The organism is Muribaculum gordoncarteri (genome assembly GCF_004803695.1).
In the GTDB taxonomy this organism is placed as follows: Bacteria; Bacteroidota; Bacteroidia; order Bacteroidales; family Muribaculaceae; genus Muribaculum; species Muribaculum gordoncarteri.
In genome coordinates, this window is sequence record NZ_CP039393.1 from 2,479,872 (window position 1) to 2,595,214 (window position 115,343).

The window sequence follows — 115,343 nt, forward strand, 5'->3', positions numbered from 1 at the left end:
CCACGAGAGCGGCTGCCACAGGCACCTCGTTTTCGGGGTCCTCACTTAGCGACACGCGTATCGTATCACCAATTCCGTCGGCAAGCAGAGTACCTATACCTACGGCGCTCTTTACCCTGCCGTCCTCGCCGTCACCGGCTTCGGTGACTCCGAGATGAAGCGGAAAATCCATGCCCTCGGCATCCATGGCCTTTACAAGACGACGCACGGTTTCCACCATCACCACCACGTTGCTTGCCTTGATGGAGATTACGATGTCGAGGAAGTCACGCTTCACGGCTATGCGCAGAAACTCCATCGCGCTCTCCACCATGCCGGCCGGAGTGTCGCCGTAACGGCTCATTATGCGGTCGCTGAGCGAGCCGTGGTTTACACCGATTCTCACTGCGGTGCCGTGAGCCTTGCAAAGTTCAAAGAACGGAGTGACGGCACGATCGATTTTTTCAATCTCGGCGGCATACTCCTCATCGGTATAGCTGAGCTTGCGGAATGTGCGGCCCGGATCCACGAAGTTACCGGGATTAATGCGCACCTTGTCGGTCACCTCGGCGGCGGCAAAGGCAGCCTTGGGATTGAAGTGAATGTCGGCGACAAGGGGCACGTTGCAGCCCTGCTCACGAAGAGCCGAGCGTATCACGCCGATGTTCTCGGCTTCGCGCACTCCCTGGGCCGTAAGCCTCACATAATCGGCTCCGGCATCGGCGATTCGGCGGCACTGCGCAACCGAAGCCTCGGTGTCGACGGTCGATGTGTTGGTCATCGACTGCAGGCGTATGGGGTTGTCGCCTCCTAACGGCACACCGCCTACATTGACCGCCCTTGACCGGCGGCGCATATAATTGAAGCGAAACACAGAAATGGGTGTTAAGTTACAGTTAGTTGGTTTTGAATTTATACTTGATTTCGGCGAGCTCGGCATTGGCCTTCACGATTTTGTTGGCAAGGCCCTTCTTGAACTCGGCAAAACGTGCTGCGATGCGCTCGTCGCTCAATGCAAGCATCTCGACAGCAAGCAGTGCGGCATTGTATCCGCCGTTTATGCCTACTGTGGCAACGGGAATGCCCGGAGGCATCTGCACGATTGAGAGCAGAGCGTCGATGCCGTCGAGCGTCGATGCGATAGGCACGCCTATTACGGGCAACGTAGTGTTGGCGGCAATAACGCCCGGAAGAGCGGCAGCCATTCCGGCAGCGGCGATAATCACCTTCAGCCCGCGTGACGCGGCCTCGGTTGCAAATCGCTCGACTTCGGCAGGCGTGCGGTGAGCCGACAATGCGTTTATTTCAAACGGAATCTCAAAATCATCAAGCAGCTGTGCGGCCTTGCCCATTACAGGCATGTCGGAAGTGCTACCCATGATGATGCTAACGATTGGTTTCATAATTTTTTATTGTCAAGTGATGAATTACATTCATTGTCAAGTGAGCAGGAACACCCAGAAGAAGCCGTTGGCGACTCCTGCGATTACCTGCCAGAAGGTGTGACAGTTAAGCACTATTCTCGCCGAGCCCAGTATGCCGGTGAGCAGTATCGTAATCGATATAAGAGGCCAGATGTCGATTACGTTCAATCCGTCGACAAGGATGCGGAACATCAATGCAAGCAATCCGCCCATGGCGGCTCCGTGAGCACTGATTTTCCACCAGATGTTTATGAAGCATGACACAAACGCGGCTGCAGCACCGCCCACCATGAACATTACAAGCCACATGGGCGCATGAGCGCGATACATATACAATCCGCACCCCAGATAGCAAAGCGCAGTCACCACATAGGGTATGTAACGTTCTTTCTGCTGGTTAAGTCCGGGAGCCGAAATGACCTTGAACTTGTAGAGCAGCAGTATGGCCACCACGGGTATGGCACAGGTTATGACCCATGTCATCGCCACCACACCCCACCGGGCATCAACGGGCAGGAAACTCAGCAGAGTCACCCACAATGCCACAAACACCGCATAAGTGGGAATAAGCACCGGACTTAATATCCAAGAGAAAATATGTGCTATCTTGTTCATAAACAATATTCTTTATTAATGTTTAACGCCTCTTAGTTTTAATTGTTTAGAGTTCTCTACGCAATCGCGCCACCGGAAGTCCGAGTTTCTCGCGATATTTTGCCACCGTGCGTCGCGCTATCTCATAGCCCTTCTCGGCAAGCATCGATGTTATGGCCTCGTCGCTCAGCGGATGCCGCTTGTCCTCCTTGTCGATCACCGCCTTCAAGGCAGCCAGTATCTCATGGGTCGAAGTGTCCTCGTCGTCCTTTGGTCGCTCGTTGAAAAACATCTTCAACGGGTAAACGCCTCGGGCGGTGGCTACATACTTCGCGGCCGTGGCGCGCGATATTACCGAAAGGTCGTAGCCCGTAATCGAGGCGACATCCTTTAATATCATGGGGCGTATGAGAGTTTCGTCGTCACCGTTCAGGAAGAAGTCACGCTGAATCTTGACAATGGCGTGCATGACATTGAACAGGGTTTCCTGACGCATCCTGAGTATCTTGATGAACTCCGACGCCTCGTCACGCTTCTGCTTTATAAACAGCGAGGCCTCGCGTTCACGAGAAGTGGCATCGGGACGCTCCGCATCGTCCTCACGGAATGTTTCCTCGATTTGCAGCTCGGGGATGTTGTTGAGCAGCGACAGCGTTATGTCGCGGCCCTCGACATCCACAGCAAAGTCGGGCACGATGTGACGCGTGCGCTCCTCGGCAGGATCACCGCCTATGAAACTTCCCGGCTTGGGATTCAGCGAGCGTATCACCGCCATTGCGTCACGCAGGTTCTCCGGCGTTATGTCGAGCGCGGCACACAGCCGGTCGTAATGCTTCTTGGAGAAGAGGTCGAAATAGTGAGCCACAATCTCGCGTGCGGTCCTCACCGCCACCGAATCATCCTTGCGTTTCAGCTGAATCAGCAGGCAGTCGCGCAAGTCGACAGCCCCGACTCCGGCCGGGTCGAGAGTGCGCACAAGGTCGAGCATCTCCCTGACCTGACGGGTTGTGACATGACGCCCCGTCTGGGCCTCTATGTCGTAGCTCATCGACCCCACATCGCGCCGCAGATAGCCGTTGTCGTCAAGATTGCCTATGACATACTGAGCAACGGTGAGCTGCGTATCGTCAAGATTATGCTCGGCAAGCTGCGACATCAGGGTTTCAAGCAGCGTCGACGACGAGTCGACAGCCACCGGCTCGTAATAGGTGTCGGATGCACTGTGGTTGCGTGCTTCAAGGCGATAGGAAGGAATCTCGTCCTCCGAGCCGTAGTCGGCGAGCTGCATGTCCTCGGCCGACTCATTGAAGTCGCTTTCCTCGTGCTCCGGCTCCTCGGCCACCTCAAGCGCCGGGTTGTCGTCGAGGGCGTGCTTAACCTCATCCTCCACCTCGGGTCCGTTCATTTCAAGCATCCTGACAAAACGCACCTGAAGCGGAGAAAGCTTCTGCTGCAGTTTCTGTTGCAATGATAGATTAAGCGCTTCCTCCATGTCGCTACACACTTTTAATCTACAAAAGTAACAATTTACATCGTCAAATCACCTCTACAAACGTTTAAATTTAAATAATTGATTAATTTTGCATCGTAAATCCAAGAAAGTATATGGCAAAAAATGACAATTTGAGAGTGGACATATCGGCTACGCTTAACAGCCGCGCGTCAAAGTATGCCAAGTTCATTCCCGGATTTATGGTGAAATGGCTTGAGCACACCATCTGCCAGGACGAGCTAAACGGAATACTCGAGCGCACAAGCGGGAAGCGGGGAGCCGAATTCTGCCACGCGGTACTCGACGACCTTGACATAAAGTATAATGTAATAGGAGCCGACAATATGCCCCCAAACCGCCGTGTAGTAATCGTGTCCAATCATCCGCTCGGCGCACTCGACGGCATTGCCCTCATCGACTGGGTGAGCAAGATCTACGGCCCCGGGGTGAAATTCATTGTCAATGACCTGCTTATGGCCGTCAAACCGCTCGACAACGTGTTTCTGCCCATCAACAAGCACGGCAAGCAGAGCCGTAAATCATCGAGCAACATCGAGGAGGTGTTTGCCGGCAACGACCCCATAATCATTTTCCCGGCAGGACTTGTGTCACGCAAACGCGACGAAGGCATACGTGACCTCAAATGGCAGAAAATGTTCATAAATAAAGCCGTCCAATACCACCGCGACATAATTCCGGTGTACTTTGATGGCAAAGATTCGCCGTTTTTTTATAATTTTGCAAAACTTCGGACTCGTGTCGGCCTCAAGTTCAATATCGAAATGATATATCTGCCGCGCGAAATATTCCGAAGCCGTCACGCCCGCTTTACAATAGTGGCCGGCAAGCCCATTCCCTACAATCGATTCAAGGGAGGGCGCAACGCCGCTATCGAAGCCAAGGCGATGAAGCGCATAGTTTATGATTTAAAATCTAAAATCCAATAATAGCATAACCGCATAAATGGACCAGAAGATTATTGAGCCGATACCCGTCGAGGTACTTGAAGCGGAGCTTACGCCCGACAAGTTTCTACGTACCGCCAATAAAGGGGGCAACAATGTCTACATCGTTGACGCCCACAACTCACCCAACGTAATGCGCGAAATAGGCCGCTTGCGTGAAATAGCGTTCCGCGCCGCAGGTGGCGGCACCGGCAAGGAGTGTGACATCGACGAGTTTGACACAATGACTCCGCCCTGCCGACAACTTATCGTGTGGGACCCACGCGAGCGTGAAATCATCGGCGGCTACCGATTCATTACCGGCGACGACATACGCATCCAGCCCGACGGACGCCCGAGGCTGGCCACAAGTCACATGTTTAACTTCTCACAGCGCTTTCTCGACGAATTCCTGCCCTACACGCTTGAGCTGGGACGCTCATTTGTAAGACTCGAATACCAGTCGACACGCGCAGGGGTCAACGCACTCTACGCCCTCGACAATCTCTGGGACGGTCTGGGCGCCCTCACCGTCATATACCCCAAGGTAAAATATCTCTTCGGCAAGGTGACGATGTATCCGAGCTACAACGCCGAATGCCGCAACATGATACTCTACTTCCTGTCGAAGCACTTCCCCGACAACGATTCGCTCGTGACACCGATCACGCCGCTCGACACCCACACCGACACCGAGGCCATGGACCGGCTCTTCACCGGCACCACATTCAAGGAGGACTACAAGATCCTCAACAAGGCCATACGCGAACACGGTTACAACATACCGCCGCTCGTAAACGCCTACATGAGCCTCTCGCCGTCGATGCGAATGTTTGGCACAGCCATCAACGATGAGTTTGGCAATGTCGAGGAGAGCGGAATATTCTTTGCTGTATCGGAAATCTTCGAGGAGAAAAAAGGACGTCACATCGACACCTACCACGCTCCCGAGTCAATGCCATGCGACTAAGCCTGAAATGCGCGGCAGCAGCAATCGTAGCCGTCACGTGGCCCTTTACAGTGCACTCGGAGGTGACCATAGACTACCGGGGCGAGATAATCGAGAATCTCGGCACCGGTGACTTTGCACCCTACTACATGGCGTCAAATGTCTACGGAACGGTGACCCAGCCCTACTCAACACTCCTCAGAGCGTCACTGAGCCACACCATGTCACGCGACAGCCGCTTCAGCTACGGCTTCGGAGCCGATGTGATAGGAGGCTACTCGTCGAAAACCAACTACGACGCATTTGTCGACGGCAAGTGGGTGACACGAGGCCAAGGCCCGGCACCGATATGGCTTCAACAGCTCTATGCCGAGGTGAAGTTCCGCGGCCTGTTCATGACCGCCGGAATGAAAGAAACAGGGTCGGCAATGCTCGACGACAACCTGTCGAGCGGCGACATAACGTGGAGCGCCAACTCCCGACCCATGCCGGGAGTCAGGATAGGATTCATCGACTTCCAGGACATACCGCTGACCAACGGCTGGCTGCAAATAGATGCCGTGCTGTTCTACGGCAAGCCTCACGACAACAACTGGCTGCGCGACCACTTCAACCACTACAACTCATTCATAACCTCGGGACACTGGAACAACTACAAGCGTCTATATCTGCGCACCAATCCGTCGCAACCGTTTTCGGCGACATTCGGAATGCAGGCTGCGGCCCAATTTGCCGGAACATGCGTCACCTACCGCAACGGCGAGATTGTGTCGGAAGTGAAAGCGCCGCTGAAGCTGCGTGACTTCTACCAGATGATAATACCCCGTCACGGCGAATACTTCTACCGTGGCAACCACCTCGGGAGCTGGGACATAGCCCTGCGTTACCGGCTGCGCAACGGCAATGAGGTGAGAGCCTACCTGCAATCGCCGTGGGAGGACGGCTCGGGAATAGGCAAGATGAACGGATTTGACGGACTGTGGGGCCTGGAGTTCCGCGCCTCAAAGCCCGGATTCATAACCGGAGCGGTATTGGAGTACCTCGACTTCACCAATCAGTCGGGACCGCTGCACTGGTCGCCCGGCGACCATCCCGGGACCACCATAACCGACGAGGCCACGGGCTCCGACTCCTACTATAACAACTACTTCTATAACGGATATGCCTGTTACGGAATGTCGCAGGGCACCCCGTTCATTCCGTCGCCACTCTATAACCTCGACGGATACATGCGTTACGCCGACACCCGCGTGCGCGGCTTTCATGCGGCACTGAGGGGCAACATATCGTCGGAGGTCGACTACCGCATGATGATTTCACATCGCACGGGACGCGGCGACTCCTATCTGCCGCGACTTCACAAGGTGCGCGACACTTCAATAATGCTGGAGGGCATTTACAAGATGCAGAACACGCCTGAAATGGACCTGAAATGCCAGTTGGCATGGGACCACGGCAGCATGTACGGCAACAACTTCGGCATCCTGGTGACAATATCCTATAAAGGTTCATTCAACATAGGAGGCCGATGATGAAACGAACGATAAGCACATTACTGATAGCGATTCTGCTTCCCGTCATTGCCGGCTGCACCCGCAACGACGGCGACATAGGCACGTGGTTTGGAAGCTGGAAGCTCGAGCGCATCACCATCGACGGACTGATCGACGAAAAGTACCAAGGCGACATCTTCTGGCAGTTTCAGTCGTCGGTATTCTGCATGCGCAAGATTCTCCCGCATAACGAACACGAAGAGCGATGGGGGACATGGAAGGAGCTCGGCGACAACATGCTGCAGCTCGACTTCACCCACACCGACGACAGTCATCCCGACGGGAAAGACTTGTACACGCCCTGGCCCGAAACCCACATAACGCGCGGCATAACCGAGCTGAAGGTATTGAAACTCGAAGTCGACGACATGCGACTGCAATATACGGCCGATGACGGCACTCTATATATTTACTTCCTAAACAAATGGTAACATGGCAAACGAAGGCAACAAGAAAGTACTCGTGACAGGAGCCGACGGATTCATAGGCTCGCACCTCACCGAGCTTCTGCTTGAAGAGGGCTACGAAGTGAGGGCGCTAAGCGTCTACAACTCATTCAACTACTGGGGTTGGCTCGATGACATAAAGCATCCGCGCCTTGAAGTGGTAAGCGGCGATGTGCGCGACGCGGCGTTCTGCCGTCACATAACGCAGGGATGCGACACGGTGTTTCATCTCGCTGCGCTGATAGCCATCCCCTACAGCTATGTCGCCCCCGAAAGCTATGTCGACACCAACATAAAGGGCACGCTCAACATGTGTCAGGCGGCGCTCGACCACAATGTGCGCCGACTCATCGTCACATCCACCAGCGAAGTCTACGGCACGGCACGTTACGTGCCCATCGATGAGAATCATCCTCGCCAGCCGCAGTCGCCCTACTCGGCCACCAAGATAGGAGCCGATGCCATAGCCAAAAGCTTCTACAACGCCTTCAACCTGCCGGTGACGATTGCCCGCCCGTTCAACACCTACGGACCCCGCCAAAGCGCACGTGCCATAATACCTACAATAATCACTCAGATAGCCAACGGAGTGCGTGAAATAAAGGTGGGTGACCTGTCGCCCACCCGCGACTTCAACTTTGTCAAGGACACCTGCCGGGGATTTCTCGCTATAGCACGCGCCGAAGGTGTCGAGGGCGAAGAGATAAACATAGCCACAGGCGCCGAAGTGACCATGAAGCAGACATTGATGAAGATTGCCGAAATAATGGACGCCGACATAAACTGGGTGGTCGACCCCAAGCGCATCCGTCCGTCCAAGAGCGAGGTATTCCGCCTGTGCGGCGACAACACCAAGATTGAAACGCTCACCGACTGGCGTCCCGAGTGGAGCCTTGAAGAGGGGTTGCGCGCCACTGTCGACTGGTTCAGGAATCCCGACAATCTCGCCAAGTACAAATACAACGTTTACAACCGATGAGCCGTAGCGTCAACATACTGTTTCTCGGAGGAGCAAAGCGGGTGTCGATAGGACGCATGTTCATCGACGCCGGCCGTCGCATGGGGTTTGAGGTCAAGCTATTCAGCTACGAGCTTGAGAGCCATGTGCCGGTGAGCGTCATCGCCGAAATCATAATCGGGCTGCGCTGGCGCGATCCCAATCTGCTCAAGCACATGCACGACACCGTAACGGCTCATTCGATCGACATCATAATCCCCTTTGTCGACGGAGCAATCGAGCCTGCATCCCTATATTGCAGCACCTACGGTGACGCATGGGCCCCCTCGGGCGATGCCGACACGATGAAAACGTTATTTGACAAAGCGGCTTCGGCAACACTCTTCGAGCGCAACAGCCTTCCCATACCGGCCACATCTGACGGCAACCGCACATATCCGCTCATCGCCAAACCGCGTTTCGGCTCGGCGTCACGCGGCATAAGGATAATATCATCCGACAAAGAGTTTGACGAAATAGCCGAACACATCGCCGACTACCTAATCCAGGAGTACATAGCGCAACGCGAGGAGTACACGGTCGACTGTTACATCGACGCCCACGGCACACCGATATGCACCGTGCCGCGAAAGCGGCTCGAAGTAGTGGGCGGAGAGGTGTCACGCACCGTGACGCTGCGTGACGACCGCATCATGGAACTGTCACGCAAGGTCATCGAGCGCCTGCATCTACGCGGAGCTGTCACGCTGCAATTTCTGCGTGACATCACCACCGACCGGATGCTTCTCATGGAGATCAATCCCCGACTCGGAGGCGGAGCCGTGTGCTCGGTTCACGCCGGTGCCGACCTGCCGTCATTCATCCTGTCGGAATGGGCGGGAATGTCGCTGACGCCATGCGACAACTGGCGTGACGGTACCGAAATAAGCCGCTACCAGCAGGAGGTGGTATTCTACAACAATCCGAACGACAAATAAAGACCAATGAGCAAAAAAGTCATTATCATAGCCGAAGCCGGAGTAAATCACAACGGCAACCTTCAACTCGCACAACGCATGGTGCATGCCGCCAAGGAGGCGGGTGCCGACTACGTAAAGTTTCAGACAGCCGTGCCCGAACTTGTGATATCGTCCATCGCACCCAAAGCCGAATATCAGAAAGAGAACACCGGCAACGATGAGAGCCAGCTTGAGATGTGTCGCGCCATACACTTGCCGCTCAGCGACTACGAGGGTCTTGCCGAGCTGTGCCGCAAGGAGGGGATAGGATTCATGAGCACCCCGTTTGACCTCGTGTCAATCGACACACTCGACCGCCTCGACATGGACTACTGGAAGATTCCCTCGGGCGAGATAACCAACCTGCCCTATCTGCGCAAGATAGCAGCCAAGGGAGGCAAGGTGATAATGTCGACCGGCATGTGTGAGCTCAACGAAATAGAGGCGGCTGTGGAAGTGCTTGAAAAGGGAGGCATACCGCGCCGTGACATAACGCTGCTGCACTGCAACACCCAATACCCCACCCCGATGTGTGATGTCAACCTTAAAGCGATGGATGCGTTACGCACCCTGCATTGCGGAGCCGTGGGCTACAGCGACCACACCGTTGGCATCGAAGTGCCAGTGGCTGCAGTGGCCATGGGCGCCGAAGTGATCGAGAAGCACTTCACCCTCGACAAGACAATGCCCGGCCCCGACCACAAGGCGTCGCTCGACCCCCAGGAGCTAAAGGCAATGGTGACAGCCATCCGCAACATCGAGCAGGCAACAGGCTCGGCCGAGAAGCACGTGTCGCCCTCGGAAGCAGCCAACATCGCCATAGCCCGCAAAAGCATCGTGGCTGCGCGTGACATAAAAGCGGGAGAAACATTCACCGAAGAGAACATAACGGTAAAGCGTCCGGGCAACGGCATAAGCCCCATGCTGTGGGACTCGGTAATAGGCCAACGCGCCACACGTGACTTCCCCTACGACTCGTTAATCCAACTGTAACGCAATGGATTGGATAAACCTACTGTTGATAGAGCACTCGTCGCTGCAGGCCATCGTGATAGTGTCGCTTATATGCGCTATAGGCATGGCACTCGGCAAGGTGAAGATAGCCGGCATCTCGCTCGGCGTGACATTCGTGTTCTTCATCGGAATCATAGCCGGTCACATAGGGTTGTCAATCGACCCGGCGATGCTGAAATATGCCGAGAATTTCGGATTGGTGATATTTGTCTATGCGCTGGGCCTGCAAGTGGGTCCCGGATTCTTCAGCTCGCTCGCCCACGGCGGAGTCAAGCTAAATGTCCTCGGACTGTCGCTGGCTCTGATCACGCTCATAACAGCCATAGCCCTGACCTATGTCACGCCGGTAAGCATCCCCGACATGATGGGCCTCTTCTGCGGCGCCACCACCAACACCCCGGCGCTCGGAGCCGTGCAACAGACACTGTCGCAGCTCGGCATCCCGTCGAGCACACCCGCACTTGGATGTGCCGTCACCTATCCGCTCGGTGTTGTGGGAGTGATAATCGCAGTCATCATAATGCGAAAGCTCTTCATCAAGCCCAATGAGATAAGCGACGCTCCCATAGGCTCGCTTCCGAAGCCTAAAATCACCGAGTTTGAGGTGTCAAACCCCGGAATCTACGGCAAGACAATCGAGGAAATAGCACGATTGTCCAACTGTCACTTCGTAATATCGCGACTGTGGCACAACGGCACGGTGTCGATACCCACATCGTCGTCACGCCTTGAAGCCGGCGACCGACTGCTCGTAGTGAGCACTCCCGACGATGTAGAGGCCCTGCATATAGTATTCGGCGAACAGGACAAGACCGACTGGAACGCAAACGATATCGACTGGAACACCGTCGACCGCCAGCTCGTGTCACAGCCTTTCATCGTCACACGCCGACAGATAAACGGCAAGACTCTCGGCTCGCTAAGACTGCGCAACCTCTACGGTGTCAACATAAGCCGCGTGTACCGAAGCGGACTCGCGCTTCTGGCAACCCCCGACCTGCGACTGCAGCTTGGCGACAAGATAATAGTAGTGGGCGAGCAGAAGGCAATCGACAAGATCGAGCCCATGATAGGCAACACTATCAACGTGCTCAACGAGCCAAACCTCTTTGCCGTGTTCATCGGCATCGTGCTCGGCATCGCATTGGGTTCGATTCCCTTCCACTTCCCCGGCATAGGAGTTCCCATAAGCATAGGACTTGCAGGAGGCCCCATCATCATGGGAATACTCGTGGGAACATTCGGCCCTCGACTGCACATGGTCACCTACACCACAACGAGCGCCAATCTCATGCTCCGCGCAATCGGCCTTGCGCTCTATCTCGCCTGCCTGGGACTTGAATCGGGAGCACACTTCTTTGAAACGGTATTCCGCTCCGAAGGCCTGTTGTGGATATTGCTTGGAATGTTGCTGACAATAGTGCCGGTGCTGATACTCGGACTATTCACAGTAAAAGTGCTGAAATTTGACTTCGGAACCACCACGGGAATGCTTTGCGGCTCAATGGCCAACCCCATGGCACTGGACTACGCCAACTCAATCCTGCCCGGCGACCACCAGTCAATAGCCTACGCCACCGTCTATCCCCTAAGCATGTTTGCCCGCGTAATCCTCGTCCAAATAGTGATCCTCGCCCTAATGTAAATCAAAGTAAATAGCCTTGGAGCCGCTTTTTGTGTTAAAAAGCATAAATAATATATAATTATTTCGTATCTTTGTGGCTTCAAAATCAAAACAGGGTATTTACTTACAATCATTACATTATGAACCTTTCAGGTACAATTGATTTCAGGCCGAAGCTGATTTCGGCGTTAAGTCACTATTCGCTTAGCCGCTTTAAGGACGACCTTATCGCAGGTATTGTTGTGGGCATCGTGGCCCTTCCTCTCGCAATCGCATTCGGTATAGCATCAGGCGTAAGCCCTACAATCGGATTGATTACCGCCATAATCGGAGGTTTCCTCGTATCGGCATTTGGAGGCAACTCAGTCCAGATTGGCGGTCCTACAGGTGCTTTCATCGTAATCGTCTACTCCATTATCCAGAATTACGGACTTCAGGGCCTTGCAATAGCAACCCTAATGGCCGGACTGATACTCATACTGCTCGGTATATTCCACCTCGGAACCGTGATCAAGTTCATACCCTATCCTATCGTAGTGGGATTTACCAGCGGTATCGCCCTCACAATATTCTCAACCCAGATCAACGACTTCCTCGGACTCGGACTTACCGATGTACCGAGCGACTTCCTGTCAAAATGGGGAGTCTACCTGAGCAACATAGCCAATATCGACCTTCCCACTCTCGGTGTGGGCGTGGTGTCACTCCTCATCATCATTCTCACCCCCATGATTTCAAAGAAGCTGCCCGGCTCGCTGATAGCAATAATCATCGTGACGGCGGCCGTGTATCTGCTCAAAGCCACATTCCCCGAAATAGCCGTAGAAACAATCGGCGACCGATTCGGCAACCTTCCCACCGACATTCCTCAGCCCAAGGGCTTTGAGCTGTCGATGAACACAATCAACATCCTGCTCCCGTCGGCATTTACAATCGCCATCCTCTGCGCCATAGAGTCACTGCTATCGGCTACGGTGGCCGACGGTGTCACCGGATCGCACACCAACTCCAACACCGAGCTTATCGGCCAGGGAATCGCCAACGTGGTAGTGCCGTTTTTCGGCGGAATACCCGTAACCGGTGCAATCGCCCGTACAATGACCAACATCACCAACGGCGGACGCACCCCCGTGGCCGGAATAATCCACACAGTGGTTCTGCTGTTGATATTCCTGTTCCTGATGCCGTTAATCAACATGGTGCCCATGGCCTGCCTCGCCGCAGTGCTGATTGTCGTGTCGTACAACATGAGCGGCTGGCGCACCGTAGTGGGAATATTCAAATCACCCAAAAGCGACATATCGGTTCTCCTCGTCACATTCCTGCTCACCGTCATCTTCGACCTTACGATAGCCATCGAAATAGGATTGCTTCTCGCCATAATCCTGTTTTTGCGTCGTGTCATGGAGAATACGCAAATCAAAGTGTACTCCGAGCAACTTGATGTGGCCGAAGGCACCGATGCCACCACTCATGAAGTGCTTGATGTGTCACGCGGCGTAGAGGTATATGAGATCGACGGCCCGTTCTTTTTCGGTGTCGCCACCAAGTTTGATGAAATGATGCGAAGCACACTCGGAACCAAGCCGATAGTGCGTATAATAAGGATGCGCAAGGTGCCCTTCATCGATGCGACAGCCGTGCACAACCTTGAGATACTCATCAAGTCATCGCAAAGCGACAACATACACATAGTGCTCTCGGGCGTAAACCAGCAGGTGCGTCAGGTGCTTCTCAAAGCCGGCATCGACACCATGATCGGCGAGGATCACATCTGCGACAACATATCACGCGCCGTTGTCATGGCCAACCGCATCGCCGACAAGCATCGCGCCCGTCATCACGATGCGTAAATGTTAAAATAAGCGATGTTTAGATACAAAATTTGAGATTTTTTAGAGAAATGCAATTTTACGACGAAAAATATTCTAAAAAATTGTTTGCGTATAATATTTTTATATTAACTTTGCATCGTTTTTGAAGCTAAAAAAATTGTTTTATTATTAATTAAAAAGAAAATGAAAAAGTTAGTTTTATTACTTGCTGTTGTATTCAGCGTATCAATGTTTTCTTGCAAGTCTTCTGACAACGCTGCTGAGGCTGCTGCCGCTGACTCTGTAGTTGCTGTAGAAGAAGTTGTTGAAGAAGTTGTAGAAGTAGCTGACTCAGTTCCCGCTGACTCTGTAGTTGCTCCCGCTGACTCTGTAAAGTAATTTAGAGAATTAGAATTCTCCTACAAATGAAATAAGCTGACCACTCTAAAGTGGACAGCTTTTTTTTTGCGCCTTATCGGAGGCTTGACTGACAGCCTCAGCCCCATAACAGAACACCGGCCATCCTCAACGGACGGCCGGTGTCAATATATCTAATTAAAATGTAGATTGCAATCAATTGCCCGGGCTATAGGAAACCTCGGTTGTCGACACACCGTCGGTAGTGGTCGTGGTGGTTGTCGTAGTACCGGGAGCCGTATTGGAGTTGGTGTTTGAATTGGACTGCTTGGTTTCACGGAACGACACCGGAAGAGTGTACCACACATTTACGGGCTTGCCCTGCATCATGCCGGGAGTGAACTTGAGCATGCGCACTACGCGCTCGGCCTCTGCATCCTGCTCGGGTGAAAGCGGACGCAGAACCTTGACATCGCCTACAGTGCCATCCTTCTTCACTACAAACTGCATTACGAGCCGGCCGTTCTTGCCCCCGGGAATCCATTTCAGATTGGAAGCCATGAACTTCATCAAGGCCACCTCACCGCCCTCATAGCGAGGCATGGTTTCAACAGCGGTATATGCGTCGTCGCCTGATATGCTCTCTCCGGCCGCCGGAGCTTTTTTCGGGGATGCAGGCTTGGCATCAGCCTTACTGCGGAACGACACGGGAAGAGTGTACCACACATCGACGGGCTTGCCATCCACCATTCCGGGAGTGAACTTGAGCATGCGCACTACGCGCTCGGCCTCGGCATCCTGCTCGGGTGAAAGAGATCGCACAGCCTTGACATCGCCTACAGTGCCATCCTTCTTCACTACAAACTGCACGATGAGTCGGCCGTTTTTGCCGCCGGGAATCCACTTCAGATTGGAGGCGATAAACTTCATCAAAGCCGCCTCGCCGCCCTCATATTGCGGCATAGTTTCAGCCGAACGATACACTCCATCGTCACCTTCGCCCGACTGTGACGGCAATGCAATAGGCGACTGTTCAGGCTCGGCAACCGCAGCGGCAGCCGGTTCCTCTTGCATAATTGCGACATAATTGGTAACTTTGGCAGTCGACAGCGACTCAAGAGCCTCTGCGACACCGGGATTAAAGAACACAACGGCGGTCAACGCCAAGGCAGGTACGGCGGCTATAGCTCGCCAACGCTGCACGGGAGAACTTTTTTTACGTAGCATCATTTTAATACGTTTAGATAAATTAGAATGGTCAAGGCTGTTGGCGATGGACGGGAATCTGGAGCCAACGGCCTTTTGTATTAGCAATAGTTGATAGTCACGCACATTTGCGCCACCGGTCACGACACCGTTGTCGGCTTCATATTCGTGAACGGCCTGCAGCTCGTTGCGCATAAGCCATCCTGCGGGATTGTACCACACGAGAAGAGCCACAGCCTCGGCAAGCAGCAGATCGAGCCAGTGCCTTGCCTTTATGTGCATCGATTCATGCATGATGACGGTAGAGCCGCCTTCGTCGTAGTCCTTCTGCGACATGACGATGTAACGGTACCAGCTGAACGGTGCGATGCTTTCATCGAAGTGGATGCAGAGCACATTGCCGTCGGGCATCGTGACATGGCTGCTGCGTGAGATGACCGAGTGCATCCTGTTCCAGATGAACAGCTCCCTCAAAAGGAAGAATAGAAGCCCCGTGAAATATAGAGCTATCACACCCGCACACCACCACTTGACCGGGGAAACCGCATCGACTTCACCGTCGGCAACGACAGCCATGACCGACGGCAGCCCCACTTCAATGTCGAGCACGGCACCGTCACTGAAGTCAATCGAGTGAATCCAGCCGATGACAAATGGCATAGCCAATGCTATCAGGTAACCGAACAATATCAGTCCCCGGTTGAAACGCCAGCATGTCAACCCGCTCATGAGCAACCTCACTATAAGGTAGATGGGGATGAGCGTAACGCCGACGATAATCGAATATACAAGGAGAGCGCCCATGATGTGTTACTTCTTCTCTTCGTTACGTTCAACTTCGTCGATAAGACGTCGCAACTCATCGGCCGTTATGTCCTCGTCCTTAACCAGCGATGACACTACGCCGAGATAGGAATTCTTGAAAAAGCGCTCAACAATCGACTTGAGAGTGCGACGACCCATGTCAAACTGCGATACCGAGGCATAGTAACGGTAGGTCTTGCCGTGAGCCTCATGAGCCACAAATCCCTTCTCCTCAAGACCGCGCACAATGGTCGACACGGTATTGAAATGAGGCTTCGGGTCGTCGTAGAATTCAAGGATGTCCTTTACATACAACGGTCCGTGAGCCCAAAAGAAGTTCATAATCTCTTCCTCTTTTCTTGTAAGTTCTTTGATTGCCATAAACTGAGATGATTTATTATCCGTTGCAAATATAAACTAATGTCTTTAGTTATGCAATACCATGGAGTGTTAATAAACTATAAATAATAGTTTGCATCGATACATAAAAAACGACAGTCCGAAGCGCGAAGCTCCGGACTGTCACAGTCAATATAGCTAAATCACCTAATTAAGAGTCACTTGTGCAAAGCGGTCACGAGCATTGGTTGCAAATGCGTGAGTCGGGCCCATACCCTGAGTCGATATGTGGTCGGCAGGAACGCCGTGAGCCACGAGATAGTCACTGACGGCCTTGGCTCGACGCATGCTCAACGCCTTATTGTAGTCGACATTGCCAACCTCATCGGTATAGGCCTTTATCACTACGTTGCGTCCGCTCTTCTTAGCCTCGGCGGCAAGATTCTCAAGAGTCTTGGTATCCTGTACTTCGGAGCTGTCAAATCCGAAAAGGCAAATAACCGATGCACCGGAAGCGGCAACATTATTGCTTGCTGAAGCTGCCGGAGCCGTCTTGGCAGCGGTGGCCGAAGTTGTCGGGGCTGTGGCTGCAGTTGCCGAAACCGTGGCGGCATCGGAAGGAGCGGCAGCAGCGGCGGCAGCGTTATCGCCTTCGTCATACTGTGCTATGACATCGACATCGGGGAGTGTGACCGATGTAGTATTAATTGCGACATCGGCATTTTCATCGCCTATCTCCACATTCTTGTCATCGCCCATGACGACGAGGAACAGTGATGTGGGAGCAGGCGAGTCAACGGTCGACGAAGTGCCTGCAGGCGAATTTACCTTAGTGACGACAGTGTTACGTGCCATCTGCGGTTCCGACGAAGCGAGATTCCAGTGACGGCCACCCAGGAACAATCCGGCCAAAGCGGCCACAACGAGAGCAAGCACGCCGATAGCGCCCCACTTCACATATTTTGGAGTATTGTCAACATCGGCTGTTTCAACGTCGGCCGACGGTTTGTTTGCAGCACCTGCGGCGGCAGCTGTCGCTCCCATTGCCGCAGCGGCGATTCCTGCAGCATCCGCAGCGCCGCTCTTTTCATGAGCGGGAAGCCCCATCGGTTCGGGATGCACTTCCAACTCCTTTGGTTGTATATGCCCCGGGAGTTCTTTCTGAACCTCTTTGGCATTCAGGCTCTTGGGCTGTGGATGCCCTTGAAGCTTTCGGTGGGTAAAATCCTTGTCAGCCATAATTTTGTCCGTTTTAATTGATTAATGATGTATTTAAAACACATCATTATCGGCCTTTGACAGACATATATTGTTAAAAATCGGTGGGTTACAAGCTAAAATGTTCTAAAATTCCGATTATTTCGTCACTTCAAGCACGTAGACAGGCTGATCGGGCGAATCGACCATGCGTTCACCGTCGCCCTGCAACGACGGCTGCACGAATACGTGCAAACGGCGTGAGCTTTTCCACAACTCGGAGTCGAGCGAGGGCTCCCATGCATCTACGCCAAAGTCGGTGAGGTCGGCAACCTTCCATTCACCCGACGGGCCGGCATCGGTATAGGCCAGCGACACGCGGCTTCCACGCTCGGCATCACGGAATATATAATATATGGAGTCACCGTGGGCCACCATGCGCGGACGCGCTATGGGAATCATCTTGGTGCCTCCGCCCGCGAGCGAGAAAGGCTGTGTGCGCTGCGTCACCTGACGGGCGTTCCACTTGGAGCCGTCGTTCCACACGATGCGATACTGCGGCACCTCACTGTCGGCGTCACGCCAATATGTGGCTATGTAAGGATGTCCCTCGGCATCGGCGCTCATGCTCGTTTGATTTATCAGTTCGGAGTTCTGGGGTATGCGCCAAGCATACTCGGCATTGTCCTGCGTTATGGGCAGAGTGTAAGGGGTGCCGTCGGAGCGCTGCCATGTCACGCCGTTATCGAGCGAACGCGCATAGCACAGGTCGTGATTGGTTTCCACAAGCCACGTTTCACGCCACACCCATGAGAGGTGTATTGTGCCCGACGCGTCGACATAGAGCTGCCAGTAGGCGTTACGTTCATCCTCGCCGTCGATCAGCACATCCTGCACGCGATGCCACTTGCGGCTCTTAAGGTCATAGCGGTTCATGACCAGATTGCCACGGCCCGACGAACCCGAGCGGAACGCAAAAAGCAGGTCGCCGCCTTTGAGCGTATAGAATTCGGGATAGGTGACATTGTCCTCGTCGATACCGGTCATGGACTCCAGCTCACCAAGCTCAAGCGACCCCGGCTTAACGCTGCGACAATACTTCAGCGGATGGCCGTGGTGGTCAAACGAAACATGAAGATAACCGTCGCCGTCGACCATCATGCTTATGACATTATGGGCGTCGGCGGCGTTACCTTTATACTGAGTGCGGTGAATGTTCCACCGGTCGGCGTCGACATCACGGCTGCCGAGCGTGAGATAGCCGTCGGCATCATAGTAACTGATGTACTGCACGCCGTCATGAGTGACAAGTGAATTGTTGCGAAACACCGTGGTGTTGACCGAGGTGCTTCCCCAGCCGTTGTCGGCAGCCTTTACAAGTCGCGGAGTTACGGCCGCGGCCCCCAAGGCGCCGACAATTGCGAATGACAAGATTACAAAACGCTTTAACATGTTCATTGTTGTGTGAAATGGATAATGGATTTATATAATATATGTAAATATTGACAATGTAGCGTGTATTCCGGGGGAAGGTGAAATTACTTCACCGATTTCAAGCGTAGGATTCCAACCGAATTTTCAGGCATGGTTAATTCAAACTTGCCCTTAACCGTGCCGAGATCGACTGTGTGGGGAACCACCGCTTCGTTATATGACACTCTCTTGGCAAAACGCCATGCCATTTCGCGCATACCGGGTCGTTCCTTCATGCCCGGAGGAACATTGTCCATGGGATCCTTATTGTAGTCGGGATGGCTTGAATAGTAGTTCTGCTCCTTCTGGTTCTTAAGCGAGGTGTCATGTGACGAGATGAATTCCATTTCAGCCTCATAACGTGTACCCGAACCGGTATTGACGGTGATGCGCTTGTCGACAGCCTCCGAGTTGACAAACTTGATGAAAATCTCGCCTGTGGCGGTGTCGATAGTGGGCGATGTGTATATAGTGGTGTCAGGAGCACTGCCCTTCATGGCATCGGACATGAAGAAGGCTCTGTCGCCGGCTTCGGAGAACAGTTTCTGATAGTAGTAGTTGCATGAGCGCCACATTCCGCGGTTGTCAAACCATATAAGGTTGGAGTTCCACTTGTTGTAGCCCTTCTTGCAGAAGAGAGGCGCATAGGCAGCCATGACGACCATATCGGAATTGCGCTCCAGTCCGGTCCAATAGGCGGCCTCGGCCATGGCGGAAGCATAGTCATTGTTGGTCATGTTGTTGGCAAACTCGCCCACAAACACTCTCGTAGGACGGTTGCGGTCGTAGGTAAGTCCCTCGGCACCGCGCACCTTGTCGGAGTTGTATCGGTCACGGTGGCTGTAGAACCAGTCGTTGTTTTTATAGTAGTGTTCGTCGACTATCGTATTGGCATACTTTGAATCGATCTCCTTCATGTTGGCGTCAAACTCCTTGCCTGCATCAGCGGCACCGGAGGTTGAAACGACAACAATCTCAGGATACTTCTCCTTGACAGCATTGTACATGATGTCGAAGCGTTCCCAGAAAGCATCGCCTCTGTTCTCGTTACCTATGCCGAGGTATTTGAGGTTGAAGGGTTCGGGATGTCCCATTTCGGCTCTCAGCGCACCCCACTTGCTGTCGACGGGGCCGTTGCAGAACTCTATAAAGTCGAGAGCGTCCTGGACGAATATGCTGTTGAATCTCGCCCTATCCTCCTCGGTATCGAGGGGTGCTACATACTGATGTCCGGCAAACTGGCACGTAACGCCGTTATTAAGCACGGGGAGCGGAGTTGCACCGAGAGCTTCGGCCATAAGGAGATACTCGTAGAAGCCCACATACTGCGAAGTCCAGTAGCCCCAATGGTTACGGAATCCGATCCTCTCCTCGGGAGAGCCGATGGAGTTTTTCCAGAACACCTGTCCGAAATAGTTGGGGCCCTCGGAAGCACATCCGCCGGGGAAACGCATGAATGTGGGTTTGAGGTCGGCGAGCGCCTGCATGAGATCCTTGCGGAAGGGGCCGTTCTTTCCATCGTTCCAGAGCTGTGACGCTTCAGGAAGCAGAGTGACGAAATCGAGGTAGAAGACACCGGGAGCGTCAGCAACGATGCATAGTCGGCTGTCAGCGCTGTTAAGGGCCTTCAGGGTTCCTTCATATTTCTTCCAATCATCGGGGATGCCTGTGAATGTAAGCACATTGGAGTTTACATTACCGTCCTTATCCTCAAGATAGACCTTGAAACCGCCCTTGTAGGCCTCGCCCTGCAGATACATTCCGAGGTCGTAGCTTACATCCTTTACGGCCGGAATCGACGGGGTCTGGGTATTGTTGGAGTAGTAGAACTCCTTGCCTCTTCCGTATTCGGCGATGCCGAAGCCGTTGGCTGCGATTCCGAAACCGTCGCCGGGGTTTTCCACCTCAAAGCGCACGCTGTACTGCTTGTAACGCTGTTCATCATCATATTTGTCATTGGGATCGAAATCGTAGTGACGCTTCAGGTTCTTCACGAGAGGCTTGTCGGCGACAGCCCTTGCGCTACCCTTGGCATCGCCCTTGCTTACGACCGTCCAACCGAAGAACACGCTGTCGCATGTCGAAAATTCGTTAGCCGGAGCATCGGGCACATTATAGGCCTGGAACGAATTGTTCTGGATGAGCTGCGCACATATACCGCCGTCAAGCGAGTTGTTTATGTCCTCAAAGAATATTCCCCTGAGTGTCGGGCTAATCTCGATTCCGAGCTTGTCGGGCTTGAGGGTGAGAGTTCTTTTCTCCTCGGGCTTGAATCCCTGAAGCTGGAGCATCTTGTCGGCGAAACGCTGTCCGAGAAGCCTCATTCCCTCGGTGCTGAAGTGGAACTGGTCGCCCGTGCTCTCGCAACCGAGAGCCGAAATTATGTGTGCGTTGGGAAGTACCTTCGGAAGGTTGGGCATAATGGTGGTGTTGAACGCCGCGCACACACCGCCCTGCTCGGCATACTTAAGTTCACCGGCAAGAAGAGGAGTCTGCTTGGGGTTGAGCTTAAGATCCTTGCACAGATTGTCGTAGATTCGCTTTACTCGCTCGGGCCATAGGGGGTCCTGCGAGTTGGACTCGCCCTGGTGCATGAGGATGCCCTTTATGACACCGTCCTTCTGGGCAAGCTTTGCCATCTTCACAAGACGCTCATAAGGATTGCCGCCATACTGGCTGACGATGTTCTTCATCCAGTCGCGCTCGTTGTCGATATACTCCTTATAATCGTCCTTGTCCCAAAGCTCGATTTTGGCTCCCGCAACCGACACGTTGATTACGCCCACGCGATAGTCGGGAGGAAGAACTTCAATCATTTTTCGTCCGAAGAAATCCACCGGACCGAGGTTGTTGCCTTCGCGACAGATAGGCGGCACGGCAGTGTACCATTTTCCCATCTCACGCCCGAGGTTGGGCATGTCGACGGCTGCCATGAACTGGAAACGCGGATCGTTGAAATCCTTGTCCTGCTCGGCAGGCGTGGCACCGGCTTCCATGTTGGACTGACCGATACAGAGGTAGATGTAAAATTTAGGGTCGGGCTTACTCTCCGCGGCCGCTGAAACCTTGAAAATTGGCAGTATGGCAAGTAGCGCCATCACAAGAAATGTAATTTTCCTTTTCATGATAGAATCTGTCTTGAAGATGATTGAGCGGATTATGTGATAATATAATGCAAAACTATCAAAAAAACGCCAATCGGCAAGAGGAAGCCGTGAAAAATTGGTTTCCGTAACGCGACTTTTTGGGTTAAAATCGCCTGCTCTTCATGGAGATGCAGAAAAAACCACGGGCCGAGGCTTAAAGCCCCGACCCGCGTTTATAGAGTCGATTTTACGATGTAACGGTTTACCAGATAACGACGAGTTCCTCAGCCGGACGATACATCTTGTCACCCTTCTTGATGCCGAATGCCTCAAAGAAAGGAGTGAGGTTGCGCAACGTTACGTTAACGCGGTTTTCGCCGAGTGAGTGAACATCACCCGAGGTGAGCGAGCGAATCTCCTCCTCACGGGTGTTCTGTGCCCAAAGGTTGGCATAGTTGAGATAGAACACCTGCATGGGGTCGTAACCGTCGATCTTGGCCTCGGGGCTCTTGATGTCGACACCTTTCTTCTTCTGTGAGTCGAGGAATGCGGTCATTGCCACGCGAAGTCCGCCCTGGTCGGCGATGTTCTCACCGAGAGTGTACTGACCGTTGGCATGGAGGCCGGGAAGCACTTCCACTTCGTCAAACTGGGCAACAAGACCCTGTGTGAGCTTGGCAAATGCCTCGGTGTCCTCGGGAGTCCACCAGTTGACCATGTTGCCCTCGGCATCGAAGTTGCGGCCCTGGTCGTCAAATCCGTGAGTCATCTCATGTCCTATCACCACACCGATACCGCCGTAGTTCTCGGCATCGCTCGACTCGGGGTCGAAGAAGGGAGCCTGAAGAATGGCAGCGGGGAACACGATTTCATTGGCAAGAGGATTATAGTAGGCGTTGACTGTTTGAGGAGTCATACCCCACTCTGTCTTGTCGACGGGCTTGCCCCACTTGGCGAGCTCTTCCTTCTGGTGCCACATCGATACGTTGTGCATATTCTCGTAGTAGGACAACTTGGGGTCGATTGTCATCGAGCTGTAGTCCTTCCACTTGTCGGGATAACCGATCTTCACGGTGAAGGCATTGAGCTTCTTGATAGCGTTGAGCTTGGTGTCGTCGCTCATCCAGGGAAGGTTGATGATGTGCTTGCCGAGTGCGGTGCGCAGGTTCTCGACAAGGCCGAGCATATACTGCTTTGACGACTCGGGGAAGTACTTCTCGACATAGAGCTGTCCGACAGCCTCACCCATCGCACCTTCAGCAGCACCGAGTGCACGCTTCCAGCGCGGACGCTGCTGCTGCACGCCGCTCACTACCTTGTTGAATTCAAATGCGGCATTGGCAAAGTCGTCGCTGAGCATTCCGGCGGCCTGGCTCACATATTTCCAAAGGTAGTAGTCCTTGATTTCGCGATCGGTGAGCGAGCCCATGAGGTTGTTGGCCTGAGCCACCGAGCTGAGTTCGGTCACGATGACGCTCTCGGGCGACTTGATACCCATCGTTTCGATGAAGAAGCGGTCCCAGTTGATATTGGGATACATGGCCTTGAGCTGCTCGAATGAACGGGGGTTGTACATGGCCGGGATGTTACGGCTCTGTTCGCGTGTCCAGGCTGAATCGGCAAGCGCGGTTTCAATCTTCATCACGTTGTTCATAACGCGGTTGGCATCCTTCTTGGAGTAACCGGCGTTACGCATCTGCGTTACGATGAGTTTCTTGTAAGCCTCGCGCACCTTCTTGTTGCGGGCGTCGTCGAGCAGATAGTAGTCACGGTCGCCAAGACCCATGCCGCCACCGCTTACATACATGGCATACACCTTGCTGTCGGCGAGGTCCTCCATGGGGCCTGCGCTGAAGAAGGGGCTTGCGTAGTTGGCGTGCAGCCACAAGAAGAGGTTCTCCATGCTGTCGGCGGGAGTGGTTTCGATTTTCTTGAGGTCGGCAAGGATGGGCTTAGCGCCTTCGGCGTTGCGTCTAACCGAGTCCATGGCCTGGCTGTAGATTGTCCACACCTTGAAGGCAACCGATCCGGGCTTGGGATTTGTAGCTCCGAGGTTGAGCACGATGTCCTTCACGCGAGCCTCGCTTGAGTCGCTGAGGATGTTGAAGTTACCGTAACGTGCATGTTCGGGTGTGAGCGGATGGCTCTCCTGCCAACCCTTGTTGACATGCTTGTAGAAATCCTCGCCGGCGGGTGTCGACTTGTCAAAGTAAGCCGGATTGAGGCTCTTGAGATGCTCCTCGGCCGATGCGCTCAGCATAAAGCCGAAAGCCACGGCGAGTGCAAGAAATTTTAATGATTTCATAATAAATAAGCAATATTGTGATTCTTAGTTGATGCCCATGAATGAAACATCCTGCAAAAGTAGTCAAAAAAATCATCATCCGCAGCAATTAAATCAACAGTTGTCGTTAAATTTATCCCGTGAAGTGCAATAAAGTGTAATAAATAGTGCCCCACCAATGACATTTTTCCTTATCTTTGTAACAGATAGCCCGGAGGCCATAGAGCTGGCCTCCTTATCTGCACATATTAATTGAAAGGTGTTATTGAAATTATCTTTTTCAACTCAAATCTCGCAAATTTGACTGTTCCACAAAGATGATTGACAATGGCACCTGCATCGCGTGCCTATTATTCCTGTCATGAAACATGGCGGGAACAATATACGCATCCGGTGTGGGGCCGTTGTCTTATCGGTGGAACAAGGCCATGCGAGAGCCTGAGGTGACGATAGGACAATGAAATTCCTCACACCTTTTTTGTATACTTGCGGGCCTCGACCGAGGATGAGGGGCCTCTCGCATCGCGATGATTATAAATCGTCTGAAATCATTAGTAGAGCATCTGAAACCGTCGACGGGCATAGTGACCGCGTGCCGGTTTACAGTAAACAGCGTAAGCGTCGACACGGGCAGTCCCATGCCGCCCGACGACTATTACGCGCTTATCGAAATACACCGCACGGCATCGGGGGCACTGTTTCTGATGAGCCCCGACGACAACGGCAATCTGTCGCCTCTCGGAAGGCTCGTAGAGATAAACCGCTCGCGGTCAGATGACGAGATATCGATTACCGCCCGGTGTGTGGCCGGAGGCACAAGCGCGGCCCTGCTGATAAAGCTGTCGACATCGAGCGACAAGGCCAAAATAATCATGTCGATAATAGGAAACGAATGTCTGATACTGAATTGCCGCTACTCGCAGCTCGACAGACGCGCCATGGGAATAGAGCGTCATTGAATGTCGGCCGACATGGCATAAGAGCCGGCTCATAAAAAAGACTCCGCGCCCGTCGAGTGTGACAAGGGGCGCGGAGTCCTTTATTTCAATGGTGACAGATTACATCAATAACCCGAGATGTCGATTGACTCGATACCTTCGAGATTGTTCAGTTCAAAGCCTGTCGAATTCCATGTTTCAACTACAATATCCTTGGTGTCGGGAGTAGCGAGATCGAGCGAACCGCCTATTGCGTAGCTTGCACCCGCACCCGATGCCGGAAGAATAGTGCCAAACACGTTGTCGCCCGTGAAATATGGGAACGTGAATGTGCTGCCGGTGAATCCGAATTTCAATATTCCGTAACCCTCCATCGCCTCCATTGCGTCATCGGCCACGTTAAGCGACACGATTTCGGTCATGGACGGGATGAACACGAGTCCGGTGTTGGTGAGCACAAGGTGGAACACATACTGGAATCCGGTACGCATCTCCACTTCGGGGAAGTCGATGACATAGCTCTTGCCGTCGATCACGGCAGTGAGAGTGGCGGGCTTGCCCTTGGTCGAGAATGGAATCACCCACACGCGGGGCAAATCGGAGTTCCATCCGCCGGCCGCAACAGTCTTGCTAACGCCCACATTCAGGGGATCCTTGCCTTCGACCGTGATTTTTCCGGTGCTTACATTCATCTTACCCGAGGTGTAGACCTCCTCGCCCGAGATGCCGAGCGAAGTCAGCGTGCCGGCACCGGTGTAGCCCTGCGACGCAATGTTGAAGGCGGCGAGAGCGAGCGCATGCTTCATGTTGAGCTTCACGTTGTGGGTGGTGAACGATGCGGGGACATACTCGCCCGAGTAGAGCAGGTCGACCTGCTCGGTGATGTTGACGGGAATCGCCGCAGGGTCGGTATAGGCGGCATTGAACGGAGCCACGGCGTAGAGGAATGCATTCTGACCCTTCTTGATGCGAATCTCGGGGGCTATCGTCCAGCCCGAGCCACCCATGGTGGCCTTCACGTTCTCAACCATGTTGGGCGCATCGAGGCGTCCGTAGGTCTTGGGGTATATGTTCATCTCGGCACCCGATGTAAACTCGGTGGTGACATTGGCGCGGGTGATGACCTCGGTAGTGATGCCCACGGCAACGGTCTGGTCGTCGTCGGGAGTGCCGGTGTTGCCCGTGTCGGGCGAGTCGCCGCCTTTGTCGCTACAAGCTGTCATTAGGGCGACCACAAGGAGAGCGGTGCATCCGTTGATAAGATTGTATAGTTTCATAATCGGGTGTTTCATTTGGTGATTTTAATAGTCTTGACTTCAGTGCTGCAGCGAAGCTCGAGCACATTAACTCCATCGGCAAGCTGCGAGCGGTTGAACTGCAGCTGCGGCAGCGGGTCGAGAGCGCCCGATGCGATTACGGTGCCGGTGGGTGACTTGAGCGTGTAGCTCACGTTGTGCTTTGTCTTCAGGAGGAATTCGCCTGTCGTGCGGTTAAATGACATCGATGTTGCCTCGGCGATGCTGCGCCACGGCTGAACCTCGATAGAGAATCCCTGAGTGAGCGATTCGCCCGATGCATTGTCGGTGACCGTTATGTCGACAGCGATCACGCCGTCGGCCGAGCATGAGAGAGTGCGCGTGGTCTTCAACATTCCGTTCTCGATTACGAAGGGAGCCTCGGCATAGCTGTCGGTGCCGGCGTTATATAGTCCGCGAAGCTCAAATGTCATGCCCGATGTGGGGGCCTCGCCGTTGACCGTGACGGTGGCCACGGTAGATCCGGCGGGAAGTCCCTCCTCGATCACCGTACCGCTCAGCCCGATGCTGCGCAGCAGACGGTCGGGAGCGCCGATGCCTATCACAATCACGTGATAGTCGTCGAAGTAGTAGGGAGAGTCACGCAGGTTGTCAAGACGGAAGTAACCGTCGCCGTTGCCGCCCCATCCCCAGTTGACATGATAGCCCGAATTGCCGTCATAGCCGTCGACATTGAAGCTGTGACCTGCACTGAGCTTGGTGTCGACAGCATTGTATATCACGGCGCGGCCGGCGTTAAGCTCGTTGAGCACGAGGCGTTCCCAATCGCCCTGATAAGCGTCCTTCCACACATAGGCCACTTCGTCGCCGTAGCCGAAGTTGTCGCGGAGGGCGTTGGTTATACGATTGACCTCGTTGGAGGGGATGCCCGAGCCGTCGGGGCCGTAGCCCATTCTCACGCTCATGCCGGCATGCCACATCAGGCGGGCAGCCTCATCATAGGTGTTGGCACCCGAAAGAATGTCGTCCCAATTGTAGGCGCGCTCCTCGTCAAAGTTGATGCTGAGCTGTCCGTAGCCTACCGGAGTGTACTTCACCGAGCCTGTGGGACGCGAAGGATAGGCCTGCACGCTCATGGCCTGTGACATGGCAACGGCCACACAGCCCACGATAGCCTTGTTGTCACCCTCGCCGGGACAATATTTGTTGAAAGGCGCGGGCTGGTTCCACTTCACCTTGATAAGAGGCTCTACGGCAGATCCCGATGCACGTGACAAGACCTTGCCAACCGACTCCCACTGACGGATGCGCGGCGACAACTCCTCGTCTACGCCAAGCTTGACGAGCTTCTTGTAGGAATCGAGCATATAGGCCATATTGTCGGGAATCGCCGACATGGACAACGCACCCGTGGCCGAATATCCGATTACAGGGTCGACCTTGTCGTCGGCCGACACCATCACCCATCCTTGGGGAGCAAGATTGACGACATAAAAAGCATCGTCCACCGCCTGCACCTGCTTAACCGTGCGGCTCTTTCCTGTCACGCCCTTGATTTGTGCCACGGCGGCGGCCTCGGCACGCTGTCGGTCGACCGGACCGGCCCACACGCTCACAACGGTGGCGGCCGTCAACAAGAGAATTGATAGTATTCGCTTTGTCATGAATTGAAATTTACTTATATCAGATTTTTTAAGTGATTGTCAGATTGGTTGTTATCCGAGATTAAAACATAAGTTACGTTGAAACGCGATGACATGACAGTCGGTGCGTATCACAAAGATAGCATTTTATTTATAAACAAACGGGGTCCCCGGCATAATTTCACGATGATTACATACAAAAAAAGAAAGGCGTGCAATGACTCGCACGCCTTTCCCTAATATTCAAATTGGGTATGAGATAATTTATCGTGTCATGTTGACAAGATTCAGCGATTTCCATCCTCCCATGAAGTCACCGGTAGCCTCGTCAAACACTGCGAGGTAGAGCACGGGTGAATCCTGGAATGTAATCTCAGTGAACATGTCGTTCCACTCGGCGCGTAATGTTCCGTCGGTAACCACATATCCGTTCTCAACCGTAGCTGCAAGCACTGTGCCGGTAAAGCTTCCGAAGTCTACACCGTCGGCAACAAGTGTTCCGAGGGGCACTTCGAGATAACCTACATTGGTGGCCTTGTCAAAGAAGTAGCTTACTTCGAGCTGAGCCCAGCTATAACCCATTATACCGGTTATGTATAGGGTTTCGTTGTAACCGGCCTCAGTTTCTTCATAACCTACCACATTAACATCCCACTTGTCGGGAGCACCCTTTGAAACGAAGTTGAGAGCCCACTTGCCCATCAGCTTTTCATAGAACTCAGAGTCATTGTCGCGGATTGTAACGGTGGTAGAGCGCTCGTTACCGATCTTTGCGCCCTTTGCGTCAACGATTGTCACGATAAACTCGCGGTTCTCGTTGATTTCACCGTCATCAACGGTCTTGATTTCAACATTGCCCACCTTGTCTTCGCTGGCAATGTTGATAGTCTTTGATGTTACGATATAGTGAACATCGTCCATGGCGGGATTGCCTGTAGCCTCCTGAACCTCGACAGTAACCTGTACATATCCGTTGGCTTCACCCGAAACGACTACGGGAACATTGAAGTAGCCCTTGTTTTCCTTCAATGTGATTGAAGGCTGAGCCATGTCAACGGTCACGTTGCCGTCGGAGTTGAAATTGAATTCGTCGTCATCGGAGCAGGCAGTCATGGTCAGGACAGCTAACCCGATTGCTAATATTTTGCTTAATTTCATGACTAATAATAATGTTTTAGAATGTTACAATTACATTGATTAGTAACCGGGATTCTGCTGACCCTTCAACTGAGGATTAACCTGGATTTCATCAGAAGGAATGGGCCAAGTGTAACGGTGGTCGTCGGCTGGGTACTGAACCGAAAGTCCGGCAGTTACAAGTATAGGATCAAGACCCCAGGCAGCGGGATAGTCGTAGCTGCGCTTGAATCCCTGCTTCCAGCGACGGAGGTCGGTGATACGGAATCCTTCGCCGATAAGCTCCTTGGTGCGCTCGTCGCGAACCTGCTGAATAAGAGCCTGGCCTGAGTAGTTGGCATCCTCCCAATCGATTATACGGTTGGCACGGAGAGTGTTGAGGGCTGCATTGGCCTTGTCGGGCTGATTGTTCATGGCAGCGGCCTCGGCAAGGATGAGGTACTGCTCGCTCAAGCGGAAGGGCTTGGGCATGTTCATGATGTTGTTGGCAGTCGAAGTCTTAAGCGCGGGGTTGCCGGGGAACTTGTTGAAGTTGTAGCAAGGATATTCGGCACCGTCGACGGTAAGGCCACGAATGTTGAAGAATGCGTCGAAGCGAACATCACCGTCCTCATACATGGCAAGAGCCTCGAAGCCGGGGATATAATCGGCACGGTCGTCATAGATTGAAATCCAGGCGCTACCGGTAGAATTCAAGTTGGGCTGCTCGGAGCTTGATGCGAAGGGACGGAAGATGATTTCCGAGCTTTCGTCATTGACCCACATGTCAATATAGTTATCGGTATTGGCAAGAGTGTAGACCTTGGAGTTGATAACCGACTCAGCCTTGCTGATAGCGGTGGCGTAGTCACCGATCATGAGGGCGAAGCGTGCCTGCATTGCCATTACGGTGTAAGAGCAGATGTAGGGCGACATGGGAGCAACGTGCTTCTTGTCGGAAGCCTCGTAGGTCTGCATTGCAGTGAGAGCGAGGTTAAGCTCGTCGTTGATAAGCTTTACCGACTCGTTCATTGTGCTGCGGCCGGGGTACTTGCTACGGTCGGCAGTAGGATTGTACTCAAGTGTGATGGGCACACCGAGAGCGGGAGTGTCGCCCTTGTCGGCAGAATATACCTGGCAGAAGCGATCGAAAAGTGCGATGTAGTAGAATGCACGGGTGAAGTGAGCCTCACCGATGTAACGCTCAATGTCAAGACGGTCGTCGGCATCCTCGGTATTCTCCAGAAGGGGCTCGGCCTTTGACAGGAAGTAGTTGACCGATGCTATGCGGCTGTAGCAGGTGCTCCACAATGAAAGCACATCGCCGTCGCCGGCAAGCAGATTTCCGTTGGCGATTGTTCCGTTACGGTTACCGTTGATGGTGATGCCGTTGAACATATCGGCCTGAAGCTCAGGCTTGGTGATATAAGAGCCCGAGGTCATCGAACGGAATCCGCTGTAGAATCCGTTGCGATAGCGTTGTGCGTCGTTTGCGCTTTGGATGGCGTTGTCGTCATCAAGTGCTCCGTAAGGTGCCTCGTCCATGTTACATGATGAGAGCAAGCCCACAGCGAACAATGCGTATAAAAGATATTTTTTCATATTACGATTTCAATAATAGATTAGAAACTAACTTCAATACCAAACTCGTACTGACGGGTATTGGGATAGTAGAATGCCACAAGGTTGCTTTCGGGCTCGGGGTCGTAACCGGTGAACGAAGTGAAGGTCAACAGGTTGCGGCCGGTGAAGTGAAGATTTACGCCTGACAGACAAGCTTTATTCACCCATGCCTTGGGAAGTGAGTACTGAAGAGTGAGGTTCTTCAGACGAACGAATGAAGCGTCCTCAAGCCAGCGGTCGTCAAACTGGAGAGCCTGACCGGGAGCAGGGATGTCGGTGATGTCACCGGGCTTGGTCCACACGTTAAGCATCTCAACGCGCTGGTTGTAGGATGTAGCAAAGTTATTGTTGGTGATGAAGTAGAGATCGTTGTTGATCATGTACTTCTTGGCTGCCCAGGTGAAGTCCATGCGGAGTGAAAGACCCTTCCAGCGCAAGTCGGTTCCGAAACCGCCCGACCAGGGTGAATACTGCGACTTGTCAAGAATCTGTGAATCGCGGGTTTCGTTAAACACCTTGGTGAGGTTGCCGTCCTTGGTGTACCACATCTGCTGACCGTCGCGGGGGTCAACACCTGCGTACTTCACGCAATAGAACGAACCTGCATCGTGACCGACCTTATAGATAACGTTGGCGTTGAGGAACGGAAGTTCATCAAGACCGTCGTAGAGGTCGGTGATCTCATTCTTGTTGTAGTTGAAGTTGGCGCGAACATTCCATGTCCAGTCACGGGTATTGATGATGTTGGCCTTTACATCAACATCGACACCACGGTTGCGCATACCGCCTACGTTACCCCAGCCACCGTCGAAACCGGTAGTGTAGCTGTAAGGAATCTCAAGAAGCATGTCGCAAGTCTGCTTGTTGTAGAAGTCGACATCGACATCAAGGATGTTGAAGAGGCCGAAGTTCAAGCCGAGGTCAAATGACTTCACGGTTTCCCAGGTGAGGTCGCTGTTGGCGGCCTGTGAGATGCCGAGTGAGCCTTGTCCGTTATATACGTTTCCGGCACCGATGAGGCCGTAGTACATATAGTTGTCGATTGAAGAGTTACCTGTAGTACCGTAGCTGATGCGGAACTTAAGGTCGTCGAGCCATGTGTAGGGCTGGAGGAACTTCTCTGACTTGATGTTCCACATACCGCCTACCGAGAAGAAGTTGGCCCAACGGTGACCGGGAGCAAACTTCGAGCTACCGTCGCGACGATAAGTGAAGTCAAAGAAATACTTGCTGTCGTAGTCGTAGCTGAGCTGAGCGAATATAGAGTTCATCACAGTGCGAACGAGGCTTTCGCTCAAGTCGCTGATGGCGACGCTTGTACCCTGAGTGAGGAGCATCTGACGACGGTCGCTCTGACCTTCCGAGAATACTCCGAAGCCTTCGCTCTGAGAGATGATCGACTCTTCACCGACGAGAGCTCTTACATTGTGAACATCGGCGATGTTGAAGTTATACTCGGCAGTGTTGGTGTAGGTAAACGAGTAGTAGCGTGAGAATGACTGCTGGTTGTAACCGGTTACAAGCTCGCCGGCAGTACCACCGTTGGCATATACATCGCCCATCGGGGTGTAGAGGGTTTCGTTCGGGAAACCGAGGTTCTTCAGTCGGGTGTCGTAAGCGTCGACAGCCTGCTGAGCGCGGAGGGTAAGACCCTTTATGGGAGTGAACGCCTCATAGAGAGCGGCGTTGATAGTAAGACGATTGCGAAGCACGCTACGGCCGCTACGGATGTAGTCGGGAGTAGGCATACCGGAATAGTGTAGATATTCGGCACGGTCGCCCCACATTATATTACCATTGTCGTCGAATGTATAATAATAAGGAGAATCGTAAGGGAGAGCCTTGCGGGCAAACACCATCGGGTTGGTAGGATAGAGACCGTCGCCCGAGTAGGATGCACCTGACTCGTTGTTGGTTTCATACTTGGTATAACCGAGGTTGGTCTGCAAGCCTACGCGGAACCAGTCGGTAACCTTTGAGTCAACGCTTACGCGCATAGTTTCACGACGCATGCCCGACTGAGCGATGATACCTTCCTGATTCAGGTGGTTGAGCGATATATAATAAGATGTACGCTCGGTACCGCCGGTAACAGCTCCTTCAAGTGAATAGGTGGGAGCGCTGCCGTCGAATATCTCATCACGCCAGTTGGTGGAGATGCCATGCTTGTTTACGAGATCCTTGATGCCTTGAGAAACAGGCTGACCGATTTTGTCGCGATACTCGATGTACTGGTCAGAGTTCATCATGTCGACCTTGTCGGGAGTAAGCTGCGACCAACCATACTTTGCACGGATGGTAACGCGGGCCTGCTGTCCGTATTTACCTTTCTTTGAGGTGATAACGATAACACCGTTGGCAGCACGTGAACCGTAGATGGCTACCGATGCGGCATCCTTCAACACGGTGATGCTCTCGATGTCGTTAGGGTTAAGGGTCGTGAACACTGTCTGGGTAACGGGGGCACCGTCGAGGATAAACAACGGAGTGGTGCCTGCGTTAAGAGAGTTCAAACCACGAAGACGAATCTGGTTGTCAACCGAAGAGGGGTCACCCGATGACGAGAAAATCGAAAGACCGGCCACCTGACCCTGAAGGGCGTCTACGAAAGTAGGAGTGGTAAGGTTCTCGAAATTCTGCTCACCGATAACAGCCACTGAACCGACGATCGAACCGAGCTTCTTGCCCGAACCGTAACCGGTCACCACTACTTCGTCGAGGCGAGTGTCCGAGGTTTCAAGACGAATGGTCATGTTGTCCTGTACGGGCACGGTCACCGGCTTCATTCCTATATAGGAAACCGTCAGCTGACTTACTTTGTTGGATACTGTCAGGTGGAATTTTCCGTCAAGGTCGGTAGCCGTTCCGCTGCCGCCTCCCACCGGGACTACCGTCGCGCCCACGAGAGGCTCGCCGTCAGCCGCCGACACGACTGTTCCGCGTATGCTGCGGCTTTGCGCCGAAACCGATACGACGGTCAGGAGTGCAAAAAGTAAAAGAATGAACTTCTTCATACTACAATTTTTAATTAGACATATAAAGTTTTTAAATGTTGTATAGAACTGAGCTTAATGTTAAGCCTTATTTGCACTTACACGTAGTATCTCTTGCCGAGAGATACTAAAACACCTTACAAAGTTAGTACAAAAAGCTGTAATATAAACAATTTGTAGCATTTTTTTTCTTTGTTTTAACATTTTGGCACCGTTGAAAACGCACTCATTTGCACATTTCACCACCGATATGCTCCTAATAATCACATATTTATACGTATCTAAAATTATTCATGTTCAAAAATCCATTTTGTCATTTTAAATAAAATAAGCTAACAGGAAAATTTCACATTTTATGGCTCAAATAGCACTATTTTAACACAATTGATGTTGCAAAAGCGGGAAGTAACGCAGTGGGAATCGTTTGATTAGACGCGCACAGAATCACCGATTAGTATCTCTCGGCAAAAGATACTATCCAAATGTGCAAATAAGGCTTAACAACTAAGCTCAGTTCTATACAACATTTAAAAACTTTATATGTCTAATTAAAAATTGTAGTATGAAGAAGTTCATTCTTTTACTTTTTGCACTCCTGACCGTGACGGCCGTGTCGGCACAGACACGCACCGTGACGGGAACAGTCGTGTATGCCGGCGACGGCGAGCCGCTTCCCGGCGCGACCATCCTCCCCGTAGGTGGCGGCCTCGGAACTGCTACCGACATCGAAGGCGAATTTTCATTGAAAGTGTCGTCAAGCGTCACTAAACTCCTGGTATCCTACGTGGGAATGCTCACGCAGGAGGTGCCCATCACCGACGGGCACATGACCATCCGTCTTACCAACTCGGAGAACAAGCTTGACGAAGTCATGGTAGTAGCTTACGGCACAGCCAAGAAATCGGCCTACACCGGTGCGGCATCAGTGGTAAGCGCAGCCGACATCGAGGATCGCCTCGTGTCCAACATCACCAACGCCCTCAGCGGTACGGTGGCCGGTGTGCAGACACTCAACAGCAACGGCCAGCCCGGTACATCGTCGACCGTGCGCATACGCGGTGTGGGCTCAATCAACGCATCCATGGCTCCCCTCTACGTGCTTGACGGAATGCCCTACGACGGCGACATCGCAGGACTCAATCCCGCCGACATCGAGTCGATGACAGTGCTCAAGGACGCGGCCGCAGCCGCCCTCTACGGAGCGCGCGGTGCCAACGGTGTAATCCTCATCACCACAAAGCGAGGCAAGGAAGGCAACGCCAAGGTGACATTTGACGCCCGCTGGGGTTCCAACTCACGCCAAGTGTCAAACTACGATGTCATCACAAGCCCCGAGCAATTCATGGAGCTCACCTATGCAGCTCAGCGTAACGCAGCCATATACCACCTCGGCTACAGCGCTGCCGACGCACATGTCTACGCCAACCGCAAGCTTCTCGACACTTCCGAGAACGGCCCCATAGGTTATCTGCTCTACACAATCCCCGACGGACAGTCGCTCATCAACCCCGACGGAACATTCAACCCCAACGCCACACGAGGCTACAGCGACGGCACCTACTATTACACCCCCGACGACTGGAGCAAGGCCACATTCCGCAACGGACTCCGCCAGGAGTACAACGTGAGCGTGTCGGGAGGCAATGACCGATTCAACTATTACGTGTCGGCCGCCTACCTCAACGACGAGGGTATCATCGACAACTCGGCATTCGACCGTCTGTCGACACGTGCAAGCGTCGAGTATCAGGCCAAGAAGTGGCTGAAGATCGGCACCAACATCTCCTACTCGTTCAGCAAGTCAAAGTATCCCGACCTGCAGACCGAAAGCGGTTCATCGGGCAACGCCTTCCAGGTGGCCAACTACATTGCTCCCGTCTACCCCATCTTCGTGCGCAACGCCGACGGCTCGCTGATGATGAACACTACCTACAACCGCCCCGTATATGACTACGGCGACGGACAGAGCACCAACTTCACCCGCGCCTACATGTCGATGGCCAACCCCGCGTCGTCGCTTCTCTACGACACCGAGGAGTATCTCACCGACCTGTTCAACGGAAAGTGGTTTGTACAGCTTACCCCCATCGAAGGACTGTCGATTACCGGCAACGTGGGATTGACAATCGACAACACCCGCACCCACATCATATCCAATCCCCTCTACGGACAGTCGGCCTCCTACAAAGGCCAAGCTCTTCAGGTGGCCGAGCGCATCAAGGGACTCAACCTGCAGGCACTCGCCAACTACCGCAAGACATTCTTCGACAAGCACACCTTTGACTTCCTCCTCGGTTACGAAAGCTACGAGTGGAACAACGAGTACACCCAGGCCATCGGCAACAACCTCTACAACCCCGGCAGCTGGGCGGTAAACAACACCCTTAACGACGACCGACGCAAGGGCTACGGCTCCTACGGTGCCTACTCTACCCGCGGTTACTTCGGCCGCATCAACTACGACTTCGACAGCAAGTACTTCGCAAGCTTCAGCTACCGTCGCGACGGTTCGTCACGCTTCCATCCCAAGAACCGCTGGGGTAACTTCTACTCCGTGTCGGCAGCCTGGGACATTGCCCACGAATCATTCATGATGTCGACAAGCGAGTGGCTCGACCAGTTGAAGCTGCGCGCGTCATTCGGTCAGCAGGGTAACGACGGAATCGGCAACAACTACGCCTATCTCGACCAGTTCACCATTTCAGGTGCCACCGAGTGGAGCGACGGACTTCTGAGCTACAAGGGAAATCCCGACCTCACATGGGAAACATCCAACGCATTCAACGTAGGCGTCGACTTCAGCCTGTGGAAGGGAATGCTCAGCGGTAGCGCTGAATTCTTCAACCGCCAGACGAGCGACATGCTCTACAACAAACCCGTGGCTCCGTCACTCGGTTACTCATCGATACCGATGAACATCGGCTCGATGCGCAACAGCGGTTTTGAAATAGAGCTAAACTACCGTCCCGTAACCACACGCAACATCACATGGGACATCAACTACAATGCTACATTTGTCAACAACAAGATCCTGAAACTCGCTCCCGAACTTGAAGGAGAACTCATCTCGGGCTCAAGCATCTACCGCGAAGGCGAGTCGATGTATCAGCTCTACATGGTCAAGTATGCAGGCGTGGATCCCGCAACAGGACGCGCACTCTACTGGGGCAAGGACGCTGAAGGCAACGAGTTCCCCACCACCGACTGGTCGGTAGCCTACAACGGCGACACCGCTTCGGGAGCCCAGGCCAACCGCTGCGCCACCGGCAACCTTCTTCCCGTAGTCTACGGAGGTTTCGGAACTACGCTGAAAGTCTACGGCTTCGACCTCGCCATAGCATGCTCCTACCAGCTCGGAGGCAAGATATTCGATTCGGGCTATCAGGAAATGATGGGTACCGGCACATCGGGCGAATACGGACGGACATTCCACAAGGACATCCTCAACGCATGGACACCCGAGAATCCCTACACCGACGTTCCCCGTCTTGACGCCGAGGAAGCCTACCCCTTCTTCAACTACACGACAACCCGCGGTCTTATAACATCCAACTACCTTGCCATCAACAACATCACGTTGGGTTACACGCTGCCCTCTTCCGTCACCAAGCGCATAGGCATCGAAAGCATACGCGTATACGGAGCAGCCGACAACCTCGCTCTTTGGAGCGCACGCAAGGGTCTTGACCCGCGCCAGAGCTACACATCATCGACAACATCAACTTACACCGCAATGCGTTGCATATCGGGTGGCGTGAAAGTCGTGTTCTGATAATGATTAACAACCAATTGAATTTTATTGAACAATGAAACTGCTTAACAAGATATTTTCCATAGCCGTTGCGGGAATCGCCATGGTCGGATGCAACGACCTCGACACCGCCCCGATGGGAAGCACCATTACCTCCGACCAGCGCGAGGAGGTGCTTGGAGGAAACCCGGCAATGGCCGAGGCCGGAGTCAACACCATTGCAAGTAACTTCAAACAATTCGGAAAGGTCTACGCCGACGAGCACACCGACTTCGGATACCCCTCGATAATGCTTGCTCTCGATGTGAGAGGCGCCGACATGGTGAGCGCCTACACCGGCTACAACCGTTATTACGCACAGGTGGCCTACAGCGACATCACCGCAGGCTCATCGATTACCAACATTATATGGTACACGATGTACAATCAGATATATGCCTGCAACAGCCTCATCTCATCGCTCGACAAAGAGTCGACCGACAAGACCAACATGTTCTATCTTGGTCAGGCCTACGCCGTGAGAGCTTTCGACTACCACGTACTCGCACAGCTCTATCAGCACACCTATCTCGGCAACGAAACCAAGCCCTGTGTGCCCATAATCACCGAGCAGAACGAAGCCGAGGCTGCCGCCAACGGAATGCCCCGCGCATCGGTTGAGGATGTCTACACTCAGATTCTGGGCGACATCGACACCGCAATCGAACTCCTTGAAAACTCGGGCCGACTCGGCACCACCTCACGCAACGACAAGAAATTTGTCACCGCCTCCACCGCTCACGGACTACGTGCACGTGTCTACATGTGCATGGGCCGTTGGGACGAGGCCGCAGCCGACGCTCAATATGCCATCACCAACTCCAAGGCCACTCCCTACAGCTTTGACGAGCTTTCGGCTCCTGCTTTCAACTCGGGAAGCGAGCACTCATGGATGTGGTCGGTCAACATCGAGCCGTCCGACCGTTGCGTCACCACAGGTATATGCAACTTCCCGTCGATGATGGGTTCGCTCTGCTACGGATATGCATCAGTAGGCGGATGGCGCCGCGTCAACCAGAATCTTTACCGCACACTCTCGAAAACTGATGTGCGCAGCGGATGGTGGATCGACGAGAGCGGAAATGGCAGCTATGCCGGCATAGCGTCACTTCCCGTGTCAAGCTCTCTGTCCAAGCAGTCATGGTACAAGGGACAGATGCAGTGTGACGAGTATCTCTACTACCTGTCGGGAGGCTCAAGCAGCTACCTCCAGGTAAAGTATGCTCCTTATGAGAATCTGATGTACCAGAGCAACAACGCCTGCGATGTGCCGCTGATGCGTGTCGAGGAGATGTATCACATCATCGCCGAGGCACAGGCAATGGGTGGAAATCCGTCGCTCGGAGCACAGACACTCACCAACTTCGTCCAGACCTATCGCGACCCCGATTATGTGTGCACCGAGGCATCGGCCGAAGGAGTACAGAATGAAGTATATCGCCAGCGTCGCATCGAATTCTGGGGCGAGGGACTCGGATGGTACGACATGATGCGCCTCAAGAGAGGTGTTGATCGCCGAGGAGCCGGATTTGCCGCAGCGCAGACCTACAACATCCCCGCCGGCGACCCGTGTCTGATTTTCCAGATTCCGCAAGGCGAGCAAAACGGCAACCCGCTGCTCGGAGAAATCAATCCTGCGGCTACACGCCCGAGTGCGGTGAAGTAACAATCACTCAACTTTAAACATTCAGAATAATGAAATTCTTAAAATCACATATTGTTTTTGCCCTGGCTGCAATGGCCGCATTGTCGTCGTGCAGCGAGGACGGATACTGGGACCAGTATTCCGAAGCCGACAACAAGTTCAGCTTCCAGCAATCGAGCGTATCCTACAAGTACAGCAGTCCCGATTTCCCGTCGACCATAACGGTTCAGATAACACGTGACGACTCCAACGGCGAGGCTACACTCCCCGTAACCGCCACAACCGACGCTGCGGGAATCTCTTGCCCCTCACAGGTCACATTCCCGGCCGGAGTCAACTGCGTGGAATATCCTATAACTGTCGATGCTGCATCCATCCCGTTTGCCGAGGACATAACAGTGGAACTGGCAATTACCGATGATGACACTTCGATTTCGGGAATCGGAGAAATCACGGTAAGCCTGTACAAGGACTTCACATGGAACTACATAGGCGACGGTGTCTACACTACCAACATATTCGGCGACCAGTGGCCTCAGCCCGTCTATCGCGCACAGGAGAATCCTCAAGCCTTCATGCTTGAGAATCTCATCGCGACAGGCTATAACATCTGGTTCATGCTCGATGACACCTACTCGCAGGTACAGTACTACCCGCTTCAGGCCACAGGCTACTACGACCAAGGCGACCTCACCTACTATCTTCCCAATCTGAGCCAGTCCTATGTCGACGGCGACGATGTAGTGTTCCTTCAGCAGCTCGCCTACTACAGCGGTGCCAATCTCGCACTGCTCGCCCGCAGCTGGGAGTCAATAACAATGCCTGCCGGTTGGAACAACTGATTGAATAAAAGCAACAACAATCCTTAAAGACAGCAGAATCGGAGAAGTCGGTAAAACGGCTCCTCCGATTCTCATTTTTTTACATCTGTGGATTTATGCTGTCGCGTGACATGCCGCCCGGTGGCAGGCAGTCGTCACTCTATGTATCCGAACGAACGCAGCTTGTTTTCGCGGTTGCGCCAGTCCTTCTCCACCTTGACAAACAGTTCGAGATAAACGTGCTTGCCAAAGAAGGTTTCGATGTCCTTGCGGGCCTCGGTGCCTATGCGCTTGAGCATTGTGCCGCCCTTGCCTATGATAATGCCCTTCTGTGAGTCACGCTCAACGTAGATCACTGTCATTATGTGGATGGAGTCCTCCTTTTCCTCAAATTTCTCCACCACGACCTCAACCGAGTAAGGCACCTCTTTGTCGAGATTCAGCAACAGCTTCTCGCGGATTATCTCGGTGACGAAGAATCGGGCCGGCTTGTCGGTCAGCGCATCCTTACCGAAATATGGCGGAGCCACGGGAAGCAGCTCGATGATGCGGTTCATCAGCGTGTCGGTGTTAAACTTCAGCTTGGCCGATGTGGGGAACACCTCGGCGTTGGGAAGCAGATCTTTCCAGCGACCCACTATCGACTCCAGTTCATCGTTGCCCTTCAGCAAGTCAATCTTGTTGATGACAAGCAGCACGGGCACGGTTTCCTTTGCCACCTTTGCGAGGAAGTCGGCATTCTTGGTGGGATCCTCTACAACATCGGTCACATAGAGCAGCACATCGGCGTCGGTCAATGCACCCTCCGAGAACTCACGCATAGCTTCCTGCATCTTATAGTTGGGCTTCAGCACTCCGGGGGTGTCGGAGAACACTATCTGGTAGTCGTCGGTGTTGACTATGCCCATTATGCGGTGACGCGTAGTCTGCGCCTTTGAGGTTATTATACTTATACGCTCACCCACAAGGTCGTTCATAAGCGTCGATTTTCCCACATTTGGATTGCCTACGATGTTAACAAAACCCGATTTATGGTTTTCGTTCATAATACTTGAATTTTGTATGTTAATATTCTTTTTCTATCCTATATAACAAAAATCGAGCCGAAAGTTATCGTCATGTCATTAAAAAAGAGTGCGTGACATGATTAAAGTACAAAATCCGGCCGCGACATCATGGCCGCAACCGGATTTTGAACCGAAATAATGATAAGGATTAGACTCCCTTCGGTTAGGGGATCAACTCTCCTCCATGCCTTTGAACCACTCATCGACTGTAGGGGTATCCTCCGCAAGGCCCGTGACGCCCTCTATGCCGTACTCCTCGTCATGTTGCGAGCGGTCAAGGCCGATTTCCTCGCTGCGGCGTGAAACTCGCAGCGGAACCAACTTGTTGGTTATCCAATAAAGACCGTAACTCATTAAAAACGTATAGGCAAACACCATCAAAAGCACCAGGATGTGATTCCAGAAAAATTCGGTGCGCGAAATCATCTCGGCATCGCCGGCTGCAAAAAAGTCGTATGCGAATATTCCTGTCAGCACCGTTCCCAGAATTCCGCCAAGTCCGTGAGTGGGAAACACATCGAGTGCATCGTCAAGCATCTGTCCGTAACTCTTCCAGCTCACTGCCATGTTGCAGCATATCGTTATCACGAAGGCTATGAACACGCTCTGTCCCACAGTGACCCATCCGGCACACGGAGTGATGGCGACCAGCCCCACAACGGCACCGATGGCCGCTCCCATTGCCGACGGCTTGTGGCCGCGCAGTGCGTCAAACACCACCCATGTAACCATGGCCGTTGCAGCTGCAGTGTTGGTGTTCAAGAATGCCGAAACCGCGATGCCGTCGGCGGCAAGCGAGCTACCGCCGTTGAATCCGAACCATCCCAGCCACAGCAACGCAGCTCCAAGCAACACAAACGGCACATTGGCCGGCTTGGCGTCACGCTTCGATGAACGCTTGCCGAGAAATATCGCTCCGGCAAGAGCCGCAATACCCGATGCGGCATGAACCACGATGCCTCCGGCATAGTCATGCACATGAAGCATGGCAAACAAGCCGTCGGGGTGCCACGTGCAGTGAGCAAGAGGACAGTAAACAAACACCGTCCACAACACCATAAACAGCAGATAGCCTGCAAAATGCACTCGCTCGGCAAAGGATCCGGTGATAAGCGACGGGGTGATGATGGCAAATTTCATCTGAAACAGCGCAAACAACGCAAGCGGAATCGTGGTCGTGGCAATGCCAATCTGACTCATGCCCTCACGGCTCGGATCGGTGACATTGAGCACTCCCACATTCTCAAACATGAAGAAGTCGGCAGGATTGCCTATGACATGCCACACATCATTTCCGAAAGCGAGGCTGAACCCAAACACAACCCAGATTACACTTACAAATCCCATGACAATGAAACTTTGAAGCATCGTCGAAATCACATTCTTGACCCTGACCATGCCTCCGTAGAAAAACGAAAGCCCCGGAGTCATCATCAACACAAAAATAGTAGCGGTTATCATCCATGCCACATTGGCATACAGATGATCGTTAGGCATATCGAAAATGCCTTCTCCGGGACTAACAAACAAGCCAACAACGCTAATGGCAATCATAAGCACAAATGCCGTGAGCCATCCTAAATCAATCTTTTTAGCAGTAAAGAAACTCATAACAACAATAAGTTAAAATCATTTGACGCAAAATAAGTCAAAAGATATTAAAATAGCAAATATTTTAGCAATTTTCTTTAAAACAATCTGTACTATTTTCATTTTTCCAATATTTAACATACCTGCGCATAAATATGACACTATGCCTAATTACGCCGTACAGCAGTTTAAACCCGCTTAAACGCAAGCTCCGGCACAAAAACAGCTGTCAAAATCGCCTGTTGTCACAAAATTAGTCGCTCCGATATTGCACAAGAGAAAAATTGTCATTACCTTTGCACCGCAAAGAAGCCCAGATGGCGGAATCGGTAGACGCGCTGGTCTCAAACACCAGTGGAGCAATCCATCCCGGTTCGATCCCGGGTCTGGGTACGCAAAAAAGGGAGCAGATTGTTCTGCTCCCTTTTTTATGCTCTTTTGCCACACTACTCGGACTAAGACGGATTAGGTTTAAGGGGGATTAATTGACATTCGTACTTGCAACTCATTGTCCAGCCCATAGATAAGGTCAAGCATCCTATTGTTGGAAACAGTTATATGTTTGTATAATTCAAATATTGTTTCTAACTTTGCTTTATGCTAACAAATCAGTTAATACAGCCTTCTTTATTTGGGGAATATGATTTCATGGACATTAAATTCCCAAAACCTCAGTACCTAGGGGCTAAATATATTCATGGAGAATGGATTACTCGGCATATACCAGAGTGTGCTCAGGTTGTATTGGATGCTTTTAGCGGTTCGCAATCAATATCCTTTCTTTGTAAACAATTGGGTAAAAAAGTTATTACCAACGATTTTTTAAAATTCAATAGCGAAATTGGCAAGGCTCTGATTGAAAATAAAAACGAAATACTCATGCCCGAGGATATTTCAATCCTTTTTTCTGATAATTCTGATCCAAAAGAATACAATCTGATGGAACAGCTTTTTACTAATATATTTTTCGTACGTGAAGAAACTAAATTTTTAGATGCCTTTAGAAGTAATATCGATAGACTTAAGAATAAATATAAAAAAGCGTTGGCTTTTACCATTATGAATAGAGCTTTAACTCGCAAAGTGACAATGGGGCATTTTGCTCATACCCAAGCTTTAGTCTATGCTGCCAACCCCGATAGAATAAAACGAAATCGCAGCCTTATAAGACCAATTAAAGATATATTTTCAGAATTAATATCGGAATATAACAACGCTGTGTTTGACAATGGATGCGAGTGCATTTCATGCAATGAAGATATCATTAAATTTCTGCCGACCTTGTCGAATATAGATTTAGCATACTTTGATCCTCCATATTGCAATAGCCATGCAGATTATCAAGGATTTTATCATCTATTGGAAACATATACAAATTATTGGAAAGATAAGGAGTTTATTAATGGCACAAAAAGATATAGTCCTAAAAAAGAAAGCGGTTTTGAAACTAAAAAAGAAATAATTGGAAGCTTTAAAAAATTATTTTCTCTTTCCAAAGATATTCCATATTGGTTAATTAGCTACAACGATAGAAGTTACCCAGACATACAAACTCTTGTTGATTTGATTAGACCTTATAGGAAAGTATCGATAGACAGAAAACTTTACCAAACAGGAAGAGGAGGTAAAGGAAGTGTTGCAGGCAGTAATGAAATTTTATTAGTATGTGAACCATAATAAATGTTATATATGAATGGATTTGAAAAATGGGATATTGCATTCAGAGAACAAAAACTGGATGTCTTTAACAATAATATAGAAGGACTTCTATGGCTAAAAGTCCGAGCAATTTGTCGCGGCAGACAATTAAAAGAATTTTTAGCAGAAAATAATATCACATTAAATTCCACCAAAGTATCAGATCAAAATCGGGAATTGTTTGATATCTTGATAAATCGAGTCGATGCTTCTGTTATACTTGACAGATTTTTACAATGTATGAATCATGAATGGTATAATGAAATGGGAGTGGATATTCGACAGCTGAAAGAGGATTTATACAAAGTTCAATATTATTCTTGGGGTGGCGACCAAAACAACTCACTTGATAAATATTTTATCAGTCGATATGTTAAAATAATCAGTAAGTTTTCAGAATTGCAGAGCAGACAATCCGAAATTGGCGCAAATGCATGGAATTACGTACAAAACAGCTGGTATAATAATTGGACTTCTTTTATCATTGAATCATTGTTTAAACAAAATCCAAGAGTGATATCCGCCGTTGGAGAGATAAAGAGTGTAGATTTTTTCATTGATGAATATCCGATTGATTTAAAAGTTACTTTCTTCCCTAATCAATTTATGGAACAGAAGCTTAAGAATATTTTAGGAACATCTGAAAAATCATGGTTGAAAAAGAAATGCAAGAATCTTGGAATCTCATGTGATACAAAAGCGTCGGAACCACAACAAATATATACGTTAACAGAAAAACTAATGGAAGTTGGCCGAAGCGATATAATCAGAGAATTAGAGGTCGTTCGAGGCCAAATAATCGAAGAATCTCAAAGAAATCCTATTGAGCTAATAAGGTGGCTGTATGAGAATCAAGGCGAAATGCGCTTTGGCGCTGAAAATCGATTATACCTTGTTCTTGCAGACTCCAATGATTTTACGCAAGCTTGGAAAATGAAGAGGGCATTTTCTTTAATCGAGCCTAAGATTAAACAATATATCGAGAGCTTCTCTTCAGCTTCTCTAAAAAAAGTACAGTTTGAATTCAAGAAAAGAAAGTATTCAACTCTCGCTGATATTTTATTTATCGTAAAATGATTATATGTGTTTCCCTGGCCCAGATATCTAATGACGCATTTCCCATAACCTGTCTAAATCAGCCAAGATTGATTCTAATACGGCACAGTTGGGTACAGATAAGAGCTGACAATCACGTGATTGTCAGCTCTTATTCTTTTATAGCGTGTACTCAGAGAGTGTACTGACGGCGGAATATTTATTCCTTTATGGAATTAAGGTCGCGGAACAACTTGATGTATTGAGGCCATGTATGGACTATGCCGAAAACGACGGCAAACAGTAGAGTAGCAACCATTGCCCAAAAAGCTGTTTGGTTATAGTTCCAAAAAGATTGGGAAAGGAGAGTGAAAAACACTGCGAGGCAAACAATGAAAAACACCTCTCCTGAGATCATCATCAATTTTATATTCGCTGTACGGGAAAATAGTTTGGCCGGAGGGAGAGCTGCAATATCGATATGGCTTAATTGGGTGTACACGAAGATATACCATACCGCACCCACAGCAAGACAAACAGCCATGCCGATTTTGAGATAGTTGGGAAATGATTGAGATTCTATGTTGCCAAATGCCATTGCAGCGAAAACAACAGCGATGATGATACATGACACGAATCCTTGACGGATTTTTTTGAGTATCTTGGTTTTAGCCGTTTGGGAGGCCGATACGTTTATTTTGATGTCAGAGTCTGTCTTTGCGAGCACCTGCTCAAGCGTTGACATACTTTTTTTGAGTTCGTCGAGTTGCATATTACATTTGTTTTGAGAGTTTTTCTTTAATGCGGTGAATTTTTACAGCAACAGTGTTGCGTTTAAGTCCGATGATGTCGGCAATTTCGTCATACGAATGTTCATCAAGCCAAAGGAGCATGATTGCTTTCTCAATATCTTCAAGTCGGTTGATCAACGATTGAAGTGCTTGAAGATTTTCCCTTTGCGCATCATCGGCTTCTGATGAAATGTCAAGAAGTCCGAAATTAAGCGACACGGTTTCGATTTTGGGCTTTGATGAGCGCAAGGCCATTAGCGCCGAGTTTACAGCTACACGATAAATCCATGTCGACATTTTGCTGTCGCCTCTGAATTGACTTAATCCAAGCCAGATATTGACATAGATTTCCTGCCGGAGGTCGTCAAAGGGCAATTTGTCGGTAGCATAAAAATAGCTGACCTTGTTAATGATTCGGGAGTGCTGCTTTATGAGCGAGGCAAAATCCCTTTCGTTTGTTGGAGGATCTGTCATACTTCGTTTGTTTTGTTTGTTTTGCCTCATTAGGTGCACATTTAGCCCCAAAAGTTTCATAAACGCGAATTAATTTTTTTGATTCTCAACAAAGTTAGTAATAATCAAGACTCTACACATTCTATAATGCCCCAAAAGTCTATAATGTCTAAAAGTGTACTGCCGGAGAACGGAGCTACCACCGACATGAGGTTATAAATAAACATGCATTGAAAAATAATAGCTAATTTTGCATTATCAACCAATCAGACATGCATAAATGAAGCTTAACATATCCTCTAAGTTGTTGATTATTCTGTTAGACGCAGTATTCTCCTTCTTCCTGTTTCAAATAGTTGCAGGACTATTGGCCTATTTTTACTATATGCCTCCTTTAAACGACTTTTTGGCTACATGGGTATTATATTATATAGTAAGTTACATAATATGTCGCCGAACTTTGGGACAATATTTCTTCAATGCCGGAATTATAGACTTCGGCAATAAGAATTTATTCGCACTCCGCCTTATATTGAGAGAATTAACTTCCAGTTTGCCGGCTGTAATACTTCTGCTGTTCGGATGGAACCATTTGTCACCAATCCGATTTTTAGCAACACTTCTCATTTGTAGTATTTTCGCTATATTCCGAAAGAAAATATTCAGAATTAGTAGTGGTGCGATAAAAATCTTACCACTGTTATTAAAATATTAATATTTAGTCAAATACAAGAGAACATTGATTTTTTGATTTGAAATTGATTTATTAGTCTTGTTGTTCCCAAACATCAAGATTATGAATCAGGGTAAGTATGTTTTCTCCCAGGTAATTGAATTTATACCGCGTTACCAGTTCGATAAGCTTGTAAGGCTGTATAAAGGAGATTGGCATGTAAAGAATCTCAACAGTTACAATCACCTCCTTCATCTGCTCTTCGGACTGTTGACGGGCTGTGATTCGCTACGAGACATCTGTCTATGTCTGGAGGCCCATTCAAAGATGCTATATCATCTCGGTTTTCGGAAAACAGTCAACCACACATCTTTGTCGCGGGCTAACGAAAGTCGGGACTATCGAATTTTTGAGGGACTGGGAATTTATCTAATAGGATTGGTAAGACCCATGTATTCAAAGGCTAAACTATCCGAGATAACCATAGACAACGTAATCTATGCGTTGGACTCCACAACCATATCAACCAGCATAAAACTTGCGACATGGGCATTGGGCAAATACAGCAAAGGCGCTGTAAAGATGCACACATTGCTTGATTTGCGTGGAAGCATACCGGCAAACATTCATATTACCGATGGAAAATGGCATGACAGCAACGAACTTGACATGCTTTCGCCGGAACCATTCGCATTCTATGTGATGGACAAGGCTTATGTTGACTTCAAGGCTTTGTTCAGATTCCATCAGTCACAGGCATTCTGGGTATCCCGTCCGAAAGAGAACATGAAGTTCATGACAATCGGGCAAATGGAAATCCCCAATGCAAAGTCAGGCATCATAGAAGACTCCCGTATTCGGGTAACCGGATATAAGTCGAGTAAACTCTATCCTGATGACATGCGGTTTGTACGAGTATATGACCCGGACAATGACACAATTGTGGATTTCATATCCAATAACTTTGAAATCAGTGCCTTGGAAATATCCAATCTCTACCGCCATCGCTGGGATATAGAAGTTTTCTTCAAATGGATCAAACAGAATATTGTCGTGAAGACCCTTTGGGGATTTTCCGAGAACGCGGTAAAAATCCATCTTTGGACTGCTGTCATTGCCTATCTTACGGTAGCTCGAATAAAGGCCGATTATAAAAGCTGCTATTCTATAACCGAAGTGGCGACCCTTATCAGAATCTCTGCTTTGGAACGTGTCGAGTTACGACAACTTCTAACCAAGCAAGACTTGTCAACCAATTCAAATCAAAATGTCAAAGATATCTCTTTATTTGATGATTTCTAAACCAACGCGATTTTATCGCACCAGTAGTAATTCAGAATTAAGGTTGAAAAGATGGCGCAGTCATATTCATCGGATGAAAAGCGTGTTTTTAAGAATATTGCATATACATTCATTGTGCTGATCATTTCAGCAACTGCGGTCAGAGCCATTAACACACTGGCGACCAATGACAATCTATTGCTTAAGGAACGACCGATGTGCGCAGTGCCTCGTCCTTCAGGTCATTCGGTTGGGAAATATGTCGACTTTTTACACGAGAATAAATCTGATATTAACGATTATATTTTCAGCTTGTTTGATAAATACGATCATGTCATTCTCTGTGAAAGAGCCCATCCGGAAATGACACAATATGATATGATTTATAGTATTGTGAGTGACAATCGCTTCGTGGATAGTGTCGGGAATGTGTTTACTGAAATTGGCTGTGTTGATTCGCGTGAAGCATACAAAGCATTTCTTGATAGGGAATTTAAAAACGAAGAAGAAGTGGACAGCAGTCTGGCATCTTTTATGACTGTCAACCAATCAGTTCACTTGCTATGGCCTAATACCAACTGGTTCAACTTTCTCAAAAGATTGTACTATCTCAATCACGGGAAATCCACAAAAGTAAATTTACTCTTTGCCGACCGTAATTGGATTGACAGGTCCGAGCTTGATAGCAGAGATAGTATTATGGCTGAAAATATTGTTTCAACGCTAAAGAACGACAGTCTGAGAAAATCCTTAATCATAATGAATTACAGGCATGCCTATCTCACCCCCGAAAACTGCGGCTATTATGTTTCACAGGCCTTCCCCGGCAAAGTGGCCAATGTGATGATTAACACAGGAAGTGTCAGCCTAATTGACCTGCTATTTGGAAAAGAAACCATGCTCCCTACCTTACACGGTAAATGGGATGCCGCTTTCAAGCAGGTCAAAGATTCGGATTGTGCATTTGACTTTGACGGCTCTCCTTTCGGGGATGATGAATTTGACCATTTTGTCATGCCTTGGAATCATGTGCGTGCTTTAAAATATAAGGATATGTTCACCGGCTTTATCCATTATAAAGCACCTGAGGAACAATTTACCAACATCGGCTATAATCATATTTTTGACCCTGACAACGAAAAACAATTAAGAGCCAGGGAGGCTGCACTGAAAGGCTACTCATTGGATTACTGGAAAGAGCAGCTAAAAAACGGAATAACTCATCAGGAAGGTATGGATATATATTATAGCTCCGGCAGTATTGAGAATCAAATTTATATCATCGTGTGTGCGGTTGCCGCTATTTTAATAGGCCTTATGGGCCTGATCAGCTATTGCCGAATTTCCAAAATGAGGTCTAACATATAGAAAATTTCATGTCTGATGTCGTGGCATCGAAAAGGCACATTTCCAACTCCCCTTACATCCTGTTTGACGGCCCGTCAAAGCCGACGCCAATTTCCCGATTGGTTGACTCAGTAGTTGAGCTTCAGGCAGTAACACTACAACCCGAAAGCTCCTCATTCTCGGTAAATTCCGGGGTTGCCGCGTTTACCCTAACCAATGACAGCGAAAGAAATATCGAGTTTGGCGTCCGCTACCTCATCGGCTTCAAAGGCTCCGACGGCATTTGGTACAGGCTGCCTCATCCCGGAATATGGGAGGATATGGGAATTGTCATTAAGCCCACCGGCAAATACACGATTAAGGCCGCACTAAATCCCAAGCTTAACAGAAACAAGCCCGGAACCTATCGGCTGTACAAACAAATCCAATTCACCGACGAGGAGGCTCCCGTGTGGTTGATGACCGAGTTCCGATTGGAATAACGGACGATTGTCACAATTCTGCCGGCCAAGTCAGCGACAACCTCAATCAATTTATATCTTCTTCGGGCCAACAATTTATGCCGGCGCATGATTCAATATTGCAAAAATTGTATAACTTTGCCGATGGATCAATCGTCATTAACCCGCTACATAAAATCTTATTGGAGGCAATCCCTAAATGAAATCAGCAATCACATCTCTCTTGGTCATCGCCATCACGCTATTAGCATCGTGTGACAATCGCTCGGGCTATCTCGACGACGATCAGCAATCGACCGTCTTAATGCTCACCGATGTGGAGTGGCTGCTGTCCTATTCCCGCCCAAGCATCGGTGATGAGCAAAGCTACGACAACGAAACGCAGATTTACAAGTTTGACCGCACAGGCAAGGGATGGGTTGCCAACGGATCATTTACCGACGCTTCAATAAAGGAAAACACGAGATACTATCAGTGGACATTCACCACGGGAAACTTTACTGTCATCTACATGACAGGCAATGCGGTGGATGGTTACTGGCTTATTGAAAAACTAACCGCCAATGAATTATGGGTGGAATGGGCACAACAGGATCCAGTGATATATCCCAATCAATATAATACCCACTACAAATTTAAAGCCCGGAAATCAACAAAATGAAGTCACTTAACATTTTCACAATCACCTTGCTCTTCATCATGAGCCTGCTCACAATCGCTTGCAATGACGACGACAAGGAGCCCGAAGTATTCCCTATACGCTTTACGCATCAAGACTACACCATACTGTTTGGCACAACAGCAAGCATCGATTTTTATGACGGCGGCGGTGTTTATGAGCTTGAGGCAAGCAATCCCGATGTATTGGGCAAAGTCACCATTGACTTGGAGAACCATCAGCTGAAAGTGTTCCCTGCAAGCGTGGGCGAATCCTCGTTGACAATTACCGATGTGAATGCCCACAGCTCGGTCACGCTGCGATTTACCGTAGAGGATTTCTATCTCTCCTTCAGGATTGATGAAATCACCGGTGAAAACACCAACCCCTATTTGACCAAAGGAGGTGAAATCCGATTCATTAGAGATAATAACAACACCAAGCAGGTAAAAATCATGCGTCACGACAACCTGACCCATCAAATGGAATATGTGGCAAACGGACATTTTGACATCACCCAAAGCTCTACCAACATATTCACGCTCGACATGGCTCTCCATTCAAAACGCGAAGAAGAGTTGGAAGCATTCAACTACACCATAGGCGGCGACTGGGAATGTCTTAGACTGTTTGAATCATACTTTGGGTATGACTGGGACACAAGCATCGCATCCAAATCGCAGCCTGTAAAACAACTCGAAATGATCCTGACCGACACATTCAACGACTGCAAAATAACCTCCACACTCCAACCCTTCAATCCCAACAAATAAACCCGCCTGTGGCGCAAATCCCCCGCCTGTAGGGACGCGATATATCGCGTCCGCATCAACGATGGGTAATATTTATGTCCGCATCGAAAAAGGACAATATTTTGCGTCCGTATCAATAATGGTAATGTTTATTTGCGGACGCGATGTATCGCGTCCCTACTTCTTTCATCAACAACAAATTCAATAATTATCAGCGCCTTAACAATTATTAACTACAAATTGCCGTTATAACTATAAGCTGTAGGTTATATTTGCAATATCAAACTTTTTGCAATATGGATGCCAAATACAGGGGAGATGGCTTATTCGCACAAGCATCGCCGCTTGGCTTTTGCCTACCGGCTGCATCCGGCAATCGAGATATTTCGATTGGATGGTTCCGTATTCACAAACGTCGAAGTTGCCAAGCCAACATTCGACCCCGCTACACTTGATGAAGCCGACTTCGAGGATATGAATCCATTACACTTCGTTGACATTACCACGACCGATGATTACATCTATGCCCTATATTGGGGACATATCTATCGCCAACACCAAGCACAAGTTGCAAAATCGACAATTTACAAAATCGATTGGGACGGCAATATTATCGCCCTATACCAGGTAAACTCAGCGCTGAAAAGCATTGCAGCTTACAATGACAACATTTTGATTGGATGGACCGGCAACAATTTCATCAAAATCCCCGCCGGTAGGGACGCGATATATCGCGTCCGCATCGAAAAAGGGTAATGTTTTGCGGATACATAACCCGCAAGCAATATTTTGCGTCCGTATCGACAATGGTAATGTTTATTTGCGGGCGCGATGTATCGCGTCACGGCGTTTGCGATGCCGGAGTAGCTTGTCGAGCGTGCTGCGCCCGGGTTGTGTCGGAACATTCGATGACGGGACATTCGATGTCGGGACATTCGATGTCGGAGCATTCGATGACGGAAAGGGATGCTGCTCGCATGCGGAATCAACAGGCTGCGATGTCGACTGCGTAACCTTCGGCGCTTCAATCTTTGACGGCGATGCCTTCGTCGCGGATTTTGTGCTGCGTGATGGAGCTGCCTTGCGTTCACGGGCGAGGCGGCGCAATTCACGTGCGCGATAACGGCGGCGGATTGTGGGCATAATAAGCATAAATATTGCGCGTGGCACTCCCTCCGAAACCTCAATTACTGTCAAATCACGCTGATAGGCCTCTATTGCAGCGCATATCTCGTCACGATAGTGCTTTGGCAAGCGATCGACTGCATCCTTCCACTCCTGATCAAACTTTAATCCCTTACCTCTGCGGCCTTGTGTTTTCGTTGTATTTTCCATAATCTTGTTTTTTTGGCAAATATAATACTCCGAAATCCCGAATTTCACCCCATAATGTCGCGAAGCGCCAATTTTTTGTATCTTTGAATACTTCTTAGATACTTACGCTCGGCAATGCTCAAATTATTCGTATCTTTGACTGTAGTCTTAGATACTCTCGCTCGGCAATGCTCAAATAATTTTGGCATTGCACTCGACTTATTCGTATCTTTGCAAAAATCCAATACACAAAACCAATCGTTATGCTTAAATCACTTTCAATTTTTATTGTAGCACTGTTTATGGCTATGGCTGTCAGCAGCGCAACTCCTCGTCGTCAGCTAATCGACGACAATTGGCAATTCAAACTGCTGTCACCCGACTCAACCGCCGGCAATGCCGATGCCTGGACTAATGTCGACCTGCCTCACGACTGGAGCATCACACGCGACTTCAAAGCCGATTACCCATCGGGCAACGATGGCGGTTACGTTATCACAGGCCGCGGCCTATATCGCAAAAACCTCAACATTCCCGCAGCCGATGCCGGCAAGCGTCACTACCTCTATCTTGAAGGCGCCTATATGGATGCCAAAGTAACGGTCAACGGCGACAGCGTGGGCCGACGCCCCTACGGTTACTCATCGGTAATATATGAAATAACGCCGCAACTTCACCCCGGCGACAATCTCATCGAGGTCGATGTCGACAACTCCCGCCAGAAAAACTGCCGCTGGTTCTCAGGCTCGGGAATCTACCGTCACGTGTGGCTGTTCACCACCCCCGAAGTCAACATAAAGCCCTGGAGCCTGTATGTCACCACTCCAAAGGTATCGGCAGCTTCGGCCAATGCCAATGTCACATTTGACATCGACAACGCATCCGACAAAGCCTGCACAATCACTCCTTCAATCACCATAACCGACTCCGAAGGCAAGGTCGTGGCAACCCGCACGGGAAAACCCGTAACCGCATCGGCCCGTCAAGTAACGCCATGCACAATGGAGCTCACAATCGACAATCCGGCACTATGGTCGCCCGACACCCCTGCGCTCTACAACCTCACGGTGTCACTTGCCGCCGACGGCAATGTAATCGACTCGGTTGACGAGCACTTCGGAGTCCGTACATTTGAATATTCGGCCGATAAAGGCTTAACCCTCAACGGCAAGCCTATAGTGCTCAACGGCGGATGCGCCCATCATGACAACGGAGTGCTCGGAGCAAACAGCTACGATGCCGCCGAAGCCCGCAAGGTGTCGCTTATGAAGCAGGCCGGATTCAATGCAGTGCGCACAAGCCACAACCCGCCCTCGCCGGCATTCCTTGACGAGTGCGACCGACAGGGATTGATCGTAATTGACGAATCGTTTGACGGATGGCGCGACAGCAAGACACCCTACGACTATTCGCGCGACATAGACCAATGGTGGGACAAGGACATTGAATCGATGGTGCTGCGCGACCGCAATCATCCCTCGATATTCTGCTGGAGCATAGGCAATGAGGTCATCGAGCGCAAGCGCATCGAGGTTGTCACCACCGCCCATAAGCTTGCTTCGCTGTGTCGCAAGCTCGATCCCACCCGCCCCGTCACCTCGGCTCTCGCAGCATGGGATTCCGACTGGGAAATCTACGACCCGCTTGCTGCCGAGCATGACATTGTAGGCTACAACTACATGATTCACAAAGCCGAGAGCGACCATCAGCGCGTTCCCGAGCGCGTTATGTGGCAAACCGAAAGCTATCCGCGTGACGCGTTTGCCAATTGGTGCAAAGTCAACGACAACCCCTACATCATAGGCGACTTCGTGTGGACCGCCATAGACTACCTCGGAGAGTCGGGCATAGGCCGATTCTACTACAAGGGAGAAAGCGAAGGCGAGCACTACCACCGCAACCAATGGCCTTGGCACGGAGCCTATTGCGGCGACATTGACCTCACCGGATGGCGCAAACCCATATCGCACTACCGCGAAATGCTCTACAATCCCGACAAGAAGCTCTACATGGCCGTGCGCGAGCCCGACGGCTACTATGGCGAAATCAAGGAAACACAGTGGAGCGCCTATCCCACATGGGAGTCATGGAACTGGCCCGGACACGAAGGCAAGCAGATCGATGTGGAAATCGTGTCACACTATCCCCGCGTGCGACTTTATCTCGACGACAAGCTTATAGGCGAGCGCAATGTGTCACGCGACACCGGTTTCAAGGCCGTATTCCACATCCCCTACACTCCCGGCAAGCTGCGTGCAACAGGCATCGATACCAACGGCAACGAGGTTGAAGAGGTGACTCTCGCCACAGCCGGAAAGCCAGCCGCAATACGCCTCACTCCCGACCGCACCAATCTGTCGGCCGACAACCAGGATCTCGCCTACATCGTTATTGAAGTCGTCGACAAGGACGGCAACGTAGTTCCCATTGCCGACAACATGATCGAGGTGAGCGTGACAGGCAACGGATCACTCATAGCCACCGGAAGCGCCGACCTGAAGGATGCGTCAAGCTACAAGTCGCCCAAGCGCAAGGCATGGAAAGGCCGCGCCATTGCCGTAGCCAAGTCATCGCACAACAAAGGCACAATAAAAGTGAAAGCAACATCGCCCGGATTGAAGTCACACACCGTCACTCTAAAATCGGTCAAATAACTCGCCGGTCGGTCACACAACAATCGCCCCCGATGACAGCAACTGTCACCGGGGGCGATTACATTTTCTATAACTAACAAATACTCCGTTTATAGCAGATCAATTCCGGCAGCCTTGCATTTGGCAATCTGATCTTCGGGCCAAATCGAAGCCTGAACCTCGCCGATGTGGGCCTTCTGCAACAGGAACATGCACAGACGGCTCTGTCCGATACCGCCGCCTATCGACAATGGCAACTCGCCGGCAAGCAACGCCTTATGAAAGTTGAGCGACGCACGCTCGGTGCATCCGCGCTGCTCAAGCTGACGCATAAGCGACTCCGGGTTGACCCTGATGCCCATCGATGAAAGCTCAAATGGAGCATCGAGCACGGTGTTCCAGAAAATAAGGTCACCGTTAAGACCCGAATAACCGTCCTCGTTCTCGGTTATCCAATCATCATAGTCAGGGGCACGGCCGTCATGAGGCTCACCGTTGCTGAGCGGATTTCCTATACCAATAATGAATATGGCGCCATACTTCTTTGCGGCCTTGGCCTCTCGTTCACGAGGTGACAGATCAGGGTACTCCTTCAGCAGCTCCTCGGAGTGAATGAATGTCACCTTCTCGGGCAGCACTGGCGTTATGTGAGGAAATTGCTTGTAAATTCTGCGCTCTATTTCACGCACTACATTGTAAATCTTCTCTACCGTGGCCTTCAGATAGTCGAGATTGCGGTCGGCTGCGGTAATCGTCTTCTCCCAGTCCCACTGGTCAACATAAAGTGAATGCAGGTTGTCAAGCTCCTCAAATGTACGTATTGCGTTCATATCGGTATATAATCCGTAACCGGGAGCAATGTCATAGGCTCCAAGCTTGGCCCTCTTCCACTTGGCAAGCGAGTGCACCACCTCGGCGCGCTTGTTGTCCATCGCCTCGATATTGAACGACACGGCCTTTTCCACACCGTTAAGGTCGTCGTTAAGACCGGTTCCGGCCAACACAAACAACGGAGCGGTTACGCGGCGCAGGTTTAAAGCCGCTGCAAGTTCGGTTTGAAACCCCTCCTTTATTGTCTTGATTGCAATCTCGGTGGTTTCAGGAAGCAACTTCTGCTTGTACTTCTGAGGAATGATAAGTGACATAATACAAAAATCAAAATGTTATAAATTTTATGCAAAGTAAAACAAATATTTCCAATATCACAAATTTTATTGGCATTTTGTTCAAAAATATTTAAATAATCTTTTCAATTTGCTCAATTATTCATTAATTTTTCCGCCATTTTGAAAGGAACTTTACACCCTTTATTTGTTATAATGATGCGATGAATCAATTGAATCACCGTTTACGTTTCAACTAAAAAGTGTATGGCGCGTGTGCTTAAAATACTGATTGCAAGTCTTATCCTGTTCATGACCCATGTGGGAGCATGGGCTCAAATGCCTATAAAATTGCAGGTAGCACCACAGGTCGATCCCGACAGCGTCGACCTCGCCTACTACGGCAAGAAGCATTTCTGGCGCGCCGCAGGCACCGTTGCCGGATTCAACATCGGACTTTGGGCATTTGACCGCTACGTGCAGAACGGTGACTTCGCACGCATATCGCTACACTCCATCAAGGAGAACTTCAAGCACGGCTTCAAGTGGGACAACGACAAGCTGGGCACCAACATGTTTCTGCACCCCTATAACGGCAACCTCTTCTACAATGCCGCACGCTCCAACGGTTACAACTACTGGCAGTCGGGGCTATTTGCAATCGGAGGAAGCGCGATGTGGGAAATGTTTATGGAATGTGAATATCCGTCGACCAACGACATCATAGCGACCCCCATAGGCGGCATGGCGATAGGCGAAGTGTGCTACCGCGCATCCGATGCCGTGCTCGACGACCGCACGACAGGCGGCGAGCGAGTGCGCCGTGAGGTTGCGGCATTCCTGATATCGCCCATGCGCGGACTCACACGCATAATCAACGGTGACGCATGGCGCAAACGCTCCACCACAGGACGCCAGTTTGGAACACCGAGCGTGGCAATGGAATTTTCGGCAGGTATACGCGGACTGGAATTTGAGAACGAGGTCTACGATTCAAGCCTCGGATTCTCGATGCAGTTCAACCTTGAATACGGCGACCGCTTTGAAGTGAAAAGCTCACGTCCCTACGACTATTTTCGCGTGCGCGCCGACATTAACATCGTAAACTCGCAGCCGCTGCTCGGACAGCTCGACATAACCGGACGACTAATAGCCCGCGAACTGCTCGAGAAAGAGCGCAGCCACATGAGCATAGGACTGTACCAGCACTTCGACTACTACGACTCCGACACGATATCGGAAGTTTCGGCAAAGTGCCCCTACAAACTTGGTATTCCGGCAAGCCTCGGGTGCGGAATAATGTTTCGCGACATCGAGCGCAACCGATGGGTATTGGACGCCTATCTGCACTCCAATGCCGTAATACTTGGCTCGGTGTTATCGGATTATTACCAGGTCGACGAACGCAACTACAACCTTGCAAGCGGATTCTCCATAAAGGGAGGAGCCAACATGGTGTTCAACCGCGACAAGTTCTCGGCTTCACTCTCCCACGCCTATTACCGATTGTTCACGTGGAAAGGCTACCACCAATACTCCGACCTCGACAACATCAGCTACAAGGTGCTCGACGCCCAGGGCGACCACTCTGTAGCATCGTTCATCGTCACCGAGGCCCGATGCGATCTCAAGCTATGGCGCAAGCTCTATCTCACACTGTCGTTTACCCACTACATGAGGTCGACCCACTACCGCGACTTCGGCCACATAAAGTCGTCGTCAATGGCCACCCGCCTAATGCTGACCTACAAGCTATAACCGTCCACGGCGTTAACAAATATCGGGGAACGGTGGCTAAGAGCCGGTTCTTATGCAATTTTCGATTGTTGCATAAACAAATTTTTAACTATATTCGCTATCTTTGCATATCAATATGTGTAAAGAATGAAAAGAATGACAATATTGTCGGCAATGGCAGCCACCGTTGTCGGCATGACCGCACAAGTCAATGCGCCCGAAATCGACGGTTATCTGTCGCGCGGCACATTGATGTATCGTGACCAAAACTATCAAGGGGCAATAGACCAGCTCACACAGCTGAAGCGCATGTCGCCCGACTCGCATCAAGCCGAGGAGGCCGACTTCTACATCGCCCTATCACGCCTCTATCGCGGAGAATTGAGTGAAGCCCGACAGCTTCTCGAAGCATTTATCGGCGACTACCCGTCGTCGAGCCACATGCTCACCGCGCTCATGTCGATTGCCGACTGCGACTTCTACGAAAGCGAATACGAGCAGGCTCTTGCACGTTACAATGAAATCCCCGAATCGGCCCTCGATCTCGCCGCCGCCGAGGATTACCGCTACCGCAAAGCCTACAGTCTCATGAAGCTCGACGAATGGGATGCCGCAATGAACCAATTCGCCTCACTGCGCTCGACCAAGCGTTATTCCAACGCCGCACGCTTCTACCAAGGCTACATATACTACGCCCAGGGCGACTACGACAAAGCCAAGGAGCTCCTGTCGAGTGTAAACACCTCAACCGCGCCCGGCAACCGCGCCGACTACTACCTCACCCAGATAGCCTTCACCGAGGGCGACTACGACAAAGCCCTATCGATGGCACGCAAGGCGATGAACACCGTCGCCGAGTTCACCCCCGAGATGCAGCGCATTGCCGGTGAATCGCTCTACAACCTCGGCGATGAGGCCGAAGCCGTGACATATCTTGAAAAATATGTGGCAGCCACCAATGATCCCAAGCCATCGGCACTCTACATTCTCGGAGTGAGCCAATACAAGAGCGGCGACCTCGACGAGGCAGTGTCGACACTCGGCCCCGTCACCGCATGTGACGACGCTATGGGACAGTCGGCTTATCTCTACATAGGACAGGCCTACCTCAAGCAGGGCAATGTCAACTCGGCGCTTCTCGCCCTTGAGAAAGCCTACCGCATGGACTACGACAAGAAGGTGCAGGAAACGGCATTCTACAACTACGCCGTAGCCAAGATGGAAGGCGGACGCACACCATTCGGCAGCTCCGTGACAATGTTTGAGGACTTCCTGCGCCGCTACCCCGACTCGCGTTATGCACCCTCAGTGCAGGAATACCTTGTAACCGGATACATGACCGACAACAACTATGAGAAAGCGCTTGCATCGATCGAGCGCATCAAGCGTCCGTCGTCGGCCATACTTACCGCCAAGCAGCGCGTACTCTACATCCTCGGCTCACGCGACCTCGCCGCCGGCAATGTGTCACAGGCGTTGAAACGCTTCCAGGGAGCTAAGGCGCTCTCAAGCCAGAACAAGGCCATGGCCACCGAGTGTGACCTCTGGATAGGCGACTGCTACTACCGCCAAGGCAAATACACAGAGGCATCAAAGGCCTACTCCGACTATCTCCGATACTCAGGCGCCAACTCAAGCAACCGAATGCTCGCCACCTACGACCTCGGCTACAGCCGATTTGGCGAAAAGCGTTACTCCGAGGCCCGACAGAACTTCGAGAAAGTCGTAAAACAACCCGGCAACCTCGGTCAGGACATCGTGGCCGACTCATATAACCGAATCGGCGACTGCCACTACTACGCATCAGCATTCTCCGAAGCGGCCGCCAACTACGACAAAGCCTATTCACTGAATCCCGAAGCCGGCGACTATGCGCTGTTCCAGAAAGCGATGATGCGCGGCCTGGCACGCGACTACAAGGGCAAGCTCGAGATAATCGACGACATGATGTCGCGCTACCCCACCTCGGGACTTATGCCCTCGGCCCTTCTCGAGAAAGCCGAAAGCTACGTAGCACTCAACCGCGCCGACGATGCCGTCAAGGTCTACCGCGACCTCGTTAAGCGTTATCCCACCACTTCACAGGGACGCAACGGATACCTGCAGCTCGCCATAACCCTGATGAGCCAGGGCAACCGCCGACAGGCCATCGACACCTACAAGGAAGTAATATCATCCTATCCCACAAGCGAGGAGGCCCGCGTGGCATCCGACGACCTCAAGCGCATATATGCCGACGACGGCAACCTCGACGACTACGCCAAGTTCATCGCCTCGGTACCCAACGCTCCCAAGCTCGAAGCTGCCGAGATGGACGAACTCACATTCCGCGCAGCCGAGAAGGCCTATCTTAACGACAACGCCGCCACCTCCAAGCTTCGCGACTACGTTTCACGCTATCCCGGAGGCCAGTACGAGCCTCAGGCGCTGAGCTACCTCGCCACCGCAGCCGTCAATGCAGGCAACGAAGCCGACGCACTGCAGTATGCCACAATGATTACCGAACGCTATCCCGACTCGGAAGCCGCCGAGGATGCACTCGCCATAAAGGGCGAGGCCGAATATGCGGCAGGCAACGGCGAGCAGGCGCTCGCGACATTCCGCAAGCTCGAGTCACGCGCTTCAGCGTCACGCAACATCCACGCCGCACGACTCGGCATAATGCGAGTGTCACGCGACCTCGGAAAATATGACGACGTAGTCGACATGGCCGACCGAATGCTCGCATCGACAGCGATACCCTCGACCCAGAAAAACGAAGTGCGCTACTCACGTGCCTACGCACTCGCCCAGCTCGGCAAAGGCGATGAGGCAGTCAAGGAGTGGCAGCAGCTCGCCGAGGACATGGACGACCTCTACGGAGCCAAATCGGCCTACTATCTCGCCCAATATCACTTCGACAACGGAGCCGAGAAGAAAGCCCGCACCGAAGTCGAGCGACTTGTCGACTCCAACACGCCCCATCAGTACTGGCTCGCCCGAGGATTCATCCTTCTCAGCGACATATATCGCAAGCAAGGCAATCAGTTTGAGGCCGACGAGTACCTCAAGAGCCTCAAGGAGAACTATCCCGGCGAAGAGAGCGACATTTTCATGATGATTGACCAACGACTCAAATAAACCCATCAACGACTACGATGAAACTAAGATATATAACATCATTGGCCGTGGCACTCGCAACGGCCGGTATTGCCGGAGCAGCCGACGACCTTACCAAAGAGATTACCGTCGAAAAGGACATCGTGCCGCAGGAGCGCGAGGCTTCGCGCCTCAACCGCACCCCCTCGCTCTCATTGCCCAAAATCGACATGAAGCGTCTGCGCTGGAGCGACACAGCAGTCCCGGCGCCCGTGACCAACTCCATTTCGCTGCTGCCCCCCGCATCCTACGCATCAACGATGGCTCGTTCGCCCTATCGCGGCTATCTCGACCTCGGATATTTCCCCTCGATGCAGATTGGGGCATCGGCAGGCTACCGGTTCCTCGACACCGAATCGACCATCGTAAACGGATGGCTTCAGTATGACGGCAGTCAGTACAAGCGCGAGAACTCCGAAGCCAACAAGCTCACCTACAAGGATCACTCAGCCGAGTTGGGCCTGGGTGTATCGCACTATGTGGGCGACATAGGCACCTTTGAGGCCAACATAGGCTACGGATTCTCATCCTACAACTACCCCACATTGACAGCCGACGACTTCAACCAGTCGGTCAACCGCTTCAATCTCGGCCTCGGCTGGAGCTCGGCGCTCAGCAACATCGACTACACCATCAAGGCCGGTTTCGGCTACTTCGGATTCTCCAAGGCCTACAGCACCCTCCTCGACAAGGCAGCCAAGGAGATCAACGGCTCGGTCAACGCCGATGTGCGCTACTACTTCTCGCCGAGCAACAGCATCGGCGCCGAACTCGGCGTGACATTTGCAAAGTACTCCGACGGACGCGAAATAGTCCTCACTCCCGCCAATGACGAAAGCCGCGCCACACCCTCCTATCTCAGCGATTTAGTGTCGCGCACTGCCGGAGTGGCATCAATCAAGCCCTACTACATGTATGTGATGGACGCGTTCAGCGCACGCCTCGGTGTCAACGTAAGCCACTCATGGTATGACGGAGGCAAGACCCACGTGTTCCCCGATGTTAAACTGGCCATCACCCCGGCCCGACAGTTCTCCATAGGGTTGCATCTCTACGGAGGCGACAGTCAGCTTAATTCGCTCAGCTCCCTTTTCGCCCACAGCCACTATCTTAACCCGTCGCTCATCTATGCCCCCTCCTGGCAGAAGTGGTTTGGCGATGTCAATGTAGTGATCGGGCCCTTCTCGGGAGCCACCATCGAGCTTTGGGGCGGAATGGGCAAGGCCGGTAACTGGGCGATGCCCTCACTCATAGGCACCGACGAGGCATTACGCGGAGCCTATTACGGAATGGACTTCAAGAGCACCCACTACGGCATGGCATTCAGCTACAAGTACCGCGACATGGCGTCGCTGCGACTGAGCTACGAAGGTGCTCCGCAGGGCATCGACAAAGGCTACACGATGTGGAGCGACCGCGCAAAGAGCGTGTTCAACGCTCAGCTCACAGTGTCGCCCATAAGCGCACTCGACATCAGCCTCGGCTATGAGCTGCGCAGCGGTCGTGCAATATATGAAGTGGGATTCGACAGCGATGACATATTCCAGGGCACCTACTACACCCTCCACACCATAGGCAACGTAAACTCGCTGAACCTCGGAGCCACCTACCGCATCACGCCTCAGTTTAACGTGTGGGCCAATGTCGAAAACCTCCTCAACAGCAAGTGGGAGGCAGTCTATGGCATCCCCGCCAAGGGCGTAACCGGCCTCGTCGGCATCGGCTACAAGTTTTGATTATCCGATATTGACGCCCTGAGTCGCGATGCGATTTCAGGCATGCGAATAGGGAGCATACATCGCGTATGCTCCCTATTTGCGTTTACAAATCGGCTGAAAAAACCGACCGTTTCAGCCATTAACGGATATTCAGGCAGAGGCTTAGAATTAAAAATTCAAAAATATTGTAGCCGTTCTTAGTGTTTTCTTATTGTTTTTTGTTAGATTTGTAATTGAGTAGCAATAACCAAATTCAAATACAAATACCTAACTATGGCAACTCTATCCATAATCAAGAACGACCCTTGGCTTGAGCCCTATGCCGACGCTATCGAAGGCAGGCATCAGGACGCAATAAACAAGGAAAAGGAACTAATTGCCGCCGATGGCTCGCTCAAGGCATTTGCCAACGCCTACAACTATTTCGGACTTCACCGCACCCCCACCGGATGGGTGTTCCGCGAATGGGCTCCTAACGCAACCGGCATAACCCTCATCGGCGACTTTTCCAAATGGAAGGAATATGTGAAATACGCACTTAAACCCATCGGCAACGGTGTATGGGAAATAAAGCTGAAACCCGAAGCTCTGCATCACGGACAGCTCTACAAGATGCTCGTACACTGGGAAGGCGGAATGGGTGAACGCATCCCGGCCTATGCCACACGCGTGGTGCAGGACGAGCAATCCAAGATTTTCTCGGCACAGGTGTGGGCTCCCGAGAAGCCTTTCAAGTGGAAAGTGCGTCGCTTCGTGCCCGACACCCGTCCGCTGCTTATCTACGAATGTCACATCGGTATGGCGCAGGAGCGCGAAGGCGTGGGCACCTACACCGAATTCAAGGACAAGGTGCTGCCCCGCATCGTAGCCGACGGCTACAACGCTATCCAGATAATGGCCATCCAGGAGCACCCCTACTACGGCTCATTCGGCTACCACGTGTCGAGCTTCTACGCTCCGTCGAGCCGATTCGGCACTCCCGAGGAGCTGAAGGAGCTTATCGATGCCGCCCATGAGCATGGTATAGCCGTGATAATGGACATCGTGCACTCCCACGCAGTAAAGAACGAAGTTGAAGGGCTCGGCCGTCTTGACGGAAGCTACAACCAGTACTTCTACGGCGACGACCGCCGCGAGCATCCCGCATGGGACTCACTCTGCTTCGACTACGGCAAGAACCAGGTGCTGCACTTCCTGCTCTCCAACTGTAAATACTGGCTCGATGAATTCCACTTCGACGGATTCCGATTTGACGGCGTGACATCGATGCTCTACTACAACCACGGACTCGGACAGGCTTTCGGATCCTACGGCGACTACTACAACGGCGGTCAGGACACCAACGCCATCACCTACCTCACCCTTGCCAACAAGCTCATCCACGAGGTCAACCGCAAGGCGATAACCATAGCCGAGGAGATGAGCGGTATGCCGGGACTGGCTACTCCGTTCAAGGCCGGAGGCATCGGATTTGACTACCGCATGGCAATGGGCATCCCCGACTACTGGATCAAGATGCTCAAGGAGAAGAAGGACGAGGACTGGCATCCGACATCAATATTCTGGGAACTCACCAACCGTCGCGCCGACGAAAAGACCATCAGCTACGTGGAGAGCCACGACCAGGCACTCGTGGGCGACAAGACCGTCATATTCCGCCTTATCGACGACCAGATGTACTGGCACATGATGAAGGGCGACGACAACGCAGCCGTAAACCGTGGCATCGCAATGCACAAGATGATACGACTCGTGACACTCGCCACCATCAACGGAGGCTATCTCAACTTCATGGGCAATGAGTTCGGTCACCCCGAATGGATCGACTTCCCGCGCGAAGGCAACGGCTGGAGCTACAAGTATGCACGCCGCCAGTGGGACCTTGTCGACCGCGAGGAGCTGCGTTACGGCGAACTGAATGCATTTGACAACGCCATGATAGAGCTTGTAAGCGACATCTACGACTTCCAGGCCCTGCCCGTCGAGAAGCTGTGGGACAAGGACGACGATCAGGTACTCGCATTCAAGCGCGGCGACCTCGTGTTTGTATTCAACTGGGCACCGTTCAAGTCCTATACCGACTACGGATTCCTCGCTCCCGAAGGCGAGTATGAGGTAGTGCTGTCGAGCGACAACAAGAAGTTTGGCGGATTCGGCAACATCGACGAAGGCATCAGGCACTTCACCCAGCACGACGAGCTGTATGCCGACGACCACAAGGGTTGGCTTAAGCTATATCTGCCGGCTCGCACCTGCCAGGTACTCCGCTACCGCCACAACAACAAGTAGCGCGCCACAGCGTGCAAGGAACAATACGAGCAGGGCGATGACTTAAAGGTCATCGCCCTGCCGCTGTTTTCATCATGCTAAAAAGCTCTGAAAATAATATTGCAGGAACAGAAGCAGGAGTCCGGCAAAAATCCAGGTGCCAATTGAGAGCCAAAACATTTTGGTGCAATCCTGCTTGAAACTGTACCAGGATATATAGATTGTAATTCCCGTAAACAAGGCATAGGCAATCCACATCATCGTGATGTAATTGAAGTGACCTGCACGCCGGAAAAAGCGGGCAAAAAGAATCAGGAATGCCACAATCCAGCAGAATACTTTAAGCGTCTTGGGATGAGGATATACGGGGCGTTTCATTGTCATTCTAATTAATACTTTATTTTTGACACAAACCATGAATCATAATCGAGGTTCAGATAAATCAGAGCCAATATAACTCCTGCCACAAAGCATATTCCCATTATCAATAGCGAGAATTGCATGCATCCTTGCTTAAATCCGTACCACACATTATAGATTACCACGCCAACCGATAGAGCATAAGCAATCCATATCCAACCAAAAGGAGTGGAAGTCAGTCCGTAACTTATGGCGATGAGAAGTGTAATCGCCAACCAACAGACAATCTTAAACAGTCCTACGTGGGGCAATACGGGGCGTTTCATTGTCATTCAATTATATCCAATAACCTCTTTTTTCACATATCCGATAGGATTCAAGAGCTTTCACTATATCCGCCACATCTTCGGTGCACCCGATTAACATAAATCCAGGGTCATCAGTTTCTAATCCTAAAGCAGCCTCAATGTCGTTCACTAATACATGTTCCACAAGCATACCTCCACATTCAAGGGCAAGCCTATCCCTACACGATAAAGCTCGAGAACCATTTTGTCCCAAAAATTCAGGGCTGATCATGCGATCAAATAGAGCTGCTGACAATACTGATAAATGCATTATTTTGGGGCAGAAGGTCACTGTATTTTCTTCTATAAATTCAACGGAATGCCCACCCATTTGTGCATATCTGTTTACAAAATTAATATAAGCAACAACTTCTTCATAAGATGTTTCTTCTACTAACTCATCAAATCTCTCATTAAAAATACTATCTCTATCCTCGTTGAATAGAACATCATCACATAATTTTTCTTTTAACTCCGAAAATTCCTCTTCCGATAAAGACAAAAGATAGTCTAACAAATATTCACAATCATTATCTCCTCTAGATCCCACATTATATATTATGTTTTTATAATTATAATCAGCTCTCGAAAAGCATTTATTATAAATGCTATAGATATCATTTTCAACATAATCTTCTTTTTCAAGAATATCCTCAGAAGAACAAGAACTAAAAATAGACACCACAAGCATCAATGGCAATGCAATTAAAAATTTCTTTTTCATAATTTATTTTAATATTGATAATACGCACTACTAAACAAGTTGAGGCTTTAAAAAGTTTTAAACAAAAATAAAATTTTAAAACAACCTGTCGAATTTAAATAAAAATCGCTTTTGACTTCACCTTCTGATATCATAATCACCGGATTCCGTAAATAATCGGCAACTGACAATAAACAATTTCGGGCTCCATCGGGTTACGTTATAAGTTGTAACATCACGAATATACTACAATCATGGATATGAAGAAGCCTCTAATGCTGTTTATAATGTCGCTCATCGCATTTACAGCTTTATCACAAGGCTCATTGTCAATCGACAGGTTCGGCTACTCCGACTTCCGCAATTCCGACGGAGAGCGCGTGGGCAGCGGAAGCATGCTGCGCACAAAAGCCGAGATGACGCTGCCTATAAAGATGAAGCGCGATGAGGCCAACCGACTCTCGGCATGGGGCATAAGAATAAACGCCGACTACTCCCGACTGAACAACAGCGAAACAGCGGCAATGCTCAATCCGCATGAGATACTGAATACAAGCATCACGCTGGCCCACATTCGACCGCTCGCCGGGCGATGGAGCATGATAGCCGCACTGGGTGTGGGCATCTATGCACCCACCAACTACATCCGATGGAAAAGCCTGCTTGGCAACGGCATAGCACTGTTTATCTACAAAATCAACGATGAGCTGAGCCTTGGATTCGGAGGCGGACTGACCAACTCCTACGGTCCTCCGGTGGTAATGCCGATGGCCTATGTCAACTGGCAGCACAAAGGCCGCTATCAGTTCACGGTGAATTTTACCGGGCATCTCAATGTGACAGGCTCGACAAAGCTCGACGACCGATGGAAAATAACTTGCACGGCCGTCGACATGGACGGAATCACCGCCGTTCTCGTTCGTGACGGCAAGACCAAGGTCTACTCCTCGACAATGATAAAGTCTGACCTCTCGGTGAGCTACTACATCACCCCGCAGTTGAGCTTCTACGTGGGAGGCGGTTGCGTGTGGCGTCGTTCGTCACGCATTGCGCCCCGCCGCATCGAGGAATTTTTCAAGGGCATGTTTGCCTCCTCCGACAAATACAGCTTCGGCCCCTCGATGCGCCTCAACGCCGGCTTCCGCTACGGTTTCTGACCCCTCGCCCCCGCCACGCGCCCAATCCCGTAATTCATCTCTACCCACTCGTTAAGCGACCTTGAGATGTCTTGCCCCATTGAGTCCTTAACAATGTTGTAAATCGGCTCATACGAGATATTTGTTCCACAGTGAATCACCGACTGATATAGGAAATTGGACAATGAGTTGGCTGTCAACAACAGGTTGCGAGTTCCTTTTATATCCTCAAGTGCACCCTTTACAAAATAAGGGGTTACCACTATCGTATAACTGCTTCCAATAAGTTCGCGATGGCGTTGAAGCCTGGGCGTAACAACATTTTGAAGTTTGGTTTCGGTAGACTTCGCTTCAAGATCAAATTTTTCATTGTTAGTTAGGTAAATACATTCCACATCAGTAGTGCCCGACTTCGCAATCCACTCGGCTTCGACATCAATAAATTCGTTAAACGCGTCACTCAGCACCTGCTCAAATCTATGACTGTCGCCCTTCTCCTGATTACGTGAATACTGTTTTATCTTATCGGTAAGCTGCATAATGTAGGAAACAAGTGCTTTTTGTTTCGGGTCAAGCTCTTCTCTTAATTCCTCGGGATAAAAATTATATAGATGCATTACATAATCGGAGGTACCAAGAAGCTTATAAAGATCATGAGGTTTCTCATCATAACTGTAAGCGGCGAGCATTTTGTCGGCAAACTCCTCTATTTCAGGTCTAAATTCAATATAATTGAGCCTATAGTTACGAGTCGACCTCTTTTTTGATGCCAATTCTTCTTCACTGATATAATCAGGCAACATGCCACGCCCGAAACCTCCGTGATGAAGAGGCCCTATATAATTCTTGCGCTTTACATCGTGGTGCGTAACTATTCCACCTCCCGCGAGTTGACCAAACGCATACACCGCTTCATGAAGAGCATTGGCAAGAGTGTCCTCTTCAGGCAAAGTCCGCTTGAACATTTCCAATTTGTCGACAGGATTCATTCGACGAAGTCCGAGCATATTCTCTACAAGCGATTCATAATCGTCATTGTCGATTGTCTTGCACCACATCACATAATAGAACATCTCGTCACAATAAAGACGGCCGTCAAGCCTCGGATCACGCAGCAATTTAAAAATCAGTCTGAACGGATATATGTTGAATGATGAGCTCATCTGATTGAAAGGGTGATTGAATGGCAACGAGAACAACATCGACATATATATCTTTGCAACCCGGTCAATCTTTGTCTTATTATCAAGTTCAGAATCCATGTATGTGTCAATCAGCTTATTCCCAAGCGGGCTAAACACCAGTCGTTGTCCTTGTCCACGGCCAGTCTTATACGCAATCATTGAATAGGCGACCTGACACATCTTGAAAATCGTAGTGTCGCGACTCGGCACATCGTAACGCGGGACATATGTTCCGGTGTCCATCATCAATTCGTTTATATTGTCAAGAGAGCGGTCATCAAATAACGCACCATGTTTACGTGCCACATAGGCATACTTAACCATCAGATCAAAACTCTTTATGTATTTCATCATGGTCCATTTATCTGACTTATTTACACGCTTCATATCTTTACGTTTTAAGGTTAACAATATTTTATATAACAACATCGGTGGAATTGCCTCCCCGATGAGAGTGCGCACAAGGTATTCATTATAATCACAAGGCAAATTCCAATCCTGAGGCAATGATGACACGATAAGCAATTCAAGCATCGACAACACGCGTGCGTCGCTGACCGTACCATCGGCAAGCTTACGCCCGGGATGCACATTGTTATGCCCGCTTATCAAGCCATTGTTAGTTGCTCGAGCGGGGCACGGAGCGTCCCAACGCATCCTTTTGTAAGTATTATGGAATCCGCTGACCTTCTTGCCGTCGGCTCGCTTAGGATAATAAACTTCGTTTGTCATGGCACTGCACCCCTCATCAGTATGCGACATACACTCTACCTGCATTGCGCTATGATTCAAGGCATAATGGTATTTTATATCACTGTGTTCCCCATTGTTCAATGATGGTAGATGCCCGATTGCCTGACGCAACGTTATTTCATGCTCGGGAGCCGGATAGCTCCATGAATAATTATTTTTATATAGAATTATTATAGCACGTGGACGTGATTGCGCCACCCCGTAGTCCTTGGCATTGAATATGTCGTAGCGAATGTTATACCGTCCGCCGTATCTCCGTTCCAGAATATCCACAATGCCAAGACAGTTATTCTCATAGGGGAAACATAGTTTCAGAAATTTAGGGACATTCTCTATTACCACAACATCGAGATCCAAAGAGTCTATTACCTTCAGCACGGCAAATATCAGATAATTACGCACATCCTCGGCATATTCCTTTTTACCTAGAGAGCTCATTCCCTGACAAGGAGGCGTTGCAAGCAGGAATGAAGGGTTAAGTTTCCTGGCACGTGCCACATACTCATCAAGAATCTTGTCATCCATTATATCCCCTACAAGCATGTCGGTATCGGGATAGAAATGCGTATAGTATTCAGCCCTGTCCTTTAGTATCTCATTGGCAAGAGCTATATGAATATTCAGTTTACTGAGATATGTTTCAGCTATTCCGGCACTTGAAAACATGGATATGCCGGTAATTGTACGGTCGTTTACCATTATAGTTCTATTCCGTCAATAATCTTTTTCATCATCAATGGAGGCACACCCTCGCCTATAAATTGGCGTAAAGCGGTATCACTTATATCATCGGGAAGCTCCAAATCGCCGGGAAGCGACATCACAATCAGCAACTCGCGCAAAGTCAATACACGCGCATCGCTCCACAATCCGTTGCCAAGGCTTCGCCCCGGATGCACTTTATCCTGTGACGACATGATTTCATTGCGCATCGTCACTGTAGGCGATGGCTGGTCCCACGACATTCGTTTGTAGCAATTAAGATAACCTTTAATTTTGTCGCCGTTACTTTTACGTGGGTAGTGCTCATCGTTCATAAAAGCAGAACGACCTGTTGGGGTGTGACGCAACCACTCTATCTGATTAGTGGGATGCAATCTCGCCCAATGATTTTTCAGCGCAGATACCTCTCCGGGCTCTATGCTTGGCAGGTTGCCTATAGCTTCCCGCAATGTCACCTGTTTTTCACTTCTCTTTGGATCATGCCACGACAATCCTTTACGGCAAAGCCTTATGAACACGCGCTCACGAGTCTGTGGCACGCCATAATCACCACTGTTGAATATGTCACACTTTATATCGTAAACTCCGCCATATTTCGCTTCAAGAATTTCAAGAATTTTTAACCGCTCACCATCGCCCCAAGGCATTTTCACCTTAAGCATTTGCGGCACATTCTCAAATATGACATAGTCGGGCGACAAAGAATCGATAAACGGAAATGTTTCAAGTATTAGATAATTTCGACTGTCGTCAATATCTGACAAAGCAGCACCCTTATTTTTGCCTACGCTGCTCATACCTTGACACGGAGGTGTCGAGATTATCATTTGTATCTTTTTACGCCCTACAGCTTTCAGGACATCACGCTTCACATCATCACTCGTTATGTCGCCGCACACCGTCTTTGTCGACGGATACAATTGACCGTGAACCCTGCATCTGCGAGAGTCTATGTCAGTTGCTACAACGACATCCACCCCTGCACGCTTCAAGTAGTATTCGCCTACTCCGATGCATGAGAACAATGATAGTGCGTTTATGCGATGTTTCCTTCTGCAAGCCATTTCCAATTGCGAATTTACTAATTATTCCCCAATAAAACCACTGCCTCGAAGTAATTATCAAAATTCAATACATTCAAGGGGATGGAGGGGCGGGGCAATTAGGGGTGGAGTGCTAATTTTGGGATGGTAATTAACTTTTATTCTCGGTTTTATGTTGTATCTTTGTAGCAACTCTTAAAACTATTTATTTAGCGGATGATTGAACGCATAATAATAATTGACAATGTCGACCCGGTAAGCTTCTATGGCATAAACAATTGCAATATGCAGCTTATACGCAATCTCTTCCCCAAGCTGCGCATGGCCGCTCGCGGACAGATAATCAAAGTCATCGGCGACCCCGAAGAGGCCGCTCGCTTTGAAAAGAAAATCAAGGAGCTGGAAGAGTACTGCGTCAAGTACAACAAGCTCACCGAAGAGGTGATTCTCGACATTGTGCGCGGTCAGGCTCCGAAAGAGTTGAAGCAGGACGATGTAATCATCTACGGAATAAACGGCAAACCGATCAGCGGACGCACCCCCAATCAGCAGCTGCTTGTCGAAACATTTGTCAAAAACGACCTCACATTCGCTCTCGGCCCTGCCGGAACCGGCAAGACCTACGTGGCTATAGCATTGGCAGTGCGCGCGCTTAAAAATCGCGAAGTGCGCAAGATAATCCTTTCGCGTCCGGCAGTGGAAGCAGGCGAAAAGCTCGGATTTCTTCCCGGCGACATGAAGGACAAGATCGACCCCTATCTGCAGCCGCTCTATGATGCGCTTGAGGACATGATTCCCGCAGTGAAGCTGAAGGAGTACATGGAGTCCAACGTAATCCAGATAGCTCCGCTGGCATTCATGCGCGGACGCACGCTCAACGATGCCATAATCGTGCTTGACGAAGCGCAGAACACCACCACCCATCAGATAAAGATGTTCCTCACCCGACTGGGCATGAACGCAAAGATGATAATAACCGGCGACATCACCCAGATCGACCTGCCTCGCAGCGTCAACTCGGGACTCGTACAGGCCCTCAAGGTGCTGAAAGGCGTGCCCGGCATAGGCATGGTGGAGTTTGGCAAAAAGGACATCGTGCGTCATCAGCTCGTGCAGCGCATAGTCGAGGCCTATCAGCGATGGGACGACGAGAAGAAGGACGAGGAGCAACGCGAAAAATATTTTGAACAATAACTATCAACAACAATAACACCAATCATCACTACAATGGCTACTACACTTATCAACACGGATTTCAACTTCCCGGGACAGAAAAGTGTCTATCACGGCAAAGTTCGCGATGTCTATGACATCAACGACGACATCATGGTAATGGTCGCAACCGACCGCATCTCGGCTTTCGATGTAATTCTGCCCAAAGGCATCCCCTACAAGGGACAGGTTCTCAACCAGATTGCCGCAAAATTCCTCGATGCCACAGCCGACATCGTGCCCAACTGGAAACTCGCCACTCCCGACCCGATGGTAACCGTAGGACTCAAATGCGAAGGTTTCCGCGTCGAGATGATTATACGCGGCTACCTCACCGGAAGCGCATGGCGTGAATATCAGGCCGGATGCCGCGAATTGTGCGGAGTGAAACTCCCCGACGGAATGCGTGAAAACGAGCGTTTCCCCGAACCCATCATCACCCCCACCACCAAGGCCGAAGCCGGTCACGACGAAAACATCTCACGCGAGGAGATCATAGCACAAGGCATCGTCGACAAGGACGACTATGAGCTGATGGAGCGTTACACCCGCGCACTGTTCCGCCGCGGAAGCGAAATGGCAGCCGAGAAGGGACTGATACTCGTCGACACTAAATATGAGTTTGGCAAGCGTGACGGAAAGGTCTACCTGATTGACGAAATCCACACTCCCGATTCATCACGCTACTTCTATGCCGACGGCTACGAGGAGCGCTTTGAAAAGGGCGAACCCCAGCGTCAGCTCTCCAAGGAGTTTGTGCGTCAGTGGCTCATCGAACACGGATTCATGGGCAAGGCAGGCCAGACAGTTCCCGAAATGACCGACGCCTATTGCGAATCGGTAAGCGAACGCTACATCGAGCTTTACGAGCACATCACCGGCGAGCGTTTCGTAAAGAGCGACGAGCATGATCTTGCCGCACGCATCGAGCGCAATGTCACTCAGTGGCTTGAAAACCGCAAGTAAAAAATATCTTACTAAGAATAACCGATGGAAGTCAAAGCCGAAAAGATCAACCCTTACGACAACGAGCGGAGCAAGACTCAGCAGGTCAAGGAGATGTTTGACAGCATCGCCCCGGCCTACGATTTCATGAACCGCATGATGGCCTTCGGAATTGACAAGCTGTGGCGTGCCCGCGCAGTGAAAATGCTGCGCAGGCACTCGCCGCGCTTAATACTCGATGTAGCCACCGGCACAGGCGATCTCGCCCTGCTCCTGCATCGCAAACTCAATCCGCATCAGCTCACCGGAATCGACCTGAGCCCCAACATGATTGCCCGGGCGCAAGCCAAGGCCGTTGATGCGGGAATAGCCCATAAGGTCAACTTCATGACAGGCGACTGCCTCGCACTGCCGTTTGGAACCGAAACATTCGACTGCATCACCGTGGCCTACGGAGTGCGCAACTTCGAGCATCTCGACGCAGGCTACCGCGAAATGTACCGAGTGCTGCAGCCCGGAGCGGTGCTGTGTGTCATCGAACTGTCGACACCCACATCGCCAATCGTCAAGCCACTCTACAATTTCTACACACGCCGCATAATCCCGACAATAGGCCGACTCGTTTCACACGACGTGCGCGCCTACAGCTATCTTCCCGAAAGCATAGCCGCAGTGCCGCAGGGCAACTCCATGCTTGAGCTGCTCCGCGAAGCAGGATTCAGCCAATGCACCTTCACCCCGCTCACTTTCGGCACCTGCACCATCTACATGGCCATTAAGTAGAGCAATCATCAACACGTTTTTCTCTAAAACGATGGCAAAAGGATGCAGATATTTCATAATATCGCTCTTTTTGCTTATTTTTGTACTACGAAAATCATCACTTTTAAATCCGACTCTAAAATGAAGGCTCTCATGTCATATCGTTTCAACGCTATCATCTTCATTTTTCTCTCGATAGCCCTATTTTCATCCAACGCCAACGCCCAGACGGTCGAACCTGCCGACCCAAGCTTGCTCGAACTGCTCGGAGTTCCTGTCGAAGAGGACGAAGACGAGTACTACTACGAGGACGAGGGCGAAGGTTATGATGATTTCGGTCCGTTTTTCGACCTTATAGCCGACACCGTGCCCGACTCGGTGCCCGAATACATCCCCTTGAAACTGCTTCCGCCCACAACTCTTCCCGTTACGGCGTTCATGCCCGTAGTATTCGACTATGTTGAATACACCGACACCGTATCTCCGCTGAATCCCGAGCGATACATCGAAACCGACAATCCCGCAATGAACCGCATGATGCAGGAGGGCAACCGCATACGCCGCTACCGCCAGCTGAAGCAACGTTACATGATCGACTATGCGCCGCAAGTAAGATACAACATCAACACCCTGCCCGAGCCGCCGAAACAGTATGTAGCCACTGTCGACCCCTCGAAATCGACCATAACAATATCGGAAGTGCTTGTCAGCAAGGATGACCTTGAAGCGGCAGCCGCATCCCTGGATGTAAAGCCCAAGAACTGGCTCCACACTTTCAACGGCCTCCTGCAATTCTCGCAGGCCTACGTGAGCCCCAACTGGTATCAGGGCGGCAACAACAACGTGAACATGATAGCCAACTTCTACTGGAACGTGAAACTCAACCAGAAGTTCCACCCCAACCTCATGGCCGAAGCCACTACGCAGTACAAGCTGGCAATGTCGAGTGCCCCGCAGGACAGTATGCGCTCCTACATGATAAGCCAGGATCTCTTCCAGTTCAACGGCACATTCGGTGTGCGTGCGTTCAAGCACTGGTTCTATTCAATGAATACATCGTTCAAGACACAGCTGTTCAAGAACTATGCACCCAACACCGACAATCTGCGTGCAGCGTTCATGTCACCCGGTGAGCTCAACTTCGGTGTCGGTATGACCTACAACTTCACCAACCCCAAAAAGACATTCAAAATCGATGCCTCCATATCGCCGCTCTCCTACAACATGAAGATATGCACCCATCCGGGAATGAAGGAAACATCGTTTGGCATACGCGAAGGCCGCCACACCGTAAGCGAGGTCGGTAGCAACGCCGAGGTGAAGATGACATGGAACATCCTTTGGAACATAACCTACAACTCGCGCTTTTTCCTGTTTACCGACTATGACTATGTTCAGAGCGACTGGGAGAACACGATCAACTTCTCGATCAACCGCTACCTGTCGACCCAGATATACGTGCACATGCGTTACGACTCAAGCACTCCGCGTGTCGAAGGCTCGTCATGGCACAAGTGGCAGTTGAAGGAGATACTCAGCTTCGGCTTCCAGTATCAGTTCAAGACCGCCTGACAGCAATGAGGCTTCGGGCCTCATTGCACCACACTTCTCTTCTCCCCCCTCCTTATCACATACACCATGCAACCTCCTCGCCTCCTCCTCGCCTTGTCGCTGCTCGCAGCATCGTTATCGCTTGCCGCAGCCGACCACATCGACACCCTGCCGCAGGTGTCGCAGACTCTTTCGGGCTACGCCGACATCGACAGCATCAAGCGACGGCTGACATCGCTTCCGCTGCACATCATCGAAGGGATATGGCAATTTCCCGCCGACGGAGCCACAGTAGTAATCGAACGCTTCAACCCCGACAACACACGCGATGACGGAGCCGCCCGCTACCGCATCGTAATCCTGCGCTCGCCTCAGCGGTCGATGATTCCCGGCACCGTAATGGGCTATCTGTCACCGTCGGCCAAGCGAGGTGTGTACACTGCAAAGATATATACAGCCGGCGACGGAGGGTCGACACTGATAAGACCAAAGCGCTTCACACTCACCCTCAACGACGACGGGCATCTGAGTTTTCGCCGACACCGCTCAAGCGTATATGTCAATATATGGCGGCTGTTGCCCTATGTATCGAGGCTCGGAGTGCGTGTGCGCAACGACAATCCGCAGGATCTTGACGGATGTCTTCGCCTCTTTCCCGCTCCGGTTTCAGGACCCGTAGAACCACGTTATCTATAACCGGCCATGCTTCGCGTCATCGTCACATCGCTTTTAGTGCTTGCCGTCACATCGGTTGCCGCGCCCGACACCCGCACCACTCGCAAGAAACTCGTCAAGTCGGAACAGGAAGTCACGGTAGTCGCCGACAGCACAACCGTGTCGCCCGACAGCATAACGATAGCCGACTACGACAAGCCGCTGCGCTCCAACTACGAAACATTCTTCGTCACCAACCGACACAGCCGCACCATAGTCAGGATAACCATCGACATCGACTACATCGACATGAACGGCTCGCAACTGCATAGCCGCAGCGTGACTGTGGAGTGCGAGATACCGCCCGGAGCCACGCGACAGCTTCACACAAGGGCATGGGACCGCCAGAAAGCATTCTATCACCACACCACGCGCAGCAAGCCCCGCTCGCCTCATGCACGCCCCTACAAAGTGGTCGTCACGCCCGTGTCGCTGCTGCTTGAGTAACGAAATCTTGAACGTTACGTGCTTTCAGTTTTCATGGATTTGTATTACCTTTGCAGGGATAACAATTTAGCACGACCACAGCGATGAAGTACTTTCTTTCAGCCGGTGAGGCCTCCGGCGACATACATGCGGCCGAGTTGATTGCCGCAATAAAGCGAATCGACCCCAAGGCCGATTTCATCTTTCTCGGAGGCGACCTCATGGCCCGCGAGGCGGGAAACACACCGTTCATCCACTATCGCGAAATGGCCTACATGGGATTCAGCGAAGTCCTGCGACATCTGCCGCAAGTGCTTTCCAACCTGCGCCGTGCCAAGGAGCGACTGAAAGCCGAGCGTCCCGACGCACTCATCCTGGTAGACTATCCCAGCTTCAACCTTAAGCTTGCACGCTACGCCCACGACATGGGGGTAAAGGTGTACTACTACATCTCGCCCAAGGTGTGGGCATGGAAAGAGCATCGCGTCCGTGACATAAAGCGTTATGTCGACCGCGTGTTTGCCATATTCCCCTTTGAAGTCGGCTTCTACAAGTCGCGCCACGACTACGATGTCACCTACGTGGGCAATCCGTCGGTCGAGGAGGTAGCTCACCGCAAGGCCAACCTTCCGTCACGCGAGGAGTTCCTTAAACGCCACAACCTGCCCGACCGTCCCATAATAGCGCTCGTGCCGGGAAGCCGCCGAAGCGAAATCAAGAACAACCTCTCGGTGATGCAGGCGGCCGCCGACATGTATCCCGACTACATGCCCGTAGTGGCAAGCGCACCGGGCATCGATCTGTCGTACTACGGCTACTACATCGACCCGGGAACCCCCATCGTGAACAACGCGACATTCGACCTGATGCACTTCGCCGAAGCCGCTCTCGTCACCTCGGGTACCGCCACACTGGAGTGTGCGCTGCTGAATACCCCGCAAGTGGTGTGCTACCGCGCCAACGGAGTAAAGCTCTCCTACAAAATCATGGAGAAGATACTGAAAGTGCCATTCGTGTCACTTCCCAACCTGATAGCCGACGCACCGATAGTGCCCGAAATGCTCGTACACCTGTGTACTCCAAAACTCGTGAGTCGTGAGCTGGGCAACATACTTCCCGGCCGACCGGGTCACGACAATCAGCTCGAAGGCTACCGGCGAATGAGGGAAATTCTCGGCAACTCCGATGCAGCGCAACGCACAGCCCGCATAATAGTCGACGAAATATCCTCAGCTAAAAAAGACTCAGAAAGAAAATGAAACTACCCCATATACCTGCAAAAGAAGAGGGCCCGGTGAGGGTGCTTATGGTGTGCCTCGGCAATATATGCCGCTCCCCGGCCGCCGAAGGCATCCTGCGCTCCATCGTAAGCTCGCACAACGCCGACAACGACTGGGTGATTGACTCGGCCGGAACCTACGGCGGACATTCGGGCGACCTGCCCGACCGTCGAATGCGCGTACACGCCACCCGCCGAGGCTACGACCTCACCCACCGCGCACGCAGGTTCACACCGAGCGACTTCAGCGACTTCGACCTGATAATACCGATGGACTCGGCCAATGAACGCAATCTGCGCTCCATGGCTCCCACCCTCGACGACGAAGCCAAGATAGTTCCCATGATGAAATTTGTGAGAATGGCAACCCGCTACGATCACGTGCCCGACCCCTACTACGAGGGGGCCGAGGGCTTTGAACTCGTGCTCGACCTGCTTGAGGACGGATGCCGCAACCTCTACGACGACATAACGGCGATGCGCAACGACACATCGCGATAACGACAAACCCAATCACACAACAACGGCAATGGAAAAAACATCAGGCAATCTAAAGGCACTCGCCACCCGACCCATCGGGCGTCTGCTATGGGAATACAGTCTGCCTGCGGTAGTGGGCATGGTGGTCATGTCGCTTTACAATGTCGTCGACCGCATATTCATAGGCCGCGGCGTGGGTGCCGATGCCATTGCGGGACTCGCCATAACATTTCCCGTGACCAATGTGTGCACCGCCATCGGAGTGCTCATCGGAGCCGGTGCCGCCGCAAGAGTGTCGATAATGCTCGGACAGAAGGACTACCGGGGTGCCCAGCTTGTGCTCGGCAACTCGCTTGTGCTGATACTCATAAACGCCGTTATCTACCTGACATTCTTCGCTATATTCATCGACGACATTCTCATGGCATTCGGCGCGTCGGCCAACACGCTCCCCTACGCCCGCGATTTCATCGTCTACCTCTTTCCCGGCATGCTGGTCATGAATGTCATGTACAGCCTCAACAATGTCATGCGAGCTTCGGGCTATCCGCAACAGGCCATGATAACAATGTTTATCGGCGCCGGATGCAATGTAATCCTGGCACCCATCTTCATATTCGTCCTGAAAATGGGCATAAAAGGAGCAGCGATAGCCACCGACATATCGATGACCATAGGCATGGTGTTTGTGCTCTATCACTTCTTCAAGCCCACATCGACGGTGCGTTTCACCCGAGGCATATACCGCCTGCGCTGGCACATAATATGGTCGATCGTCGCCATCGGTGCGGCACCGAGCATTGTCAACTTCACGAGCTCGGCCATAAACATAATCATCAACCGCACCCTCTACGCCTACGGCGGCGACATAGCCATAGGGGCGGTGGGCATCTTCACGACCTACACTTCGCTCCTGTGCATGGTAGTGGTGGGAATATGTCAGGGCGTACAGCCCATCCTCGGCTACAACTACGGAGCCGGACTGCGCCACCGACTCAAACGCGCATTCTGGCTCTCGACACTCGCCGGCACCGTGGTCACCTCGACAGGAGCAGCAGTGGGAATCCTCTTCCCCGACATCATAGCAATGGCCTTCACGACCGACAGCGCACTGATCTCCGCCACATCCAACTCGCTGCACATATCGCTGCTCGCATTCTGGGTCGTAGGCTTCCAGATTGTTTCGACAACCCTGTTCCAGTCAATAGGCAAAGCCGGAAAATCGATATTCCTGAGCCTTATACGCCAGGTGATTTTCCTGATACCGCTGCTGCTGACACTGCCCCGCATGTACGGGCTCAACGGCGTGTGGGCATCATTCCCCACCTCCGACCTCTTTGCCACGGTAGTAACCATAATGATGGTCGCATGGCAATTCAGGACGCTGTCACGTGAAAACCGGCTCAATCCCACAGCACAAATATAAATCACCGATTATGAAAATAACAAAACTCTTGCTATCAGCAATTGTCGCAATGTCGTGCTGCACATTGACAGCTCAGGACTTCGACACATTCTTCAACAACAAGACCCTGCGCCTCGACTACATATTCGGAGCCGACACAAAGGGATGCCATGTCATGCTCGACAAGCAGGCCGTGCTGCCCGAATGGAGCGGCCGCCGACACCGCCTGAAAGAGCTTCCGCTTGCCGGAAACGGACAGATAACAGTGCGCGACGAAGCGACCGGCGACACCATCTACCGCCACTCATTCTCATCGCTGTTCAATGAATGGCTGTCGACCGAGGAGGCCTCGACAACCCCCAAAGCCTTTCAGAACACCTATCTTGTGCCCCTGCCCAAGGCTCCCGCGTTAATCGACATAGCGCTGCTCGACAACCGCCACGACACAATCGCCTCGATGACTCACCGTTATCGCCCCGACGATGAACTGATTGCGGTGAAAGGCACCTCCAACGTAACACCCCACCGCTACATTCACCGCAGCTCGCACCCTGAAAAGGCAATCGATGTGGCCATCCTGGCCGAGGGCTACACCACCGCCGAGATGGACAGCTTCTACCATCACGCAGCCGTGGCCGTGGAGTCGATACTTAAACACGAGCCCTTCAAGTCGCGTGCCGACGACTTCAACTTCGTGGCTGTGGCTTCGCCTTCAATCGACAGCGGCGTAAGCGTACCGCGACTCGGCAACTGGAAAAAGACAGCTTTCTCCTCGCATTTCAGCACATTCTACTCCGACCGCTACCTCACCACCGGCAATCTCCAGGATGTACACGACGCTCTCGCAGGAATACCCTACGAACACATAATAATACTCGCCAACACGCCCGAATACGGCGGCGGTGGCATATACAACTCCTACACCCTCACCACTGCCCGTCACCGCGACTTCAAGCCCGTGGTGGTGCATGAATTCGGCCACAGCTTCGGCGGACTTGCCGACGAATACTTCTACGAGGACGACATCATGGACGAATCCTATCCGCTCGACATAGAGCCGTGGGAGCCCAATATCACCACCCTCGTCGATTTCCCGTCAAAATGGCAGTCGATAGTACCCAAAGGCACGCCCGTACCCACCGACCCCAAGGATGCCGACAAATACCCCGTGGGAGTGTATGAAGGCGGAGGTTATGTGTTCAAGGGCGTCTACCGTCCGGCCGACCAATGCCGCATGCGCAACAACACCTGGCCGGCATTCTGCCCCGCTTGCCAACGCGCGTTAAACCTGCTCATCGACTTCTATACGAAATAAACCTCAAGGTCAACACGACGGCTGCAACCGTAGCTACAAACACGGCAATCCACCCGATTTTACGTGACGCTCCGGCCTTGCCGTCGACAACAACAGTCGACACAACACTGTCGGCCCGAGCAACAAGAGTGGTGTCATGCACCGCTCTTGTTTTATATATGAGCCTGTAGCTACGTTCACGCACAGTGTCGCCGCTCCTGTCAACAATGATGCTGTCGCGTGCATATATAGTGTCAACCGACACGCTTCCCCTCAAAAGCATATCGCTCTTCACCGACTCCGAAGGCAAATAGACCATGCGCGTGCATCCGCACAAAATCAAGCCCGCCAATAAAACCGCTTTGATATTCATAATTACTCCTCCTTTTTCGGCAAAGATAGCGAGCGGGAAGCCCCGATTTCACCCCATAATGTCGCGAAGCAAAAAAGCGGTCGCCTCGTGACAATCACGCGACGACCGCAACTATTTTGGTTACAAGGGAATCTCCTTACTTAGCCGATTTCTTGCGCCAAAGGTTGGTCATATCCTCAAGAGTCTTGCCCTTGGTTTCAGGAACAAGCTTGTAAACGAATATGGCGGCAACGACGCAGATAACGCCGTAGAGAGCGTAGGCAAACATGTGACCGAACTTATCGCCCATCTCGCCAAGACGCATATTGTACATGGGCACAAACGTACTCGACACGATGAAGTTGAATATCCACTGGAATGCAACGGCAACTGCCACAGCCGCACCACGAATGGTGTTGGGGAATATCTCAGCGATAAGTACCCAGCATATCGGGCCCCATGAGAACATGAACGAAGCCGAATAAACCATGATGCTGACAACGGGAACAATGGGAGGAACGGTGACAAGGTTGGATACAGCCACACCGAATGCACCGATAGCCATGCCTATAGAACCCCAGATCAACAACGGCTTACGGCCGAGTTTCTCAACAGTGAACACAGCCACAAGGGTGAACGAGATGTTGACGATACCCATGATGACGGTCTGAACCATGGGATCGCCCATGTGCATTGAGTCGAATATGCGCGGTGCATAGTAGAGCACGGCGTTTATACCCACTGCCTGCTGGAAAACCGACAACATAACGCCGACAAATATCACCATCACGCCAAATGAGAAGAGGCGTTCGCTCTTGACTTCGACAGTCGACTTGATGTCGGCAAGAATCTCGCGGGCCTTGGTGATGCCGTTGATGCGTGCAAGCACCTCAAGGGCACGGCTGTCACGGCCGACAAGCGCAAGATAACGCGGTGACTCGGGAACCAAGAAAACAAGCACGGTAAACACTGCGGCAACAAATGCCTCGCTACCGAACATGTAACGCCATCCTGTCATGATGGTCCATGCGTCGGATGTGGGAAGCACGTAGTAGATGTTTTCGGCAGTCTTCTCGATGATGGGGTTGGTGTGCTCGCCAAGAATCAAGAAGTTGACGAAGTAAACCACAAGCTGACCGAAGATGATTGCAAACTGGTTCCACGACACGAGCGTACCGCGAATGTTTGACGGAGCCACCTCGGCAATATACATGGGGCAGATGGCCGAAGCAAGACCCACACCCACACCGCCGATGATGCGGTAGATGTTGAATGCGATAAGGAGGTTGAAATCGGGCTTACCGTGCTCGAATAAGAGGAATTCGGGATAGTAGGAGCCGAGAGCCGAAACAAAGAAGAAGAATCCGGCGATGATCAACGACTTCTTGCGGCCGAATCGAGTGGCAAAGAAACCCGACAAAGCACTACCCAAAATACATCCGAGCAGCGCACTTGACGATGTTATACCGTGAATCACATCGGTATAGACAAAATCCTTGGCTCCGAGGAAGAAAGCCTGAAGACCCTTCTCGGCACCCGATATCACAGCGGTGTCGTAACCGAAGAGCAGGCCACCGAGCACGGCGACAAGGACTATGGAAAACAGATATGTTTTACTGCCTTTTTCTTGGTAATTCATAATCAATAAAGTTAAGTTTTTTATTAAAGTTTGGTTTTATCTACTTTTTCCGGAAATAGCACTTCGGCGGCGGCATTACCCATCGCCTTATAGCCTGCGGCGTTAGGATGAAGTCCGTCAAAATTATAATCGGGATTCAATCTCAAAGGATTGGCGGGGTCGGCAAGCACGGCATCGAAATCGATCACGCCGTCAAACTTTCCGCATGTGCGTATCCACTCATTCACAGCCTGGCGCGTAGCCTCATGGAAGTATGACCAATAGTCGGTGTTGCCAATCTGTGAAATTGTGCCGCCATACACTTTAAGACCCTTTGAACGCGCCTTTTCGATAAACGAAGTGTAGGCCTCGATCAGCTCGGCGGCTGTCTTCTCGGCGTGACGGCTTCCGCCTATGTCGTTGATGCCTTCATAGATCACGATTCCGGTCAATCCGTTCTGTCCCATTATGTCACGGTCGAAACGCTTCACTGCCGGCTCGCTGATTCCGCCGCGAAGCACACAGTTGGCGCCTATTCCGAGATTCAATACGGCCACTTCGCCGTTCAAAGCCTCGGCACACACATCGGTCCAGCGGTTCTGCTTGTCGGTTGTCGTGCCGCGTCCGTCGGTTATCGAGTTACCGAGTACCGCGATGCACTCCTTGCCGTCGGCCATCACCTCAAGGGCGCATATATTGTACCAGTGTTCAAGCTTTTCGGCGGGAACAAACTCCTTCTTAGGCTTGGAGGGGCCTTCCATGATGTAGGATGTGGTGCGTGAACCGCGATGTGAAGTGGCGTGCTCGGGAGTCTTGTCGCCGTAGTTGATGGTTATCGACAACAGCTGTAGCGGCTTGAGGTCATACTTGACGGCATCGCTGTAGACCGAACCGTGAGGCTCTATTGTCACGCTCTCCTTTCCGTCAAATTTAAGGTAACGCACCGTGCGGGGATTAATTTTCTCGCCTTCGGCTGCATCGGCTATATAGACCGAGCGAATCTCAACCGGCTCGTCGCTGAATTCATTCGACAGTTTAAGACGAAGCTCGTCACCGCCCACCGACACGTGAATCACCTGTCGGAGCGCATTTCCGGTAAGCGTCATCGTCTTGGGCATATCGCCCTTGCCCGTATATTCAGGAGCAGTAGCCCATGTACCCGTCCACTTTGAAGCGGCTGACAGCGAAACGGTGAGCAATAGGCCCGCAATAAACAAAAAAACTCTTTTCATATTCATAAATCTGAAATTATCACCAATCTATGGCTCGGCACTTCCGGCTGATTGTCAAAATCACACTCCTGTCAAGCGGCCGACGGGCTGTGATCAACTCCTCGTCACGGCTCGGCAGGCATGTTCATCAAGGTTAACTAAATATAATGATTGGTCGGGGTTCATCGGCATCATCAATCTTGACATCGGTTAAAAAGAAGAGAGTCCGACCGGGTCGTTGCACGCCGCCGGTCAGACTCTCCCTTATTCAAGCTTCAGAATATATCTGAATTAAATGCTGATGAAGAAGGCGTCATTTAGGCATACATGGCTACGATAGCTTCATAGAGCTCCTGCTTGCCGCTGGTCTGCTTGGGTTCGCCCTGAGTCTTGGCATAAGCTACAACATCCTCAAGAGAGAGCTTTCCATCCTCAAATTCCTTACCCTTGCCGCCGTCAAATGAAGCGTAACGCTCCTTGATCATTTCCTTGTAGGGAGATTCCTCAAGAACAGCAGCTGCGCTTTCAAGAGCACGAGCCATAGCATCCATACCTGCGATGTGAGCGATGAAGATGTCCTCAAGGTCGGTAGAGTTACGACGAGTCTTAGCGTCGAAGTTGGTACCGCCGTTGCCGAGGCCGCCGTTGCGGATGATCTGCATCATGGCCTGAGTAAGCTCAAAGTTGTCGATGGGGAACTGGTCGGTATCCCAGCCGTTCTGATAGTCACCGCGGTTAGCGTCGATTGAACCGAGCATGCCGTTGTCAACAGCTACTGCAAGTTCGTGCTCAAATGTGTGACCTGCGAGAGTAGCGTGGTTAACCTCGATGTTCACCTTGAAGTCCTTGTCAAGACCGTGAGCCTTAAGGAAGCCTACTACAGTTTCAGTGTCAACATCATACTGATGCTTTGAGGGTTCCATGGGCTTGGGCTCGATGAGGAATGTTCCGGTGAAGCCCTTTGAACGAGCGTAGTCGCGAGCGATGCGGAGCATAGTTGCGAGATGCTCTTTTTCACGCTTCTGGTCGGTGTTGAGAAGGCTCATGTAACCTTCGCGGCCACCCCAGAATACATAGTTTGTACCACCGAGGGCGATAGTTGCGTCGATAGCGTTCTTGATCTGAACGGCAGCGCGAGCTACTACGTCAAAGTCGGGGTTGGTAGCAGCACCGTTCATGTAACGGCCGTTACCGAATACGTTGGCAGTACCCCAAAGGTTCTTGATGCCGGTCTGAGCCATCTTTTCCTTCAGGTAGTTGGTGATTTCAACCATGCGGGCTTCGTAGTCAGCGATGTCTTCGCCAAGGTCACCGATAAGGTCGGTATCATGGAAACAGAAATATTCGATTCCGAGCTTCTGCATGATTTCAAAACCAGCATCAGCCTTCTGCTTTGCAACTGTCATGGCATCGCCTTCGTTCCAGGGGAACTTCTTGGTGCCGCCACCGAACTGGTCGCCGCCTTCAGCGCAAAGTGTGTGCCACCAAGCCATAGCAAACTTCAACCAATCCTTCATTTTCTTACCGAGCACTACCTTCTCAGCATCGTAGTAACGATAGGCGAGAGGATTCTTGCTGTCCTTACCTTCAAACTTAATTTTACCGATCTCGGGAAAATACTCTTTTGTTGCCATAATAGAATTTGTTTAAAAAGTTTCTTTTATTTTTTATGTAACAGTGTTTATTTGTTCAATATTGTTTCAAGGCGCTGCTTCCACAATCCGTAGGCGTCGCGATAGGCCTGACGGTCGGCTTCCTTGGGCTCGATAACCTCGATGCGGTCGAGTGTTGCAAAAGCCTCGTTGTTGTCCTTGTAGATTCCGGCACCTATGCCTGCGCCCTTGGCTGCGCCTACCGAACCGTCGGTATCAAACAGCTCGATGGTGGCACCGCTAACACCGGCAAGCGTTTCGCGGAAGAGCGGGCTGAGGAACATGTTGGCGTGTCCGGCGTGAATCTTCTTCACATCCATTCCCATCTGCTCCATTATCTCGATTCCGTACTGGAATGAGAACACGATACCCTCCTGAGCTGCTCGCACGATGTGCTGCTTGCCGTGCTTCAGGAAGTTTACGCCGTGGATCGAGCTGCCGATTTCGCGGTTCTGAAGCACACGCTCGGCACCGTTGCCGAAGGGGAGTATGCTCACGCCTTCGCTTCCTATGGAAGCCTGTGCGGCAAGGTCGTTCATGGCCGGATAGCTGATGCCTTCGGGAGCCACGGTGCGCTTAACCCAAGAGTTAAGGATGCCTGTGCCGTTGATGCACAGCAATATGCCGAGGCGTGTCTGCTCATTGGTGTGGTTGACATGAGCAAATGTGTTGACACGCGACTTGGGATCGTAATTTATCTCGCCGTTTACACCGTAAACAACACCCGAGGTACCTGCGGTAGATGCGATTTCACCGGGGTTGAACACGTTAAGCGACAAAGCGTTGTTGGGCTGGTCGCCTGCACGGTAGCACACCGGAGTACCCTCGGCAAGACCGAGTTCGGCGGCTGCATGGGCTGTAACCTGACCCTGTACCGAGAATGTAGGCACGATTTCGGGAATTATCGAGCTGCCGAATCCGAGATATTCCATGAGGAAGTCGGCAACCCGGCCGTTCTTGAAGTCCCAGAACATACCTTCGGAAAGTCCCGACAAGGTGGTGCACACACGGTCGGTGAGCTTCATTGCTATATAATCGCCGGGGAGCATGATTTTGTCGATGCGCTCAAACACCTCGGGCTCGTTGTCCTTCACCCATTTAAGCTTGGTGGCGGTGAAGTTGCCGGGAGAGTTTAGGAGGTGGCTCAGGCACTTTTCATGGCCGAGCTCGTCAAATGCCTTCTCGCCATAGGGAACTCCGCGTGAGTCACACCATATAATAGCGGGACGAAGCACGTTGTGGTCACGGTCGATGCACACAAGACCGTGCATCTGATAGGAGATTCCGATTGCCTTTATGTCGGCCGGATTAACCTTTGACTCGGCAAGCACTGCGGCTGTCGACTGCTTCAGGTGTTCCCACCACTGCTCGGGGCGCTGCTCGGCCCAACCTTGCTTAACTGCAATAATCTCGGCCTCCGACTTGGGGAAGAAAGCCGATGATACACACTTGCCTGTTTCGGCATTAACGATGCTCGCTTTTACCGACGAGCTGCCTATATCATATCCTAATAAGTACATAGCTTATATAATTGGTTATCGTCTGTTCTTATTATATATCTTTCGGTCAAATTTGTAGTAACGAGCCGCACGATGAGCCACGCCCTGCTGCCTCTCCTCAAGAGGAACGACATAGTCCATCATTGCTATTTTCTTGTGGAAGTTGCGCACATCGATCGCATGGCCGTAGATAAGCTCAAACATGGTGCGCAATTGCGATGCGGTGAATTTTCGGGGCAACAGGTCAAAGAGCATCACGGGATTCACCTCGGCCGCATCCCTGATATAGTGCATCGCCTCGGTGAGAATGAGGTTGTGGTCAAATGCCAGACGCTTGACATCGTTCAACGGCACCCAACCGGCCTTGTGAGCATCAAGTGACTTGTCGATTGCACGGTCGATTTTCACAAGCGCGAGATAGGAGATGGTAACTATACGCTCTACACGGGCCTGCTGCGCACGCTCGAGCCAATGCACATCCTTGGGATCGCTCGTTCTATTCTTTGATCCATAGGCACGGAATTGCATCAGCTTGATGTTTTTGACGCCTGTAAGTTCATTCAGCACTCTCAAAGCGGCCCCGTCAAGATCCTCATCCTGATAGATGAGGCTTCCGGGAAGTTTCATGTCGTGATAGGCGAGCCCGTCTTCTTCGCCGTGACGGTTAACGAGGAGCACATTCAATTGTGTTCCGTCAAATCCTATCACAACGCAGTCGACCGATATGTGATTATTGGCTAATGGAGGATAAATTACTTCACCTTGCATAGATTCCATATATATTTCCGACACAAAAGTAGCGATATTTTATGAATATGCAACATTCAATTTTATGTTGTAAAACATTGTTTATAGCCCCGGTAGTTATCTTACTTTGTACAATATTACTTTTATGGGTTAATGTAATAGCTACAATATGTATTTCTGTAGAATCGCGACTACCCTAATTGTAATAAGTACAATAAGGCAAAACTCCGCGAAATAAGGCATAATAGCGAGTTGGCAAGTAGCGGTTGTAACAGAATCTTATTGTAGATTTGCATCGCCTCGATTCAAGCAGCCCCAGCATCGCGCAGGCTCAAAGTTAAATATTGTTAACCGAATTAATGGGTTTATATCGCACTTCATCTCGCCGCGACATCATCTTTTTCACGAGTGTATGCTGTGTATTGTGAAAGGTTTTGTAAATTTGCACAAATAATAGCCAAATCGCTCACAGTGACTTACAATATCGACAATCAGGCATTGATAGCGTTGACGCTTTCATGTCTGGCCGCAGCTACCGCAATAGCAATACTTATTATATATGCACGACGCATAATACTTGTCGTACGCAATGCGCGACGACAGGCCGACGACACCAATCAGGTTTTCGGGCTTTCACCGGCATCGATCATCGTGTATGCCTACGAGAACCCCGACGGAGTGGCCGCACTGCTTCCATCACTGCTGTCGCAGGACTACGACGGCGGCTTTGAGGTGATAGTCGTCAACGACGGCAACGACGAGGCCACCGACTCACTGCTGCGCGAACTTGAAGCGACTCACAAGAATCTATATCACACATTCACGCCTCATGACACCCGCAACGTGTCGCGCAAGAAACTTGCGATAACGCTCGGCATCAAGGCGGCTCACTATGAGTCGATAGTGCTCGTAACGGCCGACAGCCGCATAACATCGCAACGATGGCTCGAAAAGATGGCACGTCACTTCAACGACAACGAGAAGGACATTGTGATAGGCTACGCATTTCCCGACCTCGACAACGTGGCCAACACCCCGTCGCGTGGCGAAGTCCAAGACTGGCTCATCGACATAGTTCACTATCTGGCAGCTGCACTCGACGGACACACCTATCGAGGTGACGGCGACAATCTCGCCTACCGCCGCAGCCTGTTTTTCAAGAACAAGGGATTCTCGCAGTCGCTCAACCTCAGCTACGGCGACGACGATGTATTCATCCATCAGTGCGCCACTCCGCGCAACGTTGCAGTCGAGCTGTCGCGCGAAAGCCATGTGAGCACTTCGTTCAACAATCCGCGTGAAGCGATGAAGCACAAGAAACTGCAATACACCTTCACGTCGTCACATGCCGGCAAGTGGCAGCACCGCCTCTACGGATTCTGCCTTGCACTGCTGTGGGTGTGGCTGCTGCTCACCGTGGCATCGATTGCAATCGCCCCGCGCAACCTCATGGTGATAGGCGCCAACATCGTAGTGGCACTTCTGCTCTGGGTTCCGCTCATAGCCTCGTGGAACAGTGCGTCACGCGCACTCGGAGGCCATCGGTTCTTCTTCTCCGTGCCTCTGGCTCTGCTGTGGCGTCCGATACGCAACATCATCTATTATATAAAGAGTCACCGCGCCCACAGCGGACAGTATGCCTGGCAGACTCTCGGGCCTTCGGCCAACTGGTCGAAACTGACCGACGACACGGCAAAATAAACGCGCTCCGGGTTACGTTATCACAATAAGGCGACGACATGTCACGCCTTATCGACCAATCATCACTCTTCATCGATATGAGAACAATTCTACACATAATTATATTGTCGGCGGCTTTGATGCTTGCGTCATGTAGCGCTCCCAAATCGTCGCTGACCTACTTCGAGGACCTCAGCGGCACGCAATCGGGCACTCTGCCATCGACCGATTACGAGATAAAGCTCCGTCCCGACGACGAACTGCTCATAACCGTGACATCGCTCGTACCCGAAGCAACTGCCGAATACAACCTCCCGCTCTCCAATCCGGCCACGCAAAGCAGCATAATGACCCCGTCGCAGGGAAAGCAGCAGACCTATATTGTCGACAAAAGCGGCGACATAAAATTTCCCGGCATAGGCATGATTCATGTCGACGGCATGACAACATCGCAACTTGCGTCGCTGCTCGCAAAGAAAATCAGCGCCGAGGTCGAGGACCCCTACGTGAAAGTGGTGCTCGTCAACTTCCGCATCAATGTGATGGGCGAGGTCAACCGCCCCGGATCAATAGAAGTGAACCGCGAGCGTTACTCAATACTCGATGCACTCGCCGATGCCGGCGACCTGACACAATACGGCGAACGTGACAACATACTGCTCGTGCGCGAGGAGAACAACGGAACAAAGACATTCCACCACCTCAACCTCAACGACTCGGAACTCTTGTCGTCGCCTTACTTCTATCTGCAACAGAACGATGTAGTGTGCGTGAATCCCAACAAGATTCGCAAGGACAATTCAAAGTACAACCAAAACAACGCCTTCAAGCTATCGGTCGTATCGGCCGTCACCGGAGCATGCTCGGTGATTGCGTCACTGATAATCGCCCTTGTAATACGCTAAAACCAAACGCCACCTGACCATGAAACCTAACGACCCGGCATATAAAAAACGTGACAACCGCATCGAGATAGCCGACCTCATAAGCCTCTATCGCTCCAAGTGGCCGGCATTTCTCATCTCCATCGCGGCATGCCTTGCCGTGGCCGCTCTCTACATTTACATCAAGGCGCCCGTATATGAAATCCAGGCCAACATACTCATCACCGACGACGACAAGACATCGGACTTCATGCGCTCCATCAGCATGGCCGACATGTTTGTCAACAACACATCGGTCGACGAGGAGATGTCGATACTGAACTCCCACTCGCTTTTCCGCAACGTGACCGAAGAGCTCGGATGCAACATAACCTATACGGTAAAGGAGAACCTGATCAAGCGGACAAAGAAGTATTCGGGCACACCGGTGAAGCTCACTCCTCCCGCCGGAATAGCCGACACGCTGCGCCGCTCGCTGAAGTTCAAGCTGAAAGCCGACAAGGAGGGAGTTGTGAGCGTGACCGTACGCAACAACCGCGACAAAATCGTGGGCGAGGTCAAGGAGAAGCGGTTTCCGGTAACCGTGACTACACCCTACGGCGACTTCATCCTGTCGACAACCGACACCTATGAAAAGGGACGGAGCCTGTCGATGCAGATAGGGTTCTGTGGATACGACCTCGCGGCTGAACTGCTGCAGAAAGAGGTGATGTGCTACATCCCCAACAAGAAGGCCGATGTGATAACCGTTGCGCTCAACAGCACCGACATCAACTATGCCAAGAGCGTGGTCAACGCAGTAATCCAACAATATAACGCACGCGGCATCGAGGAGAACCAACGGAAAGCTCAGCAGACAGCCGACTTCATCGACAAGAGGCTCGTCGACATTTCAAAGGAGCTGAACGATGCCGAAAGCGACATCGAGCAATACAAGCAGTCGCATGACATTGTGGATGTGGAGGTAGAAACCAAATATCTCCTGACCCGGAAAGGCACGCTCGAAGAGAGCCTCATTGCCGCCGAAACCGAAGTAGGCGTGCTCGAGCTTACGCGTGACTTCATTGCCGATCCAGCCAACCGCTTCAACCTGATTCCTACACCGCTCGGTGCCGAAGCCGCCGCCGAGGCAATAGAAGCCTACAACTCACTGATTCTTGAACGCATACGGCTTGAAAAGAGCGCGAAGCCGGGCAACAAGGTGCTCACGGCCCTCAACGAGCAGATCGACGCCATGCGCACCAACGTGGCCACGACGCTGGAGCGCTCGATAGCGTCGGCGCGCGTTACGCTGAATGAACTTCGCGGCAAGAGCGGGGATTCGCAGTCGCGCCTCGGCGACATCCCGGCGAGGGAGCGTGAGTTTGTCAACATCAAGCGTCGACAGGCCGTGAAGGAGAACCTCTACCTGTTTCTGCTGAAGGAGCGTGAGGAGTCGGCCCTGCGCATAGCCAACGCCGTGCCCAAGGGAATGATAATCGACAAGGCCTACGCGCTCTCCGACCAAGTGAACATGACGCCGGCCAAAGTGCTCATCCTTGCGTTTCTGCTCGGACTGTTCATCGTGCCGCTGTGGCTCTACTTCCGCTCGCTGATACGCAACAAGTTCTCCGACATGCGCGAGTTGCAACGGCTCACCACGATACCCATACTCGGCGAAGTGTCGCTCGACCGCAGCGGCGACAAGCTTGTCACCGCCGGCAACTCATCGTCGTCGACCGCCGAGCTGTTCCGCCTGCTTAGAAGCAACCTGCAATTCATAACCGGAGGTATCAACGCCAAAGTGCTGCTCGTGACATCGTCGACAGCCGGCGAAGGGAAATCGTTTGTCGCCATCAACATGGCCGCATCGCTCACCATTTCGGGCAAGCGCGTGGTGCTTGTGGGAATGGACATACGCAATCCGCAGCTCACCAACTATCTCGGAGTGGCATCGGAAACCGGACTCACCACCTATCTTTCGTCGTCGCAATACACAATCGACGACATAACGGTACACCACCCCGAAGTAAAGGGACTCGACATAATAACCTCAGGCCCGGTACCGCCCAACCCGTCGGAGCTGCTCATGTCGACGCGCGTCGACAACCTGTTCAGCGAACTGCGCTCACGCTACGACTACATCATCATCGACAGCGCACCGGTAGGCATGGTAAGCGACACCTATTCGCTCGCCCGCGTAAGTGACGCTACAATCTATGTGTGCCGTGCCAACCACACGACATTCAGCGACATCGAATTTGTCAACCGACTTTATGCCGAAAAACGCCTTCCCCACATTGCGCTTGTGCTCAACGGCACCCATGTGCGCAAAGGCTACGGCTACGGTTACGGCTATGGCAAGGCATAATTCCTCTCAACGACAACCGACATGACACGCAACAGCTACAACAACCGGCGCATAGCACGCAACTCCATGTTGCTGTACTGCCGGTCGGTGGTCACGCTTGTCATCTCGCTCTACACCTCGCGCATAGTTCTGGAAGCTCTCGGATTTGAGGACTTCGGCGTGTATGCCCTGGTGGGGAGCACCGTCACGATGTTCAGCCTCTTCAGCACTTCGTTCATCTCGTCGACCCAGCGCTTCTTCAACATCGCCATGGAACGTAACGGCATCGACGAACTGTCGAGAATCTTCACCGCATCGGTCAAGCTGCACCGGTTGCTCGCAGCCGGCATCCTCATCCTCTTTGAAACACTGGGACTGTGGATTGTCAACACCAAACTGAACTTCCCGCCCGAGGACATGCCGGCAGTGCATGTAGTCTATCAGCTATCGGTCGTGTCATTTCTTTTCAATGTGCTGAGCGTCCCCTATAATGCCGTCATCACCGCCAAGGAGCGCATGGGCCTCTTTGCAGCCGTCAACATAGCCGAGTCGGTAGTCAAGTTGGGGATAGCCGTCGCGCTCATGCACACATCGAGCAACCGGCTTATATTTTACGCCGCGATGCTGACTACGCTGAGCGTGGCGGTGAGAATTTTCTACGGCATCTATTGCCGATGCCACTTCAGCGAATGTCGCATGGTCAAGATAACCGACAAGCGCATATACCGCGAAATACTCGGAATATCGGGCTGGAATTTCCTCGGCTCAAGCAGTTCGATAATCACAATCGAGAGCATAGGCATCGTCCTCAACCTATTTTTCAACGTGCTCATGAACGCCGCCAAGGGGTTGGCGTCACAGATTGAGAATGTCGTGAGGTCGCTTGTTGAAAATCTGATGATGTCGATAAGGCCGCAGCTCACCCGGTCCTACGCTTCGGGCGATACAGCATTCTTCAATTCGCTCGTAAGCCGTGGCACACGTTTTGGCACCTATCTCACGCTTCTGCTGTGTCTGCCGCTGCTGTTCCGCACCTATACGCTGCTGTCGCTGTGGCTGAAATCGGTGCCGTCGTACACGGTGCCTTTTGTGCGCATCATAATGATCTACATCCTCATCATGCCCGCCTCGTCGGTACTCGACACCGTAACGCTTGCATCGGGGAGGATAAAGAGCAGCCAGATTACGCTGTCACTGTTGCAGCTCTCCAATCTGCCGCTCATGTGCCTCGCGCTATACGCAGGGCTGCCCCCCTATTGTGTCTACCTGCCGTTTATAGTAACAGGATACATATCCCTGTATATCAGGTTGAAATATGCCATAGCCAACTCCACAATAACGATGAAATCGTATATGACTGACACATTCGCGCCCATCGTCTACGTGACATTGTTCACATTGCCGTTGCCGATTGCGCTGCAGCTGTGGATATTTGACGCCGACACGATTGCCAACACATTTATAATGTGCGTCATCTTGACTCTGTCGTTATCGGCGTCGGTCTATGCATTCGGCATAACGAGAGAGGAACGTAACGTGATATTGAACCATATACGCAAACAACAGCGGCCATGAACAAGACAATTAAGATAGCGATAAAACGACACATAGTCACGCCGGCGGTAAATCTGTTCTACCGCGGCCTGTTTGCCATGCGTCGGCCATGCGTAAACAGCGATGCGCGTTACATGTTTGCGATATGTGCCATATTCCGCAATGAAGTGCGTTACATGCGCGAATGGATTGAATATCACTTGCTGATAGGGGTCGACCACATATTCCTCTACAACAACTTCTCGACCGACGATTTCATGTCGATACTCCAACCCTATATTGAAAAAGGAGTAGTAACGCTCACCGAATGGCCCCGTGAACACGGACAGATGGAGTGTTACATGCACTGCTCGGCCAATTTCGGCAAGTCGTGCCGATGGATTGCCTTCATCGACCTTGACGAGTACATCTGCCCCCATGAGGCAACCGACATAAAAGAGTGGATCAAGCGTTACGAAAAGTATCCCGGAGTGATATTGTACTGGCTGATGTTCGGAACTGCGGGGCGACTGCATCCCGACTCCGAGAAGACGCTTATAGAGCAGTACACCACATCATGGCAGGAGTTGCGCAACACCGGAAAACCGATATGGAACACGGCGTTTCCTCTCGAGGAGCTCTTTGTGCACTACCTCTACGGCTCCGTATCGATTTTCGGAATCAAATTCAAGGTGCCGATGGTAAATGAGTCGGGAAGCTTTGTCGTGTACCCTGACCATCATCCACTGCCGCGACACAACACTATACGCATCAACCACTATTGGAGCAAAAGCATCGAAGAGTACCACGACAAGATGGCACGCGGCTCGGCCTTTTCGGCCAAAAAAAATGAGATACGCCGCAAAGTGGATTTCTTCCTGTGGCATGAGCACCATGTGGTGAGGGACGACCGCGTCATCTTCAGGTTTCTGACCCAACTAAAGATGCGGCTTAATGGTTTAGACTTCAATTTACCGAAATGAGAGTGCTGTGGTTTTCAACAAACCCGTCGCTCTATGACGACGGATACCGGCCATTTAACAACGGCGGCGGATGGATAGGTGCGCTTGAGCGCATCGTGCGTGACATTCCCGGCATTGAACTGGCCGTGGCATTTGAGCATCCCGTCGACAACCAAAAGCGAGTACGCGACCGCGTCACCTACTATCCCATCCGTATCGACTCGCTCATCTACCGCCTCCGCAACAAAATCGAGTTCTCGCACCAAGAGCGTTACCTGATGCCGTGCTGCATGGAGATAGTCAACGACTTCAAGCCCGACATAATAGAGTGCTTCGGCAGCGAATGGTGCTTCGGTCTTATCGCCGCACTCACCGATGTGCCGGTGGTGACGCATCTGCAGGGGCTCATGGCACCATGTCACAACACGCTCTATCCGCCGCGTTACAACAGTTACACCGAAGCGGCATGGCAGCTGTCGCGACTGCGCCCCCACAAGGCACTGCGTGCGTTGCTCGAACCGCGCAAGAGCCGTCAACGCGTCGAACGCGAGCGCAGGGTGATGCTTGCATGTCACAACTTCATGGGACGCACCGAGTGGGACAAAAGCGTGACATCGCTCCTCTCGCCCGGCTCGCGTTACTTCACCTGCAACGAGGCGTTACGCCCGTGCTTCCTCGACATGACGCGGCAATGGAGCCTCCACAACGGCCGCGACACACTGCGCCTATGCACCACCGTACACGGCAGCCTGTGGAAGGGGCTCGACATAATATTGAAGACCGCGCGTTGCCTCCATGACACCGCCGGCCGTAAGGTCGAATGGCACATAATAGGCTCTCCCGCCTGCAGTGACTATGTGGAGTGGATGGAGAAGGACACATTTGCACGACATAACGTGCGCTTTCTCGGCGTGCTCGACGCCGACACAATAAAGGAGGAGCTGCTCGACTGCGACCTCTACATCCAGCCCTCCTACATCGACAACAGTCCTAACTCGCTGTGTGAGGCAATGGCGCTCGGAGTTCCGTGCATAGCCTCGGCAACGGGGGGCATACCCTCGATCATCACCCACGGAGTCAACGGCCTGCTCACTCAGGTCAACGACCCCTACGCACTTGCGTCAGCGATATTGCGGCTTAGCGGTGACCCCGACATGATGTCACGCCTCTCATCGGCGGCACTGTCGACATCGCGCAAGCGTCACGCTCCCGAAACAATCGCAAAGCAACTCATCGAAGCCTATCAATCAATAATGTCACGGTAATGGTCTACAATCTGTTTGTCATATTCACATTGTCGATGCTCTTCCTGTGGTACAGGAGCAACTACGAGCGGCTTCAGTTCATCAACGCCATATTCATAGCGGCATGGGTCATGTTCTCAATCGAGTTCTACACCACCCGCGACTATCCGGTGTACTATGAAAACTTCAACCGCCCCGGCGAACATGTAATGTGGGAACCGCTCTACCGAATGTTACTCGACATTTTCCGCCCTGTGGGATTCATCGTATTCAACTCCGTGATGGCCGCCTTCGAGATGTACACGCTCTGCTTCCTCTACAAGAGAGCCGTCCCAAAAGCCTACATGTGGGTTGGCATAGTGATTCTAATCATACAGCCCATGAACATGCTGCTCTACATGAACATGAAGCGTCAGTTTCTTGCGATGGCGATAGTGCTTTGGGTCATATACTTTATGGTCTACTCCCGCAACCGGTTGCGCTGGTTGTGGGCCGTGACGGCATTTGCCGCAGCAGTCAACATCCACACCTCGGCATTGGTGTGCGCTCCATTCTTCCTGCTTCCGCTCGTCAGATTCCGGCTGAACAAGGTTGCCATAATATCGCTGATAGCGGTCTACGTTCTCCTCATGTCGTTCAGCCTCTCATCATTCAGCGACCTGCTGTATGATGTCGTCGATGTAGTTCAGGGCGACGAGATGGGCGACGACCGCTACACGATGTACATCGAGGAGCAGGACCGCATGGACCCCAAGGCCACAATGCCGGGAATATTCTCGCGCATATTCAGCGCAGCCATGTTCATTCTGCTGCTCATCTACAACCGCCGCACATCGCCCGAAGGGTTCAAGATATTCCTCATCGCTATCGCCTCGCTCATGGGCGGAAACTTCCTCTTCGGCAACTTCGCCCGACTGAACTACTATTACGAAATAACATTTATCATCGCACTGCCGCTACTGCTTCAGGCCATGCGCGAAAACTCATCGTCGGTAGCGTCACGCACAGTCTACGCCGCATTCCTCGCTCTCGCGCTCCTGATTCCCGGCAAAGCCTATTACAACGCGATGTTTGGCGAAAAGGTCTACTTCACCCAGGCCAAGTACCGTTACTTCTACACGATATTTCATTCCAATCCAGACAAGTCGGAGTACTACTATGAAGGAGAGAAACGACCACACCGATAACGAGCGGCTCAAGGCGAGAGTGATAGCCATGTATCTGCCACAGTTCCACCGCACCGAGGTCAACGACCGCTACTGGGGAGAGGGATTCACCGAGTGGGACAACGTGACAAAGGCGCGCCCGCTGTTCAAGGGTCACGAGCAGCCCAAGCTGCCCGACAACACACTCGGCTTCTACGACCTGTCACGCCCCGAAATACGCGAGTTGCAGGCCCGACTTGCCGCCGACGCGGGAATCGAGGGATTCATGTACTGGCACTACTGGTTTGGCAACGGAACGATGGCGCTCAACCGCCCGCTGGAGGATGTGCTGTCGTCGGGGGCGCCCGACTACCCTTTCTGCATGGGATGGGCCAACCACTCCTGGCACACCGGGTCGTGGACCGCAGCGGGTGGCCGACGACACAAAAGCATCACCATATTCAACCAGCTTTACCCCGGCGTCGACGACCATATAGCCCACTTCAACTACTGCCTGCCGGCATTCCGCGACAAGCGTTACATCACCGTCGACCAATGCCCGCTCTTTGCGATATGGGCACCCTGTGACATACCCGACCTGAAAGGGTTCATCAAGCTGTGGAGATCGCTCGCAGCCGAAGCCGGACTTAAAGGACTGCATCTGACGGCCATAAGGGTGAGCCGCAAGGACATGACCGTCGACGAGCTGATCGACGCCGGATTTGACTCGGTAAACAACTGCAACTACAACATGTGGAGAGCAGAATGTCATGTCGCAGGCTCAAAGTGGCTCAAAATGGCACGCAGCTTCCTGTCGCAACACCTGAACGCGGCATTGCAGCGCTACGACTATGCCGAAATAATCAAGTGGATGTGTGACGACACCGACCGTCGCGAGGATGTCTACCCTACAATCCTACCGGGCTACGACCGCTCTCCCCGAGCCGGACGCAAAGCACAAATCTACACCGGCAACACGCCTCAGCTTTTTGCCCGCCATGCAGCCGATGCCATAAGCCGAGTGGCCGACAAGTCACCCGAACACCGCATCATACTCCTGAAGTCATGGAACGAATGGGGCGAAGGCAACTACATGGAGCCCGACCGGCTACACGGCGCGGCCTTTCTCGCCGCCCTCAAGGAAGCGTTATATCATCATTCAGCCGACATCTCATTATAGAGCCAATCGGCAAGCAGCGGCAGCGGAGGATCCTTCAATATGACGCTGTTGTCGGGAGCGATGAGATATAGCACCGGCATTGCAGGAAGCGAATATATCTCCTTCTCCTCTATCTCACCACCGGGTGACATACAATTCATCCAATCCCCGGGCATTGAGTCGCGCGACCGTTCCCACACATCACTGTCGCCGTCGGCATACACCGCCATCACCTTAACCAATCCCGCCTCCACGGCATAAGCGAGGACATCCAGTTGCTTCAGCTCCTCGATTATCTCATGACAATGGCTACACTCGGGGTCATAGAAAACCACCAGCCTACACTGGCCGGCCTTCGCCTCGCCATAAAGCGTGGTGGCCTTTCCCCGATTGTCAATCACCTTGAAATCGGCCGCCGGTGTGCCCTGCCTGTTCTTAAGCACCTCCTTGATTCCATCCTCGACTTTTACCCGCGAAGCGTCATCAAGTGAGTCGGACCTGGAAGCCGCCTCAAGGAAGATGTAGTAAAGCTCCTCATCGCGCATCGACGAGTTAGGGCTCGTGAGAAAGCGTCGCGTCACACGCAGCACCCGGCCCAGTGACGCAGGCGTCACCTCCGACAGCTTCACCAACCGCCCGGCCGCCTTGACGGCATCATCGGCCGACACGTAGGGAAACACCGAAAAATAGTTGGCAAAGTGGTGCTCCATAAACCGGTCATCGTTCACCCTTATTGTATCGGAGAAGTCCATATTATCCCAAAAATGGATTGCGACATAACCTGCCATCTCCTGCGGGTCGGTCATCGTAGCCGGAGCCTCGGGCACCACAAGCTCCATGGCCGATTCCGGTCGGGAAATGGTATCGACGGGAGTGTCAGTAGCGGCCGAAGCGTTACGCCCTGCAGGGGAGTTGCACGACATGACCAAGAGCATGACAAGCGTCACGAAGGTTGCTTTCAGCAGTTTCAAATTATAGAGATTCATAGCCGGAATTTATCAACATCATTCAGGTGCAAAGTTAAGAAAGAGTTGAGCATAACGACAATTCAATGCCACAAATTTTAACAACTATGCCATCGCCGGTTGATAAAAATTGTAAACATTTGATGGGGTTATCGGTTGAAAATAAGCAAATGCGTCGGCGCAGTTAATCTACGTTAGTTTAAATAATGTTAAAATAGGGGGGGGTAAGAAATAAAAATACATAATAATGAAATTATCGTTTCATCAAATATTATATCTTTGCGACCAAAATTTTTCCATAATCGACTACCACAGAAAGCGAGTAGCCATGAATCGATAAACAATTTTAACATTGTGACTCCAACCCCGGGAAGGAGGAACAATATTAAAGACAACAAAAACATTATGCGAACTAATCGTTCATTCTTAAGAAAAATGGTAATTGCCTCTTGTTTTGCTTGCGTTGTTATCGCTCCAGTGAATGTTGAGGCAGGTGTGCAATCCGACAATGGAAGAGCCACGGAAAGTGAATTGCGCGAACAGGGAACCAACGAGCGCATACTTTCCGCTGACAGCAGTGCGGACAGGCAACAGGGAGATATTGTAAAGTATCCAAAGTGGAATGTAGGGACAAATCTGCTCGAATGGATAGGCGTGATGCCTGACCTTAAATACACCACGTGGGCATCCAATGTGCATGGCGAGTTTTACTTCAAGAAGCAATATTCGGTGTTGCTCTCGGCCGCCTACAGTGAACACCACTATTCCCATGGCGACAAATTCCAGGGATTTACATCGTACATTGTCGAACCACGCTACTGGCTCCGCAAGGATGCCACGTTTCAAGGATTCTTCGGTGGAATCTACGGCCAGCTCGGCGACTATAACGACATCGACCTCGAACGCAAATACACGGGTCACTTCTGGGGAGCCGGTCTATCGGCCGGATATCTCTATCCCGTGTGGAGAGGTCTTGCCGTAGAATTCAATATCCGTGCGGGATATCGCTCGACCGAGGTCAAGAAATATGTCTATAACGATGCCGGCGACCGTTGTCTTTGCCAGCGCATCGACAAGAATCAATTCAAGCTCACAGGCTTCGCCCTTAACATCTCCTGGCGTTTCTAACCGGAAGGCCGAGAGCGTTTTGCGGGCAGTCAAGGTAATGGTTTCGGCATTCCGATTCCACGACCCTTTACAGCTACGAAATCACATACGAAATATTTAAATACTTCAAAACATTTATCATTATCAACCAATTATGAAAAAATTTATGTTTATGCTAGCGCTCGGTTCAGTGCTCTTCGGACTAAGCGCATGCTCATCGGATGATGAAAACATCGAAGGCGAATCTACCGAAGGATGTGTTTTCATCAAACTTGAGAATGTAGTCGGACCATCTTCTCGAATGACAGAGGATCCTAAATTAGAGTCTGACATCACCGAGTTCCACAACGGTTTCATCATCTTCGGAACACCCAAGCAGGCTATCCGCAAGCACTATGAAATCGTGACCGACCCCAAATTGCTTGACAAGACCGACCACGTGATTCTCCTTGACGAGCTTCGCAAAGGTAAGACTTTCAAAGATATACCCGGCGATGTAACCAACGTAGCCATCATAGCCAACATAACCGAGGACGAAATCAACCCCGAAGAGTTCCACAATGGTACACTCCGCTTCTACAACGACGTCCTCAACAAGATAATCAATCTTGAGAACCAGTACAAGGACAACATGAGCCATGTAGCCCTCTACGACATGAAGCCCCTCGAAGTTACCGGAGGTAACGCCATGAGCGCCACACTTGAACTCCGCCCCATGTGCGCCCGTCTTGAAATCGCCAAGATTACCCCGGGACCCGATGTTGTAGAGTATCAGGTCGATGGTATCTATCTGGCAGGTTTCTACAAGCAGATGTATGTAAGCCAGATTTCCAACCGCGAATTCTGGGCATCACCCGACTATGACAACGCCGACCCCGCAACCGAGCTTATCAACTTCTACACCGGCTATCCCTATCTCGTCAACACCGACATCAAGGCCGTTAAGGAAACAATGGGTGAAGGCGACGACGCACGCGAAGTAACAGCCTTCTATCCTGAGGAAGATGGCAAGGTGTGGGCATTCCCCTTCTTCGGAAAGTATGAACCCCGCAACGACACCGAGCACTACGGACTTCGTCTTATCGTAAAGGTTTCCAACCTGAAGGTTTATCTGAAGGACGAGAACGGCGACCGCCACTTGCGCGATGTAACCGCATGGGACAAGGAGCAGGGCGTTCCCGAAGAAAAGGCCGGTATCCGCTACCTCAACATCAACGGTTTCGTAGAGAACTATCACGACACTCAGGCCGAGCCCGTACAGTTCTACAACGGCAACATCTATCAGGTACAGAACTTCGAGATCACCACTCAGAACCTTTCGGACCGCATCATGCCTACCGACATCAATGTCAACATCACAGTGACAGTCAAGGCCTGGAGCATCAAGAAGGTATATCCGCAGATTTAATCATCACCACGACAACTTAGCCTCATGTCAAAAGTATTATCCCGAATCCTTGTCACAGTGTACCTGTCGCTCCTGTGCCAGGCTTGCATCACCGAAGTCGATGTAGGCGCATGCAACAACACCGTGATACGGTTTGAATACCTTGCTGACGGTGACGAGGATGTGTTCCCCGAATACATCACCTCGGTTACCTACTGCATCTATGACAGCGAAGGCGAGATAGTGACACAGGCGACGCTCGACCAAAATCGCCTTGATGAATTTCAAGGCGTGAAGCTGCGTCTTCCATCGGCAGGCACTTACTCATTGACAGCGTGGGGAAATTTAGGCGGAGATTGCGTGCTGGAGTCCCAGGAAACCCTTTCGGGCGGCCGAGTAGTGCTTCCCGGAGAGAATCCCAAGACATTCAACAAGCTCTATCTCGGTAAACTCGACTTCGACCTCGAGAGTGTCGACGGACGCCATGAGTGGACAGCACCCATGCATTCAGTCCACGTGACGCTGAACGCCTATATCCAATCGACGAGCGATGAGTTTTCGGCCTCCGATTTTATGCTGAAAGTCGGTGAATTTGCCACCGGAGTTTCCAACAGCGGCGAGATACTCGGTCCGCAACGCATATACACACTCGGATTTTCCGAAGGTGAGAACGCCATGCTTGAAGCATCGGCATGGCTTCCGCGTTTCAACGAGCACACAAGCGCCACCCTCGAGGTGTGCAGCGCCGCCACCGGCAACCGCATCACATCGGTGGACCTGGCAGGTTACATTTCAGCAAACAATATCCGGCTCACCGGAGTGGAAGAGGCCGTGGTCGACATCCTGATTTCAGTTTCAGGCACCAATATCTCAATCCGATTCCCCGGATGGAAGCCTAAACCCATCTATCCGAGCATTTAAACCTCAAAGAGAAATGTTGCAAAAACTGCATGACATACTTATCGTGGCCGGCGGCATCATGGCGACAATGCTCACTGCGTGCTCTTCAGAGGAACCCCTCGCCGAGGAGCCCAAAGGTGACCTTTTCGTAACCATCGAGGCCCGCAGTCCGCGTGCAGACGAGGATGCGACATCAGATGTCCACTCCGACCTCACTCTCCAAGAGGGCATAGTGCTCATATATGATGAGGACGGCGTCTATGAAGGCGGAGATAGGATTGACCCTGACAAGAGAGTTGCTTCACTGCGTATTCCCGAAGGCAAAAAGCGTATTGTAGTCCTGGCCAACGCGCCCAAGATACTCCGCGACCGCGTAGCCATCGACTGCCACACGCCGATTACCGACGAGTACGGCAATGTCAAGACCTACAAGGGCGACACGGTGTGGAGCAATATCAAGCCTGTGTACAGGTATTACGCCGAACTGAGATCTTCGCTATCATTTTCGGACAAAGTGCTTCAAAGCGTCCAGTCAAGCCATCGCATGGTTCTGATACATGACAATATCGTGAATGTAGCAGCCGATGAAGAGGACAGCAAGACGAGCTATGTCGAGATTCCGCTCGCTCCGCCCATGGCGAGAGTGGATCTGCACGCCCGCTGCCTGCCCTCGGAAACAAGCCGCATAGCCGGCGCTGCCATAAGGGTTTCAAAAGCCTACACGAAACTCAATTGGGACTTGTCATATCCGAACGACGAAACGACCAACACGGTAACAGTGGAATTCTCCGATGTTTCCGACAAAATGACACCTGTAGTCACCGAAAACGAGCTTTTCAGTGACTGGATACTCGAAAATGTCAAGGAGGACTCACCTATTGCCTCACTCTATACCTACTATACCGACCCCAACGCAGTCCTTGAAATAGGCCTGCTGTTTAAAGGCAGCGTCGAGTATGACTGGTATCCGATAGAGATGTCGGAGCTTCTCAAGCCCGGTGAATACAAGGGCCTTGAAGCCGGACATTTATATCAGATTTTCATAACGATATACCCCGACAAGGTCGGCCACATAATCGTTGACCCCTGGGTAGTACCGTCAAATCTTGAATTTACAATCGGTTGATGACAGCTTCCCGGATTCTCCGGGAATCCGGGAAGCTTTTCTATTATTTTTTCGCATACAGATAATGAAGCTATTCAGCCATATAGCTATGTTTGCCGCAGGGATGCTGGCTCTTGCCTCCTGCTCTGATGAAAGCATCGTCGAAATCGATGTCGACGACCCGTTCGTTCAGCCGGGCGACCGCGCCGCTACTATCGAGGTGCCGTTGCGATTCCATGTCGAAAAGCCGTCGTTAATAGGCAAGCCGCTCGTCAACGACATACCCTCACGCGCCGAAGGTAAAGGCGACGACACCACCGACGACCCCGAAAAGGCCGCCGAGGAGGCCATAAACGACATCTGGGTATTCCAATATGACGAAAACGGCAATCAGCTCATAGTACCGCGATTCTACAAGGTTGAGTCGTCGGAGATCAGGAAGCTGAACATACGCCTCGCCGAGGGCAACGACAGCCACGTTTATGTGCTGGCCAACACCGGCGACGAAACGTGGGCGCAGGACAAGGACTTTTCTACAGTGGAAAAGTTTGTGTCCTACGAATATCCATTTACCGAGGATAACGTTGAGATGGGCGAGGATGAACGGCTGCTCATGGAGGGCCATGTCGAGTCGACCATCCGAAAGGAAACCGACCTGCACCCCATCGACATTCACCTGACACGAATGATGGCCAAAATCAGTTTCAAGTATGTCACTGCAGCCGCAGCCTCCAACCTGGTGGTAAACCGCGTCATCATCAACAACATGCCCATGAACATGCGCATGGAGGAAACGCCCAAGGAGGAGAACTATCCCACGGGCGAGGACTTTGAAACACGCTCGGTGACTCTCGACAACAACTTCTCGTCGGGAAAGGTCTACACATTCTACATGCCCGCCAACCGACGCGGCACATCGTCCAACACCGACCCGAAACTAAAGAACAACGGCGCACCCGACAAAGCGCTGTACGTACAGCTATTCGTATCATCGAAGTCCAACGGCTCAAACTACCTCTACACTATATACCTTGGCGAAAACGACACGAATGACTACAACGTGCGCCGCAACCACAACTACAACATCACGCTCAAGATAAACTCGGAGGGCCGCGACGACCGTGTGCTCGCCGCACCCGCCAACTGCTTCGTGCTCGGCCACAACGAGGAGATAATGTTTGACCCCTACAACCGCACCGAAACGGGCGGCGGCTGGAAATACTCCGACTACGTAAACAAGAAAGTGGCGTCAAAGCGCATCGAAACCGTGAAAGTACTGTGGCAGGAGCAGAACGTAATCGGCGACAACTCCAATCAGACCGATCCCGCAAAGCGTCGCGTGTGGAAGGACGAGTATGACCGCATACACGTGAAGTCGGCCAAGACCAACGGCAATGCTGTTATTGCCGGCTACAACAGCGCAAACGAAATCGTGTGGTCATGGCACATCTGGGTCAACAACGAGAAACCCGCCGAAATATCCAAGGCCATAGCCTACAAGACCTTCGGATGGGACAACGGCGGAATCAAGAAAGACGCCGGACGCGTTGTCAAGGGACGAGCACTCATGTCGTGCAACATCGGAGCCCACAGCGCATCGGCCACCGGTGCAAACAGCTACGGAGCCGTATTCCAGTGGGGACGCAAGGACCCGTTCCCCATAGGATGGAAGGTGACCAACTGCAGCTCGGGCGCATACATGTTCCACAAAAATAATATCGGAGTGATAGCCGACAACTCCAATAAGGAAATCAAAATGACCACCGACGGAGGCAAGGAAAATTGCGGCGAGCTGTTTGACTATCAGAAGACCAATGCCACGATAGGCAAAATCGAATATACGCTTAAGCATCCCACCATATTCCTCGGGGCCACTAATACCGAAAGTTCTTCAGGAGCCATGAGTACCGACACCTGGCGCCAGCCCAAGACATGGGTTAACAATGGCGACTGGTACTGGGGCGGTGAAGACCGCCTTTGGGGAGGCAAGCCTTTCGCTCAGGCCACAAAAAAGTTTCTCGTGCATCCGAAAGGCTCGACATGGCTCGATTGCGGCACAATGGCTGTCGACGGCTGGCTGAGCGACAACGGCGCAACCGAGAAGTCGCTCTTCGACCCGTGTCCCGCAGGATGGATGGTTCCTCCGGCCGACATGTGGCTTTCATTCACAGTCGACGGCAAGAACTCCGGTTGGGGCACCAACGCCACCAGCCGCGTCAACGGCACATTCCAGTCGGGAATCTACGGACACAGAATCTATGTGGAGGCATGGAAAAGCGGAAAGACGGTGTACTTCCCCAGCAACGGATTCCGCAACAGCAACGGCACACTGCGCCGCAACGGCAACTGCGGCAACTATCACACATCGACGCCGAGTACCAACGGTACAGTAAACTGCTTCCACATCCACAACGCATCGGCGGCCCTTCCGTTTGAAACAGGATATGAGTCGACACGCCGTGCATTTGCCGGTCCCGTGCGTTGCGTGCGCGATGTCGACGATTGATTGTCACACAATAAGCTACTACAACACCCCTCTCAATAATAATTAACCCGAAATGAGCTATCTCAGGAAACTTATTGACATTACGGCATCGACATTGCTAATGCTTGCAGCTGTGTCATGCTCCGACAACGAATACATTACCGAAGTCGACGACCCGTCGGTTCAGCCGGGCGACCGCGCCGCCACAATCGAGGTGCCGTTGCGATTTCATGTCGAAAAGCCGTCGTTAATAGGCAAGCCGCTCGTCAACGACATACCCTCACGCGCCGAAGGTAAAGGCGACGACACCACCGACGACCCCGAAAAGGCCGCCGAGGAGGCCATAAACGACATCTGGGTATTCCAATATGACGAAAACGGCAATCAGCTCATAGTACCGCGATTCTACAAGGTTGAGTCGTCGGAGATCAGGAAGCTGAACATACGCCTCGCCGAGGGCAACGACAGCCACGTTTATGTGCTGGCCAACACCGGCGACGAAACGTGGGCGCAGGACAAGGACTTTTCTACAGTGGAAAAGTTTGTGTCCTACGAATATCCATTTACCGAGGATAACGTTGAGATGGGCGAGGATGAACGGCTGCTCATGGAGGGCCATGTCGAGTCGACCATCCGAAAGGAAACCGACCTGCACCCCATCGACATTCACCTGACACGAATGATGGCCAAAATCAGTTTCAAGTATGTCACTGCAGCCGCAGCCTCCAACCTGGTGGTAAACCGCGTCATCATCAACAACATGCCCATGAACATGCGCATGGAGGAAACGCCCAAGGAGGAGAACTATCCCACGGGCGAGGACTTTGAAACACGCTCGGTGACTCTCGACAACAACTTCTCGTCGGGAAAGGTCTACACATTCTACATGCCCGCCAACCGACGCGGCACATCGTCCAACACCGACCCGAAACTAAAGAACAACGGCGCACCCGACAAAGCGCTGTACGTACAGCTATTCGTATCATCGAAGTCCAACGGCTCAAACTACCTCTACACTATATACCTTGGCGAAAACGACACGAATGACTACAACGTGCGCCGCAACCACAACTACAACATCACGCTCAAGATAAACTCGGAGGGCCGCGACGACCGTGTGCTCGCCGCACCCGCCAACTGCTTCGTGCTCGGCCACAACGAGGAGATAATGTTTGACCCCTACAACCGCACCGAAACGGGCGGCGGCTGGAAATACTCCGACTACGTAAACAAGAAAGTGGCGTCAAAGCGCATCGAAACCGTGAAAGTACTGTGGCAGGAGCAGAACGTAATCGGCGACAACTCCAATCAGACCGATCCCGCAAAGCGTCGCGTGTGGAAGGACGAGTATGACCGCATACACGTGAAGTCGGCCAAGACCAACGGCAATGCTGTTATTGCCGGCTACAACAGCGCAAACGAAATCGTGTGGTCATGGCACATCTGGGTCAACAACGAGAAACCCGCCGAAATATCCAAGGCCATAGCCTACAAGACCTTCGGATGGGACAACGGCGGAATCAAGAAAGACGCCGGACGCGTTGTCAAGGGACGAGCACTCATGTCGTGCAACATCGGAGCCCACAGCGCATCGGCCACCGGTGCAAACAGCTACGGAGCCGTATTCCAGTGGGGACGCAAGGACCCGTTCCCCATAGGATGGAAGGTGACCAACTGCAGCTCGGGCGCATACATGTTCCACAAAAATAATATCGGAGTGATAGCCGACAACTCCAATAAGGAAATCAAAATGACCACCGACGGAGGCAAGGAAAATTGCGGCGAGCTGTTTGACTATCAGAAGACCAATGCCACGATAGGCAAAATCGAATATACGCTTAAGCATCCCACCATATTCCTCGGGGCCACTAATACCGAAAGTTCTTCAGGAGCCATGAGTACCGACACCTGGCGCCAGCCCAAGACATGGGTTAACAATGGCGACTGGTACTGGGGCGGTGAAGACCGCCTTTGGGGAGGCAAGCCTTTCGCTCAGGCCACAAAAAAGTTTCTCGTGCATCCGAAAGGCTCGACATGGCTCGATTGCGGCACAATGGCTGTCGACGGCTGGCTGAGCGACAACGGCGCAACCGAGAAGTCGCTCTTCGACCCGTGTCCCGCAGGATGGATGGTTCCTCCGGCCGACATGTGGCTTTCATTCACAGTCGACGGCAAGAACTCCGGTTGGGGCACCAACGCCACCAGCCGCGTCAACGGCACATTCCAGTCGGGAATCTACGGACACAGAATCTATGTGGAGGCATGGAAAAGCGGAAAGACGGTGTACTTCCCCAGCAACGGATTCCGCAACAGCAACGGCACACTGCGCCGCAACGGCAACTGCGGCAACTATCACACATCGACGCCGAGTACCAACGGTACAGTAAACTGCTTCCACATCCACAACGCATCGGCGGCCCTTCCGTTTGAAACAGGATATGAGTCGACACGCCGTGCATTTGCCGGTCCCGTGCGTTGCGTGCGCGATGTCGACGATTGATTGTCACACAATAAGCTACTACAACACCCCTCTCAATAATAATTAACCCGAAATGAGCTATCTCAGGAAACTTATTGACATTACGGCATCGACATTGCTAATGCTTGCAGCTGTGTCATGCTCCGACAACGAATACATTACCGAAGTCGACGACCCGTCGGTTCAGCCGGGCGACCGCGCCGCCACAATCGAGGTGTCGTTGCGATTTCATGTCGAGAAACCGTCGTTAATAGGCAAGCCGCTCGTCAACGACATACCCTCACGCGCCGAAGGCGATGAAGAAACCGACGACCCCAAAAAGGCCGCCGAGGAGGCCATAAACGACATCTGGGTGTTCCAATATGACGAAAACGGCAACCAGCTCATAGCCCCGCGATTCTACAAGGTGGAGTCGTCGGAGATCAGGAAGCTGAACATTCGCCTCGCCGAGGGCAACGACAGTCACGTGTATGTGCTGGCCAACACCGGCGACGAAACGTGGGCGCAGGACAAGGACTTTTCTACAGTTGAGAAGTTTGTGTCCTACGAGTATCCATTTACCGAGGATAATGTCGAGATGGGCGAGGATGAGCGACTGCTCATGGAGGGTCATGTCGAGTCGACTATCCGAAAGGAAACCGACCTGCATCCCATCGACATTCATCTGACACGAATGATGGCTAAGATAAGCTTCAAATACGTTACGGCCGAAGACGCCAAGAGCCTCATCGTGACACGTGTCATCATCAACAATATGCCGCTCGCCATGCGCATGGAGGAAACTCCCAAGGAGGAGAACTATCCCACCGGCAATGACTTTGAAACACGCTCGGTGACTCTCGACAAGAAGCTTGCATCGGGCGAGGTCTACACATTCTACATGCCGGCCAACCGTCGCGGCACGACAACCAACACCGATCCCAAGGCAAAGAACAACGGAGCGCCCGAGAAGGCCCTTTATGTGCAGCTTTTCGTCACATCGAGGTCCAACGGCTCCAACTTCCTCTACACGATATACCTCGGCGAAAACGATACAAATGACTTCAACGTGCGCCGCAACCACAACTACAACATCACGCTCAATCTGAAGTCGGAAATACGTGACGACCGCGTGCTTGCAGCTGCCGCCAACTGCTTCGTGGTCAACCCCAACAACGAAATCATGTTTGACCCCTACACCCGCACCGAAACGGGCGGTGGCTGGAAATACTCCGACTACGTGAACAAGAAAGTTCCAGCAAAGAAGATAGCCTATGTAAAAATCCTGTGGCAATATGTTAATGTCATAGGCGACAACAGCAAGGGCGACCGTGTGTGGCTCGACCAATACGACCGTGTGCATGTGAAGACAGGTACAGCCGTGGGTAATGCCGTCATAGCGGCCTACAACTCGTCAAACAAAATCCTGTGGTCATGGCACATCTGGGTCAACAACGACAAGCCGGCCAACCTCGACGAGGCTGTACCCTACTATACTTTCGGATGGACCGGAAGTGCCGACGGTAAAACAGGCAGCATCATCACCACCAACGACAAGCGCTCCGTTAAAGGCCGCTCATTGATGAAGTGCAATCTCGGAGCGAAGTCGGGCAATGCCAACGATTACGGCTTAAAGACTTACGGAACCGTGTATCAATGGGGACGCAAGGATCCGTTCCCGATTGGAAATTTGGACTATAATGTGGACTATTACCAATACAGCCGCGGCAACGTGGGTGACCTGCGTGACAACAATAACGCTACAATAGCCATGAACACCACCGGAGCCGTACACACGACCGAATTGTTCAGCACTGAGCAGGCAAGCGCCACCACCGGCACAATAGCCTATGCAATCGAACATCCCACCCACTTTATAAGTCCGGTAAAATCAGGAGCCTCCAACCCATCAGATGCATCGACCTGCAACAACGACGGCGACTGGTTCTGGGGACACAATGATCTCCTTTGGGGAGGCAAGCCCTACTCAAATGCCAAGAAATATGAAGTTACTACCGGATGTGTGCTCTCGGACAACGGAGCAACCGAAAAATCCATCTTCGACCCGTGTCCGGCAGGATGGATGGTGCCTCCGGGCGACATGTGGCTCGGATTTACCAAAAACGGCAGGAATGCCACCGGTGGCGTCTATGGAAACATAAACTCCGTGCACACCAGCGACAACGCAAGCTATCGAGGCTTCAGGATGTATGTCCAGGAGTGGAAAAAGGGCAAGTGGGTGTACTTCCCGAGTCAGGGACTGCGCACAGCCGGAGGTCGCCCGTGGCGTAACGGGATGTGTGGAAACTATCACACTTCATCGGCCTCGGCAGGAGGTCGCGTGAACATATTCCATCTCCACACTCCCGGCGAAGTCGACCCGTTTGAAACAAGCTTCGGCTACTCCCGCCGTGCCGTGGGAGGCCCCGTACGCTGCGTGCGCGATGTCGACGAAAGTGAATAACGACACTATCTTATAAAGATAAAAAGATTGCACCCCGAAGGTTTAGTTTTCGACCTTCGGGGTGCATCTGTTTTTTCAGTCAACGAGCGATAAATCATTTAAAAAATTCCCACCAGTCGAGGGTGAAGAGCTTCGGTCCCTTGCGACCCTTGAAAGTGAAGTAGATGTCGTGCACATCCTTGGGCGAACCGCCCACCGGTGCCGAGAATCTCTTCCAGTTCTCCCATCCGCCTGTAGATGTGACATTGACACGTGCTATGACCTCACCCTCGATGCTGTCGAGGCGCACCTCGATGGTACCGCCGCGCAATGCACTCACTGCGCTCACCTCAAACTCACGCGGAGATGTGTTGCCGAAGTCGACCTCACGCAGCTTGATGTAGTCGCCGTTATGTATATCCGACACATACACGCCTGTAGCGGCATTGGGCTCGGTAGTCACGCCACGCGAGAAGGCCATTGTTTCGGCCTCGACACGACGATAAGGATTCAATCGGCCTACGGGAGCCACACCCTCTTCGGTTGAAGTGATGGTGGGGAAAGTACCGTCGGGATTGTATTTGAACTGCTCGACTGCAGCACTGCGGGCAAATCCGCCGCCTCCGGGCAGTTTGCCGGTGTGATAGAAGAAGTAGGAGTTGCCCTTGAAGTCGGCCACACCGCAATGGTTGGTAAATGAGCCGGTGTCATGCAGCTGCATGATTTCGCCCATATATTTCCACGGGCCCATGGGAGAGTCGCTCATGGAGTAAGATATGTGTTCGGGAACGCCTCCGGCGGCATAGAGCAGGTAGTACTTGTCGCCGCGTTTATAGAACCAGGGGCCTTCGGTGTAGGTGTCCTTGTACTTCTTGCCCTTCACGCGATTCTTGGGCGACGGGGCACCGAAACTATCCTCGGTCTGCTCAAGCACCTTCACTTCGCTCTTAAACGAAATCATGTCATCGTTAAGTTCGGCATAATAGATGTTGGGATTACCCCAATATATGTAGGCGCGTCCGTCATCATCCACAAATACCGTGGGATCTATGTGATCCCAGCTACCGTCATATAACGGTTTTCCGAGCGCATCCTTGAACGGGCCAACGGGGCTGTCGCCGACAGCTACACCTATAGCCATAGTTCCGCTCACCTTGGAGTGCAAGGGCACATAGAAGTAGAATTTTCCGTTACGCTCGACACACTGCGGAGCCCATGCGCGGTCATCGCCCCACGAGAAATCCTCGATGGCGAGCGGCGAACCGTGGTCGGTCCAGTTGACCATGTCGGCAGTGGAATAGACGCGCCACTCCTGCATCCAGAAGAAGTCGGCTCCGGCCTCATCGTGACCGGTGTAGAGATAAAGAGTGTCACTGTACACCATCGGTGCGGGGTCGGTTGTGAAACAGGTCTGTACGACCGGATTTTCAGCAACCGCAACAGCTGCCGTAAGCAGCATGGCAGGCAAAATAATTTTCTCCAGCATATTGATTTTGGTTAATTGGGTTTCAGTTTTCAGGCATAATAAGCCACCGAATCCGGGGATATTACAAATATAGTCAAATTCCTTCAATTAAAACAGCCCGAATCAACAATAATGGCGCAGGGACAAAACAAAATCGGATTGCCTCACGGCAACCCGATATGCTTTAAACCAATCATTATCACATTTCTTGCAATGGAAAAAGTAATTTTGCTATGTACTCTTATAATGCTTAACAACCATTAAAAGTTCGCGGAACGATTGAAATTTTTAACATTACAATCCATAATACAATGAATACCAAGTAGAAAAGCGACAAAAAAAATTTGCATAATCGCGAGCGTCATCCTACTCAAGCACGCCCAACTCTGCCCTGACTTTTTTATGCTAAACACATTCGATTTCATTGTCACATGAAATTTTTTCATTAATTTTACAACTATATAGTTTGTATTATGCCTGAAAGGGTAAATCCAATAAATGACTGTCGCTGAATTGAATATGGAATGAGCAAGAAGTCGATACGCTTTTTTAATGACCGCGAAGTGAGGGCGGTTTGGGATGACGAGAACAACTGCTGGTGGTTTTCGGCTACCGACAT

General features: G+C 51.6%; 88 protein-coding genes and 1 tRNA gene (2 of these 89 cut by a window edge). 55 read left to right on the plus strand and 34 right to left on the minus strand.

Annotation, left to right across the window (positions count from 1 at the left end; all coding sequences use genetic code 11):
- The 4 genes in view from ispG to rpoN are tightly spaced (at most 46 nt apart) and all read right to left on the minus strand, a layout consistent with a single transcriptional unit that may run on beyond the window.
- Window positions 1–853 carry the 5' portion of a (E)-4-hydroxy-3-methylbut-2-enyl-diphosphate synthase gene (gene ispG, locus E7746_RS10990; RefSeq protein ID WP_136410813.1) on the minus strand. 809 nt of this gene lie to the left of the window's left edge, so 853 of the gene's 1,662 nt are visible here — the first part of the coding sequence; it begins with the start codon at window positions 851–853; its stop codon lies beyond the left edge, outside the window.
- A 22-nt stretch (window positions 854–875) separates the two neighbouring features.
- Window positions 876–1,382 carry a 5-(carboxyamino)imidazole ribonucleotide mutase gene (gene purE, locus E7746_RS10995; RefSeq protein ID WP_123395617.1) on the minus strand — a complete coding sequence of 169 codons (507 nt, stop codon included), beginning with the start codon at window positions 1,380–1,382 and terminating at the stop codon, window positions 876–878.
- A gap of 36 nt (window positions 1,383–1,418) precedes the next feature.
- Window positions 1,419–2,018 carry a hypothetical protein gene (locus E7746_RS11000; RefSeq protein WP_136410814.1) on the minus strand — a complete coding sequence of 200 codons (600 nt, stop codon included), beginning with the start codon at window positions 2,016–2,018 and terminating at the stop codon, window positions 1,419–1,421.
- A gap of 46 nt (window positions 2,019–2,064) precedes the next feature.
- Window positions 2,065–3,489 carry an RNA polymerase factor sigma-54 gene (gene rpoN, locus E7746_RS11005; protein WP_136410815.1) on the minus strand — a complete coding sequence of 475 codons (1,425 nt, stop codon included), beginning with the start codon at window positions 3,487–3,489 and terminating at the stop codon, window positions 2,065–2,067.
- A 113-nt stretch (window positions 3,490–3,602) separates the two neighbouring features.
- Here rpoN and E7746_RS11010 point away from each other — a divergent pair, with 113 nt between their 5' ends.
- The 10 genes from E7746_RS11010 to E7746_RS11055 all read left to right on the plus strand — a co-directional run bounded on the left by E7746_RS11010 (window position 3,603) and on the right by E7746_RS11055 (window position 14,188).
- The gene (locus E7746_RS11010; protein WP_136410816.1) at window positions 3,603–4,436 is read left to right on the plus strand and encodes a 1-acyl-sn-glycerol-3-phosphate acyltransferase; all 834 of its coding nucleotides are present in this window, start codon (window positions 3,603–3,605) and stop codon (window positions 4,434–4,436) included.
- Between the two features lie 16 nt (window positions 4,437–4,452).
- Window positions 4,453–5,403 (plus strand): GNAT family N-acetyltransferase, encoded by a 951-nt coding sequence (locus E7746_RS11015; protein ID WP_136410817.1) that lies wholly within the window; start codon window positions 4,453–4,455, stop codon window positions 5,401–5,403.
- A complete protein-coding gene (locus E7746_RS11020) occupies window positions 5,394–6,914 on the plus strand; it encodes a capsule assembly Wzi family protein (RefSeq protein WP_136410818.1) in 1,521 nt (506 codons plus the stop codon). Before E7746_RS11015 ends, E7746_RS11020 begins: the two co-directional genes overlap by 10 nt.
- Complete coding sequence (locus E7746_RS11025) at window positions 6,911–7,366, plus strand: lipocalin-like domain-containing protein (protein WP_136410819.1); 456 nt, start codon at window positions 6,911–6,913, stop codon at window positions 7,364–7,366. Before E7746_RS11020 ends, E7746_RS11025 begins: the two co-directional genes overlap by 4 nt.
- A 1-nt stretch (window position 7,367) precedes the next feature.
- Complete coding sequence (locus tag E7746_RS11030) at window positions 7,368–8,360, plus strand: NAD-dependent 4,6-dehydratase LegB (protein ID WP_136410820.1); 993 nt, start codon at window positions 7,368–7,370, stop codon at window positions 8,358–8,360.
- Window positions 8,357–9,316 carry an ATP-grasp domain-containing protein gene (locus E7746_RS11035; RefSeq protein WP_136410821.1) on the plus strand — a complete coding sequence of 320 codons (960 nt, stop codon included), beginning with the start codon at window positions 8,357–8,359 and terminating at the stop codon, window positions 9,314–9,316. The genes E7746_RS11030 and E7746_RS11035 overlap by 4 nt, the downstream gene beginning before the upstream one ends.
- Window positions 9,317–9,322: 6 nt before the next feature.
- The gene (gene neuB, locus E7746_RS11040; RefSeq protein ID WP_136410822.1) at window positions 9,323–10,330 is read left to right on the plus strand and encodes an N-acetylneuraminate synthase; all 1,008 of its coding nucleotides are present in this window, start codon (window positions 9,323–9,325) and stop codon (window positions 10,328–10,330) included.
- Window positions 10,331–10,334: 4 nt separating this feature from the next.
- Window positions 10,335–11,996, plus strand: a complete 1,662-nt coding sequence (locus tag E7746_RS11045; RefSeq protein ID WP_136410823.1) for a putative transporter — start codon at window positions 10,335–10,337, stop codon at window positions 11,994–11,996.
- 119 nt (window positions 11,997–12,115) lie between these two features.
- Window positions 12,116–13,828 carry a SulP family inorganic anion transporter gene (locus E7746_RS11050; RefSeq protein WP_123395606.1) on the plus strand — a complete coding sequence of 571 codons (1,713 nt, stop codon included), beginning with the start codon at window positions 12,116–12,118 and terminating at the stop codon, window positions 13,826–13,828.
- Between the two features lie 165 nt (window positions 13,829–13,993).
- Window positions 13,994–14,188: a hypothetical protein gene (locus E7746_RS11055; RefSeq protein WP_123395605.1), complete on the plus strand. Its 195-nt coding sequence runs from the start codon at window positions 13,994–13,996 to the stop codon at window positions 14,186–14,188.
- 174 nt (window positions 14,189–14,362) lie between these two features.
- Here E7746_RS11055 and E7746_RS11060 read toward each other — a convergent pair whose 3' ends face one another.
- From E7746_RS11060 to E7746_RS11085, 6 genes are all read right to left on the minus strand, one after another.
- The gene (locus tag E7746_RS11060) at window positions 14,363–16,156 is read right to left on the minus strand and encodes a TonB family protein (protein ID WP_136410824.1); all 1,794 of its coding nucleotides are present in this window, start codon (window positions 16,154–16,156) and stop codon (window positions 14,363–14,365) included.
- Between the two features lie 6 nt (window positions 16,157–16,162).
- Window positions 16,163–16,537: a BlaI/MecI/CopY family transcriptional regulator gene (locus E7746_RS11065; protein WP_168184370.1), complete on the minus strand. Its 375-nt coding sequence runs from the start codon at window positions 16,535–16,537 to the stop codon at window positions 16,163–16,165.
- Between the two features lie 165 nt (window positions 16,538–16,702).
- A complete protein-coding gene (locus E7746_RS11070) occupies window positions 16,703–17,734 on the minus strand; it encodes an OmpA family protein (RefSeq protein WP_136410825.1) in 1,032 nt (343 codons plus the stop codon).
- Window positions 17,735–17,851: 117 nt separating this feature from the next.
- The gene (locus tag E7746_RS11075; RefSeq protein WP_136411345.1) at window positions 17,852–19,144 is read right to left on the minus strand and encodes an alpha-l-rhamnosidase; all 1,293 of its coding nucleotides are present in this window, start codon (window positions 19,142–19,144) and stop codon (window positions 17,852–17,854) included.
- An 86-nt stretch (window positions 19,145–19,230) separates the two neighbouring features.
- Window positions 19,231–22,290 carry a sialate O-acetylesterase gene (locus E7746_RS11080; protein WP_136410826.1) on the minus strand — a complete coding sequence of 1,020 codons (3,060 nt, stop codon included), beginning with the start codon at window positions 22,288–22,290 and terminating at the stop codon, window positions 19,231–19,233.
- Between the two features lie 223 nt (window positions 22,291–22,513).
- Window positions 22,514–24,556: a M13 family metallopeptidase gene (locus E7746_RS11085; protein WP_136410827.1), complete on the minus strand. Its 2,043-nt coding sequence runs from the start codon at window positions 24,554–24,556 to the stop codon at window positions 22,514–22,516.
- A 506-nt stretch (window positions 24,557–25,062) separates the two neighbouring features.
- Between E7746_RS11085 and E7746_RS11090 the strand changes: the two genes are divergently transcribed.
- Complete coding sequence (locus E7746_RS11090) at window positions 25,063–25,494, plus strand: hypothetical protein (RefSeq protein WP_136410828.1); 432 nt, start codon at window positions 25,063–25,065, stop codon at window positions 25,492–25,494.
- 104 nt (window positions 25,495–25,598) lie between these two features.
- Here E7746_RS11090 and E7746_RS11095 read toward each other — a convergent pair whose 3' ends face one another.
- From E7746_RS11095 to E7746_RS11115, 5 genes are all read right to left on the minus strand, one after another.
- Window positions 25,599–26,750, minus strand: coding sequence for a fimbrillin family protein (locus E7746_RS11095; protein ID WP_168184371.1), 1,152 nt, complete (start codon window positions 26,748–26,750; stop codon window positions 25,599–25,601).
- Window positions 26,751–26,761: 11 nt separating this feature from the next.
- Window positions 26,762–28,393 carry a C10 family peptidase gene (locus E7746_RS11100; protein WP_136410830.1) on the minus strand — a complete coding sequence of 544 codons (1,632 nt, stop codon included), beginning with the start codon at window positions 28,391–28,393 and terminating at the stop codon, window positions 26,762–26,764.
- Between the two features lie 243 nt (window positions 28,394–28,636).
- On the minus strand, window positions 28,637–29,530 hold the full coding sequence (locus E7746_RS11105) for a Calx-beta domain-containing protein (protein WP_135946727.1): 894 nt from the start codon (window positions 29,528–29,530) through the stop codon (window positions 28,637–28,639).
- 39 nt (window positions 29,531–29,569) lie between these two features.
- Window positions 29,570–31,090 carry a RagB/SusD family nutrient uptake outer membrane protein gene (locus E7746_RS11110; protein ID WP_136410831.1) on the minus strand — a complete coding sequence of 507 codons (1,521 nt, stop codon included), beginning with the start codon at window positions 31,088–31,090 and terminating at the stop codon, window positions 29,570–29,572.
- 20 nt (window positions 31,091–31,110) lie between these two features.
- Entirely contained in the window at window positions 31,111–34,125 is a 3,015-nt protein-coding gene (locus E7746_RS11115) for a SusC/RagA family TonB-linked outer membrane protein (protein WP_136410832.1), read from the minus strand.
- Window positions 34,126–34,666: 541 nt separating this feature from the next.
- Here E7746_RS11115 and E7746_RS11120 point away from each other — a divergent pair.
- The 3 genes from E7746_RS11120 to E7746_RS11130 are packed head-to-tail and all read left to right on the plus strand — an operon-like array spanning window position 34,667 to window position 40,381.
- Complete coding sequence (locus E7746_RS11120; protein ID WP_136410833.1) at window positions 34,667–37,876, plus strand: SusC/RagA family TonB-linked outer membrane protein; 3,210 nt, start codon at window positions 34,667–34,669, stop codon at window positions 37,874–37,876.
- A 34-nt stretch (window positions 37,877–37,910) separates the two neighbouring features.
- Entirely contained in the window at window positions 37,911–39,560 is a 1,650-nt protein-coding gene (locus tag E7746_RS11125; protein ID WP_136410834.1) for a RagB/SusD family nutrient uptake outer membrane protein, read from the plus strand.
- Between the two features lie 29 nt (window positions 39,561–39,589).
- Window positions 39,590–40,381 carry a hypothetical protein gene (locus E7746_RS11130; protein WP_136410835.1) on the plus strand — a complete coding sequence of 264 codons (792 nt, stop codon included), beginning with the start codon at window positions 39,590–39,592 and terminating at the stop codon, window positions 40,379–40,381.
- 134 nt (window positions 40,382–40,515) lie between these two features.
- Here E7746_RS11130 and era read toward each other — a convergent pair whose 3' ends face one another.
- A complete protein-coding gene (gene era, locus E7746_RS11135; RefSeq protein WP_123395590.1) occupies window positions 40,516–41,406 on the minus strand; it encodes a GTPase Era in 891 nt (296 codons plus the stop codon).
- Between the two features lie 192 nt (window positions 41,407–41,598).
- Window positions 41,599–42,924, minus strand: a complete 1,326-nt coding sequence (locus E7746_RS11140) for an ammonium transporter (protein WP_238337178.1) — start codon at window positions 42,922–42,924, stop codon at window positions 41,599–41,601.
- A gap of 404 nt (window positions 42,925–43,328) precedes the next feature.
- Between E7746_RS11140 and E7746_RS11145 the strand changes: the two genes are divergently transcribed.
- From E7746_RS11145 to E7746_RS11155, 3 genes are all read left to right on the plus strand, one after another.
- Window positions 43,329–43,410, plus strand: a tRNA-Leu gene (locus tag E7746_RS11145).
- Between the two features lie 204 nt (window positions 43,411–43,614).
- Window positions 43,615–44,694: a DNA adenine methylase gene (locus tag E7746_RS11150; protein WP_135946715.1), complete on the plus strand. Its 1,080-nt coding sequence runs from the start codon at window positions 43,615–43,617 to the stop codon at window positions 44,692–44,694.
- Between the two features lie 12 nt (window positions 44,695–44,706).
- Window positions 44,707–45,792, plus strand: a complete 1,086-nt coding sequence (locus E7746_RS11155) for a hypothetical protein (RefSeq protein WP_135946714.1) — start codon at window positions 44,707–44,709, stop codon at window positions 45,790–45,792.
- Window positions 45,793–45,970: 178 nt separating this feature from the next.
- Here E7746_RS11155 and E7746_RS11160 read toward each other — a convergent pair whose 3' ends face one another.
- Together E7746_RS11160 and E7746_RS11165 are read right to left on the minus strand one after the other, a co-directional pair.
- Window positions 45,971–46,522 carry a hypothetical protein gene (locus tag E7746_RS11160; RefSeq protein ID WP_136410837.1) on the minus strand — a complete coding sequence of 184 codons (552 nt, stop codon included), beginning with the start codon at window positions 46,520–46,522 and terminating at the stop codon, window positions 45,971–45,973.
- 1 nt (window position 46,523) lies between these two features.
- Entirely contained in the window at window positions 46,524–47,015 is a 492-nt protein-coding gene (locus E7746_RS11165; RefSeq protein ID WP_168184372.1) for an RNA polymerase sigma factor, read from the minus strand.
- 775 nt (window positions 47,016–47,790) lie between these two features.
- On the opposite strand from E7746_RS11165, the gene E7746_RS11170 reads away from it, so the two are divergent.
- From E7746_RS11170 to E7746_RS11195, 6 genes are all read left to right on the plus strand, one after another.
- Window positions 47,791–48,969, plus strand: coding sequence for an IS4 family transposase (locus E7746_RS11170; RefSeq protein WP_136409686.1), 1,179 nt, complete (start codon window positions 47,791–47,793; stop codon window positions 48,967–48,969).
- A gap of 51 nt (window positions 48,970–49,020) precedes the next feature.
- Window positions 49,021–50,316, plus strand: a complete 1,296-nt coding sequence (locus E7746_RS11175; RefSeq protein WP_136410838.1) for an erythromycin esterase family protein — start codon at window positions 49,021–49,023, stop codon at window positions 50,314–50,316.
- A 20-nt stretch (window positions 50,317–50,336) separates the two neighbouring features.
- Window positions 50,337–50,777, plus strand: coding sequence for an immunoglobulin-like domain-containing protein (locus tag E7746_RS11180; protein WP_136410839.1), 441 nt, complete (start codon window positions 50,337–50,339; stop codon window positions 50,775–50,777).
- A 178-nt stretch (window positions 50,778–50,955) separates the two neighbouring features.
- Window positions 50,956–51,417 carry a hypothetical protein gene (locus E7746_RS11185; RefSeq protein ID WP_123395574.1) on the plus strand — a complete coding sequence of 154 codons (462 nt, stop codon included), beginning with the start codon at window positions 50,956–50,958 and terminating at the stop codon, window positions 51,415–51,417.
- The gene (locus E7746_RS11190; RefSeq protein ID WP_136410840.1) at window positions 51,414–52,187 is read left to right on the plus strand and encodes a hypothetical protein; all 774 of its coding nucleotides are present in this window, start codon (window positions 51,414–51,416) and stop codon (window positions 52,185–52,187) included. The genes E7746_RS11185 and E7746_RS11190 overlap by 4 nt, the downstream gene beginning before the upstream one ends.
- Window positions 52,188–52,484: 297 nt before the next feature.
- Entirely contained in the window at window positions 52,485–52,922 is a 438-nt protein-coding gene (locus E7746_RS11195) for a BF3164 family lipoprotein (RefSeq protein ID WP_168184373.1), read from the plus strand.
- A gap of 60 nt (window positions 52,923–52,982) precedes the next feature.
- Here the strand turns inward: E7746_RS11195 and E7746_RS11200 are convergent, their stop codons facing one another.
- Window positions 52,983–53,501, minus strand: coding sequence for a hypothetical protein (locus E7746_RS11200; RefSeq protein ID WP_136410842.1), 519 nt, complete (start codon window positions 53,499–53,501; stop codon window positions 52,983–52,985).
- A gap of 242 nt (window positions 53,502–53,743) precedes the next feature.
- Here E7746_RS11200 and E7746_RS11205 point away from each other — a divergent pair, with 242 nt between their 5' ends.
- Complete coding sequence (locus tag E7746_RS11205; protein ID WP_136410843.1) at window positions 53,744–56,134, plus strand: glycoside hydrolase family 2 TIM barrel-domain containing protein; 2,391 nt, start codon at window positions 53,744–53,746, stop codon at window positions 56,132–56,134.
- 89 nt (window positions 56,135–56,223) lie between these two features.
- Here E7746_RS11205 and asnA read toward each other — a convergent pair whose 3' ends face one another.
- A complete protein-coding gene (gene asnA, locus E7746_RS11210) occupies window positions 56,224–57,258 on the minus strand; it encodes an aspartate--ammonia ligase (protein ID WP_136410844.1) in 1,035 nt (344 codons plus the stop codon).
- Window positions 57,259–57,483: 225 nt separating this feature from the next.
- Between asnA and E7746_RS11215 the strand changes: the two genes are divergently transcribed.
- The 4 genes from E7746_RS11215 to E7746_RS11230 all read left to right on the plus strand — a co-directional run bounded on the left by E7746_RS11215 (window position 57,484) and on the right by E7746_RS11230 (window position 66,098).
- The gene (locus E7746_RS11215) at window positions 57,484–58,974 is read left to right on the plus strand and encodes a DUF3943 domain-containing protein (protein ID WP_136410845.1); all 1,491 of its coding nucleotides are present in this window, start codon (window positions 57,484–57,486) and stop codon (window positions 58,972–58,974) included.
- A 126-nt stretch (window positions 58,975–59,100) separates the two neighbouring features.
- Window positions 59,101–62,073, plus strand: a complete 2,973-nt coding sequence (locus E7746_RS11220; RefSeq protein ID WP_136410846.1) for a tetratricopeptide repeat protein — start codon at window positions 59,101–59,103, stop codon at window positions 62,071–62,073.
- Between the two features lie 17 nt (window positions 62,074–62,090).
- A complete protein-coding gene (locus E7746_RS11225) occupies window positions 62,091–63,827 on the plus strand; it encodes a hypothetical protein (RefSeq protein ID WP_136410847.1) in 1,737 nt (578 codons plus the stop codon).
- A 255-nt stretch (window positions 63,828–64,082) separates the two neighbouring features.
- The gene (locus E7746_RS11230; protein ID WP_136410848.1) at window positions 64,083–66,098 is read left to right on the plus strand and encodes an alpha amylase C-terminal domain-containing protein; all 2,016 of its coding nucleotides are present in this window, start codon (window positions 64,083–64,085) and stop codon (window positions 66,096–66,098) included.
- Between the two features lie 72 nt (window positions 66,099–66,170).
- Here E7746_RS11230 and E7746_RS11235 read toward each other — a convergent pair whose 3' ends face one another.
- From E7746_RS11235 to E7746_RS11245, 3 genes are read right to left on the minus strand one after another with little or no spacing between them, the layout of a single operon-like run.
- Window positions 66,171–66,455 carry a hypothetical protein gene (locus E7746_RS11235; protein WP_135946702.1) on the minus strand — a complete coding sequence of 95 codons (285 nt, stop codon included), beginning with the start codon at window positions 66,453–66,455 and terminating at the stop codon, window positions 66,171–66,173.
- A gap of 11 nt (window positions 66,456–66,466) precedes the next feature.
- Window positions 66,467–66,763 carry a hypothetical protein gene (locus E7746_RS11240; protein WP_123395560.1) on the minus strand — a complete coding sequence of 99 codons (297 nt, stop codon included), beginning with the start codon at window positions 66,761–66,763 and terminating at the stop codon, window positions 66,467–66,469.
- A gap of 10 nt (window positions 66,764–66,773) precedes the next feature.
- Window positions 66,774–67,508 carry a hypothetical protein gene (locus tag E7746_RS11245; RefSeq protein ID WP_135946701.1) on the minus strand — a complete coding sequence of 245 codons (735 nt, stop codon included), beginning with the start codon at window positions 67,506–67,508 and terminating at the stop codon, window positions 66,774–66,776.
- 233 nt (window positions 67,509–67,741) lie between these two features.
- Here E7746_RS11245 and E7746_RS11250 point away from each other — a divergent pair, with 233 nt between their 5' ends.
- The gene (locus tag E7746_RS11250; protein WP_123395558.1) at window positions 67,742–68,644 is read left to right on the plus strand and encodes a DUF6268 family outer membrane beta-barrel protein; all 903 of its coding nucleotides are present in this window, start codon (window positions 67,742–67,744) and stop codon (window positions 68,642–68,644) included.
- On the opposite strand, the gene E7746_RS11255 is transcribed toward E7746_RS11250, so the two are convergent.
- A complete protein-coding gene (locus E7746_RS11255) occupies window positions 68,632–71,259 on the minus strand; it encodes a DNA cytosine methyltransferase (protein WP_136410850.1) in 2,628 nt (875 codons plus the stop codon). The genes E7746_RS11250 and E7746_RS11255 overlap by 13 nt on opposite strands.
- Complete coding sequence (locus E7746_RS11260) at window positions 71,259–72,347, minus strand: DNA cytosine methyltransferase (protein WP_136410851.1); 1,089 nt, start codon at window positions 72,345–72,347, stop codon at window positions 71,259–71,261. The genes E7746_RS11255 and E7746_RS11260 overlap by 1 nt, the downstream gene beginning before the upstream one ends.
- Window positions 72,348–72,542: 195 nt before the next feature.
- Here E7746_RS11260 and E7746_RS11265 point away from each other — a divergent pair, with 195 nt between their 5' ends.
- The 10 genes from E7746_RS11265 to E7746_RS11310 all read left to right on the plus strand — a co-directional run bounded on the left by E7746_RS11265 (window position 72,543) and on the right by E7746_RS11310 (window position 82,415).
- Window positions 72,543–73,520 (plus strand): PhoH family protein, encoded by a 978-nt coding sequence (locus tag E7746_RS11265; RefSeq protein ID WP_123395555.1) that lies wholly within the window; start codon window positions 72,543–72,545, stop codon window positions 73,518–73,520.
- Window positions 73,521–73,553: 33 nt separating this feature from the next.
- On the plus strand, window positions 73,554–74,504 hold the full coding sequence (locus E7746_RS11270) for a phosphoribosylaminoimidazolesuccinocarboxamide synthase (protein ID WP_123395554.1): 951 nt from the start codon (window positions 73,554–73,556) through the stop codon (window positions 74,502–74,504).
- A 24-nt stretch (window positions 74,505–74,528) separates the two neighbouring features.
- On the plus strand, window positions 74,529–75,266 hold the full coding sequence (ubiE, locus tag E7746_RS11275; RefSeq protein ID WP_136410852.1) for a bifunctional demethylmenaquinone methyltransferase/2-methoxy-6-polyprenyl-1,4-benzoquinol methylase UbiE: 738 nt from the start codon (window positions 74,529–74,531) through the stop codon (window positions 75,264–75,266).
- Window positions 75,267–75,386: 120 nt separating this feature from the next.
- On the plus strand, window positions 75,387–76,817 hold the full coding sequence (locus E7746_RS11280; protein WP_168184374.1) for a DUF3078 domain-containing protein: 1,431 nt from the start codon (window positions 75,387–75,389) through the stop codon (window positions 76,815–76,817).
- Between the two features lie 66 nt (window positions 76,818–76,883).
- Window positions 76,884–77,492, plus strand: coding sequence for a hypothetical protein (locus E7746_RS11285; protein ID WP_123395551.1), 609 nt, complete (start codon window positions 76,884–76,886; stop codon window positions 77,490–77,492).
- Window positions 77,493–77,498: 6 nt separating this feature from the next.
- Window positions 77,499–77,957, plus strand: coding sequence for a hypothetical protein (locus tag E7746_RS11290; RefSeq protein WP_123395550.1), 459 nt, complete (start codon window positions 77,499–77,501; stop codon window positions 77,955–77,957).
- Window positions 77,958–78,040: 83 nt separating this feature from the next.
- Window positions 78,041–79,195 carry a lipid-A-disaccharide synthase gene (gene lpxB, locus E7746_RS11295; RefSeq protein ID WP_136410854.1) on the plus strand — a complete coding sequence of 385 codons (1,155 nt, stop codon included), beginning with the start codon at window positions 78,041–78,043 and terminating at the stop codon, window positions 79,193–79,195.
- Window positions 79,192–79,716: a low molecular weight protein-tyrosine-phosphatase gene (locus E7746_RS11300; RefSeq protein WP_123395548.1), complete on the plus strand. Its 525-nt coding sequence runs from the start codon at window positions 79,192–79,194 to the stop codon at window positions 79,714–79,716. The genes lpxB and E7746_RS11300 overlap by 4 nt, the downstream gene beginning before the upstream one ends.
- Before the next feature lie 28 nt (window positions 79,717–79,744).
- A complete protein-coding gene (locus E7746_RS11305) occupies window positions 79,745–81,121 on the plus strand; it encodes an MATE family efflux transporter (protein WP_136410855.1) in 1,377 nt (458 codons plus the stop codon).
- Window positions 81,122–81,131: 10 nt separating this feature from the next.
- On the plus strand, window positions 81,132–82,415 hold the full coding sequence (locus E7746_RS11310; RefSeq protein ID WP_136410856.1) for a M64 family metallopeptidase: 1,284 nt from the start codon (window positions 81,132–81,134) through the stop codon (window positions 82,413–82,415).
- Here E7746_RS11310 and E7746_RS11315 read toward each other — a convergent pair.
- The 6 genes from E7746_RS11315 to E7746_RS11340 form a co-directional block, all read right to left on the minus strand.
- Window positions 82,393–82,767 (minus strand): hypothetical protein, encoded by a 375-nt coding sequence (locus E7746_RS11315; RefSeq protein ID WP_136410857.1) that lies wholly within the window; start codon window positions 82,765–82,767, stop codon window positions 82,393–82,395. The two genes, E7746_RS11310 and E7746_RS11315, sit on opposite strands and share 23 nt — an antisense overlap.
- Window positions 82,768–82,903: 136 nt before the next feature.
- Entirely contained in the window at window positions 82,904–84,385 is a 1,482-nt protein-coding gene (gene xylE / locus E7746_RS11320; RefSeq protein ID WP_136410858.1) for a D-xylose transporter XylE, read from the minus strand.
- A gap of 23 nt (window positions 84,386–84,408) precedes the next feature.
- The gene (locus tag E7746_RS11325; RefSeq protein WP_123395800.1) at window positions 84,409–85,596 is read right to left on the minus strand and encodes an SGNH/GDSL hydrolase family protein; all 1,188 of its coding nucleotides are present in this window, start codon (window positions 85,594–85,596) and stop codon (window positions 84,409–84,411) included.
- A 296-nt stretch (window positions 85,597–85,892) separates the two neighbouring features.
- The gene (gene xylA / locus E7746_RS11330; RefSeq protein ID WP_123395543.1) at window positions 85,893–87,209 is read right to left on the minus strand and encodes a xylose isomerase; all 1,317 of its coding nucleotides are present in this window, start codon (window positions 87,207–87,209) and stop codon (window positions 85,893–85,895) included.
- Window positions 87,210–87,256: 47 nt separating this feature from the next.
- Window positions 87,257–88,747, minus strand: coding sequence for a xylulokinase (locus tag E7746_RS11335; protein WP_136410859.1), 1,491 nt, complete (start codon window positions 88,745–88,747; stop codon window positions 87,257–87,259).
- 15 nt (window positions 88,748–88,762) lie between these two features.
- Window positions 88,763–89,494 carry an NUDIX hydrolase gene (locus E7746_RS11340; protein ID WP_370463460.1) on the minus strand — a complete coding sequence of 244 codons (732 nt, stop codon included), beginning with the start codon at window positions 89,492–89,494 and terminating at the stop codon, window positions 88,763–88,765.
- 450 nt (window positions 89,495–89,944) lie between these two features.
- Between E7746_RS11340 and E7746_RS11345 the strand changes: the two genes are divergently transcribed.
- The 8 genes from E7746_RS11345 (at window position 89,945) to E7746_RS11380 (ending at window position 100,430) form a co-directional block, all read left to right on the plus strand.
- Window positions 89,945–91,174: a glycosyltransferase gene (locus E7746_RS11345; RefSeq protein WP_168184375.1), complete on the plus strand. Its 1,230-nt coding sequence runs from the start codon at window positions 89,945–89,947 to the stop codon at window positions 91,172–91,174.
- Window positions 91,175–91,251: 77 nt separating this feature from the next.
- Window positions 91,252–92,058 (plus strand): polysaccharide biosynthesis/export family protein, encoded by an 807-nt coding sequence (locus E7746_RS11350; RefSeq protein WP_136410861.1) that lies wholly within the window; start codon window positions 91,252–91,254, stop codon window positions 92,056–92,058.
- Between the two features lie 19 nt (window positions 92,059–92,077).
- Entirely contained in the window at window positions 92,078–94,387 is a 2,310-nt protein-coding gene (locus E7746_RS11355; RefSeq protein WP_136410862.1) for a GumC family protein, read from the plus strand.
- Between the two features lie 21 nt (window positions 94,388–94,408).
- Window positions 94,409–95,941 (plus strand): lipopolysaccharide biosynthesis protein, encoded by a 1,533-nt coding sequence (locus tag E7746_RS11360; RefSeq protein ID WP_136410863.1) that lies wholly within the window; start codon window positions 94,409–94,411, stop codon window positions 95,939–95,941.
- Entirely contained in the window at window positions 95,938–96,882 is a 945-nt protein-coding gene (locus tag E7746_RS11365; RefSeq protein ID WP_136410864.1) for a glycosyltransferase family 92 protein, read from the plus strand. Before E7746_RS11360 ends, E7746_RS11365 begins: the two co-directional genes overlap by 4 nt.
- A complete protein-coding gene (locus E7746_RS11370) occupies window positions 96,879–98,126 on the plus strand; it encodes a glycosyltransferase family 4 protein (RefSeq protein WP_136410865.1) in 1,248 nt (415 codons plus the stop codon). Before E7746_RS11365 ends, E7746_RS11370 begins: the two co-directional genes overlap by 4 nt.
- A complete protein-coding gene (locus E7746_RS11375; protein ID WP_135946677.1) occupies window positions 98,126–99,292 on the plus strand; it encodes an EpsG family protein in 1,167 nt (388 codons plus the stop codon). The genes E7746_RS11370 and E7746_RS11375 overlap by 1 nt, the downstream gene beginning before the upstream one ends.
- Window positions 99,264–100,430: a glycosyltransferase WbsX family protein gene (locus tag E7746_RS11380; RefSeq protein ID WP_136410866.1), complete on the plus strand. Its 1,167-nt coding sequence runs from the start codon at window positions 99,264–99,266 to the stop codon at window positions 100,428–100,430. Before E7746_RS11375 ends, E7746_RS11380 begins: the two co-directional genes overlap by 29 nt.
- Here E7746_RS11380 and E7746_RS11385 read toward each other — a convergent pair.
- Window positions 100,406–101,395, minus strand: coding sequence for a DUF5106 domain-containing protein (locus tag E7746_RS11385; protein ID WP_136410867.1), 990 nt, complete (start codon window positions 101,393–101,395; stop codon window positions 100,406–100,408). The genes E7746_RS11380 and E7746_RS11385 overlap by 25 nt on opposite strands.
- A gap of 474 nt (window positions 101,396–101,869) precedes the next feature.
- Between E7746_RS11385 and E7746_RS11390 the strand changes: the two genes are divergently transcribed.
- From E7746_RS11390 to E7746_RS11420, 7 genes are all read left to right on the plus strand, one after another.
- Window positions 101,870–102,502 (plus strand): DUF3575 domain-containing protein, encoded by a 633-nt coding sequence (locus E7746_RS11390; RefSeq protein WP_168184376.1) that lies wholly within the window; start codon window positions 101,870–101,872, stop codon window positions 102,500–102,502.
- A gap of 145 nt (window positions 102,503–102,647) precedes the next feature.
- Entirely contained in the window at window positions 102,648–103,889 is a 1,242-nt protein-coding gene (locus E7746_RS11395; RefSeq protein WP_136410869.1) for a hypothetical protein, read from the plus strand.
- Window positions 103,890–103,913: 24 nt separating this feature from the next.
- Window positions 103,914–104,789 (plus strand): FimB/Mfa2 family fimbrial subunit, encoded by an 876-nt coding sequence (locus tag E7746_RS11400; protein WP_123395530.1) that lies wholly within the window; start codon window positions 103,914–103,916, stop codon window positions 104,787–104,789.
- Window positions 104,790–104,802: 13 nt separating this feature from the next.
- On the plus strand, window positions 104,803–105,894 hold the full coding sequence (locus E7746_RS11405; protein WP_136410870.1) for a FimB/Mfa2 family fimbrial subunit: 1,092 nt from the start codon (window positions 104,803–104,805) through the stop codon (window positions 105,892–105,894).
- 64 nt (window positions 105,895–105,958) lie between these two features.
- Window positions 105,959–108,379 carry a DUF4906 domain-containing protein gene (locus E7746_RS11410; RefSeq protein WP_136410871.1) on the plus strand — a complete coding sequence of 807 codons (2,421 nt, stop codon included), beginning with the start codon at window positions 105,959–105,961 and terminating at the stop codon, window positions 108,377–108,379.
- Window positions 108,380–108,431: 52 nt separating this feature from the next.
- On the plus strand, window positions 108,432–110,858 hold the full coding sequence (locus E7746_RS11415; RefSeq protein ID WP_136410872.1) for a DUF4906 domain-containing protein: 2,427 nt from the start codon (window positions 108,432–108,434) through the stop codon (window positions 110,856–110,858).
- Window positions 110,859–110,910: 52 nt separating this feature from the next.
- Window positions 110,911–113,280, plus strand: coding sequence for a DUF4906 domain-containing protein (locus E7746_RS11420; RefSeq protein ID WP_136410873.1), 2,370 nt, complete (start codon window positions 110,911–110,913; stop codon window positions 113,278–113,280).
- Window positions 113,281–113,374: 94 nt separating this feature from the next.
- Here the strand turns inward: E7746_RS11420 and E7746_RS11425 are convergent, their stop codons facing one another.
- Entirely contained in the window at window positions 113,375–114,745 is a 1,371-nt protein-coding gene (locus E7746_RS11425; RefSeq protein ID WP_136410874.1) for a glycoside hydrolase family 43 protein, read from the minus strand.
- 503 nt (window positions 114,746–115,248) lie between these two features.
- Here E7746_RS11425 and fic point away from each other — a divergent pair.
- Window positions 115,249–115,343 carry the start of a protein adenylyltransferase Fic gene (fic, locus tag E7746_RS11430; protein ID WP_136410875.1) on the plus strand. It continues 778 nt past the right edge of the window, so 95 of the gene's 873 nt are visible here — the first part of the coding sequence; its start codon is at window positions 115,249–115,251; its stop codon lies beyond the right edge, outside the window.

Coding starts and splice junctions, on each gene's coding strand:
- ubiE (WP_136410852.1), top strand. CDS start 74,529: ATGGAAGTCAAAGCCGAAAAGATCAACCCTTACGACAACGAGCGGAGC.
- E7746_RS11400 (WP_123395530.1), top strand. CDS start 103,914: ATGTCAAAAGTATTATCCCGAATCCTTGTCACAGTGTACCTGTCGCTC.
- E7746_RS11090 (WP_136410828.1), top strand. CDS start 25,063: ATGATTATAAATCGTCTGAAATCATTAGTAGAGCATCTGAAACCGTCG.
- E7746_RS11075 (WP_136411345.1), bottom strand. CDS start 19,144: ATGTTAAAGCGTTTTGTAATCTTGTCATTCGCAATTGTCGGCGCCTTG.
- E7746_RS11000 (WP_136410814.1), bottom strand. CDS start 2,018: ATGAACAAGATAGCACATATTTTCTCTTGGATATTAAGTCCGGTGCTT.
- E7746_RS11095 (WP_168184371.1), bottom strand. CDS start 26,750: ATGAAACTATACAATCTTATCAACGGATGCACCGCTCTCCTTGTGGTC.
- E7746_RS11300 (WP_123395548.1), top strand. CDS start 79,192: ATGAAACTACCCCATATACCTGCAAAAGAAGAGGGCCCGGTGAGGGTG.
- xylA (WP_123395543.1), bottom strand. CDS start 87,209: ATGGCAACAAAAGAGTATTTTCCCGAGATCGGTAAAATTAAGTTTGAA.
- E7746_RS11070 (WP_136410825.1), bottom strand. CDS start 17,734: ATGGCTGACAAGGATTTTACCCACCGAAAGCTTCAAGGGCATCCACAG.
- neuB (WP_136410822.1), top strand. CDS start 9,323: ATGAGCAAAAAAGTCATTATCATAGCCGAAGCCGGAGTAAATCACAAC.
- E7746_RS11055 (WP_123395605.1), top strand. CDS start 13,994: ATGAAAAAGTTAGTTTTATTACTTGCTGTTGTATTCAGCGTATCAATG.
- E7746_RS11050 (WP_123395606.1), top strand. CDS start 12,116: ATGAACCTTTCAGGTACAATTGATTTCAGGCCGAAGCTGATTTCGGCG.
- E7746_RS11280 (WP_168184374.1), top strand. CDS start 75,387: ATGAAGGCTCTCATGTCATATCGTTTCAACGCTATCATCTTCATTTTT.
- E7746_RS11165 (WP_168184372.1), bottom strand. CDS start 47,015: ATGACAGATCCTCCAACAAACGAAAGGGATTTTGCCTCGCTCATAAAG.
- E7746_RS11065 (WP_168184370.1), bottom strand. CDS start 16,537: ATGGCAATCAAAGAACTTACAAGAAAAGAGGAAGAGATTATGAACTTC.
- E7746_RS11185 (WP_123395574.1), top strand. CDS start 50,956: ATGAAATCAGCAATCACATCTCTCTTGGTCATCGCCATCACGCTATTA.
- E7746_RS11155 (WP_135946714.1), top strand. CDS start 44,707: ATGAATGGATTTGAAAAATGGGATATTGCATTCAGAGAACAAAAACTG.
- E7746_RS11350 (WP_136410861.1), top strand. CDS start 91,252: ATGAGAACAATTCTACACATAATTATATTGTCGGCGGCTTTGATGCTT.
- E7746_RS11340 (WP_370463460.1), bottom strand. CDS start 89,494: ATGCAAGGTGAAGTAATTTATCCTCCATTAGCCAATAATCACATATCG.
- E7746_RS11425 (WP_136410874.1), bottom strand. CDS start 114,745: ATGCTGGAGAAAATTATTTTGCCTGCCATGCTGCTTACGGCAGCTGTT.
- E7746_RS11120 (WP_136410833.1), top strand. CDS start 34,667: ATGAAGAAGTTCATTCTTTTACTTTTTGCACTCCTGACCGTGACGGCC.
- E7746_RS11415 (WP_136410872.1), top strand. CDS start 108,432: ATGAGCTATCTCAGGAAACTTATTGACATTACGGCATCGACATTGCTA.
- E7746_RS11335 (WP_136410859.1), bottom strand. CDS start 88,747: ATGTACTTATTAGGATATGATATAGGCAGCTCGTCGGTAAAAGCGAGC.
- E7746_RS11130 (WP_136410835.1), top strand. CDS start 39,590: ATGAAATTCTTAAAATCACATATTGTTTTTGCCCTGGCTGCAATGGCC.
- E7746_RS11115 (WP_136410832.1), bottom strand. CDS start 34,125: ATGAAGAAGTTCATTCTTTTACTTTTTGCACTCCTGACCGTCGTATCG.
- E7746_RS11035 (WP_136410821.1), top strand. CDS start 8,357: ATGAGCCGTAGCGTCAACATACTGTTTCTCGGAGGAGCAAAGCGGGTG.
- E7746_RS11255 (WP_136410850.1), bottom strand. CDS start 71,259: ATGGTAAACGACCGTACAATTACCGGCATATCCATGTTTTCAAGTGCC.
- E7746_RS11140 (WP_238337178.1), bottom strand. CDS start 42,924: ATGCCTAACGATCATCTGTATGCCAATGTGGCATGGATGATAACCGCT.
- E7746_RS11260 (WP_136410851.1), bottom strand. CDS start 72,347: ATGGCTTGCAGAAGGAAACATCGCATAAACGCACTATCATTGTTCTCA.
- E7746_RS11355 (WP_136410862.1), top strand. CDS start 92,078: ATGAAACCTAACGACCCGGCATATAAAAAACGTGACAACCGCATCGAG.
- E7746_RS11215 (WP_136410845.1), top strand. CDS start 57,484: ATGGCGCGTGTGCTTAAAATACTGATTGCAAGTCTTATCCTGTTCATG.
- E7746_RS11420 (WP_136410873.1), top strand. CDS start 110,911: ATGAGCTATCTCAGGAAACTTATTGACATTACGGCATCGACATTGCTA.
- E7746_RS11270 (WP_123395554.1), top strand. CDS start 73,554: ATGGCTACTACACTTATCAACACGGATTTCAACTTCCCGGGACAGAAA.
- E7746_RS11410 (WP_136410871.1), top strand. CDS start 105,959: ATGAAGCTATTCAGCCATATAGCTATGTTTGCCGCAGGGATGCTGGCT.
- E7746_RS11285 (WP_123395551.1), top strand. CDS start 76,884: ATGCAACCTCCTCGCCTCCTCCTCGCCTTGTCGCTGCTCGCAGCATCG.
- E7746_RS11220 (WP_136410846.1), top strand. CDS start 59,101: ATGAAAAGAATGACAATATTGTCGGCAATGGCAGCCACCGTTGTCGGC.
- E7746_RS11265 (WP_123395555.1), top strand. CDS start 72,543: ATGATTGAACGCATAATAATAATTGACAATGTCGACCCGGTAAGCTTC.
- E7746_RS11105 (WP_135946727.1), bottom strand. CDS start 29,530: ATGAAATTAAGCAAAATATTAGCAATCGGGTTAGCTGTCCTGACCATG.
- E7746_RS11085 (WP_136410827.1), bottom strand. CDS start 24,556: ATGAAATCATTAAAATTTCTTGCACTCGCCGTGGCTTTCGGCTTTATG.
- E7746_RS11405 (WP_136410870.1), top strand. CDS start 104,803: ATGTTGCAAAAACTGCATGACATACTTATCGTGGCCGGCGGCATCATG.
- E7746_RS11230 (WP_136410848.1), top strand. CDS start 64,083: ATGGCAACTCTATCCATAATCAAGAACGACCCTTGGCTTGAGCCCTAT.
- E7746_RS11160 (WP_136410837.1), bottom strand. CDS start 46,522: ATGCAACTCGACGAACTCAAAAAAAGTATGTCAACGCTTGAGCAGGTG.
- E7746_RS11385 (WP_136410867.1), bottom strand. CDS start 101,395: ATGAATCTCTATAATTTGAAACTGCTGAAAGCAACCTTCGTGACGCTT.
- E7746_RS11205 (WP_136410843.1), top strand. CDS start 53,744: ATGCTTAAATCACTTTCAATTTTTATTGTAGCACTGTTTATGGCTATG.
- E7746_RS11395 (WP_136410869.1), top strand. CDS start 102,648: ATGTTTATGCTAGCGCTCGGTTCAGTGCTCTTCGGACTAAGCGCATGC.
- E7746_RS11380 (WP_136410866.1), top strand. CDS start 99,264: ATGAAGGAGAGAAACGACCACACCGATAACGAGCGGCTCAAGGCGAGA.
- E7746_RS11315 (WP_136410857.1), bottom strand. CDS start 82,767: ATGAATATCAAAGCGGTTTTATTGGCGGGCTTGATTTTGTGCGGATGC.
- E7746_RS11370 (WP_136410865.1), top strand. CDS start 96,879: ATGAGAGTGCTGTGGTTTTCAACAAACCCGTCGCTCTATGACGACGGA.
- E7746_RS11175 (WP_136410838.1), top strand. CDS start 49,021: ATGGCGCAGTCATATTCATCGGATGAAAAGCGTGTTTTTAAGAATATT.
- purE (WP_123395617.1), bottom strand. CDS start 1,382: ATGAAACCAATCGTTAGCATCATCATGGGTAGCACTTCCGACATGCCT.
- E7746_RS11030 (WP_136410820.1), top strand. CDS start 7,368: ATGGCAAACGAAGGCAACAAGAAAGTACTCGTGACAGGAGCCGACGGA.
- E7746_RS11020 (WP_136410818.1), top strand. CDS start 5,394: ATGCGACTAAGCCTGAAATGCGCGGCAGCAGCAATCGTAGCCGTCACG.
- era (WP_123395590.1), bottom strand. CDS start 41,406: ATGAACGAAAACCATAAATCGGGTTTTGTTAACATCGTAGGCAATCCA.
- xylE (WP_136410858.1), bottom strand. CDS start 84,385: ATGAATTACCAAGAAAAAGGCAGTAAAACATATCTGTTTTCCATAGTC.
- E7746_RS11060 (WP_136410824.1), bottom strand. CDS start 16,156: ATGGGCGCTCTCCTTGTATATTCGATTATCGTCGGCGTTACGCTCATC.
- E7746_RS11305 (WP_136410855.1), top strand. CDS start 79,745: ATGGAAAAAACATCAGGCAATCTAAAGGCACTCGCCACCCGACCCATC.
- E7746_RS11150 (WP_135946715.1), top strand. CDS start 43,615: ATGCTAACAAATCAGTTAATACAGCCTTCTTTATTTGGGGAATATGAT.
- E7746_RS11325 (WP_123395800.1), bottom strand. CDS start 85,596: ATGAAAAGAGTTTTTTTGTTTATTGCGGGCCTATTGCTCACCGTTTCG.
- E7746_RS11250 (WP_123395558.1), top strand. CDS start 67,742: ATGGATATGAAGAAGCCTCTAATGCTGTTTATAATGTCGCTCATCGCA.
- E7746_RS11195 (WP_168184373.1), top strand. CDS start 52,485: ATGGCTTATTCGCACAAGCATCGCCGCTTGGCTTTTGCCTACCGGCTG.
- E7746_RS11375 (WP_135946677.1), top strand. CDS start 98,126: ATGGTCTACAATCTGTTTGTCATATTCACATTGTCGATGCTCTTCCTG.
- E7746_RS11100 (WP_136410830.1), bottom strand. CDS start 28,393: ATGACAAAGCGAATACTATCAATTCTCTTGTTGACGGCCGCCACCGTT.
- E7746_RS11360 (WP_136410863.1), top strand. CDS start 94,409: ATGACACGCAACAGCTACAACAACCGGCGCATAGCACGCAACTCCATG.
- E7746_RS11170 (WP_136409686.1), top strand. CDS start 47,791: ATGAATCAGGGTAAGTATGTTTTCTCCCAGGTAATTGAATTTATACCG.
- E7746_RS11045 (WP_136410823.1), top strand. CDS start 10,335: ATGGATTGGATAAACCTACTGTTGATAGAGCACTCGTCGCTGCAGGCC.
- E7746_RS11010 (WP_136410816.1), top strand. CDS start 3,603: ATGGCAAAAAATGACAATTTGAGAGTGGACATATCGGCTACGCTTAAC.
- E7746_RS11200 (WP_136410842.1), bottom strand. CDS start 53,501: ATGGAAAATACAACGAAAACACAAGGCCGCAGAGGTAAGGGATTAAAG.
- E7746_RS11110 (WP_136410831.1), bottom strand. CDS start 31,090: ATGAAAAAATATCTTTTATACGCATTGTTCGCTGTGGGCTTGCTCTCA.
- asnA (WP_136410844.1), bottom strand. CDS start 57,258: ATGTCACTTATCATTCCTCAGAAGTACAAGCAGAAGTTGCTTCCTGAA.
- E7746_RS11235 (WP_135946702.1), bottom strand. CDS start 66,455: ATGAAACGCCCCGTATATCCTCATCCCAAGACGCTTAAAGTATTCTGC.
- E7746_RS11365 (WP_136410864.1), top strand. CDS start 95,938: ATGAACAAGACAATTAAGATAGCGATAAAACGACACATAGTCACGCCG.
- E7746_RS11240 (WP_123395560.1), bottom strand. CDS start 66,763: ATGAAACGCCCCGTATTGCCCCACGTAGGACTGTTTAAGATTGTCTGT.
- rpoN (WP_136410815.1), bottom strand. CDS start 3,489: ATGGAGGAAGCGCTTAATCTATCATTGCAACAGAAACTGCAGCAGAAG.
- E7746_RS11190 (WP_136410840.1), top strand. CDS start 51,414: ATGAAGTCACTTAACATTTTCACAATCACCTTGCTCTTCATCATGAGC.
- E7746_RS11245 (WP_135946701.1), bottom strand. CDS start 67,508: ATGAAAAAGAAATTTTTAATTGCATTGCCATTGATGCTTGTGGTGTCT.
- E7746_RS11225 (WP_136410847.1), top strand. CDS start 62,091: ATGAAACTAAGATATATAACATCATTGGCCGTGGCACTCGCAACGGCC.
- E7746_RS11125 (WP_136410834.1), top strand. CDS start 37,911: ATGAAACTGCTTAACAAGATATTTTCCATAGCCGTTGCGGGAATCGCC.
- E7746_RS11015 (WP_136410817.1), top strand. CDS start 4,453: ATGGACCAGAAGATTATTGAGCCGATACCCGTCGAGGTACTTGAAGCG.
- E7746_RS11080 (WP_136410826.1), bottom strand. CDS start 22,290: ATGAAAAGGAAAATTACATTTCTTGTGATGGCGCTACTTGCCATACTG.
- E7746_RS11310 (WP_136410856.1), top strand. CDS start 81,132: ATGAAAATAACAAAACTCTTGCTATCAGCAATTGTCGCAATGTCGTGC.
- lpxB (WP_136410854.1), top strand. CDS start 78,041: ATGAAGTACTTTCTTTCAGCCGGTGAGGCCTCCGGCGACATACATGCG.
- E7746_RS11025 (WP_136410819.1), top strand. CDS start 6,911: ATGATGAAACGAACGATAAGCACATTACTGATAGCGATTCTGCTTCCC.
- E7746_RS11290 (WP_123395550.1), top strand. CDS start 77,499: ATGCTTCGCGTCATCGTCACATCGCTTTTAGTGCTTGCCGTCACATCG.